Source organism: Streptomyces sp. SudanB5_2050, from assembly GCF_964272335.1.
GTDB lineage: Bacteria > Actinomycetota > Actinomycetes > Streptomycetales > Streptomycetaceae > Streptomyces > Streptomyces rochei.
The window spans coordinates 7,379,190-7,494,532 of the sequence record NZ_OZ186760.1 but is presented as its reverse complement, the minus strand read 5'-3'; the positions used below and the strand labels follow the sequence as shown (position 1 = coordinate 7,494,532).

Genomic DNA, 115,343 nt, shown 5'->3' with positions numbered 1-115,343 from the left:
CCTGTGACCGGACGGCCCGGTGGGACCGTCCCGCCCGACCGGCTCATGCGCCGCGGGCCCCACGCGCTCCGTGCCCGGCGTCCGCCGCGGGTCGCATCGGCGCGAAGAGGACGTCGCGCCACAGGGCGCGGGCCCCGGACGCGTCGTCGGCTTCCACCCGGTCGCCGGGGATCGCCCAGACCTTGACCGGCGTGCCGTCCGGGGTGACCGCCGGCCAGCCCGGGTCGCCGGTGGCCGCGAAGGCGGCCCAGGAGCGGACCATACGGGCGCAGAGGGCACGGTCGTCCTCGTCGGGAGCGCCGCCGATGAGGAAGTCGGCGCCGACCGCGTCCAGGTTGCCGAAGGCGAAGGGGACGTCGGCGGTGTGCCAGGGCCTGACCCCTTCCCGTTCGCGGGCGAACCGGGCCAGGTACGCCCGACCGCCGGCCCTCGCGTGCCGCTCGGCGAGGCGGGTGGTGTACTCGCCGAACGTCGCGTCGCCGCAGAGGGCCAGGTAGCGGTCGAGCACCGGAGCGTGCGGCATCAGCGCGCGGTAGCCCTCGGTCAGGTGGGCCGGCAGGTCCAGCGCTTCGGCGGCGTCCGCCAGCTCCGCCTCGGTGGTGACCGTCCGCACGGCGCCCACGGCGTGGAGGAACCAGTACTCCTCCAGCGTGTGGCACACCAGCAGGTCCACCTCCCGCGCGGCCCCGGCGGCGACCGCGCGCAGCGGGTCCAGGGGGAGCACCTCGCCGTCGACGACGGGCTGGAAGATCACGGGATCGAAGGCGTGGACCGCCGCGACGGGGTCGGTCCCGCAGTGCGCGGCGACCTTGTCGGAGGCGGCCACCAGCTCCGCGGGCGGCACGGACAGCAGGCCCCGGGCCGTCGGGGCGACCCCGGCCGCCGCCGCGATCCGCCCGGTGACCGCCGCGGCGAGGTCGACCGTGTAGAAGGAGCTGGGCACGCTGTGGGCGATCGTCCGCCGGAACAGCCCGCGGGTCCGCTCCATGGTCATCAGGCAGACCGCCGAGCCTCCTCCGGAGGAGTGCCCGGCGACGGTGACGTTCGCGGGGTCGCCGCCGAAGGCCGCGATGTTCTCGCGCACCCAGCCCAGCGCGGCGGCCTGGTCGAGGAGTCCGCGGTTGTCCGGGAAGCCCGGCACATGACCGAATCCCTCGAAACCCACGCGGAAGTTGCAGGTGACCACGACCAGACCGGCTCGCGCCAGGGCCGTTCCGTCGAAGTCGGGCTGGGCGGACGAGCCGAAGGTGTAGGCGCCGCCGTGGATCCAGAAGAACACCGGCAGCCCGCCGCCCTCCGCGCCGTCGGGGACCCACACGTTCACCGTGAGGACGTCCTCGTCACCCGCGCGCCACACCGGCGATCCGGGCAGCTCGGCCGATTGCGGGGCAATGGGGCCGAAGGCCGCGCAGTCCCGCACCCCGCTCCAGGCGGGCGCCGCCCGCGGCTCCCGGAAGCGCAGGGGCCCGAAGGGGGGCGCCGCGTACGGGATGCCCAGTACGGCGGTGACGCCCTCACCGGCCGGGACACCGCGCACCCGGCCGCCGGTCGTCCGGAACAATCGCTCGGCACCGCATGGTCGTTCAGTCATCGCGCGTCAGTCTGACCCATCCGGCACCACCCGTGCCAGGGAGTTCACGCACCGCCGCCGCACCCGGAGACCGGACGGTCCCGAAACGGGCCTGCCGGACCTGAGACGGACCGGACGAACCCCGGCACGGACCGGAGGTCCCGCCACGGACCTGACGAACCCCGGCACGGACCGGAGGTCCCGCCACGGACCTGACGAACCCCGGCACGGACCGGACGGTCCCGACACGGACCTGAGTAGGAACTGAGTACGCGCACCCATGTGCGGTTCGGTGGCGGCGACCACACTCGCCGCTATGACGAACATCCCGCCTCCGGCCGAGGAGCTGCGTCTCCTCGACGCCGAGTTGCGGCAACTCGACGCCCGCCGCGCCGTCCTGCTGCGCCGCCGCGAGTGGCTGGTCCACGTCCTGCGTACGGCCTCCGCGCAGCGGTCGGTCCCCGGCGCCGGTCAGATGCCCCCGGTGTGGCCCGTGGCACCCGGTGCCGCAGCCCCTCGCACAGAGGCCACGGCACCGGGCGTGCAGAACGTGCTGCTGCTCCTCGGCGGCATTCTGCTGACCGTCGCCGCCATCGCCTTCACCCTGGTCGGCTGGGGCCACCTGGGGATCACCGGCCGGGCCCTGGTCCTGGCGACGGTGACCCTCGCGGCGCTGTCCGCACCGGTGTGGCTGCTGCGACGCGGGCTGGGCTCCACGGCCGAGGCGGTGGCGGCGCTGGGCATGGCCCTGACCGTGCTGGACGCCTACGCCCTGCACGAAGTGGCGTTCGACGGCAGCGGCGGCCTCGGCTACGCGGCCGCCGCGTCCGCCGTCCTGTCCGCCGCGTGGGCCGCGTACGGAGCGGCGGCGGACCTGCTGGTGCCGCCGTCGGACGCCGATTCCCCGACGCGGCCGGACCGGGCGCGTGCGGGTGCGGCTACGGCTGCGCGCCCCGCGCTCCGGCTCCCCCTTCCCTGCGCCGTGGTGACCGCGCAGGTGCCGCTGCTCCTGTGGGCGCTCGCCGTGGACGCGGGTCCGCACACGCTCACCGCCGTGTTGCTGGTGACCGCGGCGGCCGACACCGTCGTGGCGCTCCGGCCGGCCCACGCGCCGGTGCGGATCGTCGGCCTCGTCGGCGCCTGCGTCGCGGGGGCCCTCGGGGTGCTGTCGGCCGGATGGCTCTGCTGGAGCGCGGCCGCACCGGTCGCGGCGGCGCGGGGTGCCGCGCTCCTGCTCCTCGCCGCGGCGATCGCCCTGGCCGCCGCCCGGTACGCCCCGAAGCCCGAGGTCGCCCTGTGCGCGTCGCTGGCCGCGGGGCTGTGCCTGGTCGCCGGGGCCGGCGGGGTGCTCCGGGCGTGGCTGCCCGGGGAGTGGACGGTGCCGGGATGTCTGGCCCTCGGGATCGCCCTGCTCACGGCCGTCCGGACGCCGCTTCCCCGGCCGATGCGGCAGGGCCTGGTCGGGGCGTCGCTGGTCGTGCAGGGCCTCGCGGTGCTGTGGACACTCCCGTTGGTGGCCGGCACGCTCCTCGGCCCGGTGGCCCTGATCGAGCGCCCGTGGTCGGGGACGCCGCTCGACATCCGGGACGCCGTCTTCCAGGACGCCGCCTGGCCCTCCTACGCGACGGCGGCGCCGCTGGTGCTCGCCGCCGTGGCCGGTGTGCTGGCCCTGGCCGAGCGCCGCGCCGTCCGGCGTCCGGCGTCCGGGGTGGGCGCGCTCGTCCTGGCCTGGGCGGCGGTCGTCGTGACCCCCGTGGTGCTGGAACTGCCCTACGGCGCGGGACTGGTGGCGGACGGTGCCGTGGTCGTGGTCGCGCTCTGCGTCGCCGAGCGGGCCCGTCGCGGTACGGGCGGGCCGTCGGCCCCGGCCCTCACGGCCCTCGTGCTGGCCCTGGTCACCTCCGTCACCCTCGCCCTCGTCTCGCTGGCCACCGAGGCCGGGACGATCGCCGTGCTCCTGGCGCTGGCCGCGCTGTTCGGCGTCGCGAGCACCCGTCCGGGGCTCGTGGCGTTCACCGCGCCCGCCGCGCTCGCGCACGCCACGGCTCTGGCGTGCGCGGCCGGGGCCTCCGCCGGCCTGCGGCCGGAGCACACCGCACTGCTGGTCCTCGTGGTGCCCGCCGTCGCGGCCCTGGTCGCGGCACGGGCGGCACGCGCGGACCGATCGGCGGCGACGGTCCCGGTCGAGGCGGCGGGCGCGGCCGCGGCGCTGCTGGCGCTCACGCTGGCGGTGACCGACCTGCCCGTGCTCGCCTCGGTGCTGGCGCTGTGCGGGGTCATCGCGGCCGGGACCGCGCTGCGGCCGGAGCGACGGCGGGCCGGCCACGCGGCGGCCGCCCTGTTCCTGCTGGCCGCCTGGGTACGGCTGGCGGCGTGGGAGGTCACCACGCCGGAGGCCTACACACTGCCGGTGTCCGTCGCCGCGCTCGCCGTCGGGCACCTGCGCCGCCGCCGCGACCCGTCGGTCTCCTCCTGGACGGCCCACGGCGCCGGGCTGTCGGTCACCCTGGTGCCGAGTCTGCTCGCGATGTGGGGCGATCCTCACTGGCTGCGGCCCCTGCTGCTCGGCACCACCGCGCTGGCCGTGACGCTGGTGGGCGCGCGGTCCCGGCTCCAGGCACCGCTGGTCCTCGGCGGCGGCACGCTCGCGCTGGTGGCGCTGCACGAGCTCGCCCCGTACATCGCCCAGGTCGTCGGGGTGCTCCCCCGCTGGGCGCCTCCCGCCCTCGCCGGTCTGGTCCTGCTCGCCCTGGGGGCCACCTACGAACAGCGGCTGCGCGACGCGCGGCGGCTGCGCGACGCGCTCGGTCGGCTCCACTAGACGGTGCCGGTCAGACGGAGCCGCTCAGACGCAGCCGTTCCGCCGGCACGGACGTCGAACGCCGGTCCGGGGGCCGGCCGTGCCGGCGGAGGGCGCCCGACGGCGCCCTCCTCCGGGACGTTCAGTCGAGGCAGAACTCGTTGCCCTCGACATCCTGCATGACGATGCAGGACTCGTTCTCCTCGTCCGCGTACAGCGTCCGCACGTGCACCGCGCCCAGCGCGACCAGCCGCGCGCACTCCGCCTCGAGCGCGGCCAGGCGCTCCTCCCCCACCAGACCGGTGCCGGCCCGCACGTCCAGATGGACGCGGTTCTTGACGACCTTGCCCTCGGGAACGCGCTGGAAGAACAGGCGCGGTCCCTCACCCGTCGGGTCGCTGCACGCGAACCAGGCACCCCGCTTCTCGGCCGGCTGCGTGCGGTCGTACTCCTCCCAGGTGGCGAAGCCCTCCGGCGGAGGCGGAGCGACGTACCCCAGCACCTCGCACCAGAAGCGGGCGACCCGTACGGGGTCGGCGCAGTCGAAGGTCACTTGGATCTTCCTGATCACGGCCATCGGCGCACCCTAGCAGGGGGTCCGCGCCCCATGTCCCGGCGTCGGCGCAGGCGTTGGGCCCGTCGGCGGCCGACGCGGGTCCGGTGGCGAGGAGGGGGCTTCGACCACTCCCACCCCCCTTGTGGCGCACATCACACTCGCTTCTGTCAGGAATCGCGGCGCCGTCTCGTTCGAGGGGCACGCGAACGAGACAGGAGCAACGCCATGAAGCACCGCATCGTCGTTCTCGGCGCCGGATACGCCGGGGCCTTCGCCGCCGGGAACCTGGCCCGTCGGCTCTCCCCCGCCGACACCGAGATCACCGTCGTCAACGCCGCGCCCGTCTTCGTCGAGCGGATGCGGCTCCACCAGCTCGCGACCGGCCAGGACGTCGCCTTCCGCGAGCTGTCCGACGTCTTCGCCGGTACCGGGGTGCGGGTGCGCCTGGCACGCGTCACCGGCCTCGATCCCGAGCGCCGCAGCGTCTGCGTGACCGGTGAGGACGGGGACGCCGAGCTGGCGTACGACACGCTGCTGTACGCGCTGGGCAGCTCCGTCGACCACCACGGCGTGCCGGGCGCCGCCGAGCACGCCTTCGACGTGACCGGCCGGGACTCCGCGCTCCGTCTGCGCGAGCGCCTGGCCGGCCTGGACGCGGGCGGCAGCGTCCTGGTCGTCGGCGAGGGGCTCACCGGCATCGAGTCCGTGACCGAGTTCGCGGAGTCCCGGCCCGACCTCTCGGTCGCGCTCGCCGCCCGGGGCGAGCTGGGTGCCTGGCTCTCCCCCGGGGCCCGCCGGCACCTGCGCCGGGCCTTCGACCGGCTGGGTGTCACCGTCCACGAGCACACCCGCGTCGAGGCCGTCGAGCCGACCCGGGTGATCACCGCCGGCGGAACCTCCCTGCCGGCCGACGTGACCGTCTGGTCGGCCGGGTTCGCCGTGCATCCCCTCGCGGCCGCCAGTGGCCTCGACGTCACCGAGACCGGCCGGATCGTCGTCGACCGGACCATGCGCTCGGTCTCGCACCCCGACGTCTACGCCGCCGGTGACAGCGCCCACGCGATCGGCGACAACGGCCGCCCGCTGCCGATGTCCTGCGCCTCGGCCGGTGTGACCAACATGCAGGCGACCGCCGCGATCGTCGCGCGCCTGACGGGCCGCGAGGTGTCGACCACCGGCCTGAAGTACTACGGCAACCACATCAGCCTCGGACGGCGGGACGCGATCTTCCAGATGGTGGACGGGGACGTCCGGTCGAAGTCCTGGTACCTCGGCGGCCGGACCGCCGCGCGGCTCAAGGCCGGCGTGCTGAAGGGGGCCGGGTGGGGCATCGCCCACCCGACCTTCGGCGTGCCGAAGCGCAGGCGCCGGCTGACCGCCGTGCTCGCCCCGTCCGACGTCGGGAGCGCCGCATAGGGTGTGCGGCATGGACACCGCAGCCCTCGCCCAGTTCGAGGCCGGCCGGGGTCGGCTGGCCTCGCTGGCGTACCGTCTGCTCGGCTCGGCCGCCGACGCCGAGGACGCCGTGCAGGACACCTTCCTGCGCTGGCAGGCCGCGGACCGGGAACGGGTGGCGGTGCCCGAGGCGTGGCTGACGAAGGTCCTCACCAACCTCTGCCTCGACCGGCTCCGGTCGGCGCAGGCACGCCACGAGCGGGCGGCCGGTGACTGGCTGCCCGAGCCGCTGCTCGCGGGCGACCCGATGCTCGACCCCGCCGACACCTTCGAGCAGCGTGAATCGGTGTCCCTGGCCGTGCTGACCCTGATGGAGCGCCTGGCGCCGGTGGAGCGGGCCGTCTACGTGCTGCGCGAGGCCTTCTCGTACACCCACGCCGAGATCGCCGGCATCCTGGACATCACCGAGTCCGCCAGCCAGCAGCACGCCCACCGGGCCCGCGAACGGGTCACCGCGGAGCGCCGCCGGGGCGGCGAGACCGACCCCGCGACCGCGCGCCGGGTCGTGGAGGAGTTCCTCGCCGCCGCCACGTCGGGGCGCACCGAGCGGCTGGTGGCCCTGCTCACCGACGATGTGACGGCGGTCTCGGACGGTGCCGGGCTGGCCCGGCGGCTGCTGCGGTACAGGACGCCCGAGCGGGTCGCCTCCTTCGTGCGGGGCGGCTTCAGGCCGACGGCCGCCAAGCGGCGGCTGGCCGGCGGCTCCCCCGCGTTCCACATCGCGCCGGTCAACGGTTCCCCGGCCGTCCTCGCCGTGGTCGACGGCCGGGTCGTGGGCGTCGTGGTGTTCGGGGTCAGCGACGGCAAGGTGGCGTCGCTGCACGGCATCGCCGCCGCGGGGCGCCTCGCGCGCGTCGCCGAGACCTGGCGGCGGCACCGGCCCGACGCTCCAGCCGTCGCCACCTGGTGACGGCACCGCGCGGACGGAGCCGTGCGGGGCGTCCGTGCCGCCGCACACCGGCCCGTGGCACCGCCGGACGCCCGGCGGGCCTTCACGCGGGGCAGCCGGAGTCGGCGATCACGTAGTGGCCGGGTGAGGTCTCCAGGAGCGTGTGCACGGTGAACGTGTTCCACAGGCCCATCGGCTGGCCGGAACCCGCGGCGTAGGTGTGGCCGCCGCTCACATAGGCCCGTCCGGCGACGGTGTGGGCGTAGTTGCTCGCCGTGTGGCACGTCGGCGGGGAACCGGTGGTGGTCGCGGTGACCGCTGCGGACGGTGAGCCGACCGTGCCCGCCGGGTCGACGGCGGCGACGGTGTAGCCGTGGGTGGTGCCGGGGGCGAGGCCGGTGTCGGTGTAGTGGGTGGCCGCGGTCGTGCCCACCCGGATGCCGTCGCGGTGGACGTGGTACGAGGCCGCTTCGGCGACGGCTTCCCAGGTCAGGGAGACGGTCGTGTCGGTCGTCGCGGTGACGGCGGGCCTGGCGGGAGCGGGCGGTCCGTCCGGGCTCTCGCCGCCGCCGTCCCCGTCCAGGCCCCAGAAGCGCGCGGTGTGGTAGCTGGAGCAGATGGTGTCGAGGTAGTAGGTTCCGGTGGCGCCGCACTGCTCGGCGCCGCCGCCGGGGTCGACGGCGAGTCCGTGGGCCATGCCGGAGACCGAGTAGACCTCGACCGCGGGCCGGCCCGTCGGGTCGTCGTACGTGGTCGCCGTGGTGCCCCCGGTGAGGCTGCGGGTGCGGGAGGGGGTCTGGCCGACGCCCCAGACGTTCGTCCACTGGTCGCCCAGTTCGGTGGCGTTGGCGGGGCGGACGGTGGTGTCGGCGGTGCCCTGCCAGATCGCCACGCGCGGCCAGGAGGTGGTGCCCGCCGGGGCGGCGGAGCGCACGAGGTCCCCCCACTGCGCGGGGGTCCGGTCCGGTGGGCTGTACATGCAGGTGTAGGCCGCGGTCAGCGTCTCGGCGCAGCGTGCGGGCAGCCCCGAGGCGATGGCACCGCCGGCGAAGACGTCGGGGTAGGCGGCGAGCATGTTGGCCGTCATGCCGCCGCCGGCCGACAGACCGGTGATGTGGACGCGGCCGGGGTCGCTGCCGTACTGCTCGACCGCCTTGTCGGCCATCTGCTTGATCGACAGGGCTTCGCCCCTGCCGCGGGCGCTGTCGCCCGCCTCGAACCAGTTGAAGCAGGAGTTGGCGTTGTTGGTGGCGTTCGTCTGCGGGTAGACCACCGCGAACCCGTAGCGGTCGGCCAACGTGGCCCAGCCCGAGTGGGCGTGGTAGTCGCCCGCGCTCTGCGTACAGCCGTGCAGGGCCAGGACCAGCGGCGCGCCGGTCGGGAGGGCGTCGGGGACGTAGGCGTACATGGACAGGTTTCCGGGGTTGGACCCGAACCCGGTGACCTGGGTGAGGCTCGCCGCGGTCGCCGGCGGGCCGGCGGCGAGCAGCCCGGCGGTGAGCGCAAGGACGCCGAGGGCCGAGGCGGCCAGGCGGCGCAGACCCCGGGCAGGGCCTTCGGGGCTCTTGGCGGGGCGACGCACAGGGTGCGGTCGTGACATGGGGACTCCTCCTTCGGGAGCGAGGGACGCGCGGGGGCCCGGAACGCAGGACCCGGAACGCAGGACCTGGAACGCAGGACCCGGAGCGGGGGCTCCGGGCCGGGGCCGGTTGTGGGGACACGCGGTGTCGCATCGTCCGCCCGCCGGCGTCGTCGCGGCATGGTCCCGGCGCCCAGGACGACCGGCGGTCCTGTGTGACGGCCGCCCATGGCCGCGTGTGTGTCGCCTCCTGTACGCCTCTCGGAAGCCTCCGCCACCCGTCGGACGGATGACCGTCTACCGGCCAACTTTCAGCCGGACAGCGGCCATCAACGATCGCTGGTGGCCGATAAACGATCGTTGTCAGTCGTCGGGGAGATGCGTACGCTGCCCTCCACACCCGCCGTCCATGCGCTCGATCCCCGGGGAGCACGCCGTTGGAGCCGCCTACCTCGCTGGCCCGGACGCTCGGCCGTCTGGACAAGGCCGTCGCCGAGCAGGGCCTGGTGCGCGCCGACTTCGTCGACCCCCCGGCGCTGGCGGCCAGGACGGCACTGCCGGAAAGCGTGGTCCGGGACCTGCTCGAAGGCCGCCGACCGCCGGACGACACGGTCAACGCGCGGGTCTGCGCACGCATCAAGGCCCTCAGCGACGCCTATCTGCGGCGCCACGGCAAGGTCATGAGGGATCTCGCAGCCGAGGTCTCCGCCCGTACCGGCATCTCCGAGGTGTGGGCCCGCGCGGTCTGCGACGGCAAGAAGGTGCCGAACGTGGCACTCCTGCACCACCTGGTGGGCTTCTTCGGCGTGGAGGGCGGCGAGTCGTTCTTCACCGCCCCGGCCGACGAGGCCCTCGACCGGGTGCTGCTGCCCGTGGTGCGGAAGCTGGAGCATCCGGAGCTGGGGCCCGGGGCGGCGCTGCGGGAGGTGGACCCCGTCTCGGCACTGCTGGACCGGTACGGCGTGGTGAGCGCGGACCTGCGACTGCACGGCTCGGTCCCGCGGGCGCAACTGGAACGCATCCTGGAAGGAGTTCTGAGGTCGGTGGTGCCTCAGGAGGGAGACGGCGAGCGATGAGCACCAGGGCCATGAGGCAGTTGCTGAGCGCTCTGGGCGAGGAGGCGTCGAAGACACTCAGGCGGCCGGCCGACCCCAGGGACGTCATGGAGGCGTTCTGCCGCGCGATGAGCGTGCGCAAGGGACGCCCGATCGACCTCAGATTCAGCACCTTCCCCAAGGACTTGGCCGACGTCGACGTGTCCGGGGCGCGCCTGGACCTCGGTGACCGTTCCCTCATCGTGGTCGAGGAAAGCACCGCGCCGTTGGCCCAGTTGGTGATCCTCGGCCACGAACTCTGGCACGAGGAGGAGGAAGACCGAGGGCATCACATAGCGGGGCTGCGGGGAGCCGCCCGTTCGCCCGCCGCCGACCGGCGTCCCGAGGCGGTCCGCCGGGCCGTCGAGCAGATCCTCTCCCTGGACGAGGTGCCCCGCGAGGCCATCCTCACGGTGGCGGCCCGGGCGGAGTCGGCGGCGCGGCACGAGGTGGACGCGGAGACCTTCGGACTGCTCTTCGGCCGGGAGGTCCGCTCCTGGATGAAGGGCCGGTACGCCGAAGGACCCGTCAGCGCCGCGACCGTCGAGGGGCGGATCAACCTCTCCCTGCTCAACCGCGGCGGACGCATCCTGTGACTGAGCAGTTCCCCCTCTCCTACGCGGTCCCCACCGCGTTGCTGCTGATCGCGCTGGTCCTCAAGTTCCCCACCCTCGTGCGGGCGTGGCGCGATCCCGACGTCCGCGCCACCACCCTCCTGCTGAGCTTCGCCACCGTCGTGCTCGTCGTCATCACTCCGGTGAACATCGCGCGCCTGAACGAGCTGACCGGAGTACCGAACATCGCCTCGCCGTGGGCGTACAGCTTCCTGACCGCCTTCTGCGCCACCGGCCTCACCATGATCATGCGCTGGCGGGAGGAGCCGTCGCCGCGTCGCCGCCGGCGGATGCGCCGCGTGTACTGGATCTATGCCGGGATCGTCGTGGCCCTGTGGGTGACGTTCCTGCTCGCCGACGTGCCCGAGCCCCGCATCTACGACCTCGACACCTACTACGCGGGCACCCCCTGGATGCGTGAGCACATCCTGCTGTACCTGTCGGCGCACATGGTGTCGTCGCTGGTCGCCACCTCCATGCTGTGGAAGTGGTTCCCCAGGATCGAGAACCGCTGGCTGAAGTCGGGCGTCGTGTGCTTGCAGGCCGGCTTCGCCTCGGGGCTCGTCTTCGACGCGGCGAAGCTGACCGCGCTCACCGCCCGCTGGTCGGGCCACGACTGGGACGTCCTCAGCACGCGGGCCGCACCGCCCTTCGCCCTCCTGGAGGCGGTCCTGGTCGCGGTCGGGTTCATCGTGCCCCAGGTCGGCCCCTCCCTGCAGAACCGGATCCACGAGCGGCGCGAGTACCGGCAGTTGCGTCCCCTCTGGTCGGCCGTGCGCGACGTGGTGCCCTCCACCCTGTCCCCCCGGTCGGTGCGCCGGATGCCGCTGGGGCTGCGCCTGGTGCAGCGCCAGCAGCGGATCCACGACGCGCTGCGCATCCTCGCTCCCCACCTCGACCGGGACCTCTACCGCCGGGCGCGAAGGCTCGCTCCGGAAGGGCTCGGCGAGGACGAGGCGCGAGGGCTGGCCGGGGCCGTCACCGTCCGGGCGGCCCTGGACGCCCACCGCGGCGACGAGCCCGCCCGGGCGAGCCTCGGCCGACGTGAACCAGGCGCCGACCTGAGCGACCACATCGACGCGATCTCGCAAGCCCTGCGGCACCCCCACCTCATCGACAGCATCCGCCAGCGGGTGACCACCACAGAAAGCGTCGACACAGATGTCTCCTAGCGCCAGCCGACCCACAGCCGTCGTCATCGGGGCCGGCGCGTCCGGTCTGTTCGCCGCCGCCGCGCTCACCGAGTTCGCCGACGTCGTCGTCGTCGAGCGCGACGTCCTGCCCGACGGCCCCGCACCGCGCCGCGGCGTCCCGCAGGCCAGGCACGCTCATCTGGTGTGGAGCGGCGGGGTGCGGGCCCTGGACGAACTGCTGCCCGGTTGTGTCGACGAGGTCGTCGCCCGGGGCGGACGTCTGGTCAGCATCATGGGGGACATGGTCTCCCGGGCGCCCAACGAGGTCTGGTTCCGGCGTTTCCTGGCGACCCCCCACCGCAACCTCGTCTGCTCCCGCGACCTGCTGGACGCCGTCCTGCGCGCACAGGTGCTCGCCGACGCGCGCATCACCCTGCGGGAGAACACCACCGCGGTGGGACTGGAGGGCGACGCCTCCCGCGTCACGGCCCTCCGCGTCCGCGAAGGCGACGCCACCGAGGACACGACTCTGCCGGCCGACCTGATCGTCGACGCCTCGGGCCGGGGCTCGCGCACCCCCCTCTGGTTCGGCGAACTGGGGCTGCCGCAACCCGCCGAGAGGTCGGTGGACGCCGGAGTCGCCTATGCCACCCGCGTCTTCCGCGCTCCCCACGCCCCCGCCGACGTCCCGTTCCCGCTCGTCAACGTCCAGGCCAACCCCGCCAAGGCACCGGGCCGGGGCGGCATCATCCTGCCCGTCGAGGACGGCCGGTGGATCGTCACCCTCTCCGGCACCCGCGGCGGCGAACCCGGCGGCGACCCGGACACGTTCGTCGACTTCGCACTCGGCCTCGGCGACCCCGTCATCGGCGAACTCCTCAAGGGCGCCGAACCGCTCGGCGGCGTCGCGACCACCCGCTCGACCGCCAACCGCCGCCGCTACTACGAGAAGGCCGCGCGGTGGCCGGCCGGCTTCGTCGTCCTGGGCGACGCCGTCGCCGGGTACAACCCGGTGTACGGCCACGGCCTCACCGTCGCCGCGCAGTGCGCCCTCGCCCTGCGCTCCGTCCTGCGCACCACGAGCCCAGCCGCGCCCGGGGCCGCCGGACGCGTCCAACGCGCCGTCGCACGCCCCGTCGGCGCGGCCTGGGACCTGGCGGTGGGGCAGGACGCCCTCTACCCCGGCGCCTCCGACAAGCCGCTCACCAGGGCGGAACGGCTCCTCGCCCGGTACGTCGACCGTGCCGTCGAGACCGGCGCCGCCCATCCGCGTGCCCTGGGCGCCCTGCTCGACGTGATGAGCCTGGAGAAGCCTCCGACCCGCCTGTTCTCCCCCGACATGCTCATACCGATGCTCTTCGGCCCGAGGAAGCCGCCGTTGCAGGGACCGCCCCTGACCGAGGCCGAGCGGAGGACCGCCCTCTCCTGACCGCGTGCCGGGAGGGGGCCGCGCGGGTCCGGCACGGTCTCGCGCACGGGGTTGGGGCGAGACTCGCGCCACGGGGTCCGGGCGAGTCTCGCGCCACGGGACCGCGCGGGTTCCGCGCACGGGTCGCGCGTGGCCTCCTGCCGGTGTCCTTCAGAACCGGACGCCCACGAGCTCCTCCGAGACCTCCCAGACGCGCCGCGCCTCCTGTGTGCCGCGCAGGCGTCCATACAGCTTCTGCTCGGCCGGTGGACCGCCCATGTGTCCGGGCCAGTCCGGCCCGTAGAACCCGCCGCCCACGGCCCCGGGGGAAGTGGCGGCGTACAGCGCGGGCAGCTGCGCCGTGCGCACCGTTCCGACGAGGATGCCGCGGGCGGACAGAGCGCGGATCAGGCGTACGCCCACCGTGTCCTCGGCTCGGCCGACCTCGGGACGGGCGGCGAGCAGGCTCGTCGGCGCCACTCCGGGGTGCGCGAGGTTGCTGGTGATCCCCCAGCCCGCCGCCTCGCTGCGCCGGTCGAGTTCCAGACCGAAGAGGCCCAGGGCGATCTTCGACTGGCTGTAGGCGCGCATGCCGTGGTAGGAACGCTCCCAGTTCAGGTCGTCCCAGTTGACTGCGTTGCGGTTCGCCGCGACGCTCACCTGGGACGTCACCCTGGCCCGCCCGGCCCGCAGCAGCGGCAGCAGATGGGCGACCAGGGCGAAGTGGCCCAGGTGGTTGGTGCCGAACTGCAGCTCGAAGCCGTCGGCCGTGGTCTGCCGCTCGGGCGGGGTCATGACGCCGGCGTTGTTGACGAGGACGTGGACGGGACGGTCCTCGTCCAGCAGCGTCCTGCCCAGCTCCGCCACGGAGGCGAGCGAGGAGAGGTCGAGCGTCCGCAGCGACACCCGCGCGTCGGGGACGGCCGCACGGATCCGGGTGACGGCCTCGTCGCCCTTGCGCGGATTGCGGACCGGCATGACGACCTCCGCGCCGGCGGCGGCCAGACGCGTCGCGACACCGAGTCCGATCCCGTCGCTGGCACCGGTGACGACCGCGCGTTTCCCGGTGAGGTCGGGAACGTCGACGTCGTAGTCCTGGCGTGGCATGTGTGCACTCCCCAACGTTGTCGTTGTCCCCACCATGTCCCCGGCCGCCGGGCCCATCCAGGGACCGCCGATCCACCGAAGGGCCGGAGAGGGGGATCGACGATCCGTGGATGGGCCCGGCCACGCCCGCTAGAAAGGAACCGGCACGAGAGGGAGTGACGTATGGAGATCGACCGGGCCGCACTCGCCGCGTTCCTGCGGCGCCGCCGGGAGCTGCTGCAACCGGAGGACGTCGGCCTTCCCCGCGGCCCGCGGCGCCGGACCGTCGGACTGCGCCGCGAGGAGGTCGCCGAGCTCTGCCACATGTCGACCGACTACTACGCCCGGCTGGAGCGCGAGCGCAGACCGCAGCCGTCGGAGTCGATGATCGCCTCGATGGCGCAGGGGCTGCACCTCTCCCTCGACGAGCGGGACCACCTCTTCCGTCTCGCCGGACACGCCCCGCCCGTACGGGGCACCGGCGCCGTCGGCGAGCACATCAGCCCCGGGCTGCTGCGCGTACTCGACCGTCTGGCCGACACGCCCGCCGAGGTCGTCACCGAGTTGGGCGAGACGCTGCGGCAGACCCCGCTCGGCGTCGCCCTCACCGGTGACACGACGGGCTTCGCCGGCCCGGCGCGCAGCATCGGCTACCGGTGGTTCACCGACCCGGGGACCCGCGCGCTGTACGAACCGGCGGACCACGCGTTCCTCTCCCGGATGTTCGTGTCCGGTCTGCGTGAGGTGGCCGCTCTGCGGGGCCCCGGGTCCCGGGCCTCCCACTACGCCGAACTGCTCCTCGCCCGCAGCGACGAGTTCCGGGACCTGTGGGACAGACACGAGGTCGGCATCCGCCCGCACCACGTCAAGCGGTTCGTCCATCCCGAGGTCGGCGCACTGGAGCTGAACTGCCAGACCCTCCTCGATCCCGATCAGTCGCACCGTCTGGTCGTCTACACGGCGGTCCCGGGCAGCGAGAGCCACGAACGGCTGCGCCTCCTCGCGGTCATCGGCCCGCGGGCGCTGCGCTGACCCGCGACGTGCCTCAGCCGGCCGGTCCCGCGACGGCCGGAAGGACCTCCTCGGCGATGCCGAGCAGCACGCCGTCCTCCGGGAGACCTCCGGACTCGCTCCAGACGGTGATGTCGTAGGAGCCGCCGCGGTCCTCCCGGTCGAGGGCGACGGTGAGGGTCCGGGCCAGGGGCCCCTGCTCGACCGGGCCGCCGGAGGCACCGTTGGCGAGGTCGATGCTGATCCTCATGGTGTGGTCGGAGGAGAAGACCGCGGGGCGGCCCAGCACCGACAGGGGCTGGTGGTCCCTCTGGCCGCCCGTCTCCAGCAGTTTCACGTACTGGGCGATCGTCAGGTCGTTGTAGGTGGCCGAGACGTTGACGGTGTAGGTGTCGAACGTGACCTCGGCTTCCGGCTGGGCGACCTTCCCGTCCGTCAGGGGCGCGGTGCCGTTGTCACCGGACGCGGCGGTGGCGGTCTCGCCGGGTGTTCCCAGGAGGCCGGCCAGGTCGGGCCGGTTGAGCGCCCGGCACAGCACGTCACCCGTCACGGCCCGGGGCGTGTCCCGGTAGGCGCTCGGCGGCTCCTCCTCGAGGTCCGGGCAGGAGACGCCGTTCGCGGGCGCCGCGTCCTCGGAGGGCAGTATCCGCGGGCCGAACCACAGCGCGAAGCCGATCGCCGCGAAGACGGCGACGGCCGCGACGGCCTGGCCCCACGCGTTGGGCTCCTTCTCGGGGACGGCAGGGGCGACCGGGGCGGCGGGCGCGGCCTGGGGCTCGGGCCGGTGGGCGGCCGAGGCCGCCACGCCGTCCCGGCCGTCCGCGCGGTCCGTGCGGTCCCCACCGCCCGCACTGTCCCCGCCGTCCCCGCCGTCCACCGGTTCCGGCTTCCGGCGGGCGCGCAGGGCGTGGACCACTGTGCGGACACGGACCGCGGTGAACACGAGGAACACCAGGGCGATGCCGGCCGCCACCGGCTCTTCGTCATGGACGGCCAGATACGCGATGCGCACGCCGAAGACGGCCCCCACCACGATGAGGAGGGGTTCACGGACCCAGAAGGGCAGGATGCGGAGCAGGAGACCGAGCACCGGCTGATCTCAGCAGGTCAAGATCGTCACCGCTATGACGGAAGCCATAGTTCCGGGCACCGCGCGAAGGAGCGGGGGCCGACGGCGTCATCCGGACGTTTCCGCCCGCCGGAGGGGCGAGGGCGGTGACCGCCCCCGGCTACTCGATCAGCGCGTCCGCCGCGATGACCACGAGCCCGATCAGCATGTCCACGAGCCCCGCCCGGCAGGACGACAAGGGGCCGAGTCCGGCGGCCCGGGCCGCCGAGAACCCCAGGGCGAACAGGGCGACGGTGTTGAACAGCAGGGCCACGTCGGCGGCCGTTCCCTCGCTCCACCAGTGAGCCGTCGCGCCGAGCAGGAGCAGCACGGTGGGCAGTACGGCGGCGACCAGCGGCCACTCGGCGAGGATCGCCCGTGTCCGGCCCGCCCTCGCCGTTCCTCCGCCGGCGGCGCGCCGGGCGATGACGTGCGCGTACCCGTGGGCGGCACCCGAGGCCAGCGCGGTCAGGAGTACCCACAGCGCGTCCTGGGCGGGATCGGCCTCGTCGCCCGGCACGTCCAGCGCGGCCACCAGGGCGCTGGCCAGCACCAGTCCGTAGATGCCCCGGAACAGCCACCATTCCGCCGGCCGGTGCCGCGGGCCGCCCCTCGGCACGGCTCCGTGCGGGGGGACGGGATCGGCGTGGCCTGGCATCGCATCGCCTCGGTACGGACGGGGAACGGGTCGGCCTCATGCTCGCCCGGCACCTCGTCGGGCGGGAGGACGCCACGCGGGCCGGCAGCCTCTTCGGTGACCGCCGCTCGGCCGACGGGCGGCTGAGCCGATCTCGTCCGCGGCGCCGTCCCGGCGCTTGACGGTGAGGCGACGGGCTCCTCATACTGACGGCCAAATCGATTTGGCCAAATCGATTTGGCTCTCCGTCCAGGGCCGGATCGCGGCTGAAACCCGAGCGTTGTGCCCGTATGCCCGAACGGAGCCCGAACGTGTCTCATCCCAGCGACGACCGGCCCGAAGCCGGCCGACACACCGCACCAGGCTGGTCCGCGGCCTCCCGCCCGGCCGGCCGCGGACCAGCCACCGCCGCCCCCTTCGAGACCGACCACCCCGACCGCCCCGACCGGCGCGACCGATCCGACCACCCGGACGGGCCCAACCGACCCGCCCGCCCCGACCGCCCCGACCGCCCCGACGAGGCCGGAACCTCCGGGCAGGGCACTCCGTCCGCGCCCCACCCCGTGGACGAGTCGCGTCCGCTTCTGCGGATCGTGCTCTTCGGCATCCAGCACGTCCTGGTCATGGCCGCCACCCCGATCTCGGCGATGTTCCTGATGAGCGCCACGCTCGGCCTCGGCGCCGAGCTGACCGTCGAACTGCTCTCCGCCGCCTTCGTGCTGTCCGGGGTCGGATCGCTGATCCAGTCGCTCGGGCCCTGGAAGTTCGGGCCGCGGCTGCCCTTCGTGATGCTGCCGGGCGGGGCGCCGCTCATCCTGTTCCTCTCGATCGCCGAGCAGCACGGGCTGCGCACCGCCACCGGCGCGGTGATCCTCACGGCGGCGTTCTACTTCGTCGTGCTCCCGGTCTTCTCGCGGCTGCTGCGGTTCTTCCCCGCCCTCGTCATCGGGACGATGATCGTCATCGTCGGCGTCAACCTGGTGAAGGTCGGCGCGGTGCTGGTCACCGGACAACCCGGCACGCCCGGCTTCGCCGACCCGCGCGACCTCGGTCTGGGCATGGCGACGATCGGGTTCACCGTCGCCTGCTACCTGCTCTTCACCGGCATCCTGCGCCAACTCGCCGTGATGATGGGCCTGCTCGCCGGCACCGCCCTCGCCGGCGTGCTGGGCGCGATCGACGCCTCCGGCGCCGGGGGCGGCGGGGTCTTCAGTCTGCCGGAGCCGATGCCGTTCGGTTCCCCCGTCTTCAACCTCGTGGCCGCGCTGCCGCTGATGCTCTACAGCCTGGCCTCCATGGCCGAGGCGACCGGGCAGACCGTCATCAACGCCGAGGCCGTCGGCAAGGACATCGACGCCCGCACCGACGTGCCCAGGACCGTGCGCGGGGACGCCCTCACCTCGCTGCTGGGCGGATGCTTCGGCCTGCCCCTCATGGTGACCAGCGGGGAGAACATCGGCATCGTCCGGGTCACCGGCGTCCGCAGCCGGTTCGTCACCGCCGCGGCCGGGGTCGTCCTCATCGTGATCGGGTTCCTCGCCCCCGTGAGCCGCGCGATCAGCGTGATCCCCTCGGCCGTCGTCGGCGGCACCGCCATGGTCGTCTTCGCCGTCATCACCGTGCTCGGCATCCAGATGCTGGGCCGCTCCGACCTCGACCGGCACACCAGCACCTTCATCTGCGCCGTCGCCCTGGCGCTGGGGCTGCTGCCGATCCTCGTTCCCGGGGTGTACGGCCACTTCCCGCCGAACGTCCGCATCCTCCTGGAGAGCGGTGTCGCCGTCGGCGCGTTCGTCGCCGCCGTCCTCAACATCCTCTTCCACCATGTCCGGCCGGGCGTCGCCGCACGCCTGACCACGGCCCGCACAGAAAGCGACCGATGAACCAGTCACCGCCCGCACCCGACCCACGGACCGAACTCGGCCTGCTGACCGCCCCCGGCCCGCTCCTGCTCGAGCCGGACAAGGTCCTGCTCCCCGAGGGTCCCGTCGACGGCTGGGCCGTCGTGGTCCGCCACGGCCGGTTCGAGTCGGTCGCGCCCGCCGCAGCCGTGCGGCGCGCCCACCCGGGGCTGCGGGCGGTGCGGCTGCCCGGCCGGCTGCTGATGCCCGGTTTCGTGGACGCGCACCACCACCTCACCCAAAGCTTCGGCGCCGCGCTCGCCTTCGGGGAACCCTCGGAGATCTTCCGCCGGGTCTGGGTACCGCTGGAGGGCTCGCTGGACGAGGAGTCCGCGTACACCGCGGCCAAGCTGGCCGCGCTGGAGGCGCTGCGCGGGGGTTTCACCACCGTCACCGACGCCGGGACCCGCGCCGACGTGGACGTGGAGGTGGTCGCCGCCGCCGCGCGGGACGCCGGGATCCGCTGTGTGCTCGGACTCGTCTGCAACGACGCCGACGACGACGCTGCCGACGGCGACGGCCGTACGACCGTCGTGGAGCGGGCCGAGAAGCACCTCGCCCGCTACGACGGCGACCCGCTGGTGCGGGCTTCCCTGGCCGTCTCCATCCCCGAGGCGGCCACCGAGGGCACCCTGCGTGCCACCGCCCGGCTGGCCGCCGAGGCCGGAGCCGTCGTACAGATCCACGTCAACGAGCACCTGGCGGGCGTGGAACGCTCCCTGGTGCGGCACGGGCTGCGGCCCCTGGAGCACCTGCACGCCGTCGGCGCCCTCGGCCCGCAGCTGCTCGCCGCGCACGCCACGCTCCTCACGCCGCGCGAGCTGACCCTGCTGGCCGACACCGGGACCGCCGTCAGCTACAACCCGGTGGCCAGTGCCTGGAAGGGCAACGCGGTGGCGCCGGCCACGGCGATGGCCGAGCGCGGCATCCGCTTCGGGCTCGGCACCGACGGCACCCGCGGCGACGGCTTCCGGCTGGCCGAGGCCGCCGAGTTCGCCCAGCGGCTGGCGTACGGGCTGGCCGGCGGGGACTCCTCGTGCGGCGCCGGCTGGACCTGGCTGGAGCACGCCACCCGGGGCGGTGCGGACGCCGTCGGCCTGGGCGCCCTCACCGGTACCGTCGCCCCGGGCACGGCGGCCGACTTCCTCCTCGTGGACATCGACACCCCGGAGCTGGCGCTCTCCTGGGACCTGCCGTGGGAGCTGGTGCGCCGCGGCAACCGGGACCAGATCGCGGCCGTCTTCGTCGGGGGTCACCTACGGCTGTGGCACGGCCGGCCGACCGGCTGGGACGGCGCCGCGCTGGTGCGGCGCGCCGTCGAACTCGCCCGGGCCACCGTGGCACGGGCGGAGGTCGGCAGAGCGCATCCCACGTCCACGGCGGCGCGGGCACGGCATCTGGAACGGGAACGGAGCACGGCACGGTGACCTGGGTGACATTGACGGTCCTCGCCGTCACGGTGGCCGTGGCGGCGTTCGTCCAGGGCAGCAGCGGGCTCGGTTTCGCGCTGATCGTCGCTCCGGTGGCCGGCATCGTCGATCCCGGCCTGGTCCCGGTGTTCGTCCTGGCCTCGATGATCCCGCTCAACCTGTACGTCGCCTGGCGGGAACGGGCGTCGCTGGACCTGCGCGGCGCGGGCTGGATCACGGGGGCGCGGCTCGCGGCGACCCCGGCCGGGCTGGCGGCGCTCTGGCTCATCCCGGAACGCGGTCTCGGCGTGTTCGTCGGCGCGGCCACGGTGCTCGCGGCCGTCGTGAGCCTGGCCGCGCCCGCGTTCACCCCCGGCCGGGCCGCGTACGTCGGCGCCGGAGCGGTGACCGGGCTGACCGAGACCGCGACCGGGGTCGGCGGGCCACCGCTGGCGCTGGTCTACCAGCACCGGCCGCCCGCCGAGCTGCGCTCCACCGTCGCCGCCTGCTTCCTGGTCGGGGAGGTGGCGTCGCTGGCCCTGCTGCTGGGCACCGGGAAGGCGCAGGCAGCGGAGGTGGGCGAGGCGGTGCTGCTGCTGCCGGCGATCGCCGTCGGCGCGTGGCTCAGCCGGCTGGTGCACCACCGCTTGGACGCCCGCCGCACGCGGCTGTTCGTCCTGGTCTTCGCGCTGGTCTCCGGACTGGTCCTGATGATCGGCGTGTGAGGAGGCCGCACGGTCGGCCCTCGGCGACACGCGCCGCGCCCGGCGGCACACGCCGCGCCCGGCCGGGCGGTTCGCACTCGGGCCCGGACAATCCGCGCTCGGGCCCGGGCGGTTCACGCTCGGGCCCGGACGATTCGCGCTCGGGCCCGAGCAGTTCGCGCTCAGCCCTGGGCGGACCCCGCTCAGGCCCGGGCGGTTCGCAGCGACGACGCCCGGGCGATCACGCGCGGTTCCGGGGACGCCGCCACCGACGGTGCGGTGTCCCCGCGCAGCCGTCCCAGCAGCAACTCCACCGCGTCGGACGCCGCCCGGTCCAGATGCAGGTCCACGGCCGTCAGGGGCGGCTCGCAGGTGCGGGCCCGCAGGCCGTCGTAGCGGGTGACGACCATGACGTCGTCCGGCACGGCGCGCCCGCTGTCCCGGACGGCCCGCACGGCACCGACCGCGAAGGCGTCGACCAGTGCGCAGACGGCGTCGATGCCGGGGTGTTCGGCGAGCAGGGCGGCGCAGCACTCGTACCCGGCCTGCTCACCGCCCGACTCCGGCACCCTCGCCACCACGGGCGTCCAGCCGTGCTCCTCGGCGCGCCGCTCGTAGGCGGCGACCGCGTCCACGGACGAGTGCCGGGAGCCGGCGCCCACGATCAGCGCCGGACGGACGGCGCCCTGCTCCCGCAGGTGTTCCAGCAGCAGGTCCGCGACCAGGCGGCCCCGCAGGTCGACGTAGGGGGTGTCCTCCTCGGGCGACACGGGTCGGCCGAGCGCCACGTACGGCAGCCCGCGCTCGCGCAGTTGGGCGGCCGCCGCGTCCTCGATGTCCGGCTCGACCACGATGGCGCCGTCGATGTCCACGGAGTACAACGCCGAACCCGACTGCACCGGCGGCACGAGCACGAGCGCGTAGTCGTGGAGCAGGGCGCTCTCCGCCGCCGCGGCGGCGACCTCCATGTAGAACCCGAGCCGGGAGGGTCCGCCCGCCACCGCGAACGGCATCGAGGAGGCGAGCGCGATGGCCTTCGCCTGCCCGCGCCGCAGCCGCTGCGCCCGCAGATTGGGCCGGTACCCCAGCTCCGTCGCGACCTGCCGGATGCGTTCGCGCGTGCGGGGGTCGACCTTGCCGAGCCCGTTCAGGGCGTGCGACACGGTCGTGCGCGACACCCCGGCGGCGCGTGCGACATCCGTGATCGTGGGCGGCCTCGGACCCGAGGCGGACGGAGCCATGCGGAACGGACACCCCTCATCGGTGGTTGCGGCTGACCCAGCCATCTTCGCCGATCAGCCTACGACCACCGGTCGTGGGCAGCCGCCCGGCAACGACGTCGTACGCCTCGGTCCGGGCACGCTCCTCAGACGGCGATGGCGGCTCCGGTGACGCGCACCCGCGGGTCGCCGGGGCGCAGGTCCACCTCCAGCAGGGACGGGCGGCCCATGTCGTGGCCCTGGTGGAGCGTGAGCCTCGCGTCGTCCGGGACGAGGGCCAGAGCGCGGGCGTAGGCGCCGAACGCCGCGGCCGCCGCACCCGTCGCGGCGTCCTCGACCACACCCCCGACCGGGAACGGGTCACGCACGTGGAAGACGGCCGGGCCCTCGCGCCACACCAGCTGAACGGTCGTCAGGTCGAGCCGCTCCATCAACCGCAGCAACCGGTCGAAGTCGTAGTCCAGTCGGGCCAGCCGCTCGCGGGTTCCGGCGGCCAGCACCAGGTGGCGCACGCCCGCGAAGGCGATCCTCGGCGGCAGGGCGGCGTCGAGTTCCTCCGCCTGCCAGCCGAGCGCCGCCAGGGCCTCCGTCACGTCGGCGGGGTCGGCGTCCTCCACGCGGGGCACGACGCTGGTGAGGGTGGCCTTCAGGACGCCGTCCTGCTCCCGGACGGTCACCGGCACATGGCCCGCGGAGGTGTGGAAGTCGAAGTCGCCCGTGCCGAGGCGCTCGCCCAGCGCCACCGCGGTGGCCACGGTGGCGTGACCGCAGAAGCCGACCTCCGCCTTCGGGCTGAAGAACCGCAGGGTGAACGAGCGCGCGTCCTCCGGGTCGGGTCCGGGGGTGACGAACGCGGACTCCGAGTAGCCGAGTTCGGCGGCGATCGCCACCATGTCGGCGTCGTCGAGGGCGGTGGCGTCCAGGACGACAGCGGCTCCGTTGCCACCGCTCGGGCTGGTGGAGAAGGCGGTGTAGTGCAGCACCTCGGTGGTCCCCGCCGACTGCGACATGGTCATGGTCTCCGACTCCTGCTCACCTGCCGCAGGATGGCTGCCGCAGGGTGGTGGGTGGGTGGGTGATCGTGCTGACGAAGCAGGTTCTCAGCGGAGACGGTCGTAGATCAAGGCGATACTCGCGCCTTCCGCCGTCGCTTCCGTGGAAGGCCCGATTCCGTCGCGGGCGGCGGGCTATGGTGTGGGGCATGTGACCCGGGAGGAGCGGAACATGGTCGGTCGTCCGAGCACGCGTTGACGTTCTGGGCCCTGAACGGCCCGTCATCGCGTGCTGCTCGTACCGCGCGGCACAGCGAGCCTTCCTCCTCCGCCGGCCGAACCTGAGGCGCTCCTTCTCGAGCACCCGTCGGCGGGTCTCGTCTTCGGTCTTCCGAGGGGTTCCCCGTGCCATCGTCGTACTCGTCCCCTTTCCGCGCTTCCTCCGGTTCCTCCGGTTCCGGACCGCGCCCCGCGTCACGCCTGTGGCGCGACGGCGACTTCCGCAGGCTCTGGCTGGGCCAGACGTCCTCCCAGCTCGGTGAGCACACCACCCTGGTGATCCTGCCGCTCTTCGCCGTGCTGACCCTCGACGCCGACGCCGGCGGGCTGGGCGTCCTGCGCGCGGTGGGGCAGGCACCGATCCTGCTGCTGTCGCTGTTCGCCGGGGTCTGCGTGGACAGATGGCGAACCCGCACGGTGATGGTCCTCACCGACGCGGGCCGGGCCCTGGCCCTGGGCGGCGCGGCCGTGGCAGCCCTGCTCGGCGCGCTCGGAATGCCCACGCTGCTGGTGGTGGCCTTCGCCGTCGGCGCCCTCTCCGTCTTCTTCGACGTCGCCTACCAGGCGTCGTTGGTGCGCCTGGTGCGCCGTGACCAGCTGGTGCGGGGCAACAGCGCGCTCGAGGGCAGCCGGTCCGCCGCGCAGATCGGCGGTCCCGCCCTCGGCGGCACGCTGGTGACCACGCTGTCGGCTCCGATCGCCGTCGCGTCGGGCAGCGTCTTCTTCGTCCTCTCGTTCCTGTCGATCAGGCGCATCCGCCGCCCCGAGACCGTCCCGGTGCGCGCCGACGGACCTCCCCTCGTCCGGCGGCGCGTCGGCGAGGGCGTCCGCTTCGTCGCGGGCGACACCTCGCTGCGGACCGTCTGCCTGGCCTCGGCCGCCTTCCAGTTCTCCCTCGCCGCGGTCATGACCGTCTATCTCCTGCACCTGCCGCGGGAGCTGCACCTGTCCGGCACCGCCGTGGGCCTGGCACTCGCCGCCACCGGGCCGGGCGCCCTCCTGGGCTCCTTGCTGGCCGCCCGGCTGCCCGGACGCTTCGGTCACGGGGTCGTCCTCGTCTGCGCGGCGACGATCGGTGACGGCGTCTTCCTGCTGGTGCCCGCGCTGCACGGTGGTTCCGCCGTGACGCTTCCCGCGCTCGTCGCGCTCAATCTGGTCTTCGGGGCCCTCACCCAACTCGTGAACGTCACCGTCATGGCCGTCCGGCAGGCCGTCACCCCGGACGGGATGCAGGGGCGCGCCGCCGCGACGATTTCCTTCGTCGGCATGGGACTCACTCCGCTGGGCTCGCTGCTCGGCGGTCTGCTCGCCGAGACCTGGGGGACGCGCACCGGCCTGCTGGCCGCGGCCGCCGGCATGCTGCTGTCGCCGGCGCTGATGGCCCTGTCCCCGCTCGCCCGCCTGGGACGGACGCTGCCCGGCCCGCCGAAGGCTCCGGGCGGGGCGGAAGGGCGACCGGGACCGGGGCGGCCCGAAAGCTGACGGCGGTGCGGCGATGAGTTCCGGGGGCGCGGCGGGTCCACAAGACAGGGACGGCCGTCGCTCCCCCCACGAGAGGCGCATCGGGCCCGTCCCCGCCGACCGGCCGCGTTCGAGGAGGACGACATGACCGCCACCTACACCTTCGACGTCTTCTCCAGCCTCGACGGCTACGGCGCCGCCGGGGGCGACTGGACCGGGTACTGGGGGAAGCAGGGCCCCGAACTGCTCGACCGGCGCCTGGCCCTCTACGAGCAGGACCAGCGGATGGTCTTCGGGGCACACACCTACCGCGCGTTCACACGGATGCTCGCCGCGAGCACCGAGGACTCGGACGTGCGCGATCCCTGGGTCACCCGGATGCGGAACCTGCCGGCGACCGTGGTGTCGACGACGCTCAAGGATGCCCCCGACTGGCCGGACGCGACCGTCGAGAGCGGGGACGGCATCGAGATCGTCGCACGGCTCAAGGAGGAGTCCGCGGTCCCGTTGCGTTCGCACGGCAGCCTGTCGCTGAACCGGGCGCTGATGGCCGCCGGGCTCGTCGACCGCGTGCAGGTGACGCTCTTTCCCGTCATCACCGGCCGGACCGGTCTGGACCCGGTCTTCCGCGGGGCGGACGACTTCGACCTGGAGCTGATCGAGCACCGCACCCTCGACCGTCACGTCCAGGAGCTGATCTACCGGCCCACCCTCCACTGACGCGCGGGTGACGATTCGCACAACCCCGCCCCCGACCGAGCAACTCACCTGCCCAGCAGGTGAGTTGTTTGCTGTGTCCCGTGTCACCCCCATGGTAGATCGGGGTAAAACGGACATGTCCCGAGTTCAACAATAGCCGGTTCGTACGTCGTGCAGAACACTCATAAGCGCTTCCAGTACGACAGTTCGGACCAAAGAGAGCATGCGCGGACATGACCCACTCCCCCGAAACGCCTGAAGTACCCATACGCCCCTACCAGGTCACCGCCGCCGAGGTCGTCCCCGGCGACCTGCTGGCCCTGTCGCCCGAGGACGCGACCCGGCGGCGGTGGCACGTGGTCCTGCACACGCGGCCCGCCTCCCCGGAAGTGATCACCTTCGTGCTGCGGCCCCCGCTCGGCGGGGTGGACCACGAGGAGGAGCTGCGGCGGGAGCAGCGGGTCACCGTCGCCGGGCGGCGGCTCGACGTGGCCGCGGTGCCGCTGGTCAGCTCGCCTCCCCTCGACGGCGTGGAGTTCCGCGACGGGGACCGGGTGGTGTGCCTGCGCGCCGTCGACCCGCAGGCCGAGCCCGTGACCCACGTGCGCCGCTGGGGCGCCTGGCACCGGGACTCGGGCGAGGCACCGGAGGGCGGCGCCACCGACGCGGACGTCCGCCGGTGGGCCGCCGAGGCCGACCGGGCGGGCAACGTCGTACGGCACGAGCCGCGCCCCGTGCGGGAGGCCGAGCCGGCCGGGGTGCGGCGGGTCGTCGTCACCGGGCTCGGCGCCGTCTCCCCGCTGGGCGTCGGCACCGGCGAGTTGTGGCGGGGACTCGTCGAAGGACGGCACGGCATACGGGAGTTGACGGACGAGGAGTTCGACGGGCTGCCGGTGCGGATCGCCGGGACCGTGCCGGTGGACCCGGCCGGGCTGCTGCCCCGCCAGGCGGCCCGGCGGATGAACCGCGCCGCCCAGTTCGCGGTGCTGGCCGCGCGTGAGGCGTGGGCCGACGCGGGGTACGCGGACGGCGGCACCCGCGAGAGCGGGTTGGACCCGGAACGGGTCGGAGTGAGCCTCGGCGCCATCCTCGGGGACGCGTCGGTGCTCGTCGGCGGGGACCGGAAGCTGCGGGAGAAGGGGCCCCGCGGCGTCTCACCGCTCACCACCCCCATGACGGTGCCCTCGCAGGCGGCCTCGCAGGTCTCGCTCGATCTGCACATCACCGGTGAGGCGCGCACCGTGACCAGCGCGTGCGCCTCCGGTACCGAGGCGATCGGGCAGGCCGTCGACCGCATCCGGTACGGCCGGGTGGACGTCGCCCTCGCGGGCGGCGCCGAGGCGGTCGTCACCCCCGCGATCATGGCGTCCTTCGCGGCGATGCGGGCCCTGGCCGAGGGTGACCCGGCCACCGGCTCGCCCTCGCGCCCGTTCGCCAAGGACCGTGACGGGTTCGTCAACGCGGAAGGGGCGGGGATACTCGTCCTGGAGTCCGAGGAGCACGCCCGGGCCCGCGGCGCCCGCGTCTACTGCGAGGCCGCCGGATGGGGCCTGTCGGCCGACGCCCACCACGTCGCGGCGCCCGATCCGTCCGGTGACGGCATCGCGCTCGCGCTGCGGCGGGCGGTGCGGGACGCCGGGGGCCGTGTCGAGGACGTCGTCCACGTCAACGCCCACGCGACCGCCACGGTCGACGGCGATCTCGCCGAGGCGCGTGCCCTGCGGGGCGTGCTGGGACGCCGCGAGGTGCCGGTGACCGCGCTCAAGGGTCACCTGGGCCACCTCCAGGGCGCGGCGGGCGGCGTCGAGGCCGTCGCCGCGGTGCTCACCCTGCACCACGGGACGGTGCCTCCCACGGTCGGCTGCGCCGACGTCGACGACGCCGTCGACCTGGACCTCGTGCGGGGCGCGCCCCGTGCGCTCCCGGCCGCGGGCGACCTGGTGCTGAGCAACTCCTTCGGGTTCGGCGGCCACAACGCCGTACTGGCCCTGCGCCGGCTGGGCTGACCGGGCCGACCCGGATGCCTGCGGCCGTCGTTCACGGCCGCAGGCCACTGTGCGCCTCAGCGCTCCGCGCGGAGCCCGGTCAGTTGGCGTTCACCAGCTCGTGCGCCGGGACGGTCACCGTGCGCTTGCCCGGCTTGCCGCCGAGCACGATCTTCCGCAGCGCGCTGTTGTTGTTCAGGTCGCTCTCCTTGAGCCGCTTCTCCGGATTGGCCAGCACCTGGATGTAGTACGTGCCGTTGGGGACACCGGTGATGTCGAAGGACTGGCCGGGCAGGTCCTGGGTGTACGTGTCGCCGGAGCCGACGTCCAGCACCTCGCGCACCGAGATCGCGTTCTCCTCGCCGCACGCGGTGGACAGATCGGTGTTGTACGGGTGCCAGTTGGCGTTCTTCACCGTGTAGTCGACGGCGTCGGTGTTGGCCAGGCAGAACGCCTCCTTGCCGCTGCGCACGGCCTCCTTCTGGTCCGCCTTCAGCAGCCGGTAGCTGGCGAAGTCGGTGAAGTGCCAGTGCATGTGGCCCGGGCGCGGGTCCCATTCCATGGTGCCCGTGGGCGTGTAGCCGACCTGCTTGCCCTTGGCGTCGTAGAAGTACTGGTAGGCGTCCATCTTGGCCTTGCCGGGCGAGCGGAAGCCGTCCACCACCAGCTGGGCCGGGCCCGCGTTCCACACGTTGGCGCTGAAGGCCAGGTAGTCCTTGCCGGGGACGTCCCGTTCGCCGTCGCTGATGACGATGCCGTACGCCGGCAGGGAGCGCAGGTCGGGCTTGGGGACGTCGGGCACGGAGGGCTTGCCGGCGGGGCGTTGCGGCTGCGGCCGCTGCGCCGGCGCCTTGCGCGAGCCGTCGGTCTGCCCGCTGGTGTCCCCCACCCGCGTCGCGCGCGCGGCCTGGTCCTTCTTCAGCGCCCACGGCAGGGCCGGCGGCGCCGCCCTGAGCGGTCCGTGGCCCGCGTTGTAGGTGGGACCCGCGCCGCTCGTCACCGGCGCGGCGGCCCGGGCGGGTGTCGGCGCGTGCCCCGGACCGTGCCCCGCGTGGGCGGTCTGCGGGGCGTGCGCGGCGCCGTGTCCGGCGTGTCCGCCGGCCGTCGCGGACCGGCCCGCCGCGCCGGCGGAGCCGGACTCGTCCTCGTAACTGCGTTCCTGCACCGTCACCTTCACCGTGGCCGGCTTGTCGGCGATGCCGAACAGGTCGCGGTACTTCTTCGCGACCCCGACCTTGGCCGTGTACGTGCCCGCCGCCAGCTGGACCGGTGCCGAGTAGGAGCCGCCGTAGGTGTTGGCGGCCCAGCCCTTCTCCACGCCCCACACGGAGCCGAGGGTGAACGGGTTGGTGGGGCAGCTCTCCGGATACTTCGACGTGGCCGGCGCGTCGGGGCGGACCCGGCCGCTGGCGTTGTTCGGGCAGAAGTCCTCGGTGCGGTCGAGGACCTTCCTGCCGGCCTTGTCGGTGAGGGTGACCCGGACGAAGCCGGGCAGGCCGGAGAAGTCCTTCACCGTGCCGGCGGGCAGCTTCTTGGCCTTGGCCCGGCCGCCCTCGTACACGGTCTGGGTGACGGTCACCGGGTCCTTGTAGGACTTGCGGGTCACCTTCAGCTCGAGCGGCGTCCCCTCGGTGGTGAGATAGGTGCCGAGGTCGAGGTAGACGCCCGGGTCCTCCTTCCACGAGGTGAGTGTGAGCGAGCCGGTCGCGGCGATGAGGCTGAGTTCGGGCTTCGCCGCGGCGTCGGCCGGCTCCGAGGAGGCGGCCACGAGGCCGGCCGTCACGGCCAGGGCGGTGACGGCCGTGGCGCCGGCGAGCAACGGACGCCGCAGTCGGGTGGTGCGCGGTCTGGTCATCGTTCCCTCGTCCTCCGGGCCGACACGGTGGAGGGCCCTTGCTGTGGTCGCGCTGTGAGAGGAACGCGCCGCAGGCTCGGTTGTCCGAGGGAGGGAAAGCGGTGAGATGTTGGCCGGTTGTCCTCCTTTACGGAGGAAATCGGGCCGATCTCAGGAGTACGTCACGCCGATCTGAGGAGGTTGTTGTAAAGGCGCCTGAGGTGTTTGGCCACGGGGCACTTCACGCCGTCCGCCCCGCACTGGCGGCACGTCCGCAGGTGGTGCTCGTAGTCCTCGCGTGCCTGCCCGAGAGGGTCGTACGACGAATTCATCTCGACTGCTTCCTGTGATCGTGCGAGCACCCCGGGTCAGGGTGCACGGGGAGGGTGGGCCACCTCTGCGGCTGCCGCGAGGTGCGCGGATTTACTTTGATCTTGTTACTTGGAGTACCGCAAACCGAGGCCGGCATCGTGCCCGCGCGGACCGTCCGGCGGTGCCCCGCCGACGGTCCGATCGTGCAGCGGAGGCGGAGGGCGGCGCCGTTCACCTCGTGGTCGTCCGTCCGTCGCCGGCGGGTGGCCGCCCCGACGCCCAGCCACCGCCTGGCTTCGTGAACATGTCACGCATCGCTTCCCAACGAAGGAGATCGTTCGTGCACGCGTTCACGAAACGCCGTTCCGGGGCCGTCGCGGTGGCGGCGTCCCTGGTGCTCACCGCCGTCGTCACCGCCGTGGCCCCGACGGGCGCGACGGCCCGGGCGGCGCTGCCCGAGGTCGCCCCGCGCGCCGAGACCGACGCGCTGTTCGACGACGACGAGGGCGGGAACGCCAACGCCGACGACCCGGCGATCTGGCGCAACGCCGCCGACCCGGACGCCAGTCTCGTCATCGCCACGGCCAAGGAGGGCGGCCTGCGCGTCTACGACCTCGACGCCCGCGAGGTGCAGTCCGTGCCCGCCCCGCAGGCACCCGGGCCGGACCACGCGCCGGGGCGCTTCAACAACGTCGACCTGGTGCACGGCATGCGGCTGGGCTCCGGTACCTCGGACCTGGCCGTGGTCAGCGACCGGGGCAGCGACAAGCTGCGCGTCTACCGGATCGACGGCGGCCGGCCCGGCGCCCCGCTCACCGACGTCACGGACGCGTCGGCGCCGTGGATCTTCTCCGGCTCCCAGGAGGAGGTCGACGGGGAGAGCACCGCGTACGGACTGGCCACCTACACCGACGCGGCGACCGGCAGGTCCTACGCCCTGGTCAGTCAGAACGCGACCACCCGCGTCGCGCTGCTGGAGCTGACCGCCACGAGCGGCGGCTCGGTCTCCTACCGGAAGGTCCGCACCCTGGACCTGCCGGCCTCCTTCACCCTGCCCGACGGCACCCGGTGGTCCCCCTGCGGCGAGCCCGGCGAGGGACCGCAGGTCGAGGGCATGGTCGTCGACCCGGAGACCGGCACGCTCTTCGCCGGGCAGGAGGACGTCGGTATCTGGCGGCTGCCCGCCGACCTGCGGGGCAGGCCCGTCCTCCAGGACAAGGTCCGCGAGTACGGTGTCCCCGCCGTCTACGACGAGCCGTCCGACGAGTGCGTCGCGGGCGACGACCCCGGCTTCGGCGGCGAGCGCGTCTCCGCGGACGTCGAGGGCCTGACCCTGCTGAAGCAGGACGACGGGGACGGCTACCTGCTCGCCTCCAGCCAGGGCGACGACACCTTCGTGGCCTACGACCGCGAACGGTCCGACGGCTACGAGTACGAGGGCGGCTTCCGGGTGAGCGCCGCGTCCGCGTCGCTGGACGGCTCCGAGGAGTGCGACGGCGCGGACGTGCTCGCCGAGCCGCTGGGCGACCGGTACCCGAACGGCCTGCTCGTCGTCCAGGACGGCCACATGGCTCCGCAGGACGGCGACCGGGAGGCCACGGGCTTCAAGTTCGTCGACCTCGCCGACGTCCTGGAGGCGCTCGACGACTGACGGGTGCGCGGCGGCCCGACGGCCGGGCCGCCGCGTCCTGCTCGGGCCGCCCGTTACGTACCCTTGCCGCATGCGCATGCGCCCCACCCTGAGCTGGACCCCCGCCGGCGACCTGCCGCCGGGCACCACGGACCTGCGGCCGGTCGCCGACGCCCTGAAGGCCGGCGGGGTGCTCGTGCTCAGCGGCGCCGGCATCTCGACGGAGTCGGGCATCCCCGACTACCGGGGCGAGGGCGGCAGCCTGAGCCGGCACACGCCGATGACCTATCAGGACTTCACCGCCGACGCCCGGGCCCGGCGCCGGTACTGGGCGCGCAGCCACCTCGGCTGGCGCACCTTCGGCCGGGCCCGCCCCAACGCCGGGCACCGCGCGGTCGCCGCCTTCGGGCGGCGGGGCCTGCTCTCGGGTGTGATCACCCAGAACGTCGACGGTCTGCACCAGGCCGCCGGCAGCGACGGCGTGGTGGAACTCCACGGGAGCCTGGACCGGGTCGTCTGCCTCTCCTGCGGGGCGTTCAGCCCGCGCCGTGAGCTGGCCCGGCGGCTGGAGGAGGCCAATCCGGACTTCGCGCCGGTGGCGGCGGGAATCAATCCGGACGGTGACGCCGACCTCACCGACGAGCAGGTCGGGGACTTCCGGGTGGTGCCCTGCGCGGTCTGCGGCGGCGTCCTCAAACCGGACGTGGTCTTCTTCGGCGAGAACGTGCCGCCGCCCCGGGTCGAACAGTGCCGCGCGCTGGTGCGGGAGGCAGCCTCGCTGCTGGTCCTGGGGTCGTCGCTGACCGTGATGTCCGGGTTGCGTTTCGTCCGTCAGGCGGCGGAGGCCGGGAAGCCGGTGCTGATCGTCAACCGCGACCCGACCCGGGGCGACCGGCACGCGCTGACCCGGGTCGCCGTCCCGCTGGGGACGGCCCTGACCACCGTGGCCGCCCGGCTGGGCGTCCCCGTCCCCGTCCCCGTCGACGACTCCGGCCCGGACCGTCGACCGGTCGTGCCGCCCACACCGTAGCCCCGGCTCCCAGCCGCGGGGCGCGCACGGCGCTCTCGGCGGGTCGGGACGCCGTCCGGTCAGGCGCCGCGGGCCGGGACCACGTCCGTGTGCAGCAGGTGGTGGTCCGAGTACACGGTGGGATGCACATGCTGTCCGACAGAGCCGAGGCCCCGCAGGAAGACGTAGTCGAACCTGCTGCTCCAGTCGGTGGTCGGTTCGCAGGCCGCGGTGGGAGAGGGACGGCACTCGGGGTCCGAGCCGGGCGCCAGCGCCCACAGGGGCGCCAGTTCGGCGGCGTCCGGTACGGCGTTGAAGTCGCCGAGGACGATCGCGCGGTCGTGCCGGGCGACGGCCGCGGCGAGTTCCTCGGTCTGCCGGGCCCGGACCGGCTGCTGACGCCGGTGGGCGAGGTGGGTGTTGAAGACCCGTACCGTGTGGCCGCCCACCACGGTGGTGACCGCGAGATACCCGCGGTCCTCCGAACCGCCGTCGGGGTACTCCACGCTGACGCGGTCGGTCATCGGTGACGCGGACAGGATCGCCTGCCCGAAGGCCCCCGGGTTCCACGGGGTGCCCCCGCAACGGCTCCGCTTGCGCAGGACCGTCCCGTACTCGACGTGGTAGACGAGTCCGTACAGGCCCGCCAGGTAGGCCCGGATCTGCTCGACGTCGCGCACGCACGCCTCCTGCAGGCCGATGACCTGCGGCGCGTAGGTGGCGATGTCCGCCGCCCGGTCGACGTTGCCCACGTCGCAGGGGTTGCAGATGTTCCACGTCATGACCCGGTTGGGTACGACGCCCTCGGCGGCGCCGTCCGGCAGCGGTCGGGCGACCAGGGACCCCACGGGCGCGCTGGGGCCCAGCAGGACGAGAACGGCCACGGTCATCGCGCCCGCGAGCAACCGCGTGCCGTTCGCGAACACCGCCGCCCCCTTCACCGTGGCACCACCCGTGCATCCGCCGTCTGCACGCACGAGCCTACGGGACCGGGGCGGCGCCCTCCCGGTGAGGGCGCGGAACGCACATGTGCCGCCCCGCGCCCGCCGGTTCGCCGGCGTCAGGGCCGGCTGTCGATCCAGCTCAGCTTGTGCCCGTAGAGCACGCGCTGGCAGTAGTCGGTGCCCGCCGGGTCGCCGGCGTCCGGGTTGGCCGTGCAGTCGGACGCCGCTCCCGGGCGGTGCTCGGAGACGGACCACAGCCGTCCCGTGCCGCGCTCGACGTACAGGTCCTCGGCGCCCCGTGCGGTCTTGACGGCCTGGCCCTGCTGGACCAGCCGGCCGTCGCTCCACTTGTACCGCCACAGGTGGCCCGGCTCGTCCGTGCCCTTGGACTGGTTCACGTAGAGCGTCCCGGCGTGGGCCGCCGCGCCCTGCGCTCCGCCGCTGGTCATCGGCAGGTAGTTGGCCCAGCCCTGCGCGGGTACGTCGGCCGAGCGTCCGGCCAGGTCGGCGACCGGATAGGAGGCGATGCGGCCGGTGGACGGGTAGCCGCTCTCCGGACGGCAGTACTCACCCATGATCAGCCGGTCCGGGACCGTGCTGCGGTCCAGGGAGATGTAGGAGGCCTTCGGCGCGCCGGTGGAGACGCAGGCGTAGGACCCCTTGGGGTTGCTCTGGGTGGCCTTGAACCGCCACGCGGCCACCTGGGGCATGACGTAGCGGTAACCGAAGCTGTACCAGACGTTGTTGTGCCGGCCGACCTTGGTCTTGTCCTGGACGTCGGCGGTGGTCTTCACGCCGTCGGTGTCGGCGCCCATCGGGTCGTTGGTGCTCGCGTCGCCGTCCGGGTTGAGGTCCATGATGTACCGCATGTCGAAGACGCGCAGGCCGTTGCGGGTGTCCGCGACGTAGAGGTAGTTGCCGTACCAGACGATCCCGCCGGCGTGGACGCCGTTCTGGATCGGGTACTCCGAGGCGTGCAGTCCGTCGAAGGAGACGTGGTCGGCCGAGTTCACGTACGTCCAAGCGAGCAGGACGTGACGGTACTTGACCTCGGGGCTGCCGGTGGCCGGGTTGGTCCGGCTCTGGACGAAGGTGACGCGGACGCCCTTCTGGTTGCAGGCGTCGTTGTCCTCCAGCTCACCCGCGGTGCAGTCGCCGCCCGGGTCCGGATCGTCCTGGCGGCCCGGGTCCCAGCCGTCGTAGGAGGCGAACAGCTGGATGTTCCCGGCCTCGCCCCACAGTTCGTTGTCCTTGGCGTCGGAGACGCCCGTGAAGCCCTGCGGGACCCATTCCCGCGATACCGAGTCGTCGTTCTCCAGGCAGTACTTGAGGTCGGGGTCCGGCGCGGTGCCGAACGGGTCGCGCGGGCACCACGGCTGGGCGTCGCGGTTGGCGCCGGCCAGCAGGTTCTGCACGCCCGACTTGGGCAGCACCGCGTCGAGGCGGGTGACCCGGCGCGTGGTCTCGGCGTTCATCGCGCCGGGTGACAGGGTGAAGTCGCCGGGCGAGGCGGTGCCGCCGGGGGCGGTCCAGTCTTGGGCCAGGCTCGGCGTGGGGCTCCCCTCCGTCGCGCGGGGTTCCTGGATCCACGACCGCGGCACGTCGGGCGGGAGGTCGTCGGCGTGGCCGGGGACGGCCAGACCGGTGAACGCGAGCGCGGCCGCGGCGGCGGTGGTGAGCCAGGCCCGGCGTATTCGGCTTCTCGACATGTGGGGGGAGTCCTCCGTTGCTCGTTCGACATCTGAGTCGAACGGAGACTCCCAAAACACTTGTGCGAAAGCAACATTGATTATGCGTCAGTGGCGAGCGCGGGTCGGTCGGTTCACGGCTCGGGTGCCTGCTCCGCCGCGCCGCGGCCACACCTCCTCGCGTCGCGGGACGGACCGGGCGACCGGCCCGGCGGCACGGCCCCGGGCCGCGTTGCGGGCGTCTCGGGCGCGCCGGAGACTGGTGGGGAGCGGTGCCGGCCGGAGAGGGCCTGGAGCGATGGGTGACTACGCGGATCTTCCTGGTGTCAGGACCTGGTACGAGACGGACGGGAAGGGCGATCCGCTGGTCCTGCTGCACGGCGGCTTCTGCACCAACGACACCTGGGGTGCCCAGCGGGCCGAGCTGGCCGCCGCGTACCGCCTCTTCCTGCCCGAGCGCCGGGCGCACGGGCACACACCCGACGTGGCGGGTCCGCTCACCTACCGGGACATGGCCGACGACACCGTGGCCTTCCTGGAGAGGGTGGTCGGCGGGGCCGCGCATCTGGTCGGGTGGAGCGACGGGGGCGTCGTGGCCCTGCTCGTCGCGCTCGCCCGTCCCGATCTGGTCCGCAAGGTGGTGGCGATCGGCGCCACCTTCCGCCCCGGCCCCGAGTGCTTCGTCGCGCCGCGCATGCTGGACGCGATGGCGCCGGACAGTCCCGAGATGCGGTTCTTCCGCGAGCTGTACGAGCCCGTGACGCCGGACGGCCCGGACCACTGGCCGGTGGTGGCGGCGAAGGTGATCGACATGTGGCGCACCCAGCCGACGCTCACCGCCCGGGACCTGGCCCGCGTGGCCGCGCCCGCCCTCGTGCTCGTCGGCGACGACGACCTGATGACACTGGAGCACACCGTGGCCCTGTACCGGGCGGTCCCGGACGCCCGGCTCGCCGTCGTCCCCGGAGCCTCCCACCTGGTCCCGCTGGAGCAGCCGGCCCTGGTGAACCGGCTCGTCCTCGAGCACCTGGCCCAGGACACGGTCGAGACGATGATGCCGGTGCGGCGCGCGGCGGCTGGCGGGGCGGGCGCGGGTACCGGCTGACGCAGGCGGGCCTCGGGACCGGCCCCGAGGTGCCGGTGCCGCTCGACGGGCGTCCGGACCCCGGAGCCCCGCGCCGCGCGCACCCGGCGTCCCGGCTTCCCCGGCGGCCGGGCCGGCATCGCCGACGCGGACTCAGTCGGTCGGCCGTACGTCCTTCCCGCTCGTCCCGCGTCCCTCGGGCGCCGGCAGGTGCGGCGCGGTGATCGCCATGACCGCTATGTCGTCGTGCGGCTGGTCGTCGAGCCACTCGGCGACCCGCAGTTGGACCCGTTCGACGATGGCTTCGGCGGGCATGCCGGCGCACTCGCACAGGGCGGCGCGCAGGCGTTCGTCGTCGAACATCACCTCGCCCAGCGGCCCTCCCCTGGCCTCGGTGACGCCGTCGGTGAACAGCAGGCAGCTCTCCCCCGGCCGCAGTTCGACCTCGGCGGTGGTCGACGTCACCTCGGGAAGGACGCCGACGATGGTGCCCCTGGTGCGCGCCTCGTGCACCGTCCCGTCGTTGCGCACGATCAGCGGGGCCGGGTGCCCGGCGCAGGTCAGCCGCAGGTGGGTGGTGTCGCCCCGCCGTCGCACCGAGGCGAGGACCAGGCTGGCGAAGCGGGTGTGCCGGCTGCCGAGCAGCGCGCCGTTGAGCAGGGTCAGCACCCGCTGGTGGTCGTCGGCCATGGGCAGCAGCGCGTGCAGCGTGTTGCGTATCTTCCCGGTGAGCACCGCGGCGTCCAGGCCCTTGCCGCAGACGTCGCCCAGGACGGCCAGCGTCTCGTCCCGCGGCCCGGCCCCCGGGTGCACCTCGTAGAAGTCGCCGCCGACCCGGTCCGTGTCCTGCGCGGCGCGGTATCCGCCGGCGAACTCGACGCCGTGCACGTGCCGCAGTTCCGGAGGCAGCAGCTCGGCCATGAGCGTGGTGGTGATCTCGCTCTGCTCCCGGTACATGCGGGCGGCCGACAGGGCGGCACCGGCACGGGAGGCGAAGACCCGGGCGAACTGCTCCTCGAAGGAGTCGAAGGCGGCGCGGTCTCCCCGGCGCAGCAGGATCAGCGCGCCCGCGGGGAATCCCGGGCCGGGCAGCGGTGTGATCGCCACCGACCCCACCGGTCCCGTGAAGCCGTCGGGCAGGGCCCAGCCGGGCAGGAGGGCGGGATCGATCCAGCGGGAGGGCAGCGGCGGGAAGCCCCGCAGCGCCTCCGCGAGTCCGGGTACCGTCGCGGGATCGATGCGGACGGAGCCGTGGGCCACCGCGTCCCCCGCGGCCAGGGTCAGTCGGTGCCGCTTCCCCGGGGAGGGCGCCACCAGGACCGCGGCGTCGGCGAGGTGCTCGGCCGCCAGCCGCACGGTGGCCTCCATGCACCGTTCCAGGTTCAGGGAGGCGAGGAGTTGTGTGGAGGCGTCCGTCAGGAAGGCGTTGCGCTCCCGTTCGCTCCGCAGCGCCGCCCGGGCCCGTGACCGGTCGGTGACGACGGACGGCCACCACACCACGGTCCCGTCCGGACCGTGGGTCGCGTGGGCCTCCAGGATGTCCGGCCCGTGCGGGCCGCGCACCGGTCCCGGCGGGCTCCCCTCGCCCCCGGCGACGACCGTCCGGTGGGCGCGCGCCAGCCAGTCGGGGACCACGTCGGGCAGCCATGTCCCGCCCGTCGCCCCGGGGAACAGCGCCGTGGCTCTCGCGTTGGCCGCCACGACCGTTCCCGCCGGGTCGACGACGAGCACGGGGACGGGTGCCTGGAGCCAGGCATCGCCCAGGGAAGGCGTGCGGCTCCGCAGCGGACTCGGTGATCGTTCCGAAGTGGTCATGATCAATCGGCCCGGGCTTCGGCGCTCTCCGGCCCGCCGGATTCCCGGCAGGCCGCCCCGGCGCTCGGGCGGGGGTGGTGGATCTCGCGACGCATGGGCGTCCCTCCTCTGGTGCAGGGCGGCTGCGGCCCGAGACGGCCGTGCGACCCGGCCGACCGCGGGCGTACCTGTTTCCCAAGCACCAGCCCCGAGGGTACTTGCCGAGCCCGGCCTCGCAAACCGCCCCCGGGGCCCCACCGGGCAGCCGTCGAGCACACCCCCGGTGGCCGGGTCCACTCCCGGGTACCCGGGAGCGGTGGCGCCGCCCGTCCGGGACGGCGTCCCGCACCGCCGTCCACGACGCGAGGAGCACCCATGCGGTACCGCAAGCTCGGCAGTTCCGACCTGGAGGTCTCGGAGATCTCGCTCGGGTCCTGGCTCACCTACTCCGGCGGCGTCGAGGCGGAGACGACCCGGGCCTGTACCGAGGCGGCGTTCGACGCGGGCATCAACTTCTTCGACACCGCGAACGTCTACGGCCGGGGCGCCGCCGAGACGGCGTGGGGCGAGATCCTCTCGTCCCGGCCGCGCGACTCCTACGTCCTGGCCACCAAGGTCTACTTCCCCATGTCGGACGACCCCGCCGACCAGGGTCTGTCACCGCGCCACATCGCCGAGCAGATCGACGCGTCCCTCACCCGGCTGCGCACCGACCACGTCGACCTCTACCAGGCGCACCGTTTCGACCCGGAGGTGCCCGTCGAGGACATCGTCGAGGCGTTCCAGAAGGTCGTCGACCAGGGCAAGGCCCGCTGGATCGGCTTCAGCGAGTGGACTCCGGAGCAGATCCGGGCCGCGATCGACGTCGCGGGCCCCGGTCTGTTCGTCTCGTCCCAGCCGCAGTACTCGATGCTCTGGCAGGCGCCCGAGGCCGAGGTCTTCGGTCTGTGTACCGCCAACGGCGTCTCGCAGGTGGTCTGGTCCCCGCTCGCCCAGGGCGTCCTCACCGGCAAGTACCGGCCGGGGCGGCCCGTCCCCGAGGGCAGCCGGTTCGCGAGCGCGGAGATGGCCGTCTCGCGGGACCTCGTCTACAGCGACGCCGCCCTGGAGGCGGTCCAGCGTCTCGTGCCGATCGCCGAGGCGGCCGGGATGAGCATGCCCACCCTGGCGCTCGCCTGGGTGCTGCGCCGCGGCGAGGTCGCCTCCGCGATCACCGGCGCCTCCCGTCCCGAGCAGGTGCACGCCAACGCCGCGGCTTCCGGCACGGAGCTGTCCGACGACCTGCTGGCCGCGGTCGACGAGGCCCTCGGCGACGTCCCCGTCAGCGAGCCCACGCTCGCTCCCGGGGCCCGTGCCGGCGTCACGCGTCGGTGATCACCGCTCGCCCGCGGGGTCGAGGGCGAGCGCGGCGAACGTCGCCAGCCAGTGGTCGGTGGTGAAGTCGCCGCGTTCCACGGCCGGCAGGCCGGCCGCGAGGTGGGCCTCGGCCGCGGCCGTCAGTCGGGCCCGGGCCGGGCCGTCGGGCAGCGCGTCCGCGAGGGAGCGCAGCGCGGCCGCCCTGCTCAGGGTCAGGCCCAGCAGATGACCGATCTGGGGGTCCGCGTGGTCGGAGACGACGGGTACGTCCAGCGGCGGGCAGGGTGCCCCGGTGCGCAGGGCGGGCAGGAAGCGGTCGAGCCAGGCCGCGAACCGTTCCGCGGGCAGCACCCGGCGCACGGCGTCGGCCTCGCTCAGCGCCGGGGACAGGAAGTCCTGCCCCGAGGGCTCCCAGTGGGCCGGGGCGTCGTGGTCGTCGGCGAACCAGGCGAGCAGGCGTTCGCGCACGGCGCCGTCGGTCTCGGCCGACAGTTCGCCCGAGTCGAGCGCGAGGCCGAGGGCGAAGGCGCTGTTGGGGTGGTTGCCGTGGCGTACCGGATAGGTGGCCTTGGGCAGCCAGCCGGCCAGCAGTCCGTCGACGGCGGCGACGGCCGGCTCCAGGGCGGCGGCCCAGCGGGCGCCGTTCTCGCCGCCCAGGGCCCGGCACTCGGCGGCGAGGACGAGCAGCCACGCCCATCCGTAGGGCCGCTCGAAGGAGGGGTGTGCGCGCAGGTAGGCGGCTTCGACGGCGAGGTTGCCGGGGGTGAGGTGCCGGTCGAGCACGGCGACGGCCCGGGCGCTCTCGGGCAGCGCGGGTGTACCGCCGTGGCGGCGCAGGAGGCGGACGAGCAGCCAGTGCATGTGCACCGAGGAGTGCCAGTCGTAGGCGCCGTAGAAGGCCGGGTGCAGCGCACGGGGTGCGTGTGCCTCGTCGACGGAGGTGATCAGGTGGGCCGGGAAGTTGGGGTACTCGCGGGTGATGTTGGCGAGGGCGAGCCGGGCGAAGCGGTCGGCGTGGGTGCTCAGCGGCATCAGTGGGTGGCTCCTTCGGTGACCTTGAGGTCCTGCCCGGCCGGCGTGCGGGCGGCGGTGGCCAGCAGGGCGCGCAGGCCGTGGGCGACGGTGGCGGGCGGCAGGGAGGGCGCGGTGCCGTCGGTGACCTGTTCCGGCGCCCAGGGAACGTGGACGAAACCGCCCCGCACGTGGGGGAACTCGGTGGCGATGAGGTGGCCGAGGCCGTAGGCGACGTGGTTGCAGACGAAGGTGCCGGCCGTGTTCGAGACGGCGGCCGGGACGCCGGCCTCCCGCATCGCGGCGACGCACGCCTTGACGGGGAGGGTGGAGAAGTGGGCGGCGGGGCCGCCGGGGACGACGGGTTCGTCGACGGGCTGCCGGCCGGCGTTGTCCGGGATGCGCGCGTCGTCGATGTTAATGCCGACGCGTTCCACGGTGACGCCGGGGCGTCCGCCCGCCTGGCCCAGGCAGAGCACCAGGTCGGGGGCGTGGGTGCGCACCGCGTCGCGCAGGACGTCGAGAGACTCGCCGAAGACGCAGGGCAGTTCGACGGCGGTGACGTCGAGCCCGGCGGGCGGTTCGGCGGCGACCAGGGAAGCCGCCTGCCAGGAGGGGTTCACGTGCTCGCCGCCGAAGGGGGCGAAGCCGGTGATGAGGGCACGGGTCATGGGCGTTCCTTGCGGGAGGGGCGGGCGCCGGTGCGGACGCGGGTCGCGGCGGTGGCTCAGAAGGCGAAGAGCGCCATGATCACGGTGCAGCAGCCGAGCAGCGCGATGCCCGTCGGCAGCTGTGCCTTGATCGGCCCGTACTGGTCCTTCAGCTCCAGCAGCGTGGCCGGGACGATGTTGAAGTTGGCGGCCATCGGGGTGCAGAGCGTGCCGGCGAAGCCGGCCAGCATGCCGATCGCGAGCACCGCGGGCTCGTTGCCGTGCATCTGCTGGATGAGGACGGGCCAGCCGATCGCCGCGGTCATCACGGGGAACGCGGCGAAGGCGTTGCCCATGATCACGGTGAAGAGGAACATGCCGACGCAGTACGCGATCACCGCGAGGTACTTGGAGTCGTCGGGCAGGACCTCGTTCACGATCTTGCCGACCTGGTCGCCGACGCCCGCGGCGGCGAAGATCGAGCCGAGCACGGCCAGCAGCTGGGGCAGGAGCAGTGCGGAGCCCATGGCCTCCAGCATGGAGCGCCCGGAGTGGAGCGGGACCGACACCTTCTTCTCGCCGGTGATCAGCATCCCGACCCCGAGTGCGGCGACGCAGCCGAGGCCGAGCCCGAGGAGGGTGGCCTTGCCCGACTCGAAGAGGCCGGACTCGTCGAGCACGGAGGCGCAGACGATGGCGACGAGCGGGATGGTCAGCGCGGGGACGAAGATCTTGTTGCCGAGCCGGGCGGCGGACGCCTCGCGCTGTTCACCGGTGGTGGTGACCGGGACGCCCTTGCCGAGGAAGTTGAAGCCCGCGAGTACGATCAGGGCCAGGACCGCGACCCCGAGCGGTTCGGCGGGCAGGGTCCAGCCGCCGTCGCCGGCCGTGGCGTTGGCGACGCCGGTGCCGTAGGGGAAGGTGAGTCCGAGCAGACCCCAGAACCCGGCGGACGTCCACCGCTTGGGGTTGCTGCGGTCGGTGGCCATCTGCACGGCCATGACGACGAAGACCAGACCTATCAGCCAGTACAGCCATTCGACTTTGATCACTTGTCGGCCCCCTCGGGAAGCGGCAGGTCGTGCTCGGCGGCGGCGAGCGCCATCTCGCGTTCCAGCTGCCGGTCCATGAGCAGCAGCCGGGCGCCGTGGATGACGAAGGCGCAGACCGCGAGCGGGATCGCCCACAGGGCCAGCTGGGTCGGCTCGATCTCCTGGTGGTACGTGGAGTTCACGAAACCGGTGATCAGGAGGATGGAGCCGATGGCGATGAAGCAGTCCTCGCCGAAGAAGACGCCCACGGTGTCGGCCGACGCGGAGTAGGAGCGCACCTTCTCGCGGAGCCGGTCGGGCAGTTTCGCGCCGGTGGAGCGTTCGGCGGCGGCCTCGGCCATGGGCGCCACCAGGGGCCGCACGGTCTGCGCCGGTCCGCCGATGCTGTTCAGTCCGAAGGCCGCGGTGACCTGCCGGACCAGCAGGTAGACGGTGAGGAAGCGGCCGGCGCTGAGCTTGCCCAGGCGGCCGATGAGGTTGCGGGCCTGCTCGCGCAGGCCGTAGCGCTCCAGGAGGCCGATCACGGGGAGCACGATGGCGTAGACGGTGACCGAGCGGCTGTCGGCGAAGGACCGGCCGAAGGCCGCGAGGACCTCCATCGGGTTCATCTTGCCGAGCAGACCGGTGACGATACCGGCGACGCCCACCACGAGGACGGGGTTGCGGCGCGTGACGAATCCGAGGATCACCACGACCACACCGAGCAGAACGATCATTCGGTGGCCTTCTTCAGGCATGAGGGGGCAGGGCACGGATCCGAGACAAGCGGAACCGATGCTTCATCGGTCCGGACCATAGCCCCGGATGCGTGGCAGATGCACGGACACTAGCGATCGTTCAACGATCTAACAAGAGTCCGATCCTCATCCTCATCGATCCCTTGTGGGATCGTTCAACAATCGTCTACGTTCAATGCGTGATCGACCTCAACGCAGATCTCGGTGAGGGCTTCGGCCGCTGGACCCTCACCGACGACGACGCCCTCCTCTCCGTCGTCACCAGCGCCAACGTCGCCTGCGGCTTCCATGCGGGCGACCCCTCGGTGATGCGCCGCGTCTGCGACCTGGCCGCCGAGCGCGGGGTGCGGATCGGGGCCCAGGTGTCCTATCGCGACCTGGCGGGGTTCGGCCGGCGCGCCATGGACGTACCCTCCGGGGAGCTGGCGGCCGAGGTGGCCTACCAGATCGGCGCGCTGCGGGTCTTCGCCGAGGCGGCCGGGGCGGAGGTGGCCTACGTGAAACCGCACGGCGCGCTCTACAACCGCACCGTCCACGACGCGGACCAGGCCCACGCCGTCGTGGCCGGGGTGCGGCTGGCGGGCGGCGCGCTGCCCGTGCTCGGCCTCCCCGGTTCCCTGCTGCTGGACGCCGCCGCCGAGGCCGGGCTCGCGGCCGTGCCCGAAGCCTTCGCCGACCGGGCCTACACCCCGCGGGGCACCCTGGTGCCCCGGCGCGAGCCGGGCGCGGTGGTGACGGACGAGGACGCCGTGGTCCGGCGGGCGCTCGCCTTCGCGGTGCACGGCTCGGTCGAGACCGTGGACGGCACGACCGTGGAGGTCGCCCCGCGGTCGCTGTGCGTGCACGGCGACACCCCGAACGCGGCACGGATCGCGGCCCGGGTGCGCGAGGCGCTGGAGACCTCGGGGGTCGCGATCGGGGCCTTCGCATGACGGGCACCCCGCACCTCACGGCACGTCCCGCCGGCCGGCACGCGCTCCTCGTCGAACTGCCCGACGCCGGGCGCACCGCCGCCTTCCACGCCGAGGTGCTGCGCCGCCGGGCGGCCGGGACGCTGGAGCCCGTCGAGGAGGTGGTGCCGGGGGCGCGGACCGTCCTGCTGGACGGTGTCCGGGACCCGGAGGCACTGGCCCGTTCCCTCCGCGCCTGGGAGGTCCCGCCGGCTGCCGCCGACGACGGGGAGGCGGTGGAGATCCCCGTGCGCTACGACGGGCCGGACCTCGCCGACGTGGCGGCTCTGTGGGGTGTCGCCCCGCGGGAGGTCGCCGCCCTGCACTCCGCCCACCACTACCGGGTCGCGTTCTGCGGCTTCGCCCCCGGCTTCGGCTACCTCACCGGTCTGCCCGGGGAACTGCACGTGCCCCGCCGGGCCACGCCCAGGACCCGGGTGCCGGCCGGCGCGGTCGCCCTCGCCGGCCCCTACAGCGCCGTCTATCCCCGTGCCACCCCGGGCGGCTGGCAGCTGATCGGCACGATGCCCGACCCCGGGCCGCTGTGGGACCCGGCGCGTCGGCGGGCCGCGCTGCTGGCGCCGGGCACGCGCGTGCGGTTCGTACCGGCGGACGCCCCCGACAGGACGGTGGCCGCATGACGGCCAAGCTCACCGCCGTACGGGCCGGCGCGCTCACCACCGTGCAGGACGCGGGCCGACGCGGGTACGCCCACCTGGGGGTGCCCCGCTCCGGCGCCCTGGACGCCCCCGCGATGCGGCTCGCCAACCGGCTGCTCGGCAACGACCCGGGCGCCGCCGTGCTGGAGACGACGCTGACCGGCTGCGCCGTCCGGCCGGACCGGGACGTCACCGTCGTGGTCGGCGGCGCGCACTGCCCCGTCACCGTGGACGGGCGGCCGGCGCCCTGGGGCGCCCCGGTACGGGTGCCGGCCGGTGCGGTCCTGGACGTGGGGGCGGTGACGGCGGGCGTACGCGCGTACGTGGCGGTGGCCGGCGGCATCACGGTCGAGCCCGTCCTCGGCAGCCGCTCGACGGACCTGCTGTCCGGACTGGGCCCGGAGCCGCTGCGGGACGGGGCCGTCGTGCCGGTCGGCACCCCCGCCGCCCCCGTCGCCGTACCCGCCGCCGCGCCCTGGCCCGGCCCGCCCGCCGAGCTGGTGCTGCCGCTGCGACCGGGGCCCCGGTCCGACTGGTTCACCCCGAGCGCGCTGCGCACCCTCACCTCGGCCACGTTCCGCGTCTCCCCGCACAGCAACCGGATCGGCCTGCGCACCGAGGGTCCGGCGCTGGAGAGGGCGTCGACGGGTGAACTGCCCAGTGAAGGAATGGTCCTGGGGGCCGTGCAGGTCCCGCCGGACGGCCGACCCGTGATCTTCCTGCACGACCACCCGACCACCGGCGGCTACCCGGTCGTCGGGGTGGTGGCGGAGCCCGCCCTCGCGTCGGCGGCCCAGGCAGCGGTCGGGACACCGGTGCGCTTCACGCTCGACTGACGGGGCGAGCGGGCGCACCGGGCGGTCCGGGCCCCGACAATGGAGGCAGGACGGCGAAGGCTCCGGCGGTCGGCGGCTGGCGGCTGGCGGCTGGCGGTCGGCGGTCGGCGCGGCCCTTCAGCGAGAAGGCGGGACGACCATGAGCGACGACCGGCGGACCGACCGCACCCCCGCGACCGACGAGGAGACGCACCGCCGGCTCACCGAGCGGGCGGCCGCGCTCCGGCGCGAGATCGCCGCCGCGGAGGCGCGGGAGGAGGAGCTGCGCGCCGACTGCCTGCTGGACGCGGCGGACGCCGGCGCGGAGGCCGAGGCGCTGGAGCGGCACCGCGAGGGGACGCGGCGCGCGCACGAACTCCTGGCCGGGACCGAAGCCGCCCTGGCCCGCCTGGACACCGGCGCCTTCGGGCGCTGCGTGCGGTGCGGGGAGGCCATCGGTGCCGAGCGCCTGCACGCCTTCCCCCACGTCGAACGGTGCCTGCGGTGCGAGGCGCGGAGCGGGACGCGCACCCGCTGAGTCCGCCGGGCGGCACCGCTTCCCCGGCCTCCGGCACCCGGCGGCACGCGGATCGCGGATCGCGCGGCGGGGACCGGTCCCGGGGCGCGCCGGGCACCTGTGGCACGCCCCCTCCCGGCACGCCGGCCACGGGGCGTACGGCGCGCGGCACCGGGCCGGCCGCCCCCGAGTCCCGCAGCGCGGTCCGCCCGGTCGCCCCCGATCCGTGGCGCCGCCCCGGCCGACCGTGCGCAGGCGCGCCGCGTAGCGTCCCCGTATGGAACAACCGCCTCTCCCCCAGCGTCCGTCGGTCCCCGCCCGGCACCGGTCCCGGGACCTCGGCATCGTGATCGGGACCTCCGCTCCCGGCCCGCTCGACGCGATCACCGACGTGCCCGGCGTCCGCGTCGGACACGCCACCGTGCGCCGTGAGCCCGACGTGCACAGCGGCGTCACCGCCGTGGTGCCCGACCGGGTCGGACCCCACACTCCCCTGGCGGCCGGGGTGTTCACCGGCAACGGTTACGGCAAGCTCGTCGGCACCACCCAACTCGCCGAACTCGGCGCCCTGGAGACCCCGATACTGCTCACCTCCACCCTGTCGGCCTTCCGCGTCGCCGACGCCCTGGTCGGCTGGATGCTCCAACGGCCCGGGTGCGAGGAGGTGCTGAGCCTGAATCCCGTGGTGGGCGAGTGCAACGACGGCCTGCTGTCCGACATCCGCTCCCGGCCGGTGCGCGAGGAACACGTGCGGGCGGCCCTCGACACGGCTTCGGACGGTCCGGTCGCGGAGGGGTGTGTGGGCGCGGGCACGGGCACCGTCGCGCTGGGCTTCAAGGCCGGCATCGGCACCGCGTCCCGCGTCGTGGACCTCGGGGGCCACCGCTTCACCGCCGGCGTCCTGGTCCAGGCGAACTTCGGGGGCACGCTGCGGGTGCTCGGCCGTGTGATCACCCCGCGGTCCCTGGGTGTCGAGGGCCAGGCACCGGACCCCGGCACCGGCTCCTGCGTGGTCGTGGTGGCCACGGACGCCCCGCTGGACGCCCGGCGGCTGACCCGCGCAGCCCGGCGCGCGGTGTTCGCGCTGGCCCGCACCGGCGCGGCCTACAGTCACGGCAGCGGGGACTACGCCGTCGCGTTCAGTACGGCGGCCCCCTCGGCCGTCCCGGTGGCGGACGCGGAACTCGGCCCGCTCTTCGAGGCGGTGCTCGACGGCGTGGAGGAGGCGGTGCTCAACTCCCTGCTCGCGGCCACCACGACCACCGGCTTCGGCGGACGCACCGTTCCGGCGCTCCCGGCCGACGCCCTGCTCACCGCCCTCGGCGCTCCCCCGCGGACACCGCCCCGTTGACCGGACGCCGCGCACAACCGCCGGTTACCACCGGGTAGTCATACGGCGACCCTTGCTATAAGGTCCGTCAACAAGGAGACTGTGTTACCGACGGTAATAGCAGTGGAGGGCGAGGACCGTCCCGACCCGACTCGAGGAGCCCCTGCATGGCCATCAACATCACGCGGCCACGGACCAAGAGCCACACCCCGGAGGAGGGCGTCGCGCGCCGGCTGCTCGACTCGTCCGCGCAGCTCTCGTACGACCCGCTCACCGAGGTCGACTGGGAGACTCCGCTCGACGAGGACTTCCACGGCGCGAGCCCGGAGTGGAGCACCCTCTACGGGACCCCCTACTGGGCGGAGCTGACCGAGGCCCAGCGCAAGGCCCTGACACGTCAGGAAGCCGCCTCGGTGGCCAGCACCGGCATCTGGTTCGAGATGATCCTCCAGCAGATGGTGCTGCGGGACATCTACGCGAAGGACCCCACGGACGACACCTTCCAGTGGGCCCTGACCGAGATAGCCGACGAGTGCCGCCACTCGATCATGTTCGCCCGCGGCGCGAAGAAGCTCGGAGCGCCGGCCTACCGCCCGCACCGCGTGGCCGTGGAACTCGGCAGGCTCTTCAAGACCGTCGCGTTCGGCGAGGCGGCGTACGCGGCGATCCTGGTCGCCGAAGAGGTCCTCGACGTGATGCAGCGGGACTGGATGCGCGACGAGCGGGTGGTGCCGTTCGTCCGCACCATCAACAACATCCACGTCGTGGAGGAGTCGCGGCACATGAAGTTCGCCCGCGACGAGACACGCAAGCACCTCGCGCGCGCCGGACGGCTGCGCCGCCGGATCCACGCCCTGCTCATCGCGGTGGCCGCCTACGTCATCGTGACCAGCATGGTGAACCGGAAGGTCTACGCCAACGCCGGACTCGACGAGGAGCGCGCGGTCCGCGAGGCGAAGGCCAACGAGCACCACGCGTCGATGATGCGCTCCAGCTGCGCGGGGCTGATGACCTTCCTCGACTCCGTGGGTCTGCTCACCCGGCCGGCGCTGTTCTTCTACAAGCGCGCCCACCTCATCTGACGATCTCACGGCGAGCGGACGACATGACCTTCGCGATCACCCAGAACTGCTGCACCGACGCCGCCTGTGTGGCCGTCTGCCCGGTCAACTGCATCCATCCCGCGCCGGGCGAACGGGACTTCGGCACCACCGAGGCGCTGTACATCGACCCCGGGGCGTGCATCGACTGCGGCGCCTGCGCCGACGCCTGCCCGGTGGACGCCGTCCACCCGGTCGCGGAACTGACGCCGGCGCAGCAGCCGTACGCCGGGATCAACGCCGCCTACTTCGAGGGGACCGGACAGCCGGCCTCCGGGGCCGGGGCCGAGGGCGACCACGGCCCCAACTTCCACGCCTGGGGCGCGCCGTCCTTCGACCGTGTCCTGCCGGCCGACTTCGCACCGCTCAGGGTGGCGATCGTCGGCACCGGACCGGCGGGGATGTACGCCGCGGAGGACCTGCTGCTGCACACCCGTTCCGAGGTCACCCTCGTCGACCGGCTCCCCGCGCCGGGCGGGCTGATCCGGTACGGCGTGGCGCCCGACCATCCGGCCACGAAGCGGATCGGCGAGACCTTCGCCCGGTTCCACACGCACCCGCGGGTGCGCCTGCACCTCGGGCTCGACGTGGGCACCCACATCACGGCCGACGAACTCGCCGCGCACCACGACGCGGTGATCTACGCCGTGGGCGCGGCCTCCGACCGGCGCCTGGGCATACCGGGCGAGGACCTGCCCGGCAGCATCGCCGCGACCACGTTCGTCGCCTGGTACAACGCGCACCCGGAAGTCGCCCCCGACGCCGTCGACCTCTCCTCGGACCGCGTCGTCGTGGTCGGCAACGGCAACGTCGCGCTCGACGTCGCCCGCATCCTGGTCTCCGACCCCGACTCACTGGCCGGCACCGCCATCGCGGGCCACGCGCTGGAGGAACTGCGCCGCAGCAAGGTACGCGAGGTGGTGCTGCTGGGACGCCGGGGCCCGGAGCACGCCGCGTGCACCGGCACCGAACTGCTCGCGCTGAAGAACCTCCCGGGGGTCGATCTGGTCGTGGACGACCACGACGCGCGGATCGGCACGGCGATCGACGCGGCCGGTGCGGCCGGTGCGGCCGGTGCGGCCCACAAGGCCGGTCTGTTCCAGGACGTGCCGCGCGAGGCCGTCGACTGGTCCGCGCCCCCACGGACGGCGGGTGGTCGGCGTCGCATCGTCTTCCGCTTCCACTCCGAGCCGCTGGCGCTGCACGGGGACGGGCATCTCCGGGCCGTACGGGTCACCTCGGGCGCCGGGGATGCCCGGGGAGCCGGGGAAGCCGGGGAACAAGAGATCCCGGCGGGCCTGGCGCTGCGGGCGATCGGGTACCGGGGAGTGCCCCAGGCGGGGCTGCCGTTCGACGAGGAGTCGGGCACCGTCCCGCACGAGGGCGGACGGGTGACCGGCCGGCCCGGCACGTACGTCGTGGGCTGGATCAAACGGGGGCCGTCGGGCGGCATCGGCACGAACCGCCGCTGCGCGGCCGAGACGGTGGGCACCCTGCTCGCCGACGCGGTCGCCGGACGGCTGCCGGCGCCCACCGGAGGGGCGAGGGCGTTCCGCCGGCTGGCGCGCCGCCGCCGCTGACGCGGCCGAGCCACGGGGAGGCACGCGGCGACGGGAGTCCTCCGTCCGGCCCGCACGCCGGTGCGGACGGGCCGGTGGCGCCGCCCGGCGCCCCGGACGCGGACGCGGCCCTCCGGTGCCCTCGGGCCATCCGACGGCGGTATCGGCGGGTGGTTGCCTGGCGGTACCGCCTGCCGGTACCGCCGGACGGCGCGCGGTCCGCCTCAGGCCGCCTGGGCCGACGTCTCGTGCCGCCAGAATCCCGAGAACGTGATGCGGTCCTTGGGCAGTCCCAGGCGGTGCAGGTGCTTGCGCCCCTCGGTGGCCAGGGTCGACTCACCGACGACGAAGGCGTACGCCGTCGGGGCGACGGAGGCGATCCGCAGCACCTCGTCGAGCGCCGCCGCACCGGGCACCGCCCTGGGGTCCCGGCGTACCACCCAGGAGACGGTCACTCCGGCCGGGGCGTCCAGGGGGCGCCTGTCGCCCGCGGTGGGCACCTCCTGGACGACCCGGCCCACGGTGTCGCGGGGCAGCGAGCGCAGGATGCCCGCGGTGGCCGGCAGTCCCGTCTCGTCGGCCACCACGAGGACCTCGGAGGCGTCGTGCGGGCGGTCGAACAGGACGCCCTGGTCGAGGACGGCGAGGGCGTCGCCCGGGCGGGCGGCGCAGGCCCAGACGGCCGCCCTGCCCTCGACGGCTCCGGCGGCGTCGCGGTGCACCACGAAGTCGATGTCCATCTCGGCGCTCTCCCGGCGGAAGTCGGCGACCGAGTAGTTGGCGCAGTGCGGCCGCTCCCGCTCGGGGATCTCCAGATAAGGCTGCCACCAGCGGGTGCCCGTGAACTCCGGCAGGCGCAGCCCGCTCTGGTGGGGCAGCTGCAGGAACAGGCGGAACCAGTGGTCGTAGCCCAGCCACGGGAACTCGCCCAGTTCGTCACCGGTGACCGTCACCCGGTGCATCGACGGGGAGACGCGTGCGGTGCGCACGACGCGGGCACGGAACATCCTGGGATTCTGCGGCACCAGCCGCCGGACCTTCGCCATGCGAGAAGGTTAGCCTAAGCTAACTCGCCCTCGGGCTAGTCCTCGACGACCAGCGCGGGCGTGGACCTGGTGAGCACCTCGCCGCGGAAGAAGGCGGGGCTGCGCCGGCCCATCACGGCCATGATGACCACGCCGAGCAGGAGCAGTCCCACGCCGATGACGAACACCGAGCCGACGCCGAGGACCGAGGAACCGCTTCCGTAGGCGGGGTCCCACATGTCGGCGAGGGTCTTGGCGAAGACGGCGGCGAGCAGCAGCCCGCCGAGGACGGGGAAGACCCCCTTGAAGAGGAGGTCACGGCCGGACCGCAGCAGGTCGCCGCGGAAGTACCAGGCACAGGCGAAGGCCGTCAGGGCGTAGTAGAAGCAGATCATCAGGCCGAGCGCGTAGATCGTGTCGACCAGTACGTGCTCGCTGACCAGCGTCATCACCGTGTAGAAGACCCCGGTGGCGACACCGGCGGTCACCGTGGCCCGGCCCGGCGTGCGGAAGCGGGGGTGCACCTTCGCGTAGGAGGCGGGCAGCGCCTCGTACGTCGACATGGCGAGCACCGTGCGGGCCACCGGGATGAAGGTGGTCTGCAGACTGGCGGCGGCCGACGACAGCACCGCGACGAAGAGCAGGACGCCCAGCGCGGGACCCATGACCGGCCCGGCGAGCGCGGCGAAGACGTTGTCCGAGGTCTCGGGGTTGGCCAGCCCCAGCCCCTGGTCGCCGGAGCCCACGACCATCTGGGCGGCGACTCCCGTGGCCAGGTAGGAGCCGACGAGCACCACCATGGCGACGAGCGCCGCGCGTCCCGGCGTGCGGCTGCTGCCGCTGGTCTCCTCGTTGGCGGTGAGACAGGCGTCCCAGCCCCAGTACATGAAGATCGACAGCGAGAGGCCGGCCGTGAAGGCGGCGAACGACTGCACGGCGAAGGGGTTCAGCCAGGACCAGGAGAACTCGGCCGAGGTGGCGAACTCGGCGTCGCCCGCCTTGCTGAAGGCCATGGCGACGAACACCGCCAGCACCAGCAGCTGCAGGCCGACCAGCGTGTACTGCAGGCCCTTGGTCGCCGTCATCCCGCGGTAGCTGACCACGGTGGCGAGCGCGATCAGCGCCAGACAGGTCACGATGTGCACGGCCTTGTTCCCGTCCAGCGCCGCGACCGAGTCGCTGCCCGTGATCTCCCCGGCGAGCAGCCAGAAGTAGGAGGTGGCGACACCGGCCAGGTTCGAGAGCACGATGATCGTGGCGATGACCAGGCCCCAGCCGCACATCCAGCCCACCCGGGGGCCGAACGCCTTGACCGTCCAGGTGAAGGAGGTGCCGCAGTCCGGCATGGCCTTGTTCAGCTCGCGGTAGGCGAAGGCGACGAGCAGCATCGGCAGGAATCCCGCGAGGAACACGGCCGGCATCTGCACGCCGACCTCGCCGGCGGTGGACCCGAGGGTCGAGGTGAGGCAGTAGACCGGGGCCACCGTGGAGACCCCGATGACCGCGCTGCCCAGCAGTCCCACGGAATTGCCGCTGAGGCCCTTGGTCCGCATGCCTTCGGCGGTGGCTCCGTCGCCCGTGTCGTCGGCCCCGGGCCTTACGTCCAGCTGAGTCATGAACGAGACGTTAAATCCTGCGGTTTCCGTGGTTCCGGTTCCCTGCGCCACTCCCCCACCAGCACGTTTCACCATGGTTTACCGGGTGTTGATGACCATTCAACCTTTACTTCGAAGACGCTTCCCCCTCCATGGCCACTGATCTCGACAGCCGGGCCGAGGCTGTCCGATATCCGGTTATCGCAGCACTGGCCGATTCCCGGCGTTCTGACTTTTCCATGCGATCTGCGTCACACCCGGGTGAGGGCGCCCGGCAGGCGGCCCGCGGGGTCGCCTACTCACCCGGCCGACCGGTCGCGCCGCCCTCCGTGGGCCGGGGCGGACCCGGGGGCGTTCCGGCGCTCAGATGCTGCAGCGCCTCGACCAGTTCCTGACAGGCGCGCTCCACCGAGCGACGGGTGTGGAGCTGCTCGCTGATGACGGAGGAGAGCAGCAGGGCGGTGAGCGCCATGGTGCCGTTGAACGCCTGAAGCTTCACCATCACCTCGACGTCGGTCAGCCGCCCGAAGGAGCCCGTGTGGTCGCCCGCCGCGACGGTCGCCATGACGGAGGCGAACAGGGCGCACGGCATGCTGCCCGCCAACTGGAAGCGGAGCGCGGCCCAGATCAGCAGCGGATACACCAGGAACAGCATGCTGACCCGGCTGTACACGGCCAGCGGCACCACCACGCCCGCGACCAGGACGAAGACGGCCGCCTCGGCCCACCGGTCGCGCGGAGGCGCCCGGCGCGCGCGGTAGAGCAGGAGCAGCAGCGGGGTGACGATGACGACGCCCATGGCGTCGCCCACCCACCAGGCCAGCCAGACGAACCAGACGTCGCCCGCGGGCAGCTTGCCGCCGAGGGCGAGCATGCCGACGCCCGCTCCGGAGCTGACCAGCATGGCGGCGAGCGCCCCGAGGAAGACGAGGGCCACGCCGTCGCGGATGCGGGCCAGGTCCGTGCGGAAGCCCACGGCGCGCAGCATCAGGTACGCGCAGACCGGGGCGGCCGTGTTGCCGGCCACCACCCCGATCGCGGCCGGCCCCGGAGGGGTGATGGAGGCGACGACGAGCAGGGCGCCGACGGCGATGCCCGGCACGCACGCGGGGCCGAACAGGAGCAGACAAGTGACCGCCAGACCGGTGGGCGGCCAGATGGGGGTGACCACGGCCCCTTCCGCGACCAGCTGCTGCATGAGCCCGAGCCGTCCCGCCGCGTAGTAGCAGGCGGCGACGAGCAGCGTCCCGAGAGCGAGGACGACCGGCCGGGGCCACGCGCGAATACCCACCACAGCAGCCATCAGACACCGCCCGCACCGTGTCGGCGAGGCGGACTGGCCCTACGAGGGAACGGCGCGCGTGTCGTGGCCCACGACGAGCACGGCCGCGTCGTCGTCGTGCCCCACCAGTTCGGCGTTCTTCAGCACGGCCGCCGCGAGCGCCGGGGCGTCCATGCCGGCGACGGCCGCGATGCCCGCCAGCCGCACGACCCGGCGCAGGCCGTCGTCGACGCTCAGCGCGGGTCCCTCGACGACGCCGTCGGTGAGCAGGACGAACACGCCGCCCAGCGCGAGCCGGTAGCGGGTGACGGGGTACTCGACTCCGCTTATGACGCCCAGCGGCGGTCCCCCTTCGTCGTCGGAGACCCCCGCCTTGCCGTCGGCGGTGGCCCAGACGCAGGGGATGTGTCCGGCCCGTGCGCTCTCCATGACTCCGGTGGCCGGGTCGAACCGCATGAAGGTGCAGGTGGCGAAGAGGTCCTTGCCCAGGGACAGGACGAGGTCGTTCGTGCGGGCGAGGAGGTCTCCGGGGTCGCCCGTCACCGAGGCCAGCGCGCGCAGCCCGGCCCGCACCTGTCCCATGAACGCCGCCGCGTCGATGGCGTGTCCCTGGACGTCGCCGACCGAGAGGCCGACCCGGCCGTCGGGGAGCATGAAGGCGTCGTACCAGTCACCGCCCACGTTGAGCCCGGCGTAGGCGGGCGCGTACCGGGCGGCGAGGTGGAAGCCGGGGATCACGGGCAGGTCGGCGGGGAGCATGTCGCGTTGCAGGGCGATGGCGAGTTCCACCTGGGAGCGCCGCAGCTCGGCCAGCTCCCGCGCGCGCGTGGTCAGCGTCGCGAGTCGGTGCAGCAGCTCCTCGCTGTCAGGTGCCGGGCGCTTGCGGAACATCGACCGCTCCGGGGTCTCGCACGGACCGGCCGGCTGCGCCGCACTGCTCTGCCCGCATGATCCGATCCGCCCGTCCTTGGCCGGAGGGCACCACCCTGTGCCCCGAACACCGCAAGTCTCGCACCTGCCCGCGGGGCGGGCACACCGAGCGTTCCCAGGGAGGCGGGCGCACACCCGTGCCGGCCCGGACCGCCCCGCCGGGTTCAGTCGAAGGTCTCGACGTACTCCTGCGGCGGACCCAGCTCCGGACCTTCCCGCAGTTCCAGGTGATCGCCCGCCCGCTCCAGTTCGAGGACGGTGAGGGTGTTGTCGCCGGCGGTGGTCAGGGGCGCGGGCAGATAGAGGGTGGTCTGCGGTCCCGCGTTCCAGTAGCGGCCGAGCAGGAAGCCGTTGATCCACACGAAGCCCTTGTGGAAACCGGGCAGGGCGAGGAAGGTGTCGCTCGCTCCGTCGGCGGTGAAGGCGGCCGTGGCGAATCCCGCCCCGCCCGCCGTACCGGGAGACGCCGGTGTGTTCGCGGCGGCCGGTGGCGAGGCGGCGGCGGCCCGCTCCAGCCGCTCGGGGGTCCACTCGTCCAGGGGCAGTGGGCGCATGGTCCACCCGTGCACCCGTCGGCGGTCGATCTGCACCGCGCCGAGGATGCCCTTGCCCTGTCCGAGCAGTGGGCCGTAGTTGATGCGGCCCTGGTTCTCGACCAGCAGTTCGAGGCGGACGGGCCGCCCCGTCCCGTGGAGGTCGAGCGTGCCCGTCTCACGGTCGATGATCCCGGCCGGCGCTCCGTCGACGAAGACCTGTGCCCGGTCGTGGAGACCGCGGACGCCCAGGACGACGCGGCCGTGCGGCAGCACGGGGTGCGCGCGGTAGAGGACGAGCCCGGCGGACAGTCCCAGTTCGCCGAATCCGAGCGGGTCGGACGCGTGCACGGGCTCGCTCGCCGCCTCCAGCCCGGGCAGCAGGCCCGCACGGGCGGTGACCGGCAGGGTGCGGGCGGGCAGGAGCGAGGGCGGCTCGGGCAGCGGCCGCGGCGGCCGGCCGTTGACGGAGTGGAGCAGGTCGCGCATCCGGTGGAACTTCTCCGTCAGGGCGCCGTGCTCGGCGATCGGCGCGTCGGAGTCGTAGCTGGTGACCGTGGGCTGGATGGCTCCGTCCGCGTGGTTGGCGCCGGCCCAGAGGCCGAAGTTGGTGCCGCCGTGCGCCGGGTAGAGGCTGACGGAGCCGCCCTCGGCGAGGATCTCGGACAGGGTGGCCATCGCGCTCTCGGGTGAGCGGGTGTGGTGCTTCTCGCCCCAGTGGTCGAACCAGCCGTTCCAGAACTCCGCGCACACGAACGGTTCCCCGTCCCGGCGCGAGCGCAGCAGACGGGCGGCCTCGGTGGCGCGCGAGCCGAAGGTGGCCGCCGCCAGCACCCCGGGGAGGGTGCCGCCGTCGAGCATCAGCTCGGTGGGGCCGTCGGCGGTGTAGCACAGCTCGGTGATGCCGCGCGCGGTCAGGGCGTCGTGCACCCACCGGACGTAGGCGTGGTCGTCGCCGTAGCTGCCGTACTCGTTCTCGACCTGGACGGCGACGACGGGTCCGCCTCGGACGGCCTGGAGCTCCGCGATCCGGGGGACGAGGACGTCGAACCAGCGGGCGACCTCGTCGAGGTAGGGCGGGTGGGAGGAGCGCAGCCGCATGCCGGGCCGGTCGGTGAGCCAGGCCGGCAGACCGCCGTTGTCCCACTCGGCGCAGATGTAGGGCCCGGGGCGCAGGACGACGTCCAGTCCGGTGTCCGCGGCGAGGGCCGCGAAGCGCTCGACGTCCCGCCAGCCGTCGAAGCGGTACTCGCCCGGCCGCCGCTCGTGGAAGTTCCAGGCGATGTAGGTGTCCACCGTGTTCAGGCCCATCGCCGCGAGACGGGCCAGGCGGTCGGCCCACTGCCGGGGGTGCACCCGGAAGTAGTGCATCGACCCCGCCAGGACCCGGTGCGGTCGGCCGTCGCGCAGCAGCTCGCCGTCCGGATGGGTCAGCAGGGCGGTCGGCGCCGGGCCGTTCACTCGGCGACTCCCGCCGTCCGCGTACGCGTGTCGGGCACGGCCTCTCCTCGTGGATGCGTGGGCGGGTACGGGCGGGGCGGGTGGCACCTCCGCCCGTGGCCGGAACTATGGCACACAATGTTATCGATGCCAATGCGGTGCGAGCCCCGGTCCCGACCCGGCCGGTATCATCCGGAGCGCCTACGCGAGAGAGGACCCCATGGAGACGGCGAAGGGTGCGGGGGCGACCGGACGGGCGCCCGGCATGACGGACGTGGCCCGGGTCGCGGGGGTCTCCGCGCAGACCGTCTCGCGCGCCCTGTCCGGCCACCCCAACGTCCGCGCGGAGACCCGCGCCAAGGTGCTCGCCGCCGTCGAACAGCTCGGCTACCGCAAGAACAGCGCCGCGGGGACGCTGTCCTCCGGACGCAGCCGGACCATCGGCGTGGTGACCCTGCAGACGACGTTCTACTCACGCGTGACCCTGACCTACGGCATCGAGCAGGCGGCCCGCGCCGCCGGCTGGTCCGTGGTCACCGCCTCCACCGAGTCGCTCGACACCTCCGTCGTCGAGGCGGCGCTCACCCGCCTCGCCGACCAGGGCGTCGAGGGCATCGTCCTCGCCATTCCGCTGATCCGCGTCAGCCCGCGCATCGAGCAGCTGACCCGGTCGCTGCCCACCGTGACGGTGGACGGCTCCCGCACCGCCGCCTCGGAGGTGGTCGCCGTCGACCAGGTGGAGGCCGCCCGGCTGGCCACGCGTCATCTGCTCGACCTCGGGCACGAGACGGTCTGGCACGTGGCCGGGCCCGACGCGTGGCTGGACGCGCAGAGCCGGCTCACGGGCTGGCAGGAGACGCTGGAGGCCGAGGGCCGCGCCGTCCCGCCCGTCCTCACCGGTGACTGGACACCGGCGTCGGGGTACCGCAACGGTCTCGTGCTGGCCCGGATCCCGGAGGTGACCGCGGTCTTCGCCGCCAGCGACGAGATGGCCTTCGGCATCGTCCGGGCGCTGCACGAGTCCGGCCGCGAGGTGCCCCGGGACGTGTCGGTGGTCGGGGTCGACGACATCGATCTGGCCGCGTACTGCTCACCGTCGCTGACGACGGTCTCCCAGTCCTTCACGGAGATGGGCGCGCTGGCCTTCCGTCATCTGCTGCGCCACATAGAGGACCCGGCGGCCGGACCGGAACCCGCCTCGGTCGAGCCCAGGCTGGTCGTACGCGCGAGCACCGCCCCGGCCGCCGGCCGTACGGGCTGAACCGGGACGGTGCGTACCGGCTGAACCGGGACGGTGCGCGCACCGGCTCAGCCCCGGGTGCCCGGCGGGAAGCCGGAGGGCGGATCGACCGGTGTGCCGAGGACACGCATCTCCGCCGCCGCCGCGAACGGCTGCCCGTTGAGCGCGTCGAGGGCGGTGAAGCGGACGTAGGAGGCGCGCACCGGGTCGAAGGTGACGCGCTGCATGTCCCGCGCGTCCACGAGCGACCCCTCGGCCACCGTCGTCCACTCCCGGCCGTCGTGGGAGACGGCGACCCGGTAGTCCTTGACCCGTCCGTTCGGCCCGCCGCTCTGCCGGCCGAGGTAGCCGAAGCCGTCCACCCGGGACTGGCCGTCCAGCTTCAGGGTCACCCAGTGCGGATAGGGCGCGTCGGCCTCCGTGTAGTCGGTGTGCCAGATGGTCGCCGGATCGCCGTCGAGCACGTTGCCGACCGGACCCTCCGCGCTGCCGGAGGAGCGGTTCTCCGAATCGGCCGTCGCCGACATCGAGGCCGGTGAGAGCACCGGAACGTCGGAGACGGCGGCGCCGGCGCGTGCCGTGACGGTCTTGGTGACGCCGAGGTCGTCGTAGACGGCTGTCGCCCGCCAGGCGGCCGTGGTGCCCGCCGCGCTCTCGGGCGGGGTGAGCAGCCAGCTGGTCGTGACGGTCTCGCCGGGGGCGACCGAGTCGAAGAGGTTCCCGTCCTTCTCCTTCACCTCGACCTTCCAGCCTGCCGGAACGCCCTCCATGCTGACGGCGACGTTCACCGCGTCGGTCGCCTCGTGGTTGGTGAAGGCCGTCCGGTACTCGCCGGGCGAGCCGGGGCCGAGGTCGGCGCCGACGGGAGCGGTCACACGGGCGCAGGCCGGGCCGCCCTCCACGGGTCCCAGGTCCTCGACGCGGAAGTCGTCGAGGACGAAGTCCGTGCCCGCGGCCCCGCCGAGCTTGCGCAGCCCGACCCAGGTGTCACCGCAGCCGGCGACGATCTCCCCGGTGTACGTGGCGGTGTCCAGGGCGGGATCGAAGGTCTCCCGGGTGATCTCCCGGGCCTCGGTCCTCCCGTCGGCGACGGTGTCCGCGCCGGTCACCCAGGCCCACTGCCCCGGCACGTTGGTCTGGTAGCGGAAGGACACGGCGTACTTGTGCCCGGCCTCGAAGGGCACGGTCGCGGGGACCGTGCGGTACACCAGCCCCGTGTTCTCCGCGTGCGACTTGAGCGAGTGGCCGCCGCCGATCACGTCGTCGACCGCCTTGCCGTCGAGGGCCCCGTCGTCGTACGGCTGATGGCTGTTCTTCCACTCCTTCTGGGTGTAGGGCGCGTGCAGTTCGCTGATGCTGGTGCGGGGGTCGGTGACGCCTCCGGCGTCTCCCTTGACGAACGGGCCCCAGCCGGGCTGGTTGCCCTCGAAGTCGTGGCGCGCGATCACCCCGCTGTCGGGTGGCGGCAGCGGCGCGGTGGTGTCGGGCATGACCCGCACGTCGTCCAGGACGACGGCCGCCGCGCCCGGCTCGGCCGCGAGGGAGACCGTCGCCTCGCCGCTCGCCGGGGCGGTGAAGGCGACGGAGGCCCGCTGGGAGTAGGTGTCGCGCTTCTCGTCGGAAGCGGTCCAGTTGCGTGCCGGGGTGATGTCGAAGGTGTTCTCGGCCGGCTCGTCGGCTCCGTCCACGCTCAGCGTGGTGGCGCGCCGGTGCCCCGGCGCGATCTCCACGTCGGCGCTCAGCGTGTACCGCTCGCCGGGCGTCAGGCCGCCCACCCGCTGGGAGAGGCCGGAGGCGTCCGTGCCGAGCCGGGCCACGTTGTCGCCGTTGTCGGCCCGTGCCACGCTCGCACCGCCCCGCGGATGCCAGGCGTCCAGGTCGCCGGCGTTGAACCCGGGGTCGACGAGGCCGGTGCCCTCGCCGTAGCGCGGGTCCGTGTGCGGCGCCTTTCCGCCGCGGGGCACCAGGACGTACGGCCGGTCCGGCTCGGCGGTCAGCGTCACCCGCCCGTCCTTCGCGCGTACCCGGGTGGCGTCCGTACGGCCCTGGTCGGTGAGGGCGTGGAGCGTGAACTCCTCCGTGCCGGCGAACTGCCGCGTGAGGTCGAAGGTGTGCGTGCCGCCGGAGGCGCTGTAGTAATACATCTTGTCGGCGTCGCTGGGCGACGAGGTCCCGTCCTTCTTGTCCGCGCGGCCCCAGGGCAGCAGGTAGGTGTCACCGTCGAGGACCACCGCGTCGTCCATGGTGACGCGGCGCTTCCCGTCGTCCCTGGTCACGGTGACGCCGCCGGTCAGGCGTGCGCGCGTGCCGAAGTCCCAGTCCATCACCTCGTAGTGCTGGAGGAACTTGGTCGGCAGGTTGTCGGTCCAGATGGTGCGGTGGAAGGCGTCCCAGTCGTCCTGTCCGGTCCAGCCCTCGAACTCCTTGATGCTGGTGCCGCCCAGCAGCGGGTCGACGTTCCACACGTCGCGGTCGGAGTGGGCGATGAAGCGCACGATGTTCGAGTTGATGCCCTTGTTGGTCGCGCCGCCGTAGTCCTTGTCGCTCGCCCAGTGCGACCAGATCGAGGCGCCCTCGAACTTGTACGCCCACTCGGTGGTGACCTCGAAGCCCATCGTGCGCAGTTCTGCGGCGAGTTCGTCGGCCAGCCAGCCGCTGGAGTAGTAGACGTCGATGTAGACGCTCCTCAGCCGCGGGTGGTCCTCGCGCAGTTGCCGGAAGCGGTCCAGGACGGCGCCGGTGCCCAGGTCCGTGCGCTGGTCGATGTGGTACGCCTGGTTGAGCCAGTTCCACCCCATCCCCTGGCCCTTGATCAGCACGTCGCTGAAGTTCTCGGCCTGCGGGTACGCCTCGGTGGCGTTGACGTGGACGGCGAAGTCCGCGTTGTAGTCGGCGCCCTTGCGGATCAGCTCGTCGAGTTCGGCGCGTCCGCCCGCCCGGACGTTCTCGTTGCCCCCGTAGTCCGGGTGGCCGGAGTCGTGCCCCTCGCTCGCGTACCCCTTCTCCAGGACCCACTGGCCGAGGTCGTCCGTCGCCATGGAGATCCGTTTGACGTTGTCGAGGGTCTTGAGGAAGGGGTTGGTCGCCTGGCTCGCGAAGTTGAACGGGATGTGCTGGACGACCCGTTCGGGCACCCGGTCGGCGCCCAGCGGGCGGGGCATGGCGTCGCGGTGGGCGATGGCGGCGTCCTGCCAGTCGACCCGGCTGTCGCCGTTGGCGTCCGCGGCGAGGACGACGGTGGTCCTCGGCAGCTCGTAGCGGGCGACGCGCCGGTCCTGGGCGCCCTCGGGCGCGTACGTGTAGTCGCCGACGGACAGTTCGGCGCGGCGTGCGCCGTCGCCCGCGTCCACGATCCGCGACTGGAGCCGGCTGTTCCCGTTGCCGTTGTCGCCCTGCGGGGAGTCCTCGGTCGCGTTGGTGATCAGGCCGGCCGCCAGTCCGTCGTGGGAGACGAAGCCGTAGGGCGTGCCGACCGGCGCCTTGTCGGGCTCGGTGGCGGCGGTGATCTCGATGAAGCGGTCGGCGGTGGTCGTGGAGTCGGTCGAGATCTTCGTGCGCGCCAGGCTCGCTCCCCGGTCCCCGGAGTCGACGGAGACCAGTGACTGGTCGGGGACGGCCAGTTCGCGGACGGTGCCGGCGGCGCTGCCGGAGATCTTCTCGACGGCGAAGACGACGGTCCGGCGGTCGGTGACGGTGATGCCGGTGGTCAGGGTGAGGCCCGGAAGATCGGCGAAGGTCGAGGTGTAGGTGGCCTTGTGCCGGCCGGCCTTCATGGTCGTACGCGCCTTGTGGGCCTTGCCGTTGACGGTGAACGTGTCCAGGACCTCCGCCCTGCCGTCCAGCCGGCGGCCGTCGAGGTCGTACGAGACGACCTGCGGGAACTCCTCGGCGACGCGCACGGTCAGTCCGCCGCGCGACAGCACCACCGGGGTCGCCGGGTCCTCGGGCTCGGGCGGTGGGGCCGGTTCCCACACGGCGGTCGCGTCCGCGGGGGCGGCGGGCGGCCCGGAATCCGCGTGGGCCGGTGTGGCAGCGGTCGACAACACGCTCGCGACCAGCATCGCGCCGACCGCGGCGGCCATCCCCGGTCTCCACCGGGCCGTACGCCGGGGAGTCGGGGGGCGGGGCGTCCGGGAGGTGCGGCGCGTTCGAGTCGATCGGGGTGAACGGGGTGATCGGGGCGCTCTGGGTTCTCGCAGGTTCATCGCTACCATCCAGCGGCTCCTCGGGACGGCCGGCACCGCCGACCGGAGAACACGGGGACCATAGTGGAATTGGCATCGATAACACCAGAGCGCGTCAGGGGACGCGGTGGATTCGGCGGGCCGAGGGCGCCCGGCCCGCCGACGTCATCGCGCCGTAGCGTGCCGGGTCAGCCGAGGGCGCCCGTGCGGGCCTGCCGCCACAGGTCGACACCGGCGACGGCCACCGCGTGCTCGTCGATCTCGGCGAGTTCCTCCTCGCTGAAGGCGAGGTTGTCCAGCGCGGCCACGTTCTGTTCCAGCTGCTCGGTGCGGGAGGCGCCGACGACCAGGGAGGTCACGCGCGGGTCGCGCAGGGCCCAGGCGAGCGCCATCTGGGCCAGGCTCTGGCCCCGGCGGGCGGCGATGTCGTTCAGGGCGCGCAGCCGCCGGAGCGTGTCCTCGTCGAGCCAGTCGGCGGAGAAGGACTTGCCCTGGGTGGCGCGGGACCCTTCGGGGACCCCGCCGAGGTAGCGGCCGGTGAGCAGGCCCTGGGCGAGGGCGGTGAAGCCGATGACGCCGAAGCCCTCGTCGGCCGCGGCGTCCAGCAGTCCCTCGGTCTCGATCCAGCGGTTGAGCATGTTGTACGAGGGCTGGTGGATCAGCAGCGGGGTGCCCAGGTCGCGCAGGATCGCCGCCGCCTGCCGGGAGCGCTCGGCGTCGTAGGACGAGATGCCGACGTAGAGGGCCTTGCCCTGGCGCACCGCGGTGTCCAGCGCCGTCATGGTCTCCTCCAGCGGCGTGGAGGCGTCCAGGCGGTGGGAGTAGAAGATGTCGACGTAGTCGAGCCCCATGCGCGCGAGGGACTGGTCGAGGGAGGCGAGGAGGTACTTGCGGGAGCCGCCGCCCTGGCCGTAGGGGCCGGGCCACATGTCCCAGCCGGCCTTGGTGGAGATCACCAGCTCGTCCCGGTACGGAGCCAGGTCCTGGCGCAGGATCCGGCCGAAGTTGATCTCCGCGGCGCCGTAGGGCGGGCCGTAGTTGTTGGCCAGGTCGTGGTGGGTGATGCCGAGGTCGAAGGCGCGCAGGGCGATCTCCCGCTGCGTCTCGAACGGCTTGTCGTCGCCGAAGTTGTGCCAGTAGCCGAGCGACAGCACGGGCAGGTCGAGACCGGAACGTCCGGTGCGGCGGTAGAGCATGGTGCCGTCGTACCGGCCGGGGTCGGCGACGTGGTTCATGAACGTTCTCCGTGGTGCGAAGGATGGGGCGCGGTCCGTGACGACGGACGCCGCGTCATCATCGCGCGGGGCCCGTGCGGCAGTCCAACAAGAACCGCTCATGACATTCAGCACCGCCGCTTCTCGACGCGGGCGACGGCTCGGACCCGCATCCGGTCTTCCGGTCTTCGGCGGGCCCGACCGGGGAACACGGTCGCTGACATTCCCGTACGACGGACAGGAGGCCGGCATGGCGGACGATCAGCGCGACCGGCAGGACCCCACCCAGCAGTACCCCCGGCCCGACTTCCCGGCGCAGGACCAGCCGCACCCCGGCTGGAGCGGGCCGATGGACCCGCCGCCCGACCACGGGGAGGAGTCGTACCGCGGGTCGGGCCGGCTGGAGGGCCGCAGGACCGTCATCACGGGCGGGGACTCCGGCATCGGCCGCGCGGTGGCCCTGGCCTTCGCCCGGGAGGGCGCCGACGTGCTGTTCACCTACCTCGAACAGGAGGAGGGCGAGGCGCGGGAGACCGCGCGGCTCGTGGAGGACGCCGGGCGCAAGGCCGTGGCCGTCTCCTGCGACATCCGCGAGGAGGACCGGTGCCGGGCGCTCATCGACCGGGCGGTCGGGGAGTTCGGCGGCATCGACGTCCTGGTGAACAACGCGGCGTACCAGATGGCGCAGCCGGACGGCATCGAGGCGATCCCGACGGAGCAGTTCGACCGGGTGATGCGGACCAACCTCTACGGCATGTTCTGGCTGACCAAGTTCGCGTTGCCGCACATCCCGGCGGGAGGCAGCGTCATCAACACCACGTCGGTGCAGGCGTACAAGCCGAGCCCGCACCTGTTGGACTACGCGATGACCAAGGGCGCGATCGTGACCTTCACGCAGGGCCTCGCCCAGATGGTCGCCGACCGGGGCATCCGGGTGAACGCGGTGGCGCCGGGCCCGGTGTGGACCCCCCTGATCCCGGCGACCTTGCCGGACACGGCCGAGTTCGGCAAGCAGAGCCCGTTGGGCCGCCCCGCCCAGCCGGCCGAGCTGGCACCGGCGTACGTCTACCTCGCCTCCCAGGAGGCGAGCTACGTGACCGCGGAGATCCTGAACGCGACGGGTGGGACGCCGCTGCCCTGAGCCCCGGGTCCGGGGACGCTCCCGCCTTTCGCGCCGGCCGACGAGGCCGGTGCGAAAGGCGGGAGCGGAGGCCGGTACCGGAGGCAGTCCGGCTTCGTGCAACGGCAAGCCGGGCCGGCGAAGGGGGCCGCGGGAGCGGTCCGGTCGCGACAGCGCAGACAGGCACCCGACCCTGTCGCAGATGGTCACCGGTCAGTCCATGTACCACCAAAAGCGGAGATCGGCAGTTCAGGGACATTCATGGTGGTTCTCTGGGACGCGACCGCTCGGAGGCTTTCGTCTTGCCCCGCTCGGTCACGCAGAGCATTCATGGGGCCAGGCCCGCGGAGACCGGGCCGTAGAAGACAGGTGATGTGCATGCGAGATGAGGCCGCCAAGCGGGTCGAGCTGGTCTTCTCCCTCTTCGACGCCAACGGCAACGGAGTCATCGACTCCGACGACTTCGACCTGATGACCGACCGTGTCGTTGCGGCGGCGGTCGGGTCGGACGACAGCGCCAAGGCCGCCGTCCGGGCCGCGTTCCGCCGCTACTGGACCACGCTGGCCACCGAACTGGACACCGACGGCGACGGCGTGATCACCGTGGAGGAGTTCCGTCCGTTCGTACTCGATCCCGAACGCTTCGGTCCCACCATCGCCGAGTTCGCTCGGGCACTTTCCGCGCTCGGCGATCCCGACGGGGACGGGCTGATCGAGCGTCCCCTCTTCGTCGCGCTGATGAAGGCGATCGGTTTCGAGGAAGCGAACATCCACGCGCTGTTCGACGCCTTCGCCCCGGACGCCGCGGACCGCATCACCGTGGCCGCGTGGGCCTCCGGCATCGAGGACTACTACGCGCCGGACCTGGCCGGGATCCCGGGCGACCGGCTGGTGACTGCCCGGACCGCCTGACACCGCTCGTCAGCGGCGTCCCCGGGCGCGGGCGGCAAGCGCGGCCGGCACGTCAGGGCCCGGGCTTGCGGGCGAAGACCCATCGGTTCCCCTCCAGCGCGTCGTTCGGCTCGGGGAGGGGACCGCGTCCGTACCGGTGGGTGAAGACGAAGGGCGTGTGCATCGAGGTGGACCAGCCTCGGGCCGCCAGCTCACCCGCGGAGTCGGGTCGGGGCCCCTTGTCGAAGAGGCGGAGGAGGTCGATGCCGATCTGCTCGCGCGTCGCCGTGTAGATCGCACTGTCGCGGTACGCCAGCAGGTCCTTCTCCAGCTTGGCCTCGAAGGCCAGCGCGCTGCCGTCGGTGGTCAGCCGGTCCACCGTGTCGACGAGAAACGACTCGGCGGGGCCCGGCAGATAGAAGAGCAGTCCCTCGGCCAGCCAGACGCTGGGCGCCGCGGGGTCGAAGCCGGCCGCGGTCAGCGCGCCGGCCCAGTCCGCGCGCAGATCGACCGGAACGGGGACGCGCTCCGCTCTCGGGGTTGCCGCCAGATCCGTGAGCACCTGCTGTTTGAAGGCGAGCACGCCCGTCCGGTCGATCTCGAAGACCGCGCACTGCGACGGCCAGTCGAGCCGGAAGGCGCGGGTGTCCAGCCCCGCGCCCAGCAGCACCACCTGTCGGGGGCCCGTCCGGACCGACCGGAGCAGGAAGTCGTCGAGGGCCCGGGTCCGCAGGCCGAAATAGCGGGCGAACCGTCCCCACAGCGGGTTGCCGTCCCCGTCGGGGACCTGCTCGATGCGCACGGGCCAGTCCGCGCACGCCGGGGCGGCGCGCACGAAGTGTTCCGCGTAGACGTCCTGGGCCAGACTGTCGTCGCGATGGGTCTCGATCGCCCGCGCGGCGGCGACCAGGAAGGCCGTCAGGCCCACACCTCCGTTCACGCCTTCCACGTCCGTGTACTGCGGCGCCGTGCCGGTCATGTCTCCTCCGTTGGCGGAAGTGGGGCCGCGAGCTTCCTGCTCGTCGGATGCGGTCGGACTGCGGTGCCGTGCGCCGTACTCACCGGCTCCTCGCGGGCGGGAGCAGCACGGGTTTGACCACGAGGCCGGCGTCGCAGTCGCGCTCCGCCTCGTTGATGTCGGCCAGCGGGTAGGTACGGACGAGCTGGTCGAAGGGGAAGCGTCCGGCCTGCCAGAGCCGGGTCAGCAGCGGTATCAGCAGACCGGGTACCGCGTCCCCCTCGCAGATGTGGCGGATGCCGCGCCCCCGGTCGAGCGTGCCCGGTTCCAGGGGCAGCGCGGTGTGGAGCCGTGCCACCAGGCCGAGAGCGCCGGTGGGACGCAGTGCGCGCAGCGCCTCGTTGATCAGTGGGACGGAGGCCGTCGTGTCCAGTGCGTACCGCGCGCCGCCGTCCGTGAGCCGCCGGATCCGCTCGGCCAGTCCGGTCGTCGCGGCGGGCAGCGGGACCGCGCCGAACCGCTCGGCCAGCTCCAGGCGACGGGGGTTGCGGTCCACGGCCACGGACGGTGCGCCGGCGGCGGTGGCCGCCATCACCGCGGCCAGGCCCACGGCGCCCGCGCCGAGCACGACGAGGGTGTCGCCCGGCCCGGCGGCGAAGGTGTTGAGCACGGCTCCGGCTCCGGTGAGGAAGCCGCAGCCCAGCGGCCCGAGCAGTTCGACGGGCAGGGCGGGGTCGACCCGGACGGCGTTGCGGGCGGAGACGAGCGCGTACTCGGCGAAAGCGGACTGTCCGAACCACCGGGGAGCCAGTGCCGCCCCGGACCCGTCGGTGAGCCGCGGCGGGTCCTCCGCACGGCCCCCGAAGAGGTTGAGGGAGGCGAAGGAATCACAGTAGGCGGGGGCCGCCGCGCGGCAGTTGCGGCAGTGCCCGCAGGAGTCGAAGCTCAGCACCACGTGGTCACCGACGCCGATCGCGGTGTCCGGGCCGCCGCCCGTCCGCACCACCACCCCGGAGCCCTCGTGGCCGAGCACCGCCGGCAGCGGGCTCCGGCCGGCCGAGCGCCGGACCGCGAGATCGGTCCGGCACATTCCGCAGCCGGCGATCTCGACCAGGATCTCCCCTGCGCCGGGCTCCGTCCCCAGGGTCACCTCCTCGACCGTGAAAGGGTCCTCGTACCCGCGCAGTACGGCCGCCCGGAAGCTCACCGTCACTCCCCCCGCGGCCGGTGGACGACGAACGGACGGAGGTTGCCGTACAGTCCCCACGGCCCGCCCGCGACGCCGACCCCGCTGTCCTTGTCGCCGGCGAAGGGCTGGGCGAGGGACAGCTCGGCGTGGTGGTTGACCCAGGCCGTGCCGCATTCCAGCCGGTCGGCCACCGCCTCGGCCCGGTCGAGGTCGGTCCCCCATACGGAGCCCCCCAGCCCGAATCCCGTGCCGTTGGCCGCGTCGACGGCTTCGTCCAGGCTCCGGTAAGGCAGCACCGGCAGCACCGGCCCGAACTGCTCCTCGGTCACCACCGGGCTGTCGGGCGGGACGTCGGTGAGGATCGTGGGGGCGAAGAAGCAGCCCGGCCCGTCCAGCCGGTGGCCGCCGGCCGCCGCCCGGGCGCCGTCCGCCAGGGCGCGCCGGGTGATCTGCTCGACCCGGGCCAGCTGGGGGGCGTTGGCGACCGGTCCCAGCCGGGTGCCGGGGTCGAGGCCGGGCCCGACGGCGACGGCCTTGGCGCGCTCGGTGAGGGCTTCGACGACCTGTGCGTGCAGACGGGCCGGTGCGTAGACGCGCTTGACCGCCATGCAGACCTGCCCGCAGTTGCGGAACGCGGCCCAGAACAGCCGGTCGGCGATCCGGTCCACTTCGACGTCGTCCAGCAGGACGGCGGCGTCGTTGCCGCCCAGTTCGAGGGTGACCCGGGCGAGCGAGGCCGCCGCCGCCCGGGCGACGGCCCGGCCCGTGGGCACCGATCCGGTGAAGGTGACGTGGCGGATGCCGGGGTGTGCGGCGAGGCGGGCGCCGAGTGGCTCACGGCCGGTGACGACGGTCAGGACGTCCTCGGGCAGGGCGGTGGCGAGGACGGACCCGAGCAGCCGGGTGGCGAGCGGGGTGAAGGGGGACGGTTTGAGGACCATGGTGTTGCCCGCGGCGAGCGCGGGCGCGAACTTCGCCGACGCCAGTTGGAGGGGGAAGTTCCACGGCACGATCGCGGCGACGGGTCCCAGGGGGCGCCAGCGGACCTCGCTGCGCACCGGCCGCCCGTCGGTGATGCGCCGGGTCCGGGGGGCCAGGCCGGCGAAGTAGCGCAGGCGGGCCGCCGTCCGGGCGACCTCCGCATGCGATTCGGCCAGGGGCTTTCCCTGTTCCCGGGTGAGGAGACGGGCGAGGTCGTCACCGGCGGCCTCGACCGCGTCGGCCGCCGAGCGCAGCGCGGTGGTACGGGCGTCGGGATCGGCGCGCCAGCCGTGCCAGGCCCGGCGGGCCCGGTCGACGACGGCGTCCAGCACGTCCGGTCGCTGGTCGGGGGCCTCGTCGAAGACCGCCCCGGTGGCCGGATCGACGACCGCGAGAGGCGCGGCCCGCTGTGCGGGGGCGTGGTCGGGTGCGGGGGTCGGCATACCGGCGGTCAGCTCGCGGTGGTGACGCCGGCCCGGTGCTCGCGGGCGTGCCGGTCCATCTCGCTCCGGAAGGCGGCCACCAGGTGCGGCCGGATGCGTCCGGCGTTGCGGTCGCCGCCCTCGCAGACCGCTCCGCGCACCCCGACGATGTCTGTGCCGATCCGGGTCAGCCGGCCGAGGTCGGTCTGCCTGACGCTGCCCGCGAGGGCGGCGAGCAGGCCGGCGGCGTGGGCGCGACGGACGAACTCGGCGCAGGTGTCCGGCGGAACGTGATCGAACAGCCGCGTCCCGTCCTTGACCGCGGTGTCGAGCATCGCGGCGTCGGCGCCGGAGCGGGCGGCGATGTCGGGCAGGGCGAGCGGGTTGACGCAGCCGATCCGGTGGGCGTCGGCGTAACCGGACGCCACGACGAGCGCTTCGGGACGGTGGTCCTTCACCGCCCGGACCACCGCGCGCATGACCGCGATGCCCTGTTCGGGCGTCGTGCATCCGTAGAGGCCGACCTTGATGTACGTGGCCCCCGAGACGACCGCGCCCAGCGCGGCCTGCGCCACCGTGCCCGGCTTGTACGGGACGTCCCCCACGGTCGCCGAGACCGGCTTGTCCGCCGGCACAGCGTCGCGGATCTCCCTGATGACCCACGGGAAGTTCGCGCCCAGCGAGCCCTCGTCGGGCTTCTTGACGTCGACGATGTCGAGGTGCTCCGCCGCCTTCGCGCAGTCGAGGGCTTCCTCGACACCGTCCGGAGAGATGAGAAGCAACACCGTGGACTCCTTCCGTCACCGGCCCCTGACCGAGCGGCAGGGGACCGCGGATCGCCTGACCCAGGCGCGGTGCGCTCATCCTTGACGTCACCGGGAGGAATCGGGAGGGCGCACACAGTGTTCATCGGGCGCGTTCTCCCCCGTCCGACGCGCCGGGCGAAGGCGAGGCGTGGGGCACCGGCTTCCAGCCGCCCCCTTGCGCAGGGGACGTACGCCCCTTGCGCCGCGCACGGGTGTACGAAAGCTGAGCTGCTGGAGAGAGCGCTGCCCGCGACTCTCCTGCGGTGGCTGCGGCTCGTCGAGCACCTCGATCACGCTCTCACGACCCCGTCGACGCTGGTCATCGGGCCGGCCGGCGCACCCCCGGCCCCGAGCGCCGCCCGAAGGGGGACTTCCTTGAGTTCTTCAAGGCCGCCTACGGGCCGATCATCGCCGTCTACCGGTACATCGGCGACGACACCGAGCGCGCCGCCGCCCTGGACGCGGCCCTCACCGACCTGGCGGTCGGCGCGCACGAGGACGCGGCGGGACCGAGGGGACTCGAAACGCCGGAGGTGGGAACCGGGAGGGGAAAACCCTGACGCATGAGGGGACCCTGACGCACGAGGGAACGTCGAGAGCCTGGACGCCTGGTTCCCCACAGGAGGAGAGACCACGATGGCGGAGCAGCACGAGGGCCCGCGGGCCGTGCCGGACACACCGGGGGCGCGCACCAGCGGTCACAGGAGCACTGGCCGTCGTCCGCTGCGCGAGCGGCACGTCGACCAGACGGTCGAGGTGGCGGTGCCCGTACGGACGGCGTACAACCAGTGGACGCAGTTCAAGTCCTTCCCTCGGTTCTCGGCCGTGGTCCGCGACGTCGAGCAGGTCCGGCCCACCGTGACCACCTGGACCCTCGGTTACGGTCCCCTGCGCCGCCGCTTCGCGGTCGAGATCCTGGAGCAGGACCCCGACGCCTACCTGGCCTGGCGCGGCCTGGAGCAGAGGCCGTGGCACCGGGGGGAGGTCGAGTTCCGGCCGACGGAGTCCGGCGGCACCGCGATCACCGTCCGGGTGCTTCTGGAACCGCGGGGAGCCGCGAGGATCCTCACCCGTTCCTCGCGGGCGGCCCGGCTGACCACCCGACTGGTCCACGGCGAGCTGACGAGGTTCAAACGGTTCATGGAGGGACTGGGGCAAGAGGGCGGCGCCTGGCGCGGCACCATCCGCAACGGCCGCGTGCAACACGATCGACCGGAACCGCCCAGGAGCAGGGTGGCCCGGTGGCCCGTCGGCTGACCGAGGGCCGGACACGGCGAGAGAAAGGCGAACACATGCAGAAGCCGCACGGTGAGGAGTCGGAGACCAGCCTCTCCGTGACACCGCCGAAGAAGTGGGCCGCCGGCGTCCCCGCGGTCGTGCACGCGCTGGAGTACTCCTTGGAGCAGACGTCCCCGCGCAGGACCGGGGTGGATCTGCTGACCATGAACCAAGTGGGCGGTATCGACTGCCCCGGCTGCGCGTGGGCGGACCCGGCCCCGGGGCGGCGCCACCGCAACGAGTACTGCGAGAACGGCGCCAAGCACATCAACGACGAGGCGACCACACGGCGGGTGACCGCCGACTTCTTCCGCGAGCACAGCGTCGCCGACCTCGCCGGCCGCTCCGACATGTGGCTCAACCAGCAGGGCCGACTCACCGAGCCGATGATCAAACGGCCCGGCTCCGCGCACTACGAGCCCATCGGCTGGAACGACGCCCTGGGGGTCCTCGCGGAGGAGCTCAAGTCGCTGGCCTCCCCCGACGAGGCCGTGTTCTACACCTCGGGCCGCGCCAGCAACGAGGCCGCCTTCGTGCTGCAGCTCTTCGCCCGCGCCTTCGGCACCAACAACCTGCCCGACTGCAGCAACATGTGCCACGAGTCCAGCGGCTTCGCCCTGAGCGAGACCCTGGGGACCGGCAAGGGCACCGTCGGTCTCGACGACCTCCACCACGCCGATCTGATCTTCCTGGTCGGGCAGAACCCCGGCAGCAACCACCCGCGCCAGCTCAGCGCGCTGGAGGAGGCCAAGCGGAACGGCGCCCGGATCGTGGCCGTGAACCCGCTCCCCGAGGCCGGGCTGCGACGCTTCAAGAACCCGCAGCAGCCGCGCGGGATCGTCGGGCGCGGCACCCGGATCGCCGACCGCTTCCTGCACATCAAGCCCGGCGGCGACCTCGCCCTCTTCCAAGCCCTCAACCGACTGCTGCTGGAGGCCGAGGACGCCCGGCCCGGCACCGTCCTGGACCACGACTTCATCGACGCCCACACCACCGGCTTCGAGGAGTTCGCCCGGCACGCCCGCACGGTGGACTGGGACGACGTGCGCACGGCGACCGGACTGACCCGCGAGGAGATCGAGAAGGTACGCGACGAGGTCCTCGACAGCGAACGCGTCGTCGTCTGCTGGGCGATGGGCATCACCCAGCACAAGCACGGCGTGCCCACCGTCCGGGAGATCGTCAACTTCCTGATGCTCCGCGGCAACCTGGGACGCGCCGGCACCGGCGCCTGCCCGGTGCGCGGCCACAGCAACGTCCAGGGCGACCGCACCATGGGCATCTGGGAGCAGATGCCGGACACCTTCCTGGACGCCCTGCGGGACGAGTTCGGCTTCGAGCCGCCGCGGGCCCACGGCCTGGACTCGGTGAACTCGATCAAGGCGATGCGCGAGGGCCGCGTCAAGGTCTTCCTCGCCCTGGCCGGGAACTTCGTCCGGGCGGCGCCCGACAGCGACGTCACCGAGGAGGCGATGCGCTCGTGCCGGCTGACCGCCCACATCTCCACCAAGCTCAACCGCTCGCACACCGTCTGCGGTGACACCGCGCTGATCCTGCCGACGCTGGGACGCACCGAGCGCGACGTCCAGGCCGACGGCGAGCAGTTCGTCACCGTCGAGAACTCCATGAGCGAGGTGCACACCTCCCGGGGCCGCCTGGCACCCGCCTCCCCCATGCTGCTGAGCGAGATCGCGATCCTGTGCCGGCTCGCCCGGCTCACCCTCGACGGCAGGGTGGAGATCCCCTGGGAGACCTTCGAAGGCGACTACCACACCATCCGCGACCGCATCGCGCGCATCGTGCCCGGCTTCCACGACTTCAACGCACGCGTGACCCGGCCCGGTGGCTTCCAACTGCCCAACCCGGTCAACGAGGGCGTCTTCAACACCGAGGCCGGCAAGGCCCTGTTCACGCGCAACGAGAGCGTGGTCCCACGGGCGCCCGAAGGTCATCTGCTGCTGCAGACACTGCGTTCGCACGACCAGTGGAACACCGTCCCCTACACCGACAACGATCGCTACCGCGGCATCCACGGCAGCCGCCACGTCGTCCTCGTCAACCCGGCCGACCTGAGCGAACTCGGCCTCGCCCAGGGCGATCGCGTCGACCTCGTGAGCGTCTGGGCGGACGGCACCGAGCGCCGGGCCGAGAACTTCCAGGTCGTCCCCTACCCGGCGGCCAAGGGCTCGGCCGCCGCCTACTATCCCGAGACCAACGTCCTGGTACCGCTGGACAGCGTCGCGGACATCAGCAATCAGCCCACGTCCAAGGGCATCGTCGTCCGCCTCGAACCCGTCCCGGACCGGACGCAGCCCTCACCCGCCTGACCGCGGTACGCCCGGCGAGGGGGCCCGACGGCGGCGGGTCCCCTCCCGCGCCCGGACGTCGCCGACGCGGGTCAGTCGTCGGCGGCGGCGACGAGCTTGCGCACGTTCTCGACACTGCCGCAGCCGGACTCCAGATACCGCGAGCGTGCCTTCTGGAACTTCTGCCCCAGTTCCCTGCGGCGGTCGTCGGCGACGTTCTCCCGGGCGTCGTTGAGGAGTGTGCGTTCCTCCTCGTCGGCGTGGTGGTTGACCGCCGTGACCAGCTCTTCGAGCTTGTCATCCCACTCGTCGGAGGCGGTGTCCTCCACCTCGAGCAGGGCCAGCAGCGCCTCGTTGGCCTCGTGGTGCTCGTGGACGCTGTGGTCGACGTCCTCACCCTCGACGTTCTTGTACCGACGCAGGGCGGGGTAGACCTCGTCCTCCTCGGCCGAGGCGTGCGCGATGAGCAGGTCCGCGAACTCCGCCAGGGCCGCGGCACGGTCCGCTTCGACGTTGCGCAGGGTGCGGAACAGTTCCTCCATACGGCGGTGGTCCCGCAGGATGAGCTCGACGACATCGGTGGACGGCACAGGGTCTCTCCTCGCTGTGTGTGACGGTGATCCGGTCTCGCGGATACCCGGCGTTCCGCGAATGAGGCCCGGCGGCTTTCCTCTGCGTGTCCGAGCCGGGCGTCTTCGCAGGTCCGCCGCCGTGGAGGACGCGGCTACCCGAAGGGATGAAGGCTGATCGAACGTCGTCTGCGGCCCTGATCGATCCCCCACACTGCGACATGCGTGCCCACGTCCGCGCTCCGGGGCAGGCCCGCGCGGCACGGCGCCGCTGCGGTGCCGACGCGGCCTGGTGGGAGACGGGGAGACGGAAGGGGGAAGGGTGGCGCAGCGGCGGACTCCGTTCGGTGACAGGGCCCGTTACTGGTTCGACAGCACCCTGGCCCGCGGTGCCGCCGCGCTCGTCGGCTGGATGGCGCTGCTGTCCCTGGCCGTCGTCGTGCCGGCCAGCGCGGTGATGGTGTGGACCGACCCTGATGCCCCGCCGTCCCTCGCGGAGCGGCTGGCGGAGGTCTGGCGTCTCACCGGGGAGACGCTACGGCTGGGCGGTGCCACGGGTACGCCGCTGCGGGCGATGGTGTCGGTGCTGCTCGCGCTGGTCACCCTGCTCTACGTCTCCACGCTCGTCGGCCTGATCACGACGGCGCTCACGGAGCGGCTCACCTCGTTGCGGCGGGGCCGTTCCACCGTGCTGGAACAGGGGCACGCCGTGGTCCTGGGATGGTCGGAGCAGGTCTTCACGGTGGTAGGCGAGCTGGTGGCCGCCAACGTCAACCAGCGCGGCGCGGCGGTGGTGGTGCTGGCCGACCGGGACAAGACCGTCATGGAGGAGTCCCTGGGCACGAAGGTGGGCTCCTTCGGCGGTACGCGGTTGATCTGCCGCAGCGGCCCCACCACCGACCCGGCCGTGTTGCCGTTGACCAGCCCGGCCACGGCCGGTGTCGTGCTGGTTCTGCCTCCGGACGAGCCGCACGCCGACGCGGAGGTGGTGAAGACACTGCTGGCGCTGCGGGCCGCGCTGGCCGGGGCGGAGCCGCGTCCGCCCGTCGTCGCCGCCGTCCGGGACGACCGGTACCGCCTGGCCGCCTGTCTCGCCGCCGGACCCGACGGCGTCGTCCTGGAGAGTGACACCGTCACCGCCCGGCTGATCGTCCAGGCCGCCCGCCGTCCCGGGATCTCCCTCGTCCACCAGGAACTCCTCGACTTCGCCGGAGACGAGTTCTACCTGATCAGCGAGCCGGCCCTGACCGGCCGCCCGTTCGGCGAGGTTCTCCTGTCCTACTCGACGACGAGCGTCGTCGGGCTGATGCGCGGCGGCACCCCCTTGCTCAACCCGCCGCCGACGACACCGGTCGCCCCGGACGACCTGCTCGTCGTCATCACCGGCGACGACGACACGGCCCGGCTGGACGACTGTGCGGAGTCGGTCGAGAAGGCCGCGGTGGCCTCCCGCCCTCCGACGCCCGCGCCGGCGGAGCGGATTCTCCTACTGGGCTGGAACCGCCGAGCGCCCCTCGTGGTCGACCAGTTGCACCGACGCGCCCGGCCCGGTTCGGCCGTCGACGTCGTGGCGGAATCGGGCGAGGCGACGATCCGCGAGATCAGCGAGGCCGAAGCGGACAGCGGAAACGGCGAGAACGGTGGGACCGGTGGGAACGGCCTGAGCCTGGCTCTGCACCACGGGGACATCACCCGTCCCGAGACGCTGCGGCGCCTGGACGTCCACTCCTACGACAGCGTGATCGTGCTGGGGCGGGACCCCGCCCCGGGACAACCGCCGGACGATCCCGACAACCGCACGCTCGTCACCCTTCTGCTCCTGCGCCAACTGGAAGAAGCCACCGGGCGCGAGCTGCCGGTCGTCACCGAACTGATCGACGACCGCAACCGGGCGCTGGCCCCCATCGGCCCCGGGGCCGACGTCATCATCAGCGGCAAGCTCATCGGCCTGCTCATGTCCCAGATCTCCCAGAACCGGCACCTGGCCGCGGTCTTCGAGGAACTGTTCTCCGCCGAGGGCGCCGGGGTCCGCCTGCGGCCGGCGACCGACTACCTGCTGCCGGGGAGCACCACGTCCTTCGCCACCGTCGTGGCCGCGGCACGCCGTCGCGGCGAGTGCGCCATCGGTTACCGCGGCCACGCCGACGCGTCGACGCGCCCCCACTACGGGGTGCGGATCAATCCGCCCAAACGCGAGCGGCGCCGGTGGACGGCCGAGGACGAGGTGGTCGTCATCGGGACGGACTGAGGTGGTTGTCATCGGGACGGGCTGAGGGAAGGCTCGGACGGAGCCCGCGGAGGTCCCGGCCCGTCCCGGACGCGTAGACTGCTCCCCGTGCAATCGAGTTCCGCGTCCGTACGGGGCGAGATCGTCATCCGCCGGGCGGTCGCCCGGGACGCCAAGCGGCTCACGCGGCTCGTACGCGGCTCACGAGCCTACGAGGGCCCGTACGCGGCGATGGTCTCCGACTACCGCGTCGGGCCCGACTACATCGAGAACCACCAGGTCTTCGTAGCCGTCGACGCCGAGGACGCCACGGACCGGGTGCTCGGCTTCTACGCGCTGCTCCTCGCGCCAGCGGAGCTGGACCTGCTGTTCGTCCAGGACGGTACCCAGGGCCGCGGCATCGGGCGGCTGCTCGTCGATCACATGAAGACGCAGGCGCGCGCGGCAGGGCTGGACCGTGTCCGGGTGGTGTCGCATCCTCCGGCCGAGGGTTTCTACCGCGCTGTGGGCGCCCTGCCCACCGGAACCGCCCGCGCGAACCCGCCCGCGGTGGCCTGGGACCGACCCGTGCTGGAATTCCTGATCCCGTAACCGCCGACTCGATCGCGTGGCTCGGGCGGGAGCGGAACGTCCTCGGACAAGATCTCCGCTTCCGTGCATGCGAGCCCGCGCAGGGGGTAGCCGCCGAGTTGCCCGTCATGCGAGCGGGCCATCGGAACGGGGAGGGCCATCATGGCGACGACGACCGCACGGATTCCGGAGCGGCTGCCGGCCCGCTTGCGCGGAGGCGTGCTCAGCACGGCCTGAGGCCCGGATCACGTCCAGGCCGCCGCTTTCTCCCTGGCCGACGGGTGCGGTGACCGACGGAAAGCAGAACTATCGTAGGAACACATGAGATGTTCTCATCGCGCGGGAGGCGTCGGCGCGCGGGCGTGGCTCGGGGGTAACGTGGCGGTTGACATGGGTGAGACCGGACTGGACGGTTCGTCGACACAGCGGGCACCGAAGGGTGCGGATCCGCGGGCGGCCTCGGTGACGTACCGGCGGGAAGCGCTGCGGATCGCCGACGCCCGTCACTTCGCGACCGACTACCTCACCCGTTCACAGCGGGACCTTCGGTCGCCGGTGCCGGAGAGAGCGTCGGATGCCGTCCACCTGGTGGTGAGCGAGCTGATCACGAACGCGGTCAAGTACGGGGCCGACCCCATAGAACTCACCCTGAGCCTCACGGACGACGCGGTGACCGTCACCGTGCGGGACGGTGACACCACACTGCCCGCTCCCCGGCCCGCCGATCCCGCCCGGGTGGGTCAGCACGGCCTGGAGATCGTGGCGGCGCTGAGCCAGGCCGTCGAGGTCCGGCCCGAGCCGTCCGGCAAGCGCATCACCGCACGGATCGCCCTCACCTGAACTGCGGCCGTCGCGGCAGGGCCGCGCATCACGCGGCCCGTCGACTCGATCGGCGGCCGCCGCGCGGGCGGCGCGCTCGGGTGAAGTACTCGGACCCGCGCGCCTCTTCGGCGACGATCACCTGCTCATCAGTGCCGCCCCAGTCGGGGGCGAGGAAGAGGTCCCGCCACTGCGGTGCCGGGATCTCGGTGGCCGGCCCCTTCGACGTCTCATCGCGCTGCCGAAGCCGGGTATCGCTCATGACTCTCTCTCATTTCCTCAGGTGCTCGCGTCCGCCCGCCGACGGCACACACCTGCCACGCGAGGCGCCGCAGGTGTGTGCCGTCGGTTCACGCGGCCAAGGCCTCGTCCTCCACGGGGGCAGCGGCGCGCTCGGCGAACTGTGCGAGAAGTTCGTCCGCCGTACGCAGAGCCTGTTCGGCGGTACGGGCACCGGTCATCACGCACAGGGTGTACGTGGCGTCCTCGAGGAGCCTGCTCGTACTGCCGCTGGGACGTACGTCGTGGTCGATGCGCGCCTGAGCGAACCGAGCCAGCACGGCACGCAGTTCCTTCTCCGCCGGCAGAATCATGGACACCTTCCCTCTCCCGTCAACCGCCCTTCCCCGAGGCGCGGTCGACCGCGCCTCGAGGAGGTGACTGTCTTCATCACGCCTGGCCGGCCACCATCGACGGCCGGGGGCCAGGCAGAACGTCGAATGCCCGGAATTCTCAGCTCCAAGCCATCGGCTTGCGTCAGCCGAGACCCGGCGCGCCGTGCCCCCTAAGCGGCGGCGGCCTCTTCCACCGTGGCCCCTACCTTCAAGAAGGCGTCGACGCCCGTCAGTTGCATGAGCCGCACCACTTGCCACGTCGGCGCGGCCACCCGGAAGTCCGTCGCCTGGTGGGTGAGAATCAGCAGACTCAGCAGGGTGGAGTCGGCGAAGGTGATGCCGGAGGCGTCCAGTACCACCTTCGGACACTTCTCGGCCGCGTCTTTCAACGCGTCGGCCAGGGGCTCGACCGAGTACATGTCGTACGCGCCCCGTGCGCTGACGACCCAGGCGCCGTGCGCTTCGTACTGCGCCTGCGTGGGTTGCTCCGCGGCCGGGAGCCGACGCCGGCCGGTGTGGCGCGAGCACCCCGCGACCGCTTCATCCAAAGACACCCTCGGGTCCCTTCTCAGTTGCCCATGGGACAGAACATGCCACCCTTAACGCGAAAAGTATGTCATGTATTGGCTGTCCGGCAAAGATGGTCCCTACAATGCTGTGCATGGTTGCAGTGCCTGAATCTCACTCCGGATGGACGTTCGTCACCAACCACGCCCGTGTACTGGCGGCCATCGCCGACAAACCGAACGTGCGGATCCGCGACATCGCCGCCCACTGCAGACTCACCGAGCGCGCCGTCCAGCGGATCATCTCGGACCTGGAGCGGGACGGCTATCTCTCCCACACCCGTGACGGGCGCAGCAACATCTACCGTGTCGAGCCGGACAAGGTTCTGCGCCACCCGGCGGAAGCGGGCCTGACCGTGGCCGCTCTGCTGTCCCTGCTCGTCCGGGACGAGACCGACCACGGACGGTCGGCCGGTGCCGGCTCCCGTCCGGCCCACTCCAGCGCCGCCCGGTGAGCCCGGGGCGCGGGCCGGACGAGATCATCCCCCGGCAGCGCGCGGTCTCCTCGGCGGGCGGCGCCCACGGGCTTGCCGAACAGCCACGGCACCGGCAGGTCGGGCGGCTGCCATGAGCCCGCCGTCGGCTGAGGACCGAAGGGTGGTCCGAGGCGGGACACCTGCCGAGGCCCCGTGGCTGTGGGTCAGGCCTTGGACAGCGGACGGATGTGGCCGGCGCCGTCCAGGCTCTTGGTCCTGATGAGTCCAGTGACATGGGCCACGAACTTCTCCAGGGACATCGGGGTCTCCTCGCCGGAGCGGTCGCGCATGGTTACGGTGCGCTGCTCAGCCTCTCGCCTGCCGACCACCACGACGAGCGGGATCTTCCGGGTGACGGCCGCGCGTACCTTGGCATTCAGCCGGCCGTCGCCGGCATCGACGTCGGCACGCACGTCCGCGTCCAGCAGCATGTCGCGGACTTCCTCGGCGTAGTCCGTGAGTTCCTCCACGATCGGAATGATCCGGACCTGCTCCGGCGCCAACCACACCGGGAAGGCACCTGCGAAGTGCTCGGTGAGATAGGCGGTGAAGCGCTCGTGCGAGCCGAGCGGAGCGCGGTGGATCACCACGACGGGCTTCTCGGTGCCGTCGGAGTCGTGGTAGGTCAGCCCGAAACGCTGCGGGGTGTACAGGTCGACCTGGTTGGTGGAGGCGGCGAACTCCTTGCCGGTGACGGCTCGGATCATGAAGTCGACCTTCGGGCCGTAGTGCGCGGCACCGCCCAGGTCGATCTGGAAGGGGATGTCGGACTCTTCCATGGCCTCCCGGGTGATCCGCTCAGCGTCCTCCCACATCTGCTCGTCGTCGTGGTACTTGTCCTTGTTCGCCGAGTCACGCAGCGCGAGCACCATGTAGAAGTCGCTGATCCCCAGAGTGCGGTAGTAGTCCGCGTGCATGCGCATGACTTCCAGGAACTGGTCCTTGGCCTGGTCCGCCGTGCAGTAGATGTGCGCGTCATTCTGGCTGAATCCGCGCGTACGCATCATGCCGTGCAGCTGACCGCTGCGCTCGAATCGGTACACCGTGCCGTATTCGGCGACCTTGTAGGGCAGGTCGCGATAGCTGTGCGGGCGCGCCTTGTACACCATGTGGTGGTGCGGGCAGTTCATCGGCTTGAGATAGTACTTCTCGCCGTCGATGTCGATCGGCGCGTACAGGTCCTCCGCGTAGTAAGGCAGATGGCCTGAGAGGTAGTAAAGGTCCTCCTGGGTGATGTGCGGGGTGACGACGCGCTTGTAGCCGAGCTTGCGTTCGGTCTTGCGGGCCCAGTCCTCGAGTTCGTCGCGGATGATCGCGCCGTTGGGCAGCCACAGCGGCAGGCCGCGGCCGATCTCCTTGTTGAACGCGAAGAGGTCGAGTTCCTCGCCGATGCGGCGGTGGTCACGCTTGGCGGCCTCCTCCAAGGCGGCGAGATGGGACTTGAGCTCGTCGCGGGTCGGCCAGGCCGTGCCGTAGATGCGCTGCAGCTGGGGGTTCTTCTCGCTGCCGCGCCAGTAGGCTGCCGCGTTGCGCAGCAGCTTGAACGCCGGAATCAGGCGGGTCGACGGCAAGTGGGGGCCGCGGCAGAGGTCGGACCAGCACACATCTCCAGTTCTCGCGTCGAGGTTGTCGTAGATCGTCAGGTCGCTCCCGCCGACCTCCATTGCCTCGGCGGCGTCCACGTCGCCCTTGAGGTCAACGAGCTCGACCTTGTACGGCTCCTTGGCAAGCTCGGCACGGGCCGCTTCCCGATCGGGGAACTCGCGGCGGCAGAAGCGCTGGCCGGACTTGATGATCTCCTTCATCCGCTGCTCGACGCGCTCGAGGTCCTCCGGCTGGAAGGGGCGCTCCACGTCGAAGTCGTAGTAAAAGCCGTTCTCGATCGGCGGGCCGATACCGAGCCTGGCCTCCGGCCAGAGTTGCTGGACCGCTTGGGCCAGTACGTGTGCCGTGGAGTGGCGCAGCACCGTGAGGCCGTCCTCGCTGGACAACGCGACGGCCTCGACCTCGACGTCGGAATCGGGGGTCCAGTCGAGGTCACGCAGGGCGCCGGACGGGTCTCGCACCACGACGATCGCGTTGGGGCCATTGCGCGGCAGCTTTGCCGCGGTGACCGCGTCGGCGCACGTCGTCCCAGCCGGGACCACCACGACTGCGCGTTCGGTTTCGGCGGTGGGACGGATTACAGACACTGGATTCTCTCCTCGGGGATCGGCGCAGCTCGAAGCGCCGCAGACGGGCCCGTGTTGTTCGCGCGAGTGTAGTCAGTGAACTACTTGGCCACGCCGATCGGATTCGCGAGCGAACCGATCCCGTCAATCTCGACGACGACCTCGTCACCCGGACGCAGCATGCCGGCGCCCGCCGGTGTGCCGGTGAGGATCACGTCTCCGGGCAGCAGCGTCATCAGTGAGCTGCAACGGGACACGAGGGCGCGGACATTCCTGTTCATTTCCTTGGTGGAGCCGTCCTGGCGCAGCGTGCCGTTCACGGTTGTGCGCAGGACGAGGTCAGCGGGGTCGAGATCGGTGCGGATCCATGGTCCCAGCGGGCAAAATGTGTCGAAGCTCTTCGCCTTGGTCCAGTGGCCCTTCGGTTCCCCGACGTCCCAGGCGGTGACGTCGTTGGCGCAGGTGTAGCCGAACACGGCCTGGTCCGCGGTGTCTTCGGGGACGTCTTTGCAGCGGCGCCCGATCACCACGGCGAGTTCTCCCTCGTACCGGACCTCCTTGGCCTCCGCCGGCAGCAGGACGGTGCTCCTGGGGCCGACGACAGAGGTGGACGGCTTCATGAAGACCACCAGGTCCGGTGTGACGACATCGCCGTAATTGCGTCCTGCGACCAGCACTTTGCTGGGTTCGACCGGTGCGAGCAGGCGGGCCTCGGCAAGCGGTCTGGTTTCGCCGGTCGGCCGGATCTCGTCGTAGGGAGTGCCGGCCAGGAGGTGGATCAGCCCTGCGTCCGTGTCGACGCGGGCGTACGTTCGGTCGTCTCCGACGGCGGCGCGCGCGATCAGCACTGTTCTCTTCCTCTCACCAGTTTGCGGGGGCCAGTTCGTGCAGCAGCAGATCAACGCGGTGTCGCACGTCGCCGGTCGGCGCGTCCGGTGAGCCGATCTCGGGGTCGAAGTTGGGGTCCAGGAAGATCTCGGTCAGGCCAGTGTCGGCGAGCGCGGCGAGATCGGCCCGGATCGTCTCCGCGGTGCCGGTCAGCGGCGGCTCGTTGGGGGCCGACCGGGTCCGCAGCCGGACCGGGGCGCGGCAGACGAACCTCAGGGTCGCGGGGTCGCGTCCGGTTCGCTCAGCGCTGTCGCGTACGACGGTGATGGCGTCGCGGATGGCGGCCGGGCCGGCCTTGCTGCTCGCGATCCAGCCGTCGCACAGGCGGCCGGCGCGGCGCAGTGCGCCGGGCGCGGCACCGCCCAGGAGCAGCGGCGGGTGCGGGGACTGGGCGGGCCTCGGGTCGAAGCGGGCGGGCGGGACCCGGTAGAAGGGGCCGTCGTGTTCCACCACGGTCTGCTCACCCCACAGGGCCCGCAGGCAGGCGAGGAAGTCCTCGGCGCGACGGCTGAGCCCGGTGGGAATCACGCCGGCGGCGGCGTACTCCTCGGCGGCCCAGCCGTTGCCGAGGCCCACGTCGAGTCGGCCGCCGGAGAGCAGGTCGAGGGTGGTGAGCTGCTTGGCCAGCACCGCGGGGGTGTGCAGCGGCATGATCAGAACGGCGACACCGAGCCGGATCCCGGTGGTGTGCGCGGCCAGGAAGGCCAAGGTGGTCAGGGGGTCGTGGACGCTGCGGTTGGCCTCGCCCCAGGAGTCGTCGGGCGCGCCGAGGACTCGCTGGTAGGTCCAGAGCGAGGCGTATCCGAGCTGTTCGGCGGTGCGGGCGACGTGCACGGCGGTGTCCGGGGTGGCCCAGGGGCCGGACATGGGTGCGGCGAATCCGATGCGCATGCCGTCACGTACCCGGGCGGGCGCGGACGAGGTCGAGGTCGCGCAGCGTGTCGAGGAACGCCGAGTCCTTCTGGAGCCAGTGGTGTTTGATCTGGGCTCCCGCGGTGCCCTGGCGGAACCTTCGTTCGGCGATCTGGCCGAAAGCGCCGGGCACCAGGGGCAGGATCTGCAGGGGCCGCAGTCGTCCGCTGCGGCGCTTGTCGGCGTATTCCACGTTGACTTCCTGGAGAGTCGCGTCGATGCGGCGGGCTGTGTCCTGCACGTTCAACGTGCCGTGGGCGTCGGCCCATTCGATGGCGACGAGGTAGTGGGGCGGGGTGTCCCAGACGGGGATGCCGGAGAAGTGCGGGTGGTCGGTGCGTTCGCTGCCGAGGACCCGCATCACGGCGGTGTGCACATCGGATTCGGTGAGCTTCTCGCCGGTGAAGGAGGACTGGAATCCCGCGCGTCCCAGAAACTCCAGCCGTGGCGTGGCGCCGACCGCTCCGACGACGCGGTACACGTCGCCCACGTCGTAGCGGTAGAGCCCGTTGGCCTGGCTCATGACGAGCCGGTAGTCGGCGCCGAGTTCGAGTTCGTCATAGCCGAGGGTGGGGGTGTCCTCGGGCAGAGGGCTGCCGTCGTCCAGGTCCTGCCACGGAACGAATTCGAAATGCCCCTGGTCGACAGCGAGCGGCCCCGCCGAGAGGTGGTCGTCGACGGGCAGCGTGACGATTCCCTCGGTGCCCGTGGTGCTGAACGGCAGTGTCGCCACGCCGGTCGCGAGCCGGGACAGCCAGGGCCCGTACAGCGCCGCGGAGGCGGAGTTCCAGCAGACGAGCAGACGCAGGCCGGGCCACAGGTCGGTGAGCAGCGGACGGCCTCCGGTGCGGTCGAAGGCGGCGGTGAGGCGGCGGAGGAAGTCCGGGCGGGCTGCCCGGTCCGTGCCGTGGCCGTCGTGCAGGTCCTGGATCAGGCGTTCGGCGTTCTCCTTCAGTGTCTCGGCGAGCAGGACGATCTTGGAGGGGTTCACCGAGACGATCAGTCTCAGGTCGTGGGCGGCCAGCCGCAGCAGTTTGCCGTAGAGCAGGTCGGCCATGGTCGCGGCACCGGCATCGCGGGTGAACCACCTCGCGTGACGCCACGGCGGGTTCCAGTCGTCGGGGTCGTCCGACACGGGGCGCTCGGTGATGCTGTAGACGGGGAAGCCGCGCAGTCGGTGCCGGATGGGGCCGGGCTCCCAGGACAGGTCGAGGACCTCGTCGCCGGTGAGCCGATGCGTGCCGATCTGTTCGAAGTAGAGCCCCCACTGCGCGTACAGCGCCGGTCCGCGGTAGACACGGCGCCAGTGATCGGTGGTGGGTACCAGCTTCGCGCGGCCGGTCGATCCCGAGGTGCGCAGGAAGGCGCGGGGGTCGTCGGTGGTGAGCACGCGGCGTTCGCCGGAGAACTGCCGCTCGACGTAGGGGGCCAGTTCGTCGTAGGTGCGGATGGGCACGGCACGCCGCCACTCCTGGCGGGTGCGGACCCGGGCGAGGCCGTGTTCGCGGCCGAAGCCGGTGTCTCGTGACACCGAGAGGATGTCGGAGAACACGCGCTCCGCGGTCTCCTCGGGCTGGGCGCATATCTTGCGCTGCATGGCGAGCGCGTTCTGTGTCCGCCGCAGGAAGGCTGCGGATGTGGTGTTGCCGGTCACGCTGTTTCCCCCTGGGATCGAGCCGGGACAGGAGTGAGTTCACGCCGTGCGGATCACGACCTTCCCGAACGCCCGGCGCTCCTCCAGTTCGGCGACCGCCTCGGGAGCGCGGGAGAGTGGGAAGTCGGCGTGCACCACCGGTTCCAGGGCGTCGGTGGCCACCAGGTCGACCAGCGTGTGCAGATCGTCGCGGTGCCACGCGTTGGAGCCAAGGATGTCCAGCTGACGCGACCACACGTAGCGCAGGTCGGTCGTCGCCTCGTACCCGGTGGTCGCGCCGCAGGTGACGATGCGGCCGCCGGCGCGCGCCGAGCGCAGGGAGACGGGCCAGGTGTCCTTGCCCTGGTAGTCGACGACCAGGTCGGCACCGCCGTCCGTGAGTTCGCGGACCCTGCGCCGTACGTCCTCGGTGCCGGTGTCGATCGTGTCGATCACGCCGAGTCGGCGCAGCCGGGCGAGCTTGGCCGGTGATCCGGAGCAGGCGATGATCCGGGCCCCGGCACGCAGGGCGAGCTGGGCGCAGGCGACGCCGACGCCGCCGGTCGCGCCGAACAGCAGCACGCTCTCGCCGGGACGCAGCCGGGCGCGGCTGAAGAGCATGCGCTGGGCCGTGCCGTAGGAGATGGGCAGTGCGGCGTAGCGTGCCGGGTCCGCGTCCTGATCGGGGACGGGGAGCGCGTTGTGGGCGGGTGCGACGACGTACTCGGCGAGCCCGCCCCAGTAGTGCTCGCCGAGGATGCCGCGCCCGATCATCGGGTCGAGCAGCACACGGCTGCCGAGCAGTCTCTCCCCCGCCTCGTCGGTGGCCTGCTCGACGACGCCGACGACGTCGCCGCCGGAGACGTGCGGGAGTTCCAGCCGTACGCCCGGAAGCCCGTTGCGCACGTGGATGTCGAGGTGGTTCAGGGCGCAGGCCTCGACGCGTACGGCGATCCATCCGGGCGGGGGTGACGGCCGTTCGACCCGGTCCAGGGTCAGCCGCTCGGGGCCGCCCCAGGCACGGATGACGGCCGCCCGCATCAGCCCTTTCACTCTTCGGTCACCTCTCGGACGGCCGTGTACAGGGTGCCGGTGAGGAAGCGCAGGTCGTCGGGGCTCATCGACGGTGAGGGCAGCATGGTGATCACGTCCCCGGGGACCGCGTTGACCAGCACGCCGTTGTCCCTGGCCAGGGTGCAGATGCGATCGACGACGCGCTCCTGGGGCGGGTAGGGGGCGCGGGTCTCCCGGTCGGCCACCAGCTCGACGCCGGCGATGAGGCCGAGCTGCCGGACGTCACCGACGTGGGTGAGCGCGCGGAAGGGTTCCAGTGCGGTGGTGAGCACGTCGGCGAGCGCCTTGGCCCGGGCCGGTACGTCCTCCTTCTCGAACAGGTCGAGGCTGGCCAGGGCGACGGCCGCCCCGAGCGCGTATCCGGAGTAGGTGCTGCCGCTGAGGAAGACGCTCTCACGGAAGGCTCCGAAGATCTCCTCCGTGGCCAAGGTGGCCGACAGCGGCAGATATCCGCCGGTCAGCGCCTTGCCCACCGTCATCAGATCCGGTGTGACGCCCTCGGCCTCGCAGGAGAACGTCGGGCCGGTGCGGGCCCAGCCGGTGAGGACCTCGTCGACGATGAGGAGCACTCCGTGCCTGCGGGTGATCTCCGCGACCTTTGCGAGGTGTCCCTCCGGGGCGGTGATCACTCCGGCGAGGGCCTGGACCCGCGGCTCGACGATGACCGCGGCGATCCGGCCCTTCTCCCGGGTGAGGAGGTTCTCCAGCGAATCGGTGCACTCCAGCCCGCAGTCGCTGTCCGACGACTGGCCGACGGGACACCGGTAGCAGTGGGGCTGGTGGAAGGAGAGGGAGGGGAACAACAGTGGCTCGTAGGTCTTGCGGATCATGTCGACCTGTTCGCCGTTGGTGCCGCGCAGGCTGACCGTGCCTAGGGTCTCGCCGTGGTAACCGCCCTCCATGGACACGAAGGTGGATCGCTGCGGTTCACCCTTCGCGACCCAGTAGGCGTAGGCAGCCTTGAGAGCCGTCTCCACCGCGGTCGATCCGGACTCGGCGAAGAAGACGCGCTGGAGCCCGGTCGGCGCCATCGATGCCAGGCGGGCAGCGAGTTCCACCGCCGCCGGGTGCGAGACGCGGTAGAGCGTGGTCTCACCGGCCTTGCGCGCCTGGGCGACCAGGGCCTCGACTATCTCGCTGCGGCCGTGGCCGTGCAGGTTCATGCCCATCGACGAGCGGCCGTCGAGGTAGCGCTTACCGTCTGCGTCGATCAGCCAGCAGCCTTCGGCGCGTTCGACGACGAGCTGATCACGGGCCATCCACTCGGTCATCGGCGTCCACGGGTACCACATGTGCTCTCGGTCGAGTGTGCGCAGCCGGTCGACGTCGGTCTTCTCCACGGGGAAGCCTCTCTGGGGATGTTGACGGTGGTGGTGCCCCCGCCGCGGACCGGGTCGTGCTGCCCGGTCCGCGGCGGGGGCCGATGGTGGCTGTTACCAGGTGACGCGCAGCTGGCGCGGCCCGTAGGACAGGGCGTCACCGCGGAAGGGGATGTCCTCCTTGGCGATGTCCAGGCGCAGGCCGGGCAGCCGCTCGGCGACAGCCCGCAGCGCGATCTCCAGTTGGACCCGGACGAGGTGCTTGCCCAGGCACTGGTGCGGTCCGTGGCTGAAGGCCAGGTGGTTGCCCGCCGAGCGGTGGATGTCGAGCCGGTTCGGTTCGGCGTGCACCTTCGGGTCGCGGTTGCTGGTGTCGAGGAGCACGATGACGGCGTCCCCCTCCTTGATCGTGTGCCCCTCGTACTCGATGTCGGCGGCCGCGACCCGCTTGGTGGCCCGGGCGATGGTGTAGTAGCGGAGCATCTCGTCGATCGCGCCCGGCCACAGGTGCGGCTCGGCCCGCAGTTCCTCGGCCACGTCCGGGAATTCGGCGAGGGCGAGCACGCCGAGGCCCAGCATGTTGGCCGACGGCTCGTGCCCGGCCACCAGCAGGAACATCGCGTTGTCGACCAGGTCGGCGTCGCTGAGCTCGATCTCCTTGGACGCCTTCGCCTTGACGATCATCCTGCTGAGCAGGTCGTCGCCGGGCTTGCGGGTGCGCTGCTGCATGACGCTGTCGACGTAGCGGCGCAGTTCGACGACGGCTTCGAGGTTCTCCTCGCCGCGGTCCATCTCGATGATCTGCTCGGTGCGCTTCTGGAAGTACTCGCAGTCGTCCTCCGGAATGTCCAGCACCTTGCAGATGGTGCGGGTGGCGACCGGGAAGGCGAACGACTCGATCATCTCGGCCGGTGGGCCCTTGTGGACCACTTCGTCGACGATCTCGCCGAACACCTCCTCGAAGTACGGCCGGACCGCCTCGGCGTGTCGGGGAGTGAAGTCCTCCGCGATCATGCGGCGGGCCACGTCGTGCTCCGGCGAGTCCATGTTGAACAGGTGACGGCTGAACTGGCCCCGCTCCTTCTGCAGGGCCTCCCGCTGCGAGAAGGGCGGCGTCTTCGCCGGGTTGTTGCTGATACGGCGGTCGGCGAGCAGGGAGCGCACGGCGTCGTGGCTGGCCGCGAGCCAGGCCGGACGGCCGTCCTCCATGGTGAAGGGGCAGACGCCGCCGCTCTCCTTGAGCAGTTCGAGGTGCTCGGCGGGCGGAGTGTCGGGCACGGACCGGCGTACGGGGAAGGAAGGCATGAGAACGAACTCCGTTTCGAGGAGAGGAAAGGGAACGGACGGACAGGAAGGGGACAGGGCGGGATGCCGCTGTCGCCGGCGAGTCGTCAGTCGCGGGTTCTCTCAGGGCGGCGGACGGCCGTGCCGAGCCAGTCGTGCACGGTGTCGGCGGTGCGCGGGGCGTGATCCTCCATCATCGTGAAGTGGTCTCCGGGCACGTCGACGGCGGTGTGCGGCAGGTTCCAGCGCGCCTGCCACCGCCCTTCGACGGGCATACCGGTCATGGGGTCGCCGGCGCGTACGTGCAGCACCGGCACGTCGACCGGACACGGGGTCCAGTCGAAGCCGAAGTAGTGGCCCATCGCGGTGAGCCAGGCCTCACCGAAGGCGGCACCGGTCCTGCCGTCGCGATCGCGCTGGCCCTGCTCCATGGCGCCCTGGATACGGGCCATCACCTCCGTCTCGTCGGGGGCATAGGTGTCGACGAGCACGACGGCCGCCGGCGGCCTGCCGAGCTCGGCGAGTCGGGCGGCCAACGCCTGCGCGGCAAGACCGCCGGCCGAGTAGCCGAGCAGCACGGGCCGGTCGTGCCCGGCCATGGCCCGCGCGTGGGTGTCGAGCAGGACGTCGAGGCCCGCGGGCAGGGGCTGCCCGGGTACGAAGCCGGGCTGACGCAGGACGAAGACGTCCCGCCGTCCCCGCAGGGCCGCGGCGAACCGCAGGAACTTGTGCGGGTCGGCCTTGCCGAGGTGCGAGGGGATGCAGAACAGGGGCGGCTCGTCCCCGCCGGAGGTGAGCCGTAGAGGCGGCAGCTCCAGCTCGGCCGGTTCACGGTAGGCGGGCCGGAAGGCGGCGGCCGCGGTGAGTACGTCGATGAACTCCAGCCGCCGGCCGTGCCGGTCGGCTTCCTGCCACAGCTCACCGAGGCCGCTACCGCCGCCCGCCTCCGGGACATCAGCGCTCCCGGGCACCGGGACGGCACCGGACCCGACGGGCCGGTCCGCGATCCGCTCGCGCAGGTGCGCGGCGAGCCCGGCAGGGGTGCGCTGTTCCAGGGTGAGCGTCGCGGGAAGCGTCAGACCGATGCGCGTGGCAAGCCTGTTGCGCAGTTCGATCGAGGTCAACGAGTCGAAGCCGAGGGCGAGAAACTCCTGATCGGCGCCGATCCGCGCCGGATCGGCGTAACGCAGTACGGCGGCGATCTCCTCCCGGACCGCCTCCAGCAGTACCGCGGACTGCTCCTCGGCCGGACGCCCCGCCAACCGCGCCGGTAGGTCGGGGCGCTGTCCGACAGCAGGCTCCGCCGACCTGACCGCACGCACCTCGGGAAGCTCGTCGAGCAGGCGCTGCGTCGAGCCGGCGGCCAGCCGCGCCCAGTCCGCGTCGGCCACCACCAGCGGCCCGTGGCCCCGGCCGAGGGCCCGTACGGCCTGCTCCGGCGGCAGCGGGGTGAGACCGCTGCGGCGGAGCCGGTCGGCGGCCTCCTGCGCCGCGGCCATGCCGTCGCCCTCCCACGGCCCCCACGCCAGCGAGGCCGCCGGCAGCCCATGCGCGGTGCGGTGTGCGGCCAGGGCGTCCAAGTAGGCGTTGGCAGCGGCGTAGTTGGCCTGCCCTGCCCCGCCGAGGACTCCGGCGAGGGAGGAGAACAGCACGAAGGCGTCCAGTTCCCGGTCCCGGGTCAGCTCATGCAGGTTCCTGGCGCCGAGCAGCTTGGGCCGCAGCACCCGCTCGACCTGGGCGGGCGTCAGCGAGGTGAGCAGTCCGTCGTCGACGACCCCGGCCGTGTGCACGATGGCGCTGGGCCGGTGTGCGTCCAGGAGCAGACGTACGGCATCCCGGTCGGCGACGTCGCAGCGCACGATCGTCGCCTTGACCCCTGCGGCGACCAGGTCGGCGCGCAGCGCCTCGGCGCCCTGACCGTCGGGCCCTCTGCGCCCGGCCAGCACGATGTGCTCGGCCCCCTCCTCCGCCAGCCATCGCGCGACGTGTCCGGCGAGCGCGCCGGTCCCGCCGGTGACCAGCACGGTGCCGCGCGGCGTCCACCGGCCGTCGCTGGTACGGGCACGGACCAGCCGCCTGGCGAACACCCCGGCCTGTCGGACCGCCGTCTCCTGCTCACTCCGGTCGAGCAGCCGGGCGCAGAGCCGACGTCCGACCTGCTCGGTGAGGTCGGCGGGCAGATCGATGCGCGCCGCCCCCAGGCCGGGCCACTCGGTGGCCGCCGCCCGGGCCAACCCCCAGAGCGTCGCCTGCTCGGGGTTCGGCACGGTGTCGGACGTACCGACGGCCACGGCTCCGCTGGTGACGATCCACAAGGGCGCGGTGGACCCGGCGGTGGCCAAGTCCTGTACCAGCCGCAGGGTCGCGTCCAGGCCGCCGTCGCCGTCGGCGCCCGGGCCCAGCAGAGAGACGACTCCGGTCAGCTCGGTGTCGGATTGGTGCGGGACACGAGCGGCCTCGACGACGGAGGCGCCGTGCCGGGTCAGCGCGTCCGCGACGGCGTCGGCGAGCGGGCGGGGACCTTCTTCGGGACGAACGAGCAGCCAGGTACCGGCCAGGACGGGCGCCGGTTCCTCGTCCACCAGCGGCACCCAGTCGATGCGGTGCGTCCAGCCGTCGAGGGGCTCGCGCGGGGTGTCCTCGACGGTGGGCCGGGCGGCGCTTTCCATCCAGTAGTGCTGGTGCTGGAAGGGGTAGGTGGGCAGGTCCACCGTGCGGGCCCGCGGGAACAGCGGGGCCCAGTCGACCGGGTGACCCTGGACGTACAGGGACGCTGCGGCACTCAACACGGTCCGCGACTCGTCGTGGTCGGGGCGCAGGGCAGGTACAGCCGTCACCGAAGTGGCGGTGGCGTCCGCGCAGTGGGTGACCATCGAAGTGAGCGTCCCGGCGGGACCCAGCTCGACGAACGTCCTCACACCCGCGTCGAGCAACGTGGCGACCCCGTCGGCGAAACGCACCGGCTCACGGACCTGACGCACCCAGTACTCCGGCGTCCCCCACTCCTCCGGATCCACCCACGCACCCGTGACATTGGAAACCACCCGCAGCGACGGCACACCGAACGCCACCGACTCCACAACCCGACGGAACTCCCCCAGCATCGGCTCCACCAAAGGCGAATGAAAAGCATGCGAGACCGCCAGACGACGCGACCGCGCCCCACAAGCAGCCACCACACGCTCCACACCCCCCTCAGGACCAGCGATCACCACCTGCCCCGGCGCGTTCACCGACGCGATCACCACGTCCTCACCGAGGAAACCGGCCAGCTCCCCCGCCTCGGCCCGAACCGCGACCATCACCCCACCCGCCGGCAACGCCTGCATCAACCGCGCCCGGGCAGCCACGACCCGACACGCATCCTCCAACGACCACAACCCCGCCACACACGCCGCCGACAACTCACCGACCGAATGCCCGATCAGACAACCCGGCCGCACACCCCAGGACTCCAACAACCGAAACAGCGCCACCTCCAACGCGAACAACCCCGCCTGCGCCCACACCGTCCGGTCCAACTCACCCGCATCCGAACCGAAAACAACCTCCCGCACCCCCGGACCGACCCGCCCACACACCTCGTCGAACGCCTCGGCAAACACCGGGAACCGCTCATACAACCCCCGCCCCATCCCCAACCGCTGACTGCCCTGACCAGCAAAAACAAACGCGAGACCACCCGACGCCGAAGACGCGACACCCCTCACGCCCCGACCCTGCGCGACCTCGGACAAGCCCCGCACCAACTCGTCCCGCCCGCGCCCCACCACCACGGCCCGATGCTCGAACGCCGCACGAGTCGAAACCAACGACCAACCCACATCCACCGGACTCGATTTGGCGCTGTGGTCGGCGAGTTGTGAAGCCAGAGCCTGCAACGCGTCGGCCGATCGCGCCGAGAGCACCCACGGCACGGCACCCGAAGCAGAGGAATCCGGTGCCGCTTCCTCCTCCGCCGGCGGCTCCTCGATGATCACGTGCGCGTTCGTCCCGGAGATCCCGAACGACGACACACCCGCCCGCCGCACACGCCCCTCCCCCGACGGCCAGTCCCGCGCCTCGGTCAGCAGCCGCACCGCACCCGAGTCCCAATCCACCTCACCCGACGGCTCATCCACATGCAGCGTCCGAGGGAGACGGCCCTTCTCCATGGCCAGCACCATCTTGATGACACCGGCGACTCCGGCAGCAGCCTGCGCGTGACCGATGTTCGATTTCACCGACCCCAGCCACAACGGACGCTTCGCGTCCCGGCCCCGCCCGTACGTCGCCAGCAACGCCTGCGCCTCGATCGGGTCGCCCAGCGAAGTCCCCGTGCCGTGGCCTTCGACAGCGTCCACGTCCTCCGGCGCCAAGCGCGCGTTGGCCAACGCCGCACGTATCACCCGCTGCTGCGACGGACCGTTCGGCGCCGTCAGACCGTTCGACGCACCGTCCTGGTTCACCGCCGAACCCCGCACCACCGCCAACACCCGATGACCGTTCCGCCGCGCCACCGACAACCGCTCCAGTACCAGCACGCCGACGCCCTCGGCGAAGCCCGCCCCGTCGGCACCCGCCGCGAAGGCCTTGCAGCGGCCGTCACCGGCCAGGCCACGCTGATGGGAGAAGGCGGTGAACACCGTCGGGGTGGCCATGACCGTGGCGCCCCCGGCGAGAGCCAGTTCGCACTCGCCGGACCTCAGGGCCTGTACGGCGGAGTGGAGGGCGACCAGGGAGGACGAGCACGCCGTGTCGACCGTGACAGCGGGCCCCTCCAGGCCGAGCACGTACGAGACGCGGCCGGACATCACGCTGGCCGAGCAGGCGGTGGCCAAGTAGTTGGCGTGCTCTTCGCCGGATCCGGCGAAGAGGGAGAAGTAGTCCTGGCCGATCGTGCCGAACCAGACGCCGGTGCAACTGCCATGCAGGGACCTGGGGTCGATGCGGGCGTGCTCGATCGCCTCCCACGAGCTTTCGAGGAGCAGCCGCTGCTGAGGGTCCATGGCCAGCGCCTCACGGGGCGAGATGCCGAAGAACTCGGCGTCGAACCGTCCGGCGTCGTAAAGGAATCCGCCTTCGCGCCGGTACGGCCGTTCGTCGTCGAACGCCGTGTCGAGATTCCAGCCGCGGTCGGTGGGCAAGGGCGTCAGGGCGTCGGTTCCAGTGTCGAGGAGTTCCCAGAACCGCTCCGGTGTCCGTACGCCGCCGGGCAGTCGGCAGCTCATGCCGACGATCGCGACAGGCTCGGTCGCCCTGCGTTCGGTGTCGCGTAGCCGTTGCTTGGTGGTCCGCAGGTCGGCGAGGGTCTTTCGCAGATAGTCACGCAGCTTGTCCTGAGACGCTTCGGCCGTCATCAGGCCTCACCCAGTTCGCTGTCGACGAGCGCGAAGATCTCGTCGTCGGTGGCGGTGGACAGGTCCTCGTCACCGACCGCCTCCGGAGCCCGCTTCTCCGCGGCCTCCCGCCACTCGGCGAGGAGGGCCTCCAGCTGGATCGTCACGTCCTCGGCGCCCTCGGCGTCCGGGGTGAGCGACCGGAGGTCGGCGCGCAGCCGTCCGACGGCGGCCAGGACCGGCTCGGCCGCGGAGGACGTCGCGGCGCCCAGCAGGCCGGCCAGGTGCCCGGCGAGGGCCGTCGGGCTCGGGTGGTCGAAGACGAGCGTGGCCGGCAGACGCAGGCCGGTGAGGGCGGCGAACCTGTTACGCAGCTCCACGGCAGTCAGGGAGTCGAAACCCAGGTCGCGGAAGGACCGGTCCGGCGAGACGGCGTCGGAGGTGCCGTGGCCGAGCACCGCGGCGGCATGGTCGCGCACCAGTCCCAGGAGCAGCTCCGTGCGTTCGGGGCCGGACAGCGAGGCGAGCTGCTGTTCGAGGCCGGCACTGCGGACCGCGGTGCTCGCGGTGCGGCGGGCCGTGGCGTGGATCAGCCGGCGGAACATCGCGGGGACCTCTCCGTTGCGGCTGCGGAGCCTCGCGACGTCCAGGTGCATGGGCAGCAACACCGCCTCGGCGGTGTCCCGGGCGGCGTCGAAGAGGGCCAGGCCCTCCGTCTCGGACATCTCGGCGACGCCGTTGCGGGCGATCCGGGCGAGTTCGGTGGAGCCGAGCTGTCCCGTCATCGTGCTGCGGTCGGACCACAGTCCCCAGGCGAGCGCCTGTCCGGCGAGGCCCTGTGCACGGCGGTGCTCGGCGAGCGCGTCGAGGAAGGCGTTGGCGGCCGCGTAGTTGGACTGTCCGGCGCCGCCGAGCACGCCGCTGGCGGAGGAGAAGAGCACGAAGTCAGCCAGCGGGGCGTTGTCGAGGAGTCGGTGCAGATTCCAGGCGGCGTCGACCTTGGGACGCATCACGGTGTCGAGCCGTTCGGGGCTCTGCTTGTCGATGACGCCGTCGTCGAGTACTCCCGCGGAGTGGACGACGGCCACGAGCGGATGCCGTTCGTCGACGGACCGTACGGTCTCTTCGACGGCGGTGGCGTCGGCTAGGTCGCAGGAGGCCCAGGTGACGTCGGCGCCCAGCTCGGTGAGTTCCCGCACCAGGTCGGTGCGCTCCGCGCTGCGGCTGACCAGCAGCAGTCGTCGTATGCCGTGATGGGTGACCAGGTGCCGGGCGACGAAGCCGCCCAGGGTCCCGGTGGCGCCGGTGACCATGACGGTGCCGTCGGTGTCGATGGGCCGGGGCACGGTGAGGACGATCTTACCTATGTGCTTGGCCTGGCTGATGTGTCGGAAGGCCTCCGGCGCCCGGCGCACGTCCCACTGGGTGATCGGCAGCGGCCGGAACGCGCCGGCTTGGAAGAGCCGGACGATCTCGGCGAGCATCTCCCCCGTGCGCTGCGGCCCGGCCTCGACGAGGTCGAATGCCTGGTAGGCGACTCCGCCGTGGTCCTCCGCCACCTGTTCCGGCCGCCGGATGTCGGTCTTGCCCATGTCCACGAACCGGCCGCCGCCGGGCATCAGCCGCAGCGAGGCGTCGACGAACTCCCGGGCCAGCGAGTTCAGAACGAGGTCGACTCCCCTGCCGTCGGTGGCGTCCAGGAACTTCTGCTCGAAGTCGAGGGTGCGGGAGGAGGACAGGTGGGCGTCGTCGAGCCCCAGGGCGCGCAGCGCGCCCCACTTGCGCGGGCTGGCGGTGCCGAACACCTCCGCCCCGAGGTGCCGGGCGATCTGTACGGCGGCCATGCCGACACCGCCGGCGGCCGCGTGGATGAGGACGCGGTCGCCCGCGCGGATGCCGCCGAGGTCGCACAGCCCGTAGTAGGCCGTCAGGAACGCGGCCGGCACCGAAGCCGCCTGGGCGAACGTCCAGCCCTCGGGCATGCGTGCCAGGTAGCGGTGATCGGTGACGGCGAGCGGCCCGAAGCCGGAGGACAGGATGCCCATCACGCGGTCGCCGGGGGTCAGATCCGGCACGGCGTCTCCGACCTCGACGACGACGCCGGCCGCCTCACGACCGAGGGTCAGGTCGTCCTCGACCATGCCGAGTGCGGCGACCACGTCGTGGAAGTTGAGGCCGCCCGCGTGGACGGCGACCCGGACCTCGTTGTCGGCGAGGGTCTTCTCGGCGTGCGGGTAGACGCCCAGCGTGAGGTTGTCGAACGTGCCCGGTTCGGTGATCTCGAGGCGCCAGGCATCGGCTCCGGCGGGCGGCACCAGCTCGGGTGCGGTGGCACGGACCAGGCGGGCGGCGGTGGGCCGGCCCTCGCGGACCATGATGCGCGGCTCGTCGGACTGGACGGCCTCGGCAAGGACGGCCGCCGAGTCGGGGTGGTCGTCGAGGTCGACGAGGGTGATGCGCCCGGGGTTCTCGGTCTGGGCGGAGCGCACGAGACCCCAGACGGGGCTGTGCAGGAGGTCACCCGGGAGGGCGTTGCGGGTCACGACGGCCAGTCGGGTGCCGGCGAGCCGTTCGTCGGCGAGCCACTCCTGTAGGACGCCGAGCACCCGAGCAGTCACGGCCCTGACCGCGGTGGGCAGGTCCGCGTCCGGCTCGCCGGGCGCGGTGCAGGGCAGCAGCAGTACTTCGGCGGCGGTGTCGGCGGACGCGGGTTCCGAGGCGGCCCCGACCTCCCAGCCCGCCGCGCGCAGCGCGGCACCGAGGGCGAACGGGTCGTCGCCCAGCACGACGCCATGCGCGGCGGTCGCATTCCCGACGACGGGGACGGTCTCGTCCCAGGCCACCTTGAACAGCGACTCGGGCCGCTTCACGGTCAGCTGGCCGCGGTCGACCGGCCGGGTCGCCAGGTACCCGAGGGAGAACACCGGAAGTCCGGTGGGGTCCCAGGCCTCCCACGCCATCCCCTGCTGAGCGGCCGGCGAGACCCGTACGCGGAGCGACCGGGCACCGGTGGCGAACAGCTGTACATCGCCGAACGCGAAAGGCAACTTCGTCTCTGCGGGGCCCCGTTGGGCGACGTAGGCGGTCTGCAGGGCGGCGTCGAGCAGGGCGGGGTGGATGCCGAAGCCGTCCACGTCGGCGTCGCCGAGCAGCCCGACCTCGGCGTAGATCTCCTCGCCAGCTCGCCAGACCTTGCTCACGCCCTGGAAGACCGGGCCATAGTGGTACCCCGCATCGGCGAGGCGTTCGTAGAACCCGTCAGCCTCCACCGGCTCCGCACCGGACGGCGGCCACACGGCCATGGTCTCCGGCTGCGCCCCTTTGGCGGTGAGGAATCCCTCCGCATGGGTCACCCACGTCTGGTCGTCACCACGCGAGTGCACCGACACTGCCCGGCGATCACTCTCCCCGAGATCGGAGACAACGACTCTGACCTGCACGGCGTCGGACTCGCCGAGCACGAGCGGTGCCTGCAGGGTGAGTTCCTCGACGGATCCGAAACCGAGCTGGTGGCCCGCGTGCAGGGCGAGTTCGACCCACGCCACGCCCGGCACCAGGGTCTGCCCGAGCACCTGGTGATCGGCCAGCCACGGGTACGCGGAGAGCGACAGCTCGCCGGTCCACACCCACTGCTCTCCGGGCAACTCCACTGCGGCGGGCAGGATTTCATGTCCGGCTTCGACCAGCCCGGCCATGTTGAGGTTCCCGGTGCGGGAGCGCGACGGCTCCAGCCACAGCCGCTCCCGGAGGAAGGGATACGTGGGCAACTCGACCCGCCTGCCGCCGGCGAGCATGCCCGCCCAGTCGACGGGCACACCGCGCGCCCATGCCTCACCGGCGGAGGTGACGAGCCGGGTGAGGGCACCCTCGTCCCGCCGCAGGCTTCCCAGAACGACGGCCTGTGCGGCGCTCTCGTGAACGGTCTCCTCGATGCCGACGGTGAGAACCGGGTGCGGACTGGACTCCAGGAAGACCTGGTGCCCCTGGGCGAGGAGCGTCTGCACGGATGCTTGGAATTCCACTGTCTGACGGAGATTGCGGTACCAGTACTCCGCCCCCAGCTCGACAGTGTCGATCCGCTCACCCGTCACCGTGGACACGAACGGAATCTCACCCGAGCGCGGGACGATCCCGTCCAGAACCCCCAACAACTCCTCACGGATCAACTCCACCTGCACCGAATGCGAGGCGTAATCCACATCGATACGACGCGCCCGAACCCCCGACGACACACACGCGGCCAGCACCCTCTCCAGCCCCGCGGCCTCACCCGAGACCACCGTCGACGAAGAACCGTTCACCGCCGCCACCGACACACCCGGCACACCCGCGATCAACGACACCACCCGCTCACGCGACAACGCCACCGAAACCATCCCACCCAGCCCCGACAGACGCTCCGCGATCAAACGGCTCCGCAACGCCACCACCCGCGCCGCATCACCCACACTCAACGCACCCGCCACCGTCGCCGCGGCAATCTCACCCTGCGAATGACCCACCACCGCAGCAACCGGAACACCCCACGACCGCCACACCCGCGCCAGCGACACCATCACCGCCCACAACGCAGGCTGAACCACCTCGACCCGACCCAACTCCCCAGCCGAACCCAGAACATCCACCACAGAAAAGTCCACAAACGGCGACAGAGCCGCCGCACACTCCCGCATCGACTCCGCGAACACCGGCGAGGAACCCAGCAACTCCCGCCCCATACCGACCCACTGACACCCCTGACCGGCGAACACCAACACCACACCACCACCGGCACCGACCCCGACCCCGACCTCGACCCCCGAAACCGAGGAAAGCCCCGACACCAATTCCTCGGAGTCCCGCCCCACCACCACGGCCCGGTGCTCGAACGCCGCACGCGTCGAAGCCAACGACCAGCCCACATCCACCACGTTCAACCCACCAGCCACCGACGCCAGCCGGGCAGCCTGCTCCCGCAACGCCTCAGCCGACCGCGCCGAAAGAACCCACGGCACCACGTCGACGGAAGGAGCCTCCGGCCGGGGCTCCTCCTCCGGAGCCTCCTCGACGATCACATGCGCGTTCGTCCCGGAGATCCCGAACGACGACACACCCGCCCGCCGCACACGCCCCTCCCCCGAAGGCCACTCGCGCGCCTCGGTCAGCAGCCGCACCGCACCCGAGTCCCAATCCACCTCACCGGTTGGCTCGTCCACATGCAACGTCCGCGGCAGGACGCCCTTGCGCAGGGCCAGCACCACCTTGATGACCCCGGCCACACCCGCGGCCGCCTGCGTGTGACCGATGTTCGACTTCACCGACCCCAGCCACAACGGACGATCCGCGTCACGCCCCCGCCCGTACGTCGCCAGCAACGCCTGCGCCTCGATCGGATCACCGAGAGCCGTGCCCGTGCCGTGTGCCTCGACGACGTCGATGTCGGAGGGGGCGAGACGGCCGACGGTCAGGGCGGACTGGATGACACGCTGCTGCGCCGGCCCGTTCGGGGCGCTCAGACCGTTCGAGGCACCATCCTGGTTCACGGCCGAGCTCCGCAGGACGGCCAGGACCTCGTGCCCGTTGCGGCGCGCCTCCGAGAGGCGCTCCAGGACCAGTACGCCTACACCTTCGGCCATGCCCATGCCATCGGCGTCCGCCGAGAACGCCTTGGAACGACCGTCCTGTGCGAGCCCCCGCTGCCGGGAGAAGGACACCAGCGACAGAGGGGTGGACATCACGGTGACGCCGCCGGCCAGCGCAAGACCGCACTCGCCGGACCTGAGGGCCTGGGCGGCCAGGTGCAGGCCGACCAGGGAGGAGGAACAGGCGGTGTCGATGGTGACGGCGGGGCCTTCGAGCCCCAGCACGTACGCCACGCGACCCGAGACCACGCTGGAGGCGTTGCCGGTCAGCAGGTGGCCCTCGGAGCTCTCCGCCCCGCCGCCCCTGCCGTAGTTGCTGTTCCATGCGCCGACGTACACGCCGACGTCTTTGCCGCGCAGCGAGCCCGGGTCGATGCCCGCCCGCTCGAGGGCACTCCAGGAGCACTCCAGCAGCAGCCGCTGCTGCGGGTCCATGGACAGGGCCTCGCGGGGCGATATCCCGAAGAACGCGGCGTCGAACTCGCCCGCGTCGTAGAGGAACCCGCCTTCGCGGACATAGCACTTACCCGGCTCGTCGGGGTCGGGGTCGTACAGGTTCTCCAGGTCCCAGCCACGGTCCTCGGGGAAGCCGGCCACTGCGTCGACGCCTTCGTCGAGCAGGTTCCAGAACTCCTCGGGCGACCGCACCCCACCGGGGTAGCGGCACCCCATGCCGACGATCGCGATCGGCTCGGCGTTCTTGTCCTCTGCTCGCTGCAACCGCTCCGTCACGTCGGCCAGGTCGGCAGTGACGCGCCGGAGGTAGGTGCGGAGTTTCTGCTCGTCCCCCATGGAGAGGCCCGTCCTTTTCACGTGGTGATCGTGGTCTTCGGGGTGTACGTGGAGTTGGCGGCGGCCGACCGAGGTCACGAACGGCCGAACTTCGCGTCGATGAAGTCGAAGAGGTCGTCGTCGCTCAGATCGTCGAGTTCTTCTCGGGCGGCGGCCTGGTCCTCGCCATCGGCCTGGTCCCACCGCTCCAGCAACGCCCGCAGCCGTGTGGTGAGCGCCGCGCGGTCCCGGGCGTCCGGCACGGTCTCTGCGAGAGGTGCCGCGGTCAGGGTGGCGACGGTGGACTCGAGCCGCGCGAGGTCTTCCAGCAGAGTGGACCCCGCGGGGGCGCCGTCGATTCCGAGCCGGGCGCCCAGGTAGGCGGCGAGCGCCGTGGACGTGGGGTGGTCGAAGACCAGGGTGGCCGGAAGCTCGAGCCCGGTGGCAGCAACGATCCTGTTGCGCAGTTTCACCGCGCTGAGGGAGTCGAATCCGAGCTCGCGGAACGGCCGGTCGACCGGTACGGCGTCCGCGCCGGGGTGGCCGAGCACCACCGCTGCCTGCGCCCGCACCTCGGCGAGCAGGGCGCGCCGCCGTTCGTCCGCGGACAGCACCGCCAGCTTGGCCACGAGGCCCTGCGTAGGCTGGTCCGCGCCTTCCGGCCTCGGTTCGGGGCGGGCTTCAGGTATGTCGGTGATGAGGGGGCGGCTGCGGGCCGACGTGAAGAGGGGAGCGAACGTCTTCCAGTCGATGTCTGCGACGACGAGCGTGCTCTCGGCGCGGTCGACGGCCTGGCGCAGCGCGTCGAGGGCGGCCTCAGGGGCCATGAACCGCAGACCCTGCCTGCTCCACCATTCCTCGCCGGCGGCGGCTGTCATGCCGTCACCGGCCCAGGCGCCCCAGGCGACGGAGGTCGCCGGCCGCCCCTGGCCCCTGCGCTGTTCGGCCAGCGCGTCCAGGTAGGCGTTGGCCGCCGCGTAGGCGCCCTGGGCGCTGCTTCCCCACACACCCGCTCCGGAGGAGAACAGCACGAACGCGTCCACGTCATCGAGGAGTTCGTGCAGGTTCCGGGCTCCGGCCGACTTCGCCCGCAGCACCGCCGCGGTCTCCTCGGCGTCGGTGTCCAGCAGCCTGGCGGCGCGACCGGAGCCCGCCGCGTGCACGACCGTACGGATCGGCGGGCCGTCCGCCTGAACCCGGTCGAGGAGCGCCGAGAGCGCGGCGCGGTCCGCGACGTCGCACGCGCCGAACGTCACCTGTACGCCGAGGGCGGTGAGGTCGTCGCGCAGACGGTCTGCGCCCTCCGCCTCCGCCCCCCGACGGCTGACCAGCACGAGGTGCCGTACGCCTGCGGCCGCCAGCCAGCGGGCGACCTGCCCGCCGAGACCGCCGGTGCCGCCCGTGACGAGCGCTGTGTCGCGGGGCTGCCAGCCGGCGGTCACCGCGTCGCGCGGAACGGGGGCACGCACCAGCCTTCGTGCCAGCAACCCAGCGTCGCGTAATGCCAGTTGGTCCTCGTCCTCGCCCGCGGACAGGACCGCGGCGAACCGGGCGGCCGCGCGGTCGTCGAGACGGTCCGGCAGGTCGAGCAGACCACCCCACGCCTCCGGGTGCTCCAGACCGGCCACCCGTGCCACGGCCCACACCTGCGCGGCGTGCGTGGGAGCATCCGGGTCCGTCGCCGTCGCGGACACACCGTTGCGGGTCAGGGTCCACACCGGTGCTCGTACGGCGCCGTCGGAGAGGGCCTGGGCAAGCAGGACGGTACCGGCGACGGCACTGGGCAGCACCTCGTGGTCGGGGTGCGCCGCCCCGCTCAGTCCGAGCAGGGAGACCACGCCCTCGGGGGGATCGGCGGCCAGCCGCGTGGCCAGCGCCGAACGGCTCTCCCGCGGGCCCAGCACCATGCGTTCGGGCTCGACCCCGTGGCCCCGCAGCGCCGAGCAGACCCAGTCGACGACGGGGTCGTCCTCGTGACCGGCGGGCACGACGACAGCCCAGCGCCCCGACAGCACCCTGTCGTACGAGGGCGTGGCGACCGGACGCCATACGATCCGGTACCGCCAGGAGTCCACAGCCGCCCTGCGCTGCCGGTCCCGACGCCACGCTGCAAGCGTCGGCAGCAGGGCCGCGACGGGTGCGTGAAGATCCTGCCCCGGCTCCGCCACCGACCTCCGGAGCAGGTCCGCCAACTCGGTCGCCTCACCGTGCTCCACGGCCGCCCAGAACTCGTCGTCGCCCGGGCCGGTCACGTCTCCGGCAGGGTGTCGTGGTGAGTCGAGCCAGTAGGGCTGGTGTTGGAAGGGATAGGTGGGCAGGTCGACCCGCCGGCCGCCGGCGAGCATCCCCGCCCAGTCGATCGGCACCCCACGCACCCACGCCTCACCGGCCGCATCCACCAACCGCCGCAGACCACCCTCGCCACGACGCAGCGACTCCAACGCCACGACCCGATCCGCGGACTCCTCGATGCCGACCGTCAACACCGGATGCGGACTGGACTCCAGGAACACCCGATACCCCTGAGCGACCAGGCCCTCCACCACCGACTGGAATTCCACTGTCTGACGGAGATTGCGGTACCAGTACTCCGCCCCCAGCTCGACAGTGTCGATCCGCTCACCCGTCACCGTGGACACGAACGGAATCTCACCCGAGCGCGGGACGATCCCGTCCAGAACCCCCAACAACTCCTCACGGATCAACTCCACCTGCACCGAATGCGAGGCGTAATCCACATCGATACGACGCGCCCGAACCCCCGACGACACACACGCGGCCAGCACCCTCTCCAGCCCCGCGGCCTCACCCGAGACCACCGTCGACGAAGAACCGTTCACCGCCGCCACCGACACACCCGGCACACCCGCGATCAACGACACCACCCGCTCACGCGACAACGCCACCGAAACCATCCCACCCAGCCCCGACAGACGCTCCGCGATCAAACGGCTCCGCAACGCCACCACCCGCGCCGCATCACCCACACTCAACGCACCCGCCACCGTCGCCGCGGCAATCTCACCCTGCGAATGACCCACCACCGCAGCAACCGGAACACCCCACGACCGCCACACCCGCGCCAGCGACACCATCACCGCCCACAACGCAGGCTGAACCACCTCGACCCGACCCAACTCCCCAGCCGAACCCAGAACATCCACCACAGAAAAGTCCACAAACGGCGACAGAGCCGCCGCACACTCCCGCATCGACTCCGCGAACACCGGCGAGGAACCCAGCAACTCCCGCCCCATACCGACCCACTGACACCCCTGACCGGCGAACACCAACACCACACCACCACCGGCACCGACCCCGACCCCGACCTCGACCCCCGAAACCGAGGAAAGCTTCCCCAGGAGCTCTTCCCGATCGCCTCCCACGACGACGGCCCGGTGCTCGAACGCCGCACGCGTCGAAGCCAACGACCAGCCCACATCCACCACGTTCAACCCACCAGCCACCGACGCCAGCCGGGCAGCCTGCTCCCGCAACGCCTCAGCCGACCGCGCCGAAAGAACCCACGGCACCACATCACCCGCTTCAGGCTCCGGCAGCGCGTCCTCCGCCGGCGGCTCCTCGAGAATCACGTGCGCGTTCGTCCCGGAGATCCCGAACGACGACACACCCGCCCGCCGCACACGCCCCTCCCCCGACGGCCAGTCCCGCGCCTCCGTCAGCAGCCGCACCGCACCCGAGTCCCAATCCACCTCACCCGACGGCTCGTCCACATGCAACGTCCGCGGCAGCACGCCCGCCTGCATCGCCTGCACCATCTTGATCACGCTTGCCACACCCGCGGCCGCCTGCGTGTGACCGATGTTCGACTTCACCGACCCCAGCCACAACGGACGATCCGCGTCACGCCCCCGCCCGTACGTCGCCAGCAACGCCTGCGCCTCGATCGGATCACCCAACCGCGTCCCCGTACCGTGACCCTCCACGACGTCCACGTCCGCAGGGGTCAGTCGACCGTCGGCCAAGGCCTCGCGGATGACGTCCTGCTGGGACGGTCCGTTCGGGGCGGTGAATCCGCTGCTGGCTCCGTCCTGGTTGACCGCCGAGCCCCGTACGACGGCCAGGACCTCGTGTCCGTTGCGACGGGCGTCCGAGAGGCGCTCCAGGACCAGTACGCCCACCCCCTCGCCGAAGCCCGTGCCGTCGGCCGTGGACGAGAACGCCTTGCAGCGGCCGTCGGGGGCGAGGCCCCGCTGTCGGCTGAAGGTGGCGAACACGGTCGGCGCCGCGATGACGGAGGCACCTCCGGCCAGCGCAAGGGTGCACTGGCCCTGGCGCAGGGCTTGGGCGGCGAGGTGCAGGGCGACGAGCGAGGAGGAGCAGGCCGTGTCGACGGTGACAGCGGGGCCGTTCAGGCCGAGCGTGTAGGAGACGCGGCCCGAGGCAACGCTTCCGGCGTTGCCGATGCCGATGACACCCTCCAACTCCTGGTCGATCGAGGGCAGTCGGGTCGCGTATTCATGGGTCATGAGCCCGGTGTAAACGCCGGTGCGGGTGCCCTCGAGGGAGGAAGGGTCGATGCCCGCCCGCTCCAGGGCCTCCCACGAGCACTCCAGCAGAAGCCGGTGTTGCGGGTCCATCGCCAGCGCCTCACGCGGCGAGATTCCGAAGAAGCCCGCGTCGAAGCCGGCGACGTCGTGGACGAACCCGCCTTCGCGGACGTAGGCCTTGCCCGGCGCGTCCGGGTCGGGGTCGTACAGGTTCTCGAGGTCCCATCCGCGGTCGGCGGGGAAGGGGCCGATCGCGTCATGCTTCTTCTCCACGAGGTCCCACAGGTCCTCGGGGGTGCGCACGCCACCGGGCAGACGGCAGCCCATGCCGATGATGGCGATGGGGTCGGTGCCGGCGGACTCCAGTTCCTGCAGCCTGGCTCTCGCCGACCGCAGGTCCGCGGTCACCCGCTTGAGATAGGCCAGTGCTTTGTCGTCGCCGTTCACTGCGTACCCCCGATGCCCAGTTCGTTGTCGATGAGGGCGTAGATCTCGTCCGCTGTCGCGTTCTCCAGGTCGTCCCCGGAGCCGTCGGGGCCTTCGGTGCCGCCGGGGCCGTCGACGTGCCGCATTTCGTCGAGCAGGGCCGTCAGGCGTTGGGTCACCAGGGCGCGGTCCAGGCCACCGGCGGGTGTGGCTCCGTGCACGCTGCGGCGCAGAGCTTCCAGCTGCTCCATGGCCTGCGCGGTCGGGTCGACGGTGCCCACGAGATGCTCGACCAGGTGGGCGGCCAGGGCGGCCGGGCTGGGGTGGTCGAACACCACCGTGGCCGGCAGGCGCAGCCCCAGTCGGCGGGCGAGCCGGTTGCGCAGCCGTACCGCTGTCAGGGAGTCGAACCCCAGCTCCAGGAAGCCCCGGGTGAGGGGGATGGCGTCGTGGCTGTCATGGCCGAGGACGGCCGCCGCGGTGTCGAGCACGATCCGCTGCACGCGCCGCTGTCGCTCGTCGGCGCCCAACTCGGCCAGCTGCCGGACCTCCTGCGCGGCGCCCGCGCTCGCCGCGGGTTCCGTGCCGGTGGCGGCCCGGCGGCGTACGCGGACCAGGCCGCGCAGCATCGGCGGTACCTCCTCACTGGATGTCGACTCCAGCCGGATCGGCACCGCCAGCGGCTCCCCGGAGGCCAGGCCGGCGTCGAAGGCGGCAAGCGCCTCCGCGGTGGACAGGGCGCCGACGGCCGCGATGCTGCGGGAGGGGGAGCCCGTGTGCCGGGTCAGTTCGCTGCGGTGCTCCCACAGCCCCCAGGCCAGCGAGGTCCCGGGCAGTCCCCGGGCGGCACGATGGGCGGCCAGTGCGTCCAGAAATCCGTTGGCCGCGGCGTAGTTGGCCTGTCCCGCCGCGCCGAGCACGGATGCGGCCGAGGAGAACATGACGAAGGCGGTCAGAGGCAGTTCGGCGGTGAGTTCGTGCAGGTGCCAGGCGGCGTCCGCCTTGGGGCGCAGGACCGGGTCGAGCCAGTCGGCGGACCGGGTGCCGAGCACGCCGTCGTCCAGCGCTCCGGCGGCGTGCACGACGGCCGACAGGGGGTGGTCGGCGTCGACCGTGGCGAGGAGCGCGGCCACGCTCGTGCGGTCGCCGAGGTCGGCCGCCACGATGTCGACGTGTGCGCCATGCCCGGTGAGCTCGGCATGCAGCCGGTCCGCGCCGTCGGCGGCCGGTCCTCGTCGGCTGACCAGCAGCAGCCGGGTGACTCCGTGCGTCTCCACCAGGTGCCGGGCGAGCAGTCCCCCGAGGGTGCCCGTGCCTCCGGTGATCAGGACCGTGCCTGTGCCCAGTGAGCCCGCTCCGGTGGGGGCCTGCGCCCGGGCCAGGCGCGGTGCCCTGCCGTCTCCGGCGCGTACGACGACCTCCGGTTCGGGACCGAGGGCGAAACCGGGAAGGGCCGTGAGCGAGGCGGGATGAGCATCGAGGTCGACAAGGGTGATGCGGTCCGGGTGCTCGGCCTGTGCGGCGCGCAGCAGTCCGCGCGCCGTTCCGTGGAGGAGGTCGCCGTCTTCCGCTTCGCGGCTTACGACGACCAGTCGGGCATCGTCGAAACGTCCGTCGGTGAGCCAGTCCTGCAGCACCTCCAGCACCTGAGCGGTCGCCTTCCGGACAGCGGTCGGCACCTCCTCGGTGACCCCCGCGTCCTTTGTGCCGGGGAGCGTGAACAGGGCGGCTTCGGGTGCCGATGTGAGACCGGCCAGGTCGGCAGCCGTCGTCACCTGCGCGCCCGTGGCCTCCAGGGCTGCGGCGTACCCGGCCGGGTCCGCTCCGATGACCGCCCAGGAGGCGGGGGCCGAGCCGGCCAGGGCTTCGTGCCGCGTTTCGACGCGGAAGAGGTGGCCCGCCCGCCGCACGGCGAACTGATCGGCGTCGACGGGCCGGCCGGCGAGCCGCCCGATGGTGAGGACCGGCAGCCCGGATTCGTCCCACGCCTGCCACGAGGAGTTCTGCGGATCGATCCGGACCCGTAGCGAGGTCGCCCCGGTCGCGAAGAGCCGGACGTCCGAGAAGGCGAACGGCAGCCGGGGACCGTCATCGCCAGCCCCCGCGTTCGTCCGGGCGCAGGCCACGCTGTGCACCGCCGCGTCGAAGAGTCCAGGGTGCAGGCCGTACGCATCGACGTCGGTGCCCTCCGGCAGCGAGATCTCGGCGACGAGATCCTCACCGGCACGCCAGGCGCGCCGCAGGCAGCGGAACTGAGGCCCGTAGTGGTAGCCGCCCGCCGCGAGCTCGTCGTAGAAGCCCTCGACATCGAGGGGCATGGCGCCGGTCGGCGGCCATTCCGGCAGCGGCTCCGGCGGCGGCCCGCCCGCCCCGAGGATCCCCTCGGCGTGAGTCACCCAGCTGCCGTCGTCACGGCGCGAGTGCATCGACACGGTGCGAGTGCCGGGCTCTTCGGTCTCCGTGACGACGACCCTCACCTGTACGGTGTCGGACTCACCGAGCACGAGCGGCGACTGCAGGGTGAGCTCGTCGACAGAGTCGCATCCGGCCTGGTGCCCCGCGTGCAGGGCGAGTTCGACCCAGACCACGCCGGGGAGCAGCACCTGCCCGAGCACCTGATGATCGGCCAGCCACGGGTAGGAGGGAAGCGACAGTCGTCCCGTCCAGACCCGCTGCCCGTCCGGCAGGTCGACCGCCGCCGGCACGAACGCGTGACCGGCCTCTGTGAGACCGACGGCGGTCACGTCTCCGCCAGGGTGTCGTGGTGAGTCGAGCCAGTAGGGCTGGTGTTGGAAGGGATAGGTGGGCAGGTCGACCCGCCGGCCGCCGGCGAGCATCCCCGCCCAGTCGATCGGCACCCCACGCACCCACGCCTCACCGGCCGCATCCACCAACCGCCGCAGACCACCCTCGCCACGACGCAGCGACTCCAACGCCACGACCCGATCCGCGGACTCCTCGATGCCGACCGTCAACACCGGATGCGGACTGGACTCCAGGAACACCCGATACCCCTGAGCGACCAGGCCCTCCACCACCGACTGGAATTCCACTGTCTGACGGAGATTGCGGTACCAGTACTCCGCCCCCAGCTCGACAGTGTCGATCCGCTCACCCGTCACCGTGGACACGAACGGAATCTCACCCGAGCGCGGGACGATCCCGTCCAGAACCCCCAACAACTCCTCACGGATCAACTCCACCTGCACCGAATGCGAGGCGTAATCCACATCGATACGACGCGCCCGAACCCCCGACGACACACACGCGGCCAGCACCCTCTCCAGCCCCGCGGCCTCACCCGAGACCACCGTCGACGAAGAACCGTTCACCGCCGCCACCGACACACCCGGCACACCCGCGATCAACGACACCACCCGCTCACGCGACAACGCCACCGAAACCATCCCACCCAGCCCCGACAGACGCTCCGCGATCAAACGGCTCCGCAACGCCACCACCCGCGCCGCATCACCCACACTCAACGCACCCGCCACCGTCGCCGCGGCAATCTCACCCTGCGAATGACCCACCACCGCAGCAACCGGAACACCCCACGACCGCCACACCCGCGCCAGCGACACCATCACCGCCCACAACGCAGGCTGAACCACCTCGACCCGACCCAACTCCCCAGCCGAACCCAGAACATCCACCACAGAAAAGTCCACAAACGGCGACAGAGCCGCCGCACACTCCCGCATCGACTCCGCGAACACCGGCGAGGAACCCAGCAACTCCCGCCCCATACCGACCCACTGACACCCCTGACCGGCGAACACCAACACCACACCACCACCGGCACCGACCCCGACCCCGACCTCGACCCCCGAAACCGAGGAAAGCTTCCCCAGGAGCTCTTCCCGATCGCCTCCCACGACGACGGCCCGGTGCTCGAACGCCGCACGCGTCGAAGCCAACGACCAGCCCACATCCACCACGTTCAACCCACCAGCCACCGACGCCAGCCGGGCAGCCTGCTCCCGCAACGCCTCAGCCGACCGCGCCGAAAGAACCCACGGCACCACATCACCCGCTTCAGGCTCCGGCAGCGCGTCCTCCGCCGGCGGCTCCTCGAGAATCACGTGCGCGTTCGTCCCGGAGATCCCGAACGACGACACACCCGCCCGCCGCACACGCCCCTCCCCCGACGGCCAGTCCCGCGCCTCCGTCAGCAGCCGCACCGCACCCGAGTCCCAATCCACCTCACCCGACGGCTCGTCCACATGCAACGTCCGCGGCAGCACGCCCGCCTGCATCGCCTGCACCATCTTGATCACGCTTGCCACACCCGCGGCCGCCTGCGTGTGACCGATGTTCGACTTCACCGACCCCAGCCACAACGGACGATCCGCGTCACGCCCCCGCCCGTACGTCGCCAGCAACGCCTGCGCCTCGATCGGATCACCCAACCGCGTCCCCGTACCGTGCGCCTCCACCACATCCACATCGGCCGGACCCAGCCCGGCACTCGCCAAGGCCGCACGTATCACCCGCTGCTGCGACGGACCGTTCGGCGCCGTCAGACCGTTCGACGCACCGTCCTGGTTCACCGCCGAACCCCGCACCACCGCCAACACCCGATGACCGTTCCGCCGCGCCACCGACAACCGCTCCAGGACAAGGATTCCGGCGCCTTCGGCCCAGGCCACCCCGTCGGCGGAGGCCGCGAAGGCCTTGCTCCGGCCGTCCGCGGCCAGGCCGCGCTGGCGGGAGAACTCGACGAAGGGGCGGGGCGTGTGCATGACGGTGACGCCGCCGGCGAGGGCCAGTTCGCACTCACCGGCCCGCAGAGCCTGCACGGCCAGGTGCAGGCCTACGAGGGAGGTGGAACATGCGGTGTCGACGGTGACCGCGGGCCCGGTGAGGTCGAATGTGTAGGAGATGCGCCCGGAGGCGATGCTGCCCGAGCTTCCGGTGCCGAGTGTGCCTTCGAAGCCTGCGGGCGTGGCCCCCAGCCGGGAGGCGTACTCGTGGTACATCACTCCGGCGTACACGCCCGACCGGCTGCCTCTGAGCGTGGCCGGGTCGATGCCCGCCCGCTCCAGGGCCTCATACGAGCACTCCAGCAGGAGCCGCTGCTGCGGGTCCATCGCCAGCGCCTCACGCGGCGAGATCCCGAAGAAGCCCGCGTCGAAGCCGGAGACGTCGTGCAGGAATCCGCCGTGCCGTACGTAGGACTTGCCGACGGCGTCGGGGTCCGGGTCGTAGAGGTTCTCCACGTCCCAGCCGCGGTCGGTGGGCCACTCCGAGATGGCGTCCGTGCCGGAGTGGACGAGGTCCCAAAGACCTTCGGGTGTGCGCACGCCGCCAGGGAAGCGGCCCGCCATGCCCACGATGACGATCGCATCGTCTTCGGTCGGCGCCGGAACCGGGGCGGTGCCGACGGCCGGGGCGGCGGTCTCCTTCAGCAGGGTGAGGCGGGTCAGGACGTGCTCGGCGATGGCCGCGGGGGTGGGGTGATCGTAGGTGAGGGTGGCGGGCAGGCGCAGGTCGGTGACGGCGGAGAGCCGGTTGCGGAACTCGACGGCGGTGAGCGAGTCGAACCCGGCGGCGTCGAGGCTCTGGTCGGGCGGTACTCCGTCGGCGGCGTTGTAGCCGAGTGTGTCGGCGACCGCGTTGCGCACCAGGTTGAGGACCGTGCGCTTGCGTTCGGGGGCGGTCAGTTCGGCGAGCCTGTCCCGAAGCGAGGCGGCAGGCTGTGTACGTGCCGCTCGGGTCCGCTCGGGGACCAGGCTCCACATCGGTGCGGGAAGGTGGTCACGCCGTGCGCGCAGCGTCGCGGTGTCCACCCGCATCGGCACGAGCTGTGACTGATCGCCGGCGCATCCGGCGTCGAACAGCCGCATGCCGTCCTCCGCGCTCAGCGCGGTGACGCCGATCCGTGAAATACGCGTCAGCTCGGCGTCACCGAGTCCGCGGGCCATGCCCTCGTGCTCGGCCCACAGCCCCCACGCGAGGGACACGGCGGGCAGGTCGTTGCTGCGACGGTGGGCGGCGAGCGCGTCGAGGTAGGCGTTGGCCGCGGCGTAGTTGCCCTGTCCGGCGGCGCCCAGCACGGCCGACGCGGAGGAGAACAGCACGAACGCGGTGAGATCCAGGTGGGAGGTGAGTTCGTGGAGATGGCGGGCGCCGTCGACCTTCGCCGCGAACGAGGTGTCGATGCGCTCGGTCGTGAGGGCGTGCAGGACGCCGTCGTCCAGTACGCCTGCGGTGTGCACGACGGCGGCGAGCGGGTGTTCGTCCGGCACGGAGGCGAGCAGCGCGGCCACGGCGTCGCGGTCGGAGACGTCGCAGGACACGGCCGTGACGTCGGCGTCGAGCAGGTCGGCCCCCGGTGCGGGCCTGCCGCTGCGGCTCGCGAGGACGAGTCGGCGTACGCCGTGACGTGCGACGAGGTGCTGGGCCACGATCCCTGCGAGGGCGCCCGATCCGCCGGTGATGAGGACTGTTCCCTCGGCGTCCCACTCGGCCGGCTCCCGCGGCGCGGAGGCCGCGGTCAGCCGCGGGGCCAGGACGGCGCCGTCACGGATCGCGACCTGGGGTTCCCCGGTGGCGAGCGCCGCGGCCAGGACGTCCGTCGTCGGGTCGGGGTCGTCCGAGTCGACGAGCCGGAAGCAGCCGGGGTGTTCGGTCTGGGCGGTGCGGACCAGGCCCCACAGAGGCGCGTGGTGGAGGTCGTGGACGTCGTCGCCGACCGCCACGGCACGGTGGGTGAGCAGGGCGAGCGTGGTGGTACCGGTGTCGGCGGCCAGCCAGCGCTGCAGCAGCTCCAGTGCCTGGTACGTCGCCTGATGCGGACCCTCACTGTCGAGGCATGGCACGACCACGATGTCGGCGTCCGCCGCGAGGGCCGCCTCCACGGTGGCGGCACGGGCCAGCCGCAGGCCGGGACCGTTCGCGGCGGGCGCGGAAACCCAGTCGACCCGGAACAGTGAGTCGCGCGGGACGGCCATGAGCTGACCGGCGGAGACCGGTCGCAGCGTGAGCGATTCGGCCGTGAGGACCGGCCGGTCCGCGGTGTCGGTGACGTCCAGCCGGATGGCGTCGGTACCGGCCCGGGAGATTCGAGCACGTACGGCGATCGCTCCTCTGGTACGCAGGGTCACGCCTTCCCAGGCGAACGGCAGGTACTTCTCCTCCGACCGCTCACGGAAGGCGCCCAGCCGTGCCGCGTGCAGGACGGCGTCGAGCAGGGCCGGATGCATGCCGTACCGGGCGGCGTCAGCGCCGGCCGCCTCGGGCAGCACGATCTCGGCGAGAACGTCGTCGCCCAGCCGCCACGCGGCCCGGACGCCCTGGAACAGCGGGCCGTAGTGGTAGCCGTGCTCGGCGAGTCCGGCGTAGAAGCCGTCGAGGTCCACGGCCTGCGCCTCCGGCGGCGGCCAGGCTCCGGCCGCCACGGCGGGCTCCGCCGTGGCGGCCGACGCCAGCAGTCCAGCGGCGTGCAGCGTCCACTCGTGCTCCGCGTCGTCGTCGGGGCGGGAGTACACCCGGACCTCACGTCGCCCATCGGCTTCCGGTGCGCCCACAGCCATCTGTACCTGCACGGCGCCCCGCTCGGGTACGACCAGCGGTCGGTGCAGCGTCAGGTCGTGTACGACCGGACAGCTCACCTCCTCACCGGCGCGCACGGCCAGTTCGAGGAAGGCCGTAGCGGGCAGCAAGACCGCGTCGAGCACGGTGTGGTCGGCCAGCCAGGGGTGTGTGCGCAGCGCCAGCCGCCCGGCGAAGACGACCTTGTCGTCCCCCGCGACGGTGACGACGGAACCGAGCAGCGGATGCCGGGCATCGCCGAGCCCCAGCTCCGCCGGCTCGGCGGCACTTCCGGTGTTCATCATCCAGTAGTGCTGGTGCTGGAAGGGGTAGGTGGGCAGGTCCACCGTGCGGGCCCGCGGGAACAGCGGGGCCCAGTCGACCGGGTGACCCTGGACGTACAGGGACGCTGCGGCACTCAACACGGTCCGCGACTCGTCGTGGTCGGGGCGCAGGGCAGGTACAGCCGTCACCGAAGTGGCGGTGGCGTCCGCGCAGTGGGTGACCATCGAAGTGAGCGTCCCGGCGGGACCCAGCTCGACGAACGTCCTCACACCCGCGTCGAGCAACGTGGCGACCCCGTCGGCGAAACGCACCGGCTCACGGACCTGACGCACCCAGTACTCCGGCGTCCCCCACTCCTCCGGATCCACCCACGCACCCGTGACATTGGAAACCACCCGCAGCGACGGCACACCGAACGCCACCGACTCCACAACCCGACGGAACTCCCCCAGCATCGGCTCCACCAAAGGCGAATGAAAAGCATGCGAGACCGCCAGACGACGCGACCGCGCCCCACAAGCAGCCACCACACGCTCCACACCCCCCTCAGGACCAGCGATCACCACCTGCCCCGGCGCGTTCACCGACGCGATCACCACGTCCTCACCGAGGAAACCGGCCAGCTCCCCCGCCTCGGCCCGAACCGCGACCATCACCCCACCCGCCGGCAACGCCTGCATCAACCGCGCCCGGGCAGCCACGACCCGACACGCATCCTCCAACGACCACAACCCCGCCACACACGCCGCCGACAACTCACCGACCGAATGCCCGATCAGACAACCCGGCCGCACACCCCAGGACTCCAACAACCGAAACAGCGCCACCTCCAACGCGAACAACCCCGCCTGCGCCCACACCGTCCGGTCCAACTCACCCGCATCCGAACCGAAAACAACCTCCCGCACCCCCGGACCGACCCGCCCACACACCTCGTCGAACGCCTCGGCAAACACCGGGAACCGCTCATACAACCCCCGCCCCATCCCCAACCGCTGACTGCCCTGACCAGCAAAAACAAACGCGAGACCACCCGACGCCGAAGACGCGACACCCCTCACGCCCCGACCCTGCGCGACCTCGGACAAGCCCCGCACCAACTCGTCCCGCCCGCGCCCCACCACCACGGCCCGATGCTCGAACGCCGCACGCGTCGAAACCAACGACCAACCCACATCCACCGGACTCGACTCGCCGACGAACTCGCTCAGTTGCACCGCCTGTGCTTGCAGTGCCTCTTCCGTCCGCGCGGAGAGCACCCACGGCACCACACCACCCGCGTCGTTCTCCGGTTCCTCCCCCTCTTCCGGTGCTTCCTCGATGATCACGTGCGCGTTGGTGCCTGAGATCCCGAACGACGACACTCCCGCCCGCCGCAGACGACCTTCCTCCGACGGCCAGTCCCGCGCCTCGGTCAGCAGCCGCACCGCACCCGAGCCCCAGTCCACCTCACCCGACGGCTCGTCCACATGCAGCGTCCGGGGCAGCGTGCCCGCCTGCATCGCCTTGACCATCTTGATGACACCGGCGACGCCGGCAGCGGCCTGCGCATGACCGATGTTCGACTTCACCGACCCCAGCCACAACGGACGCTCCGCGTCCCGGCCCTGCCCGTACGTCGCCAGCAGTGCTTGCGCCTCGATCGGGTCGCCCAGGGATGTCCCCGTGCCGTGTGCCTCTACGGCGTCCACGTCCTCGGGGGCCAGGCGTGCACTGGCCAAGGCCGCGCGGATCACCCGCTGCTGCGACGGACCGTTCGGCGCCGTCAGACCGTTCGACGCACCGTCCTGGTTCACCGCCGAACCCCGCACCACCGCCAACACCCGATGACCGTTCCGCCGCGCCACCGACAACCGCTCCAGGACGAGTACGCCCACGCCCTCGCCCCAGCCAGTGCCGTCGGCCCCGGCCGCGAAGGCCTTGCAGCGGCCGTCACCGGCCAGGCCACGCTGCCGGGAGAAGACCTCGAACAGGCGGGTCGTCGGCATGACCGTCACACCGCCGGCGAGCGCCAGCTCGCACTCCCCCGCCCGCAGGGCGCGGGCCGCCAGGTGGAGGGCGACCAGTGAGGACGAGCAGGCCGTACTGATCGTGACCGCAGGGCCCTCCAGTCCGAGCGTGTAGGAGATGCGGCCGGAGAGCACGCTCGCGGAGGCGCCCGTGGCGAGGTAGGCGTGGGAGCGGTCGTCGGCACGCAGGAGAAGCGTCCCGTAGTCCTGGCCGTTCGAGCCCACGAACACGCCCGCGCGGCTGCCGTGCAGGGTCTTCGGGTCGATCCGCGACCGCTCGATCGCCTCCCACGAACACTCCAGCAGCAGCCGCTGCTGCGGATCCATGACCACGGCCTCCCGCGGGGAGATACCGAAGAACGCGGGGTCGAACCGGCCCGCGCCGTCGAGGAATCCGCCTTCCCGCACATACGACTTGCCGGGGGCGTCCGGGTCCGGGTCGTACAGCCGCTCCACGTCCCAGCCACGGTCCCTCGGGAACTCCGAAACGGCGTCCGTCCCGGCCTCCAGCAGCGACCAGAACTCTTCCGGGCTGTTCACCCCGCCGGGCAGACGGCAGCTCATCCCCACGATCGCGATCGGCTCGCGCTCGCTCTCCTCCAGTTCGTGCACCCGCTGCCGCGCCTCCTGGAGGTTCGAGGCAGTCCGCTTCAGGTAGTCGAGGAGTTCTTCGTCGTTGGGCATGGTGGTAGTCCGCTCCCGGGGGCGTCGGGCAAGGTCGAAGGTCGG

78 protein-coding genes (1 of these 78 only partly in view) are annotated in these 115,343 nt (G+C 72.6%); 36 read left to right on the top strand and 42 right to left on the bottom strand.

The window, feature by feature from the left end:
• A protein-coding gene (locus ACFZP7_RS32800) for a phosphatidylserine/phosphatidylglycerophosphate/cardiolipin synthase family protein (protein WP_019328190.1) crosses the window boundary here: on the top strand, positions 1-7 show its final stretch. The gene continues 1,217 nt to the left of window position 1, outside the view; only the last 7 of its 1,224 coding nucleotides appear in the window; its start codon lies off the left edge, out of view; the stop codon is at positions 5-7.
• A gap of 36 nt (positions 8-43) precedes the next feature.
• Here ACFZP7_RS32800 and ACFZP7_RS32795 read toward each other — a convergent pair whose 3' ends face one another.
• On the bottom strand, positions 44-1,591 hold the full coding sequence (locus ACFZP7_RS32795; RefSeq protein WP_385637726.1) for a carboxylesterase/lipase family protein: 1,548 nt from the start codon (positions 1,589-1,591) through the stop codon (positions 44-46).
• A gap of 295 nt (positions 1,592-1,886) precedes the next feature.
• Here ACFZP7_RS32795 and ACFZP7_RS32790 point away from each other — a divergent pair, with 295 nt between their 5' ends.
• Positions 1,887-4,391: an SCO7613 C-terminal domain-containing membrane protein gene (locus tag ACFZP7_RS32790; RefSeq protein ID WP_385637723.1), complete on the top strand. Its 2,505-nt coding sequence runs from the start codon at positions 1,887-1,889 to the stop codon at positions 4,389-4,391.
• A 121-nt stretch (positions 4,392-4,512) separates the two neighbouring features.
• On the opposite strand, the gene ACFZP7_RS32785 is transcribed toward ACFZP7_RS32790, so the two are convergent.
• The gene (locus tag ACFZP7_RS32785) at positions 4,513-4,947 is read right to left on the bottom strand and encodes a VOC family protein (protein ID WP_029393911.1); all 435 of its coding nucleotides are present in this window, start codon (positions 4,945-4,947) and stop codon (positions 4,513-4,515) included.
• A 204-nt stretch (positions 4,948-5,151) separates the two neighbouring features.
• Between ACFZP7_RS32785 and ACFZP7_RS32780 the strand changes: the two genes are divergently transcribed.
• Together ACFZP7_RS32780 and ACFZP7_RS32775 are read left to right on the top strand one after the other, a co-directional pair.
• Complete coding sequence (locus tag ACFZP7_RS32780; RefSeq protein ID WP_385637720.1) at positions 5,152-6,342, top strand: NAD(P)/FAD-dependent oxidoreductase; 1,191 nt, start codon at positions 5,152-5,154, stop codon at positions 6,340-6,342.
• Between the two features lie 10 nt (positions 6,343-6,352).
• A complete protein-coding gene (locus ACFZP7_RS32775) occupies positions 6,353-7,291 on the top strand; it encodes a sigma-70 family RNA polymerase sigma factor (RefSeq protein ID WP_127443801.1) in 939 nt (312 codons plus the stop codon).
• An 82-nt stretch (positions 7,292-7,373) separates the two neighbouring features.
• Here the strand turns inward: ACFZP7_RS32775 and ACFZP7_RS32770 are convergent, their stop codons facing one another.
• Positions 7,374-8,870 (bottom strand): PHB depolymerase family esterase, encoded by a 1,497-nt coding sequence (locus ACFZP7_RS32770; RefSeq protein ID WP_385637718.1) that lies wholly within the window; start codon positions 8,868-8,870, stop codon positions 7,374-7,376.
• 416 nt (positions 8,871-9,286) lie between these two features.
• Here ACFZP7_RS32770 and ACFZP7_RS32765 point away from each other — a divergent pair, with 416 nt between their 5' ends.
• Genes ACFZP7_RS32765 through ACFZP7_RS32750 form a run of 4 tightly spaced genes read left to right on the top strand, consistent with a single transcriptional unit; the run spans position 9,287 to position 13,119 of the window.
• Complete coding sequence (locus tag ACFZP7_RS32765; protein WP_385637715.1) at positions 9,287-9,925, top strand: hypothetical protein; 639 nt, start codon at positions 9,287-9,289, stop codon at positions 9,923-9,925.
• On the top strand, positions 9,922-10,539 hold the full coding sequence (locus ACFZP7_RS32760; protein ID WP_019328182.1) for a hypothetical protein: 618 nt from the start codon (positions 9,922-9,924) through the stop codon (positions 10,537-10,539). The genes ACFZP7_RS32765 and ACFZP7_RS32760 overlap by 4 nt, the downstream gene beginning before the upstream one ends.
• Positions 10,536-11,729: an MAB_1171c family putative transporter gene (locus tag ACFZP7_RS32755; RefSeq protein ID WP_030968523.1), complete on the top strand. Its 1,194-nt coding sequence runs from the start codon at positions 10,536-10,538 to the stop codon at positions 11,727-11,729. Before ACFZP7_RS32760 ends, ACFZP7_RS32755 begins: the two co-directional genes overlap by 4 nt.
• Positions 11,719-13,119 (top strand): FAD-dependent oxidoreductase, encoded by a 1,401-nt coding sequence (locus ACFZP7_RS32750; RefSeq protein ID WP_385632519.1) that lies wholly within the window; start codon positions 11,719-11,721, stop codon positions 13,117-13,119. Before ACFZP7_RS32755 ends, ACFZP7_RS32750 begins: the two co-directional genes overlap by 11 nt.
• 150 nt (positions 13,120-13,269) lie before the next feature.
• Here ACFZP7_RS32750 and ACFZP7_RS32745 read toward each other — a convergent pair whose 3' ends face one another.
• Positions 13,270-14,205 carry an SDR family oxidoreductase gene (locus tag ACFZP7_RS32745; RefSeq protein ID WP_385637713.1) on the bottom strand — a complete coding sequence of 312 codons (936 nt, stop codon included), beginning with the start codon at positions 14,203-14,205 and terminating at the stop codon, positions 13,270-13,272.
• 162 nt (positions 14,206-14,367) lie between these two features.
• Between ACFZP7_RS32745 and ACFZP7_RS32740 the strand changes: the two genes are divergently transcribed.
• Positions 14,368-15,216 (top strand): helix-turn-helix transcriptional regulator, encoded by an 849-nt coding sequence (locus ACFZP7_RS32740; protein ID WP_385637711.1) that lies wholly within the window; start codon positions 14,368-14,370, stop codon positions 15,214-15,216.
• A 13-nt stretch (positions 15,217-15,229) separates the two neighbouring features.
• Here the strand turns inward: ACFZP7_RS32740 and ACFZP7_RS32735 are convergent, their stop codons facing one another.
• Both ACFZP7_RS32735 and ACFZP7_RS32730 read right to left on the bottom strand, forming a co-directional pair.
• A complete protein-coding gene (locus ACFZP7_RS32735) occupies positions 15,230-16,285 on the bottom strand; it encodes a DUF6215 domain-containing protein (RefSeq protein ID WP_385637709.1) in 1,056 nt (351 codons plus the stop codon).
• A gap of 139 nt (positions 16,286-16,424) precedes the next feature.
• Positions 16,425-16,961, bottom strand: coding sequence for a hypothetical protein (locus ACFZP7_RS32730; RefSeq protein WP_193515254.1), 537 nt, complete (start codon positions 16,959-16,961; stop codon positions 16,425-16,427).
• Positions 16,962-17,563: 602 nt separating this feature from the next.
• Here ACFZP7_RS32730 and ACFZP7_RS32725 point away from each other — a divergent pair.
• Genes ACFZP7_RS32725 through ACFZP7_RS32715 form a run of 3 tightly spaced genes read left to right on the top strand, consistent with a single transcriptional unit; the run spans position 17,564 to position 20,975 of the window.
• Positions 17,564-18,823: a solute carrier family 23 protein gene (locus ACFZP7_RS32725; RefSeq protein WP_247707288.1), complete on the top strand. Its 1,260-nt coding sequence runs from the start codon at positions 17,564-17,566 to the stop codon at positions 18,821-18,823.
• The gene (locus ACFZP7_RS32720) at positions 18,820-20,268 is read left to right on the top strand and encodes an amidohydrolase family protein (RefSeq protein ID WP_385637707.1); all 1,449 of its coding nucleotides are present in this window, start codon (positions 18,820-18,822) and stop codon (positions 20,266-20,268) included. The genes ACFZP7_RS32725 and ACFZP7_RS32720 overlap by 4 nt, the downstream gene beginning before the upstream one ends.
• Entirely contained in the window at positions 20,265-20,975 is a 711-nt protein-coding gene (locus ACFZP7_RS32715) for a sulfite exporter TauE/SafE family protein (protein ID WP_385637705.1), read from the top strand. The genes ACFZP7_RS32720 and ACFZP7_RS32715 overlap by 4 nt, the downstream gene beginning before the upstream one ends.
• Positions 20,976-21,157: 182 nt before the next feature.
• Here ACFZP7_RS32715 and ACFZP7_RS32710 read toward each other — a convergent pair whose 3' ends face one another.
• Together ACFZP7_RS32710 and ACFZP7_RS32705 are read right to left on the bottom strand one after the other, a co-directional pair.
• Positions 21,158-22,195 (bottom strand): substrate-binding domain-containing protein, encoded by a 1,038-nt coding sequence (locus ACFZP7_RS32710; protein WP_385637702.1) that lies wholly within the window; start codon positions 22,193-22,195, stop codon positions 21,158-21,160.
• 125 nt (positions 22,196-22,320) lie between these two features.
• Positions 22,321-23,190: a PhzF family phenazine biosynthesis protein gene (locus ACFZP7_RS32705; protein ID WP_385637701.1), complete on the bottom strand. Its 870-nt coding sequence runs from the start codon at positions 23,188-23,190 to the stop codon at positions 22,321-22,323.
• A gap of 381 nt (positions 23,191-23,571) precedes the next feature.
• On the opposite strand from ACFZP7_RS32705, the gene ACFZP7_RS32700 reads away from it, so the two are divergent.
• The 3 genes from ACFZP7_RS32700 to ACFZP7_RS32690 all read left to right on the top strand — a co-directional run bounded on the left by ACFZP7_RS32700 (position 23,572) and on the right by ACFZP7_RS32690 (position 27,611).
• Positions 23,572-24,927 carry an MFS transporter gene (locus ACFZP7_RS32700; protein ID WP_385637699.1) on the top strand — a complete coding sequence of 452 codons (1,356 nt, stop codon included), beginning with the start codon at positions 23,572-23,574 and terminating at the stop codon, positions 24,925-24,927.
• A 123-nt stretch (positions 24,928-25,050) separates the two neighbouring features.
• Positions 25,051-25,626, top strand: coding sequence for a dihydrofolate reductase family protein (locus tag ACFZP7_RS32695; protein WP_385637697.1), 576 nt, complete (start codon positions 25,051-25,053; stop codon positions 25,624-25,626).
• 212 nt (positions 25,627-25,838) lie between these two features.
• On the top strand, positions 25,839-27,611 hold the full coding sequence (locus ACFZP7_RS32690; RefSeq protein ID WP_210902452.1) for a beta-ketoacyl synthase: 1,773 nt from the start codon (positions 25,839-25,841) through the stop codon (positions 27,609-27,611).
• A 79-nt stretch (positions 27,612-27,690) separates the two neighbouring features.
• Here ACFZP7_RS32690 and ACFZP7_RS32685 read toward each other — a convergent pair whose 3' ends face one another.
• Positions 27,691-29,445 carry a lysyl oxidase family protein gene (locus ACFZP7_RS32685; protein ID WP_385637694.1) on the bottom strand — a complete coding sequence of 585 codons (1,755 nt, stop codon included), beginning with the start codon at positions 29,443-29,445 and terminating at the stop codon, positions 27,691-27,693.
• A gap of 631 nt (positions 29,446-30,076) precedes the next feature.
• Here ACFZP7_RS32685 and ACFZP7_RS32680 point away from each other — a divergent pair.
• On the top strand, positions 30,077-31,387 hold the full coding sequence (locus ACFZP7_RS32680; RefSeq protein WP_365940896.1) for a phytase: 1,311 nt from the start codon (positions 30,077-30,079) through the stop codon (positions 31,385-31,387).
• Positions 31,388-31,457: 70 nt separating this feature from the next.
• Positions 31,458-32,396, top strand: a complete 939-nt coding sequence (locus tag ACFZP7_RS32675; protein WP_210902449.1) for an NAD-dependent protein deacetylase — start codon at positions 31,458-31,460, stop codon at positions 32,394-32,396.
• A gap of 59 nt (positions 32,397-32,455) precedes the next feature.
• Here ACFZP7_RS32675 and ACFZP7_RS32670 read toward each other — a convergent pair whose 3' ends face one another.
• Positions 32,456-33,265: an endonuclease/exonuclease/phosphatase family protein gene (locus tag ACFZP7_RS32670; protein ID WP_223781330.1), complete on the bottom strand. Its 810-nt coding sequence runs from the start codon at positions 33,263-33,265 to the stop codon at positions 32,456-32,458.
• A gap of 170 nt (positions 33,266-33,435) precedes the next feature.
• Positions 33,436-35,028, bottom strand: coding sequence for a hypothetical protein (locus ACFZP7_RS32665; RefSeq protein ID WP_127442798.1), 1,593 nt, complete (start codon positions 35,026-35,028; stop codon positions 33,436-33,438).
• A 277-nt stretch (positions 35,029-35,305) separates the two neighbouring features.
• Here ACFZP7_RS32665 and ACFZP7_RS32660 point away from each other — a divergent pair, with 277 nt between their 5' ends.
• Positions 35,306-36,112, top strand: a complete 807-nt coding sequence (locus ACFZP7_RS32660) for an alpha/beta fold hydrolase (RefSeq protein WP_385637688.1) — start codon at positions 35,306-35,308, stop codon at positions 36,110-36,112.
• 132 nt (positions 36,113-36,244) lie between these two features.
• On the opposite strand, the gene ACFZP7_RS32655 is transcribed toward ACFZP7_RS32660, so the two are convergent.
• Entirely contained in the window at positions 36,245-37,906 is a 1,662-nt protein-coding gene (locus tag ACFZP7_RS32655) for a PP2C family protein-serine/threonine phosphatase (protein WP_385637686.1), read from the bottom strand.
• 354 nt (positions 37,907-38,260) lie between these two features.
• On the opposite strand from ACFZP7_RS32655, the gene ACFZP7_RS32650 reads away from it, so the two are divergent.
• Entirely contained in the window at positions 38,261-39,259 is a 999-nt protein-coding gene (locus ACFZP7_RS32650; protein ID WP_385637683.1) for an aldo/keto reductase family protein, read from the top strand.
• Here ACFZP7_RS32650 and ACFZP7_RS32645 read toward each other — a convergent pair whose 3' ends face one another.
• The 4 genes from ACFZP7_RS32645 to ACFZP7_RS32630 are packed head-to-tail and all read right to left on the bottom strand — an operon-like array spanning position 39,260 to position 42,670.
• A complete protein-coding gene (locus ACFZP7_RS32645; RefSeq protein WP_385637682.1) occupies positions 39,260-40,273 on the bottom strand; it encodes a DUF2891 domain-containing protein in 1,014 nt (337 codons plus the stop codon).
• On the bottom strand, positions 40,273-40,923 hold the full coding sequence (gene pcp, locus ACFZP7_RS32640; protein WP_385637680.1) for a pyroglutamyl-peptidase I: 651 nt from the start codon (positions 40,921-40,923) through the stop codon (positions 40,273-40,275). Before pcp ends, ACFZP7_RS32645 begins: the two co-directional genes overlap by 1 nt.
• A gap of 56 nt (positions 40,924-40,979) precedes the next feature.
• Entirely contained in the window at positions 40,980-41,954 is a 975-nt protein-coding gene (locus ACFZP7_RS32635) for a DUF979 domain-containing protein (RefSeq protein WP_385637678.1), read from the bottom strand.
• Positions 41,951-42,670 carry a DUF969 domain-containing protein gene (locus ACFZP7_RS32630; protein ID WP_019328154.1) on the bottom strand — a complete coding sequence of 240 codons (720 nt, stop codon included), beginning with the start codon at positions 42,668-42,670 and terminating at the stop codon, positions 41,951-41,953. The genes ACFZP7_RS32635 and ACFZP7_RS32630 overlap by 4 nt, the downstream gene beginning before the upstream one ends.
• A gap of 200 nt (positions 42,671-42,870) precedes the next feature.
• On the opposite strand from ACFZP7_RS32630, the gene ACFZP7_RS32625 reads away from it, so the two are divergent.
• The 7 genes from ACFZP7_RS32625 to ACFZP7_RS32595 all read left to right on the top strand — a co-directional run bounded on the left by ACFZP7_RS32625 (position 42,871) and on the right by ACFZP7_RS32595 (position 49,642).
• The gene (locus ACFZP7_RS32625) at positions 42,871-43,623 is read left to right on the top strand and encodes a LamB/YcsF family protein (RefSeq protein ID WP_125771857.1); all 753 of its coding nucleotides are present in this window, start codon (positions 42,871-42,873) and stop codon (positions 43,621-43,623) included.
• Positions 43,620-44,282, top strand: a complete 663-nt coding sequence (locus ACFZP7_RS32620) for an allophanate hydrolase subunit 1 (protein ID WP_385637675.1) — start codon at positions 43,620-43,622, stop codon at positions 44,280-44,282. The genes ACFZP7_RS32625 and ACFZP7_RS32620 overlap by 4 nt, the downstream gene beginning before the upstream one ends.
• Positions 44,279-45,136: a biotin-dependent carboxyltransferase family protein gene (locus tag ACFZP7_RS32615; RefSeq protein ID WP_193449505.1), complete on the top strand. Its 858-nt coding sequence runs from the start codon at positions 44,279-44,281 to the stop codon at positions 45,134-45,136. Before ACFZP7_RS32620 ends, ACFZP7_RS32615 begins: the two co-directional genes overlap by 4 nt.
• 139 nt (positions 45,137-45,275) lie before the next feature.
• Complete coding sequence (locus tag ACFZP7_RS32610; RefSeq protein ID WP_385637672.1) at positions 45,276-45,653, top strand: TraR/DksA family transcriptional regulator; 378 nt, start codon at positions 45,276-45,278, stop codon at positions 45,651-45,653.
• A gap of 256 nt (positions 45,654-45,909) precedes the next feature.
• Positions 45,910-46,983 carry a P1 family peptidase gene (locus tag ACFZP7_RS32605; RefSeq protein WP_385637669.1) on the top strand — a complete coding sequence of 358 codons (1,074 nt, stop codon included), beginning with the start codon at positions 45,910-45,912 and terminating at the stop codon, positions 46,981-46,983.
• A 146-nt stretch (positions 46,984-47,129) separates the two neighbouring features.
• Entirely contained in the window at positions 47,130-48,044 is a 915-nt protein-coding gene (locus ACFZP7_RS32600; RefSeq protein WP_019328148.1) for a diiron oxygenase, read from the top strand.
• Between the two features lie 23 nt (positions 48,045-48,067).
• A complete protein-coding gene (locus ACFZP7_RS32595; RefSeq protein WP_385637667.1) occupies positions 48,068-49,642 on the top strand; it encodes an FAD-dependent oxidoreductase in 1,575 nt (524 codons plus the stop codon).
• Positions 49,643-49,845: 203 nt separating this feature from the next.
• Here ACFZP7_RS32595 and ACFZP7_RS32590 read toward each other — a convergent pair whose 3' ends face one another.
• From ACFZP7_RS32590 to ACFZP7_RS32570, 5 genes are all read right to left on the bottom strand, one after another.
• Positions 49,846-50,667 carry a siderophore-interacting protein gene (locus ACFZP7_RS32590; RefSeq protein ID WP_385637664.1) on the bottom strand — a complete coding sequence of 274 codons (822 nt, stop codon included), beginning with the start codon at positions 50,665-50,667 and terminating at the stop codon, positions 49,846-49,848.
• A 35-nt stretch (positions 50,668-50,702) separates the two neighbouring features.
• Entirely contained in the window at positions 50,703-52,262 is a 1,560-nt protein-coding gene (locus tag ACFZP7_RS32585) for an APC family permease (RefSeq protein WP_019328145.1), read from the bottom strand.
• 274 nt (positions 52,263-52,536) lie between these two features.
• Complete coding sequence (locus ACFZP7_RS32580) at positions 52,537-53,544, bottom strand: MASE1 domain-containing protein (RefSeq protein ID WP_051850831.1); 1,008 nt, start codon at positions 53,542-53,544, stop codon at positions 52,537-52,539.
• Positions 53,545-53,583: 39 nt separating this feature from the next.
• Positions 53,584-54,414 (bottom strand): PP2C family protein-serine/threonine phosphatase, encoded by an 831-nt coding sequence (locus tag ACFZP7_RS32575; RefSeq protein WP_385637661.1) that lies wholly within the window; start codon positions 54,412-54,414, stop codon positions 53,584-53,586.
• Between the two features lie 203 nt (positions 54,415-54,617).
• Positions 54,618-56,447, bottom strand: a complete 1,830-nt coding sequence (locus ACFZP7_RS32570) for a glycoside hydrolase family 35 protein (protein WP_385637659.1) — start codon at positions 56,445-56,447, stop codon at positions 54,618-54,620.
• A 199-nt stretch (positions 56,448-56,646) separates the two neighbouring features.
• Between ACFZP7_RS32570 and ACFZP7_RS32565 the strand changes: the two genes are divergently transcribed.
• The gene (locus ACFZP7_RS32565) at positions 56,647-57,687 is read left to right on the top strand and encodes a LacI family DNA-binding transcriptional regulator (protein WP_030974160.1); all 1,041 of its coding nucleotides are present in this window, start codon (positions 56,647-56,649) and stop codon (positions 57,685-57,687) included.
• A 47-nt stretch (positions 57,688-57,734) separates the two neighbouring features.
• Here ACFZP7_RS32565 and ACFZP7_RS32560 read toward each other — a convergent pair whose 3' ends face one another.
• Entirely contained in the window at positions 57,735-61,748 is a 4,014-nt protein-coding gene (locus ACFZP7_RS32560; RefSeq protein WP_385637657.1) for an endo-alpha-N-acetylgalactosaminidase family protein, read from the bottom strand.
• A gap of 290 nt (positions 61,749-62,038) precedes the next feature.
• Entirely contained in the window at positions 62,039-63,085 is a 1,047-nt protein-coding gene (gene mgrA, locus ACFZP7_RS32555) for an L-glyceraldehyde 3-phosphate reductase (RefSeq protein WP_385637654.1), read from the bottom strand.
• Positions 63,086-63,314: 229 nt separating this feature from the next.
• Here mgrA and ACFZP7_RS32550 point away from each other — a divergent pair, with 229 nt between their 5' ends.
• Entirely contained in the window at positions 63,315-64,205 is an 891-nt protein-coding gene (locus tag ACFZP7_RS32550; protein ID WP_030974155.1) for an SDR family oxidoreductase, read from the top strand.
• 357 nt (positions 64,206-64,562) lie between these two features.
• Complete coding sequence (locus tag ACFZP7_RS32545) at positions 64,563-65,096, top strand: EF-hand domain-containing protein (protein WP_385637651.1); 534 nt, start codon at positions 64,563-64,565, stop codon at positions 65,094-65,096.
• A 52-nt stretch (positions 65,097-65,148) separates the two neighbouring features.
• Here the strand turns inward: ACFZP7_RS32545 and ACFZP7_RS32540 are convergent, their stop codons facing one another.
• The 4 genes from ACFZP7_RS32540 to ACFZP7_RS32525 all read right to left on the bottom strand — a co-directional run bounded on the left by ACFZP7_RS32540 (position 65,149) and on the right by ACFZP7_RS32525 (position 69,410).
• Positions 65,149-66,054 carry a class I SAM-dependent methyltransferase gene (locus ACFZP7_RS32540; protein WP_385637649.1) on the bottom strand — a complete coding sequence of 302 codons (906 nt, stop codon included), beginning with the start codon at positions 66,052-66,054 and terminating at the stop codon, positions 65,149-65,151.
• Between the two features lie 79 nt (positions 66,055-66,133).
• Positions 66,134-67,240, bottom strand: coding sequence for an NAD(P)-dependent alcohol dehydrogenase (locus tag ACFZP7_RS32535; protein ID WP_270881719.1), 1,107 nt, complete (start codon positions 67,238-67,240; stop codon positions 66,134-66,136).
• 2 nt (positions 67,241-67,242) lie between these two features.
• Entirely contained in the window at positions 67,243-68,646 is a 1,404-nt protein-coding gene (locus ACFZP7_RS32530) for an aldehyde dehydrogenase family protein (RefSeq protein WP_385637646.1), read from the bottom strand.
• A gap of 8 nt (positions 68,647-68,654) precedes the next feature.
• Positions 68,655-69,410, bottom strand: coding sequence for a (5-formylfuran-3-yl)methyl phosphate synthase (locus tag ACFZP7_RS32525; RefSeq protein ID WP_029393903.1), 756 nt, complete (start codon positions 69,408-69,410; stop codon positions 68,655-68,657).
• A gap of 284 nt (positions 69,411-69,694) precedes the next feature.
• Here ACFZP7_RS32525 and ACFZP7_RS32520 point away from each other — a divergent pair, with 284 nt between their 5' ends.
• The 3 genes from ACFZP7_RS32520 (at position 69,695) to ACFZP7_RS32510 (ending at position 73,036) form a co-directional block, all read left to right on the top strand.
• Positions 69,695-69,991 carry a hypothetical protein gene (locus ACFZP7_RS32520; protein WP_385637643.1) on the top strand — a complete coding sequence of 99 codons (297 nt, stop codon included), beginning with the start codon at positions 69,695-69,697 and terminating at the stop codon, positions 69,989-69,991.
• A 76-nt stretch (positions 69,992-70,067) separates the two neighbouring features.
• The gene (locus tag ACFZP7_RS32515; protein WP_385637641.1) at positions 70,068-70,688 is read left to right on the top strand and encodes an SRPBCC family protein; all 621 of its coding nucleotides are present in this window, start codon (positions 70,068-70,070) and stop codon (positions 70,686-70,688) included.
• Between the two features lie 35 nt (positions 70,689-70,723).
• Positions 70,724-73,036, top strand: coding sequence for an FdhF/YdeP family oxidoreductase (locus ACFZP7_RS32510; RefSeq protein WP_307945128.1), 2,313 nt, complete (start codon positions 70,724-70,726; stop codon positions 73,034-73,036).
• Positions 73,037-73,107: 71 nt separating this feature from the next.
• Here the strand turns inward: ACFZP7_RS32510 and ACFZP7_RS32505 are convergent, their stop codons facing one another.
• Positions 73,108-73,605, bottom strand: coding sequence for a hemerythrin domain-containing protein (locus ACFZP7_RS32505; protein ID WP_385637638.1), 498 nt, complete (start codon positions 73,603-73,605; stop codon positions 73,108-73,110).
• Positions 73,606-73,906: 301 nt separating this feature from the next.
• On the opposite strand from ACFZP7_RS32505, the gene ACFZP7_RS32500 reads away from it, so the two are divergent.
• From ACFZP7_RS32500 to ACFZP7_RS32490, 3 genes are all read left to right on the top strand, one after another.
• Positions 73,907-75,832 (top strand): CASTOR/POLLUX-related putative ion channel, encoded by a 1,926-nt coding sequence (locus ACFZP7_RS32500; protein ID WP_385637636.1) that lies wholly within the window; start codon positions 73,907-73,909, stop codon positions 75,830-75,832.
• Positions 75,833-75,919: 87 nt separating this feature from the next.
• Entirely contained in the window at positions 75,920-76,402 is a 483-nt protein-coding gene (locus ACFZP7_RS32495; RefSeq protein ID WP_031015036.1) for a GNAT family N-acetyltransferase, read from the top strand.
• Positions 76,403-76,771: 369 nt separating this feature from the next.
• A complete protein-coding gene (locus ACFZP7_RS32490) occupies positions 76,772-77,221 on the top strand; it encodes an ATP-binding protein (protein WP_385637633.1) in 450 nt (149 codons plus the stop codon).
• A 28-nt stretch (positions 77,222-77,249) separates the two neighbouring features.
• Here ACFZP7_RS32490 and ACFZP7_RS32485 read toward each other — a convergent pair whose 3' ends face one another.
• The 3 genes from ACFZP7_RS32485 to ACFZP7_RS32475 all read right to left on the bottom strand — a co-directional run bounded on the left by ACFZP7_RS32485 (position 77,250) and on the right by ACFZP7_RS32475 (position 78,368).
• Positions 77,250-77,462 (bottom strand): hypothetical protein, encoded by a 213-nt coding sequence (locus tag ACFZP7_RS32485; RefSeq protein ID WP_385637631.1) that lies wholly within the window; start codon positions 77,460-77,462, stop codon positions 77,250-77,252.
• Between the two features lie 88 nt (positions 77,463-77,550).
• The gene (locus ACFZP7_RS32480; protein ID WP_019331169.1) at positions 77,551-77,793 is read right to left on the bottom strand and encodes a DUF5133 domain-containing protein; all 243 of its coding nucleotides are present in this window, start codon (positions 77,791-77,793) and stop codon (positions 77,551-77,553) included.
• 191 nt (positions 77,794-77,984) lie between these two features.
• Positions 77,985-78,368, bottom strand: coding sequence for an STAS domain-containing protein (locus ACFZP7_RS32475; RefSeq protein WP_385637629.1), 384 nt, complete (start codon positions 78,366-78,368; stop codon positions 77,985-77,987).
• 107 nt (positions 78,369-78,475) lie between these two features.
• On the opposite strand from ACFZP7_RS32475, the gene ACFZP7_RS32470 reads away from it, so the two are divergent.
• Entirely contained in the window at positions 78,476-78,835 is a 360-nt protein-coding gene (locus ACFZP7_RS32470) for a helix-turn-helix transcriptional regulator (RefSeq protein WP_385637626.1), read from the top strand.
• A 185-nt stretch (positions 78,836-79,020) separates the two neighbouring features.
• On the opposite strand, the gene thrS is transcribed toward ACFZP7_RS32470, so the two are convergent.
• The 11 genes from thrS to ACFZP7_RS32415 form a co-directional block, all read right to left on the bottom strand.
• Positions 79,021-81,048 (bottom strand): threonine--tRNA ligase, encoded by a 2,028-nt coding sequence (thrS, locus tag ACFZP7_RS32465; RefSeq protein ID WP_385637624.1) that lies wholly within the window; start codon positions 81,046-81,048, stop codon positions 79,021-79,023.
• 80 nt (positions 81,049-81,128) lie between these two features.
• Positions 81,129-81,875 carry a fumarylacetoacetate hydrolase family protein gene (locus ACFZP7_RS32460; protein ID WP_385637622.1) on the bottom strand — a complete coding sequence of 249 codons (747 nt, stop codon included), beginning with the start codon at positions 81,873-81,875 and terminating at the stop codon, positions 81,129-81,131.
• Between the two features lie 13 nt (positions 81,876-81,888).
• Positions 81,889-82,806 (bottom strand): TIGR03619 family F420-dependent LLM class oxidoreductase, encoded by a 918-nt coding sequence (locus ACFZP7_RS32455; protein ID WP_385637619.1) that lies wholly within the window; start codon positions 82,804-82,806, stop codon positions 81,889-81,891.
• Between the two features lie 4 nt (positions 82,807-82,810).
• A complete protein-coding gene (locus tag ACFZP7_RS32450; RefSeq protein WP_355520274.1) occupies positions 82,811-84,481 on the bottom strand; it encodes a GH3 auxin-responsive promoter family protein in 1,671 nt (556 codons plus the stop codon).
• Between the two features lie 39 nt (positions 84,482-84,520).
• On the bottom strand, positions 84,521-85,513 hold the full coding sequence (locus ACFZP7_RS32445) for a zinc-binding dehydrogenase (protein WP_125771821.1): 993 nt from the start codon (positions 85,511-85,513) through the stop codon (positions 84,521-84,523).
• Positions 85,510-86,874, bottom strand: a complete 1,365-nt coding sequence (locus ACFZP7_RS32440; RefSeq protein ID WP_385637615.1) for an aspartate aminotransferase family protein — start codon at positions 86,872-86,874, stop codon at positions 85,510-85,512. Before ACFZP7_RS32440 ends, ACFZP7_RS32445 begins: the two co-directional genes overlap by 4 nt.
• Before the next feature lie 93 nt (positions 86,875-86,967).
• Positions 86,968-88,158, bottom strand: a complete 1,191-nt coding sequence (locus ACFZP7_RS32435) for a cytochrome P450 (RefSeq protein ID WP_019331160.1) — start codon at positions 88,156-88,158, stop codon at positions 86,968-86,970.
• 86 nt (positions 88,159-88,244) lie between these two features.
• Positions 88,245-93,476 carry an SDR family NAD(P)-dependent oxidoreductase gene (locus ACFZP7_RS32430; protein ID WP_385637612.1) on the bottom strand — a complete coding sequence of 1,744 codons (5,232 nt, stop codon included), beginning with the start codon at positions 93,474-93,476 and terminating at the stop codon, positions 88,245-88,247.
• Positions 93,476-99,868 carry an SDR family NAD(P)-dependent oxidoreductase gene (locus ACFZP7_RS32425; protein WP_385638558.1) on the bottom strand — a complete coding sequence of 2,131 codons (6,393 nt, stop codon included), beginning with the start codon at positions 99,866-99,868 and terminating at the stop codon, positions 93,476-93,478. The genes ACFZP7_RS32430 and ACFZP7_RS32425 overlap by 1 nt, the downstream gene beginning before the upstream one ends.
• Before the next feature lie 74 nt (positions 99,869-99,942).
• A complete protein-coding gene (locus ACFZP7_RS32420) occupies positions 99,943-104,805 on the bottom strand; it encodes a type I polyketide synthase (protein WP_385637609.1) in 4,863 nt (1,620 codons plus the stop codon).
• Entirely contained in the window at positions 104,802-115,298 is a 10,497-nt protein-coding gene (locus tag ACFZP7_RS32415; protein ID WP_385637606.1) for an SDR family NAD(P)-dependent oxidoreductase, read from the bottom strand. The genes ACFZP7_RS32420 and ACFZP7_RS32415 overlap by 4 nt, the downstream gene beginning before the upstream one ends.
• Between the last annotated feature and the right edge of the window lie 45 nt (positions 115,299-115,343).

Coding starts and splice junctions, on each gene's coding strand:
- ACFZP7_RS32750 (WP_385632519.1), top strand. CDS start 11,719: ATGTCTCCTAGCGCCAGCCGACCCACAGCCGTCGTCATCGGGGCCGGC.
- ACFZP7_RS32565 (WP_030974160.1), top strand. CDS start 56,647: ATGGAGACGGCGAAGGGTGCGGGGGCGACCGGACGGGCGCCCGGCATG.
- ACFZP7_RS32515 (WP_385637641.1), top strand. CDS start 70,068: ATGGCGGAGCAGCACGAGGGCCCGCGGGCCGTGCCGGACACACCGGGG.
- ACFZP7_RS32435 (WP_019331160.1), bottom strand. CDS start 88,158: ATGCCTTCCTTCCCCGTACGCCGGTCCGTGCCCGACACTCCGCCCGCC.
- ACFZP7_RS32510 (WP_307945128.1), top strand. CDS start 70,724: ATGCAGAAGCCGCACGGTGAGGAGTCGGAGACCAGCCTCTCCGTGACA.
- ACFZP7_RS32430 (WP_385637612.1), bottom strand. CDS start 93,476: ATGACGGCCGAAGCGTCTCAGGACAAGCTGCGTGACTATCTGCGAAAG.
- ACFZP7_RS32795 (WP_385637726.1), bottom strand. CDS start 1,591: ATGACTGAACGACCATGCGGTGCCGAGCGATTGTTCCGGACGACCGGC.
- ACFZP7_RS32620 (WP_385637675.1), top strand. CDS start 43,620: ATGACGGGCACCCCGCACCTCACGGCACGTCCCGCCGGCCGGCACGCG.
- ACFZP7_RS32540 (WP_385637649.1), bottom strand. CDS start 66,054: ATGACCGGCACGGCGCCGCAGTACACGGACGTGGAAGGCGTGAACGGA.
- ACFZP7_RS32455 (WP_385637619.1), bottom strand. CDS start 82,806: ATGCGCATCGGATTCGCCGCACCCATGTCCGGCCCCTGGGCCACCCCG.
- ACFZP7_RS32785 (WP_029393911.1), bottom strand. CDS start 4,947: ATGGCCGTGATCAGGAAGATCCAAGTGACCTTCGACTGCGCCGACCCC.
- ACFZP7_RS32480 (WP_019331169.1), bottom strand. CDS start 77,793: ATGATTCTGCCGGCGGAGAAGGAACTGCGTGCCGTGCTGGCTCGGTTC.
- ACFZP7_RS32790 (WP_385637723.1), top strand. CDS start 1,887: ATGACGAACATCCCGCCTCCGGCCGAGGAGCTGCGTCTCCTCGACGCC.
- ACFZP7_RS32725 (WP_247707288.1), top strand. CDS start 17,564: ATGGCCGCCACCCCGATCTCGGCGATGTTCCTGATGAGCGCCACGCTC.
- ACFZP7_RS32760 (WP_019328182.1), top strand. CDS start 9,922: ATGAGCACCAGGGCCATGAGGCAGTTGCTGAGCGCTCTGGGCGAGGAG.
- ACFZP7_RS32740 (WP_385637711.1), top strand. CDS start 14,368: ATGGAGATCGACCGGGCCGCACTCGCCGCGTTCCTGCGGCGCCGCCGG.
- ACFZP7_RS32415 (WP_385637606.1), bottom strand. CDS start 115,298: ATGCCCAACGACGAAGAACTCCTCGACTACCTGAAGCGGACTGCCTCG.
- ACFZP7_RS32605 (WP_385637669.1), top strand. CDS start 45,910: ATGGAACAACCGCCTCTCCCCCAGCGTCCGTCGGTCCCCGCCCGGCAC.
- ACFZP7_RS32690 (WP_210902452.1), top strand. CDS start 25,839: ATGACCCACTCCCCCGAAACGCCTGAAGTACCCATACGCCCCTACCAG.
- ACFZP7_RS32655 (WP_385637686.1), bottom strand. CDS start 37,906: ATGACCACTTCGGAACGATCACCGAGTCCGCTGCGGAGCCGCACGCCT.
- ACFZP7_RS32645 (WP_385637682.1), bottom strand. CDS start 40,273: ATGCCGCTGAGCACCCACGCCGACCGCTTCGCCCGGCTCGCCCTCGCC.
- ACFZP7_RS32745 (WP_385637713.1), bottom strand. CDS start 14,205: ATGCCACGCCAGGACTACGACGTCGACGTTCCCGACCTCACCGGGAAA.
- ACFZP7_RS32545 (WP_385637651.1), top strand. CDS start 64,563: ATGCGAGATGAGGCCGCCAAGCGGGTCGAGCTGGTCTTCTCCCTCTTC.
- pcp (WP_385637680.1), bottom strand. CDS start 40,923: ATGACCCGTGCCCTCATCACCGGCTTCGCCCCCTTCGGCGGCGAGCAC.
- ACFZP7_RS32665 (WP_127442798.1), bottom strand. CDS start 35,028: ATGTCGAGAAGCCGAATACGCCGGGCCTGGCTCACCACCGCCGCCGCG.
- ACFZP7_RS32550 (WP_030974155.1), top strand. CDS start 63,315: ATGGCGGACGATCAGCGCGACCGGCAGGACCCCACCCAGCAGTACCCC.
- ACFZP7_RS32775 (WP_127443801.1), top strand. CDS start 6,353: ATGGACACCGCAGCCCTCGCCCAGTTCGAGGCCGGCCGGGGTCGGCTG.
- ACFZP7_RS32580 (WP_051850831.1), bottom strand. CDS start 53,544: ATGGCTGCTGTGGTGGGTATTCGCGCGTGGCCCCGGCCGGTCGTCCTC.
- ACFZP7_RS32595 (WP_385637667.1), top strand. CDS start 48,068: ATGACCTTCGCGATCACCCAGAACTGCTGCACCGACGCCGCCTGTGTG.
- ACFZP7_RS32780 (WP_385637720.1), top strand. CDS start 5,152: ATGAAGCACCGCATCGTCGTTCTCGGCGCCGGATACGCCGGGGCCTTC.
- ACFZP7_RS32705 (WP_385637701.1), bottom strand. CDS start 23,190: ATGACCATGTCGCAGTCGGCGGGGACCACCGAGGTGCTGCACTACACC.
- ACFZP7_RS32470 (WP_385637626.1), top strand. CDS start 78,476: ATGGTTGCAGTGCCTGAATCTCACTCCGGATGGACGTTCGTCACCAAC.
- ACFZP7_RS32710 (WP_385637702.1), bottom strand. CDS start 22,195: ATGGCTCCGTCCGCCTCGGGTCCGAGGCCGCCCACGATCACGGATGTC.
- ACFZP7_RS32675 (WP_210902449.1), top strand. CDS start 31,458: ATGCGCATGCGCCCCACCCTGAGCTGGACCCCCGCCGGCGACCTGCCG.
- ACFZP7_RS32720 (WP_385637707.1), top strand. CDS start 18,820: ATGAACCAGTCACCGCCCGCACCCGACCCACGGACCGAACTCGGCCTG.
- mgrA (WP_385637654.1), bottom strand. CDS start 63,085: ATGAACCACGTCGCCGACCCCGGCCGGTACGACGGCACCATGCTCTAC.
- ACFZP7_RS32695 (WP_385637697.1), top strand. CDS start 25,051: ATGACCGCCACCTACACCTTCGACGTCTTCTCCAGCCTCGACGGCTAC.
- ACFZP7_RS32670 (WP_223781330.1), bottom strand. CDS start 33,265: ATGACCGTGGCCGTTCTCGTCCTGCTGGGCCCCAGCGCGCCCGTGGGG.
- ACFZP7_RS32615 (WP_193449505.1), top strand. CDS start 44,279: ATGACGGCCAAGCTCACCGCCGTACGGGCCGGCGCGCTCACCACCGTG.
- ACFZP7_RS32560 (WP_385637657.1), bottom strand. CDS start 61,748: ATGGCCGCCGCGGTCGGCGCGATGCTGGTCGCGAGCGTGTTGTCGACC.
- ACFZP7_RS32685 (WP_385637694.1), bottom strand. CDS start 29,445: ATGACCAGACCGCGCACCACCCGACTGCGGCGTCCGTTGCTCGCCGGC.
- ACFZP7_RS32530 (WP_385637646.1), bottom strand. CDS start 68,646: ATGCCGACCCCCGCACCCGACCACGCCCCCGCACAGCGGGCCGCGCCT.
- ACFZP7_RS32600 (WP_019328148.1), top strand. CDS start 47,130: ATGGCCATCAACATCACGCGGCCACGGACCAAGAGCCACACCCCGGAG.
- ACFZP7_RS32490 (WP_385637633.1), top strand. CDS start 76,772: ATGGGTGAGACCGGACTGGACGGTTCGTCGACACAGCGGGCACCGAAG.
- ACFZP7_RS32770 (WP_385637718.1), bottom strand. CDS start 8,870: ATGTCACGACCGCACCCTGTGCGTCGCCCCGCCAAGAGCCCCGAAGGC.
- ACFZP7_RS32590 (WP_385637664.1), bottom strand. CDS start 50,667: ATGGCGAAGGTCCGGCGGCTGGTGCCGCAGAATCCCAGGATGTTCCGT.
- ACFZP7_RS32630 (WP_019328154.1), bottom strand. CDS start 42,670: ATGATCGTTCTGCTCGGTGTGGTCGTGGTGATCCTCGGATTCGTCACG.
- ACFZP7_RS32610 (WP_385637672.1), top strand. CDS start 45,276: ATGAGCGACGACCGGCGGACCGACCGCACCCCCGCGACCGACGAGGAG.
- ACFZP7_RS32485 (WP_385637631.1), bottom strand. CDS start 77,462: ATGAGCGATACCCGGCTTCGGCAGCGCGATGAGACGTCGAAGGGGCCG.
- ACFZP7_RS32730 (WP_193515254.1), bottom strand. CDS start 16,961: ATGCCAGGCCACGCCGATCCCGTCCCCCCGCACGGAGCCGTGCCGAGG.
- ACFZP7_RS32660 (WP_385637688.1), top strand. CDS start 35,306: ATGGGTGACTACGCGGATCTTCCTGGTGTCAGGACCTGGTACGAGACG.
- ACFZP7_RS32575 (WP_385637661.1), bottom strand. CDS start 54,414: ATGTTCCGCAAGCGCCCGGCACCTGACAGCGAGGAGCTGCTGCACCGA.
- ACFZP7_RS32650 (WP_385637683.1), top strand. CDS start 38,261: ATGCGGTACCGCAAGCTCGGCAGTTCCGACCTGGAGGTCTCGGAGATC.
- ACFZP7_RS32585 (WP_019328145.1), bottom strand. CDS start 52,262: ATGACTCAGCTGGACGTAAGGCCCGGGGCCGACGACACGGGCGACGGA.
- ACFZP7_RS32425 (WP_385638558.1), bottom strand. CDS start 99,868: ATGGGGGACGAGCAGAAACTCCGCACCTACCTCCGGCGCGTCACTGCC.